General features: G+C 71.5%; 109 protein-coding genes, 3 tRNA genes and 1 pseudogene (1 of these 113 running past the window's edge). 70 read left to right on the forward strand and 43 right to left on the reverse strand.

Features of this window, described 5'->3' with window-relative positions; genetic code table 11:
- The 5 genes in view from ACFYPG_RS25980 to ACFYPG_RS26000 are tightly spaced (at most 19 nt apart) and all read right to left on the reverse strand, a layout consistent with a single transcriptional unit that may run on beyond the window.
- Positions 1 to 39, reverse strand: the 5' end (the start) of a protein-coding gene (locus ACFYPG_RS25980) for an asparaginase (protein ID WP_387354163.1). 981 nt of this gene lie to the left of the window's left edge; 39 of the gene's 1020 nt are visible here — the first part of the coding sequence; the start codon lies at positions 37 to 39; the stop codon falls past the left edge of the window.
- On the reverse strand, positions 36 to 905 hold the full coding sequence (locus ACFYPG_RS25985; RefSeq protein WP_387354164.1) for an amino acid ABC transporter permease: 870 nt from the start codon (positions 903 to 905) through the stop codon (positions 36 to 38). The genes ACFYPG_RS25980 and ACFYPG_RS25985 overlap by 4 nt, the downstream gene beginning before the upstream one ends.
- Entirely contained in the window at positions 902 to 1546 is a 645-nt protein-coding gene (locus ACFYPG_RS25990; protein WP_350863012.1) for an amino acid ABC transporter permease, read from the reverse strand. The genes ACFYPG_RS25985 and ACFYPG_RS25990 overlap by 4 nt, the downstream gene beginning before the upstream one ends.
- 16 nt (positions 1547 to 1562) lie before the next feature.
- Positions 1563 to 2531 (reverse strand): glutamate ABC transporter substrate-binding protein, encoded by a 969-nt coding sequence (locus ACFYPG_RS25995; protein WP_387354165.1) that lies wholly within the window; start codon positions 2529 to 2531, stop codon positions 1563 to 1565.
- A gap of 19 nt (positions 2532 to 2550) precedes the next feature.
- Positions 2551 to 3279: an amino acid ABC transporter ATP-binding protein gene (locus tag ACFYPG_RS26000; protein WP_355005665.1), complete on the reverse strand. Its 729-nt coding sequence runs from the start codon at positions 3277 to 3279 to the stop codon at positions 2551 to 2553.
- Positions 3280 to 3442: 163 nt separating this feature from the next.
- Between ACFYPG_RS26000 and ACFYPG_RS26005 the strand changes: the two genes are divergently transcribed.
- Complete coding sequence (locus ACFYPG_RS26005; protein ID WP_387354166.1) at positions 3443 to 4633, forward strand: ROK family transcriptional regulator; 1191 nt, start codon at positions 3443 to 3445, stop codon at positions 4631 to 4633.
- A gap of 176 nt (positions 4634 to 4809) precedes the next feature.
- A complete protein-coding gene (locus tag ACFYPG_RS26010; protein ID WP_387354167.1) occupies positions 4810 to 5637 on the forward strand; it encodes a DUF3152 domain-containing protein in 828 nt (275 codons plus the stop codon).
- A gap of 48 nt (positions 5638 to 5685) precedes the next feature.
- Here ACFYPG_RS26010 and ACFYPG_RS26015 read toward each other — a convergent pair whose 3' ends face one another.
- From ACFYPG_RS26015 to ACFYPG_RS26045, 7 genes are all read right to left on the reverse strand, one after another.
- Positions 5686 to 6180 (reverse strand): RloB family protein, encoded by a 495-nt coding sequence (locus tag ACFYPG_RS26015; RefSeq protein ID WP_387354168.1) that lies wholly within the window; start codon positions 6178 to 6180, stop codon positions 5686 to 5688.
- Positions 6181 to 6268: 88 nt separating this feature from the next.
- Positions 6269 to 7600, reverse strand: a complete 1332-nt coding sequence (locus ACFYPG_RS26020) for an ATP/GTP-binding protein (protein WP_387354169.1) — start codon at positions 7598 to 7600, stop codon at positions 6269 to 6271.
- 150 nt (positions 7601 to 7750) lie between these two features.
- The gene (locus ACFYPG_RS26025) at positions 7751 to 8188 is read right to left on the reverse strand and encodes a hypothetical protein (protein ID WP_387354170.1); all 438 of its coding nucleotides are present in this window, start codon (positions 8186 to 8188) and stop codon (positions 7751 to 7753) included.
- Between the two features lie 7 nt (positions 8189 to 8195).
- On the reverse strand, positions 8196 to 8621 hold the full coding sequence (locus tag ACFYPG_RS26030) for a hypothetical protein (RefSeq protein ID WP_387354171.1): 426 nt from the start codon (positions 8619 to 8621) through the stop codon (positions 8196 to 8198).
- Positions 8608 to 9261: a hypothetical protein gene (locus ACFYPG_RS26035; RefSeq protein WP_387354172.1), complete on the reverse strand. Its 654-nt coding sequence runs from the start codon at positions 9259 to 9261 to the stop codon at positions 8608 to 8610. The genes ACFYPG_RS26030 and ACFYPG_RS26035 overlap by 14 nt, the downstream gene beginning before the upstream one ends.
- Entirely contained in the window at positions 9258 to 9518 is a 261-nt protein-coding gene (locus ACFYPG_RS26040) for a hypothetical protein (RefSeq protein ID WP_355005318.1), read from the reverse strand. The genes ACFYPG_RS26035 and ACFYPG_RS26040 overlap by 4 nt, the downstream gene beginning before the upstream one ends.
- A gap of 16 nt (positions 9519 to 9534) precedes the next feature.
- Positions 9535 to 9798 carry a hypothetical protein gene (locus tag ACFYPG_RS26045; protein ID WP_355005317.1) on the reverse strand — a complete coding sequence of 88 codons (264 nt, stop codon included), beginning with the start codon at positions 9796 to 9798 and terminating at the stop codon, positions 9535 to 9537.
- 162 nt (positions 9799 to 9960) lie between these two features.
- On the opposite strand from ACFYPG_RS26045, the gene ACFYPG_RS26050 reads away from it, so the two are divergent.
- Positions 9961 to 10533, forward strand: a complete 573-nt coding sequence (locus tag ACFYPG_RS26050) for an NUDIX hydrolase (protein WP_355005316.1) — start codon at positions 9961 to 9963, stop codon at positions 10531 to 10533.
- On the opposite strand, the gene ACFYPG_RS26055 is transcribed toward ACFYPG_RS26050, so the two are convergent.
- On the reverse strand, positions 10496 to 11644 hold the full coding sequence (locus tag ACFYPG_RS26055) for a helix-turn-helix transcriptional regulator (protein WP_355005315.1): 1149 nt from the start codon (positions 11642 to 11644) through the stop codon (positions 10496 to 10498). The genes ACFYPG_RS26050 and ACFYPG_RS26055 overlap by 38 nt on opposite strands.
- Before the next feature lie 249 nt (positions 11645 to 11893).
- Between ACFYPG_RS26055 and ACFYPG_RS26060 the strand changes: the two genes are divergently transcribed.
- The 5 genes from ACFYPG_RS26060 to ACFYPG_RS26080 all read left to right on the forward strand — a co-directional run bounded on the left by ACFYPG_RS26060 (position 11894) and on the right by ACFYPG_RS26080 (position 16221).
- On the forward strand, positions 11894 to 12187 hold the full coding sequence (locus ACFYPG_RS26060) for a DivIVA domain-containing protein (RefSeq protein WP_387354173.1): 294 nt from the start codon (positions 11894 to 11896) through the stop codon (positions 12185 to 12187).
- Complete coding sequence (locus tag ACFYPG_RS26065; protein ID WP_387354174.1) at positions 12184 to 12435, forward strand: hypothetical protein; 252 nt, start codon at positions 12184 to 12186, stop codon at positions 12433 to 12435. Before ACFYPG_RS26060 ends, ACFYPG_RS26065 begins: the two co-directional genes overlap by 4 nt.
- On the forward strand, positions 12432 to 14456 hold the full coding sequence (locus tag ACFYPG_RS26070) for a hypothetical protein (RefSeq protein WP_387354175.1): 2025 nt from the start codon (positions 12432 to 12434) through the stop codon (positions 14454 to 14456). The genes ACFYPG_RS26065 and ACFYPG_RS26070 overlap by 4 nt, the downstream gene beginning before the upstream one ends.
- A gap of 117 nt (positions 14457 to 14573) precedes the next feature.
- Positions 14574 to 15488 (forward strand): DNA-processing protein DprA, encoded by a 915-nt coding sequence (locus ACFYPG_RS26075; protein ID WP_387354176.1) that lies wholly within the window; start codon positions 14574 to 14576, stop codon positions 15486 to 15488.
- A gap of 172 nt (positions 15489 to 15660) precedes the next feature.
- Complete coding sequence (locus ACFYPG_RS26080; RefSeq protein ID WP_387354177.1) at positions 15661 to 16221, forward strand: hypothetical protein; 561 nt, start codon at positions 15661 to 15663, stop codon at positions 16219 to 16221.
- 70 nt (positions 16222 to 16291) lie between these two features.
- Here ACFYPG_RS26080 and ilvD read toward each other — a convergent pair whose 3' ends face one another.
- A complete protein-coding gene (ilvD, locus tag ACFYPG_RS26085; RefSeq protein WP_387354178.1) occupies positions 16292 to 18139 on the reverse strand; it encodes a dihydroxy-acid dehydratase in 1848 nt (615 codons plus the stop codon).
- A 129-nt stretch (positions 18140 to 18268) separates the two neighbouring features.
- Here ilvD and ACFYPG_RS26090 point away from each other — a divergent pair, with 129 nt between their 5' ends.
- The 5 genes from ACFYPG_RS26090 (at position 18269) to serA (ending at position 26385) form a co-directional block, all read left to right on the forward strand.
- Complete coding sequence (locus tag ACFYPG_RS26090; RefSeq protein WP_387354246.1) at positions 18269 to 20623, forward strand: putative bifunctional diguanylate cyclase/phosphodiesterase; 2355 nt, start codon at positions 18269 to 18271, stop codon at positions 20621 to 20623.
- Between the two features lie 187 nt (positions 20624 to 20810).
- Entirely contained in the window at positions 20811 to 22691 is a 1881-nt protein-coding gene (locus ACFYPG_RS26095) for an acetolactate synthase large subunit (protein WP_355005307.1), read from the forward strand.
- A gap of 79 nt (positions 22692 to 22770) precedes the next feature.
- Positions 22771 to 23286, forward strand: a complete 516-nt coding sequence (gene ilvN, locus ACFYPG_RS26100; RefSeq protein WP_088991111.1) for an acetolactate synthase small subunit — start codon at positions 22771 to 22773, stop codon at positions 23284 to 23286.
- A gap of 94 nt (positions 23287 to 23380) precedes the next feature.
- Positions 23381 to 24394 carry a ketol-acid reductoisomerase gene (gene ilvC, locus ACFYPG_RS26105; protein ID WP_355005306.1) on the forward strand — a complete coding sequence of 338 codons (1014 nt, stop codon included), beginning with the start codon at positions 23381 to 23383 and terminating at the stop codon, positions 24392 to 24394.
- A gap of 392 nt (positions 24395 to 24786) precedes the next feature.
- The gene (serA, locus tag ACFYPG_RS26110) at positions 24787 to 26385 is read left to right on the forward strand and encodes a phosphoglycerate dehydrogenase (RefSeq protein ID WP_355005305.1); all 1599 of its coding nucleotides are present in this window, start codon (positions 24787 to 24789) and stop codon (positions 26383 to 26385) included.
- A 75-nt stretch (positions 26386 to 26460) separates the two neighbouring features.
- On the opposite strand, the gene ACFYPG_RS26115 is transcribed toward serA, so the two are convergent.
- Complete coding sequence (locus tag ACFYPG_RS26115) at positions 26461 to 26817, reverse strand: hypothetical protein (protein ID WP_091393184.1); 357 nt, start codon at positions 26815 to 26817, stop codon at positions 26461 to 26463.
- Between the two features lie 309 nt (positions 26818 to 27126).
- A complete protein-coding gene (locus ACFYPG_RS26120) occupies positions 27127 to 27969 on the reverse strand; it encodes an FAD:protein FMN transferase (RefSeq protein ID WP_387354179.1) in 843 nt (280 codons plus the stop codon).
- A 226-nt stretch (positions 27970 to 28195) separates the two neighbouring features.
- On the opposite strand from ACFYPG_RS26120, the gene ACFYPG_RS26125 reads away from it, so the two are divergent.
- Both ACFYPG_RS26125 and ACFYPG_RS26130 read left to right on the forward strand, forming a co-directional pair.
- Positions 28196 to 29227: a 3-isopropylmalate dehydrogenase gene (locus tag ACFYPG_RS26125; RefSeq protein WP_112582053.1), complete on the forward strand. Its 1032-nt coding sequence runs from the start codon at positions 28196 to 28198 to the stop codon at positions 29225 to 29227.
- Positions 29228 to 29369: 142 nt separating this feature from the next.
- Positions 29370 to 30467, forward strand: coding sequence for a branched-chain amino acid aminotransferase (locus ACFYPG_RS26130; protein WP_355005302.1), 1098 nt, complete (start codon positions 29370 to 29372; stop codon positions 30465 to 30467).
- Between the two features lie 51 nt (positions 30468 to 30518).
- On the opposite strand, the gene ACFYPG_RS26135 is transcribed toward ACFYPG_RS26130, so the two are convergent.
- From ACFYPG_RS26135 to ACFYPG_RS26150, 4 genes are all read right to left on the reverse strand, one after another.
- Entirely contained in the window at positions 30519 to 31325 is an 807-nt protein-coding gene (locus ACFYPG_RS26135) for a tyrosine-protein phosphatase (protein ID WP_387354180.1), read from the reverse strand.
- 19 nt (positions 31326 to 31344) lie between these two features.
- Complete coding sequence (locus ACFYPG_RS26140; protein ID WP_387354181.1) at positions 31345 to 31803, reverse strand: PRC-barrel domain containing protein; 459 nt, start codon at positions 31801 to 31803, stop codon at positions 31345 to 31347.
- Positions 31804 to 31979: 176 nt separating this feature from the next.
- The gene (locus ACFYPG_RS26145) at positions 31980 to 32510 is read right to left on the reverse strand and encodes a carboxymuconolactone decarboxylase family protein (protein ID WP_387354182.1); all 531 of its coding nucleotides are present in this window, start codon (positions 32508 to 32510) and stop codon (positions 31980 to 31982) included.
- 2 nt (positions 32511 to 32512) lie between these two features.
- Positions 32513 to 32707: a hypothetical protein gene (locus tag ACFYPG_RS26150; protein ID WP_355005298.1), complete on the reverse strand. Its 195-nt coding sequence runs from the start codon at positions 32705 to 32707 to the stop codon at positions 32513 to 32515.
- A 317-nt stretch (positions 32708 to 33024) separates the two neighbouring features.
- Between ACFYPG_RS26150 and cimA the strand changes: the two genes are divergently transcribed.
- Positions 33025 to 34608: a citramalate synthase gene (gene cimA / locus ACFYPG_RS26155; RefSeq protein WP_387354183.1), complete on the forward strand. Its 1584-nt coding sequence runs from the start codon at positions 33025 to 33027 to the stop codon at positions 34606 to 34608.
- A 165-nt stretch (positions 34609 to 34773) separates the two neighbouring features.
- Here the strand turns inward: cimA and ACFYPG_RS26160 are convergent, their stop codons facing one another.
- Positions 34774 to 35760: an endonuclease/exonuclease/phosphatase family protein gene (locus ACFYPG_RS26160; protein ID WP_387354247.1), complete on the reverse strand. Its 987-nt coding sequence runs from the start codon at positions 35758 to 35760 to the stop codon at positions 34774 to 34776.
- A gap of 340 nt (positions 35761 to 36100) precedes the next feature.
- Between ACFYPG_RS26160 and ACFYPG_RS26165 the strand changes: the two genes are divergently transcribed.
- The 7 genes from ACFYPG_RS26165 to arfB all read left to right on the forward strand — a co-directional run bounded on the left by ACFYPG_RS26165 (position 36101) and on the right by arfB (position 41783).
- The gene (locus tag ACFYPG_RS26165; protein ID WP_387354184.1) at positions 36101 to 36607 is read left to right on the forward strand and encodes a hypothetical protein; all 507 of its coding nucleotides are present in this window, start codon (positions 36101 to 36103) and stop codon (positions 36605 to 36607) included.
- Between the two features lie 413 nt (positions 36608 to 37020).
- The gene (locus ACFYPG_RS26170; RefSeq protein ID WP_355005295.1) at positions 37021 to 38070 is read left to right on the forward strand and encodes a MoxR family ATPase; all 1050 of its coding nucleotides are present in this window, start codon (positions 37021 to 37023) and stop codon (positions 38068 to 38070) included.
- Positions 38067 to 39080, forward strand: a complete 1014-nt coding sequence (locus ACFYPG_RS26175; RefSeq protein ID WP_387354185.1) for a DUF58 domain-containing protein — start codon at positions 38067 to 38069, stop codon at positions 39078 to 39080. The genes ACFYPG_RS26170 and ACFYPG_RS26175 overlap by 4 nt, the downstream gene beginning before the upstream one ends.
- The gene (locus tag ACFYPG_RS26180; protein WP_355005293.1) at positions 39077 to 40036 is read left to right on the forward strand and encodes a VWA domain-containing protein; all 960 of its coding nucleotides are present in this window, start codon (positions 39077 to 39079) and stop codon (positions 40034 to 40036) included. Before ACFYPG_RS26175 ends, ACFYPG_RS26180 begins: the two co-directional genes overlap by 4 nt.
- A 38-nt stretch (positions 40037 to 40074) precedes the next feature.
- Complete coding sequence (locus ACFYPG_RS26185) at positions 40075 to 40929, forward strand: trypsin-like peptidase domain-containing protein (protein ID WP_355005292.1); 855 nt, start codon at positions 40075 to 40077, stop codon at positions 40927 to 40929.
- A 97-nt stretch (positions 40930 to 41026) separates the two neighbouring features.
- Complete coding sequence (locus tag ACFYPG_RS26190; protein WP_355005291.1) at positions 41027 to 41323, forward strand: hypothetical protein; 297 nt, start codon at positions 41027 to 41029, stop codon at positions 41321 to 41323.
- A 34-nt stretch (positions 41324 to 41357) separates the two neighbouring features.
- Positions 41358 to 41783 carry an alternative ribosome rescue aminoacyl-tRNA hydrolase ArfB gene (gene arfB / locus ACFYPG_RS26195; protein WP_355005290.1) on the forward strand — a complete coding sequence of 142 codons (426 nt, stop codon included), beginning with the start codon at positions 41358 to 41360 and terminating at the stop codon, positions 41781 to 41783.
- A 36-nt stretch (positions 41784 to 41819) separates the two neighbouring features.
- On the opposite strand, the gene ACFYPG_RS26200 is transcribed toward arfB, so the two are convergent.
- Positions 41820 to 42686: a 3-methyladenine DNA glycosylase gene (locus ACFYPG_RS26200; protein WP_355005289.1), complete on the reverse strand. Its 867-nt coding sequence runs from the start codon at positions 42684 to 42686 to the stop codon at positions 41820 to 41822.
- 34 nt (positions 42687 to 42720) lie between these two features.
- Positions 42721 to 44181 (reverse strand): hypothetical protein, encoded by a 1461-nt coding sequence (locus ACFYPG_RS26205; RefSeq protein ID WP_387354186.1) that lies wholly within the window; start codon positions 44179 to 44181, stop codon positions 42721 to 42723.
- Between the two features lie 173 nt (positions 44182 to 44354).
- Between ACFYPG_RS26205 and ACFYPG_RS26210 the strand changes: the two genes are divergently transcribed.
- The 4 genes from ACFYPG_RS26210 to ACFYPG_RS26225 all read left to right on the forward strand — a co-directional run bounded on the left by ACFYPG_RS26210 (position 44355) and on the right by ACFYPG_RS26225 (position 45792).
- Positions 44355 to 45158, forward strand: coding sequence for a fumarylacetoacetate hydrolase family protein (locus ACFYPG_RS26210; RefSeq protein ID WP_091393135.1), 804 nt, complete (start codon positions 44355 to 44357; stop codon positions 45156 to 45158).
- 107 nt (positions 45159 to 45265) lie between these two features.
- Positions 45266 to 45337: transfer RNA gene (locus ACFYPG_RS26215), tRNA-Gln, on the forward strand.
- Positions 45338 to 45471: 134 nt separating this feature from the next.
- Positions 45472 to 45544 (forward strand) — tRNA-Glu (locus tag ACFYPG_RS26220).
- Between the two features lie 175 nt (positions 45545 to 45719).
- Positions 45720 to 45792 (forward strand) — tRNA-Glu (locus ACFYPG_RS26225).
- Positions 45793 to 46031: 239 nt separating this feature from the next.
- On the opposite strand, the gene ACFYPG_RS26230 is transcribed toward ACFYPG_RS26225, so the two are convergent.
- The gene (locus ACFYPG_RS26230) at positions 46032 to 46718 is read right to left on the reverse strand and encodes an IclR family transcriptional regulator (RefSeq protein WP_007456408.1); all 687 of its coding nucleotides are present in this window, start codon (positions 46716 to 46718) and stop codon (positions 46032 to 46034) included.
- A 49-nt stretch (positions 46719 to 46767) separates the two neighbouring features.
- Here ACFYPG_RS26230 and leuC point away from each other — a divergent pair, with 49 nt between their 5' ends.
- The 4 genes from leuC (at position 46768) to ACFYPG_RS26250 (ending at position 51766) form a co-directional block, all read left to right on the forward strand.
- Positions 46768 to 48213, forward strand: coding sequence for a 3-isopropylmalate dehydratase large subunit (leuC, locus tag ACFYPG_RS26235; protein WP_355005287.1), 1446 nt, complete (start codon positions 46768 to 46770; stop codon positions 48211 to 48213).
- A gap of 14 nt (positions 48214 to 48227) precedes the next feature.
- Positions 48228 to 48815 (forward strand): 3-isopropylmalate dehydratase small subunit, encoded by a 588-nt coding sequence (gene leuD / locus ACFYPG_RS26240; protein ID WP_355005286.1) that lies wholly within the window; start codon positions 48228 to 48230, stop codon positions 48813 to 48815.
- A gap of 172 nt (positions 48816 to 48987) precedes the next feature.
- On the forward strand, positions 48988 to 49671 hold the full coding sequence (locus ACFYPG_RS26245) for an HU family DNA-binding protein (protein ID WP_387354187.1): 684 nt from the start codon (positions 48988 to 48990) through the stop codon (positions 49669 to 49671).
- Between the two features lie 163 nt (positions 49672 to 49834).
- Positions 49835 to 51766 carry an endonuclease/exonuclease/phosphatase family protein gene (locus ACFYPG_RS26250; protein ID WP_387354188.1) on the forward strand — a complete coding sequence of 644 codons (1932 nt, stop codon included), beginning with the start codon at positions 49835 to 49837 and terminating at the stop codon, positions 51764 to 51766.
- A gap of 12 nt (positions 51767 to 51778) precedes the next feature.
- Here the strand turns inward: ACFYPG_RS26250 and ACFYPG_RS26255 are convergent, their stop codons facing one another.
- Genes ACFYPG_RS26255 through cofC form a run of 5 tightly spaced genes read right to left on the reverse strand, consistent with a single transcriptional unit; the run spans position 51779 to position 57508 of the window.
- Positions 51779 to 52657 (reverse strand): NUDIX hydrolase, encoded by an 879-nt coding sequence (locus ACFYPG_RS26255; RefSeq protein ID WP_355005283.1) that lies wholly within the window; start codon positions 52655 to 52657, stop codon positions 51779 to 51781.
- On the reverse strand, positions 52645 to 54165 hold the full coding sequence (locus tag ACFYPG_RS26260; protein WP_387354189.1) for a CHAD domain-containing protein: 1521 nt from the start codon (positions 54163 to 54165) through the stop codon (positions 52645 to 52647). Before ACFYPG_RS26260 ends, ACFYPG_RS26255 begins: the two co-directional genes overlap by 13 nt.
- A 24-nt stretch (positions 54166 to 54189) precedes the next feature.
- Positions 54190 to 56550 (reverse strand): RNA degradosome polyphosphate kinase, encoded by a 2361-nt coding sequence (locus tag ACFYPG_RS26265; protein WP_387354190.1) that lies wholly within the window; start codon positions 56548 to 56550, stop codon positions 54190 to 54192.
- 54 nt (positions 56551 to 56604) lie between these two features.
- A complete protein-coding gene (locus ACFYPG_RS26270) occupies positions 56605 to 56802 on the reverse strand; it encodes a cold-shock protein (protein WP_030335323.1) in 198 nt (65 codons plus the stop codon).
- A 58-nt stretch (positions 56803 to 56860) separates the two neighbouring features.
- Positions 56861 to 57508, reverse strand: coding sequence for a 2-phospho-L-lactate guanylyltransferase (cofC, locus tag ACFYPG_RS26275; protein WP_355005280.1), 648 nt, complete (start codon positions 57506 to 57508; stop codon positions 56861 to 56863).
- A 126-nt stretch (positions 57509 to 57634) separates the two neighbouring features.
- On the opposite strand from cofC, the gene ACFYPG_RS26280 reads away from it, so the two are divergent.
- From ACFYPG_RS26280 to ACFYPG_RS26300, 5 genes are all read left to right on the forward strand, one after another.
- Entirely contained in the window at positions 57635 to 58372 is a 738-nt protein-coding gene (locus ACFYPG_RS26280) for a lysophospholipid acyltransferase family protein (protein ID WP_387354191.1), read from the forward strand.
- A 67-nt stretch (positions 58373 to 58439) separates the two neighbouring features.
- Complete coding sequence (locus tag ACFYPG_RS26285; protein WP_387354192.1) at positions 58440 to 59447, forward strand: NAD(P)H-dependent glycerol-3-phosphate dehydrogenase; 1008 nt, start codon at positions 58440 to 58442, stop codon at positions 59445 to 59447.
- A gap of 8 nt (positions 59448 to 59455) precedes the next feature.
- A complete protein-coding gene (locus tag ACFYPG_RS26290; protein ID WP_387354193.1) occupies positions 59456 to 60574 on the forward strand; it encodes a cystathionine gamma-lyase in 1119 nt (372 codons plus the stop codon).
- Positions 60571 to 61359, forward strand: a complete 789-nt coding sequence (locus ACFYPG_RS26295; RefSeq protein WP_387354194.1) for a putative protein N(5)-glutamine methyltransferase — start codon at positions 60571 to 60573, stop codon at positions 61357 to 61359. Before ACFYPG_RS26290 ends, ACFYPG_RS26295 begins: the two co-directional genes overlap by 4 nt.
- Positions 61360 to 61607: 248 nt before the next feature.
- Positions 61608 to 62657: an ROK family protein gene (locus ACFYPG_RS26300; protein ID WP_387354195.1), complete on the forward strand. Its 1050-nt coding sequence runs from the start codon at positions 61608 to 61610 to the stop codon at positions 62655 to 62657.
- A 236-nt stretch (positions 62658 to 62893) separates the two neighbouring features.
- Here the strand turns inward: ACFYPG_RS26300 and ACFYPG_RS26305 are convergent, their stop codons facing one another.
- Together ACFYPG_RS26305 and ACFYPG_RS26310 are read right to left on the reverse strand one after the other, a co-directional pair.
- On the reverse strand, positions 62894 to 63094 hold the full coding sequence (locus ACFYPG_RS26305) for a DUF397 domain-containing protein (RefSeq protein ID WP_355005274.1): 201 nt from the start codon (positions 63092 to 63094) through the stop codon (positions 62894 to 62896).
- Positions 63095 to 63099: 5 nt separating this feature from the next.
- Entirely contained in the window at positions 63100 to 63945 is an 846-nt protein-coding gene (locus tag ACFYPG_RS26310) for a helix-turn-helix transcriptional regulator (RefSeq protein ID WP_091393087.1), read from the reverse strand.
- Positions 63946 to 64224: 279 nt separating this feature from the next.
- Here ACFYPG_RS26310 and ACFYPG_RS26315 point away from each other — a divergent pair, with 279 nt between their 5' ends.
- Together ACFYPG_RS26315 and ACFYPG_RS26320 are read left to right on the forward strand one after the other, a co-directional pair.
- Positions 64225 to 64443, forward strand: coding sequence for a hypothetical protein (locus tag ACFYPG_RS26315; RefSeq protein ID WP_030335309.1), 219 nt, complete (start codon positions 64225 to 64227; stop codon positions 64441 to 64443).
- Between the two features lie 195 nt (positions 64444 to 64638).
- Positions 64639 to 65739 (forward strand): D-alanine--D-alanine ligase family protein, encoded by a 1101-nt coding sequence (locus ACFYPG_RS26320; RefSeq protein ID WP_091393084.1) that lies wholly within the window; start codon positions 64639 to 64641, stop codon positions 65737 to 65739.
- Between the two features lie 55 nt (positions 65740 to 65794).
- Here the strand turns inward: ACFYPG_RS26320 and ACFYPG_RS26325 are convergent, their stop codons facing one another.
- Both ACFYPG_RS26325 and ACFYPG_RS26330 read right to left on the reverse strand, forming a co-directional pair.
- Positions 65795 to 66478 carry a DUF3515 family protein gene (locus ACFYPG_RS26325; RefSeq protein ID WP_387354196.1) on the reverse strand — a complete coding sequence of 228 codons (684 nt, stop codon included), beginning with the start codon at positions 66476 to 66478 and terminating at the stop codon, positions 65795 to 65797.
- 9 nt (positions 66479 to 66487) lie between these two features.
- Positions 66488 to 66721: an Lrp/AsnC ligand binding domain-containing protein gene (locus ACFYPG_RS26330; protein WP_030487446.1), complete on the reverse strand. Its 234-nt coding sequence runs from the start codon at positions 66719 to 66721 to the stop codon at positions 66488 to 66490.
- A gap of 96 nt (positions 66722 to 66817) precedes the next feature.
- Here ACFYPG_RS26330 and ACFYPG_RS26335 point away from each other — a divergent pair, with 96 nt between their 5' ends.
- Positions 66818 to 67807, forward strand: a complete 990-nt coding sequence (locus tag ACFYPG_RS26335) for a thiamine-phosphate kinase (RefSeq protein ID WP_387354197.1) — start codon at positions 66818 to 66820, stop codon at positions 67805 to 67807.
- A gap of 53 nt (positions 67808 to 67860) precedes the next feature.
- Positions 67861 to 68298, forward strand: coding sequence for a GNAT family N-acetyltransferase (locus ACFYPG_RS26340; protein WP_387354248.1), 438 nt, complete (start codon positions 67861 to 67863; stop codon positions 68296 to 68298).
- Positions 68299 to 68462: 164 nt separating this feature from the next.
- Here ACFYPG_RS26340 and rpmB read toward each other — a convergent pair whose 3' ends face one another.
- Positions 68463 to 68654, reverse strand: coding sequence for a 50S ribosomal protein L28 (gene rpmB / locus ACFYPG_RS26345; RefSeq protein WP_011905179.1), 192 nt, complete (start codon positions 68652 to 68654; stop codon positions 68463 to 68465).
- 353 nt (positions 68655 to 69007) lie between these two features.
- On the opposite strand from rpmB, the gene ACFYPG_RS26350 reads away from it, so the two are divergent.
- Entirely contained in the window at positions 69008 to 70621 is a 1614-nt protein-coding gene (locus tag ACFYPG_RS26350; RefSeq protein ID WP_387354198.1) for a DAK2 domain-containing protein, read from the forward strand.
- On the forward strand, positions 70618 to 72816 hold the full coding sequence (gene recG / locus ACFYPG_RS26355; protein ID WP_387354199.1) for an ATP-dependent DNA helicase RecG: 2199 nt from the start codon (positions 70618 to 70620) through the stop codon (positions 72814 to 72816). The genes ACFYPG_RS26350 and recG overlap by 4 nt, the downstream gene beginning before the upstream one ends.
- Positions 72817 to 72892: 76 nt before the next feature.
- On the opposite strand, the gene ACFYPG_RS26360 is transcribed toward recG, so the two are convergent.
- The gene (locus ACFYPG_RS26360) at positions 72893 to 74032 is read right to left on the reverse strand and encodes an LPXTG cell wall anchor domain-containing protein (RefSeq protein WP_355005269.1); all 1140 of its coding nucleotides are present in this window, start codon (positions 74030 to 74032) and stop codon (positions 72893 to 72895) included.
- A 397-nt stretch (positions 74033 to 74429) separates the two neighbouring features.
- On the opposite strand from ACFYPG_RS26360, the gene rsmD reads away from it, so the two are divergent.
- The 9 genes and pseudogenes from rsmD (at position 74430) to ACFYPG_RS26405 (ending at position 82426) form a co-directional block, all read left to right on the forward strand.
- Positions 74430 to 74993: a 16S rRNA (guanine(966)-N(2))-methyltransferase RsmD gene (gene rsmD / locus ACFYPG_RS26365; RefSeq protein ID WP_355005268.1), complete on the forward strand. Its 564-nt coding sequence runs from the start codon at positions 74430 to 74432 to the stop codon at positions 74991 to 74993.
- On the forward strand, positions 74990 to 75472 hold the full coding sequence (gene coaD, locus ACFYPG_RS26370; RefSeq protein ID WP_030335289.1) for a pantetheine-phosphate adenylyltransferase: 483 nt from the start codon (positions 74990 to 74992) through the stop codon (positions 75470 to 75472). The genes rsmD and coaD overlap by 4 nt, the downstream gene beginning before the upstream one ends.
- Before the next feature lie 251 nt (positions 75473 to 75723).
- Positions 75724 to 76221: a hypothetical protein gene (locus tag ACFYPG_RS26375; protein WP_355005267.1), complete on the forward strand. Its 498-nt coding sequence runs from the start codon at positions 75724 to 75726 to the stop codon at positions 76219 to 76221.
- A gap of 109 nt (positions 76222 to 76330) precedes the next feature.
- Positions 76331 to 76894, forward strand: a complete 564-nt coding sequence (locus ACFYPG_RS26380; protein ID WP_355005266.1) for a YceD family protein — start codon at positions 76331 to 76333, stop codon at positions 76892 to 76894.
- A gap of 5 nt (positions 76895 to 76899) precedes the next feature.
- Positions 76900 to 77073, forward strand: coding sequence for a 50S ribosomal protein L32 (gene rpmF, locus ACFYPG_RS26385; protein WP_030335284.1), 174 nt, complete (start codon positions 76900 to 76902; stop codon positions 77071 to 77073).
- A 114-nt stretch (positions 77074 to 77187) separates the two neighbouring features.
- Positions 77188 to 78171, forward strand: coding sequence for a phosphate acyltransferase PlsX (locus tag ACFYPG_RS26390; protein WP_355005265.1), 984 nt, complete (start codon positions 77188 to 77190; stop codon positions 78169 to 78171).
- A pseudogene (gene rnc, locus ACFYPG_RS26395) lies at positions 78168 to 78917 on the forward strand (ribonuclease III); the annotation flags it as partial. The gene ACFYPG_RS26390 and the pseudogene rnc, both read left to right, overlap by 4 nt.
- A 211-nt stretch (positions 78918 to 79128) precedes the next feature.
- Positions 79129 to 79986 carry a bifunctional DNA-formamidopyrimidine glycosylase/DNA-(apurinic or apyrimidinic site) lyase gene (gene mutM, locus ACFYPG_RS26400; protein ID WP_112582008.1) on the forward strand — a complete coding sequence of 286 codons (858 nt, stop codon included), beginning with the start codon at positions 79129 to 79131 and terminating at the stop codon, positions 79984 to 79986.
- A 220-nt stretch (positions 79987 to 80206) separates the two neighbouring features.
- Positions 80207 to 82426, forward strand: a complete 2220-nt coding sequence (locus ACFYPG_RS26405) for an MMPL family transporter (protein ID WP_387354200.1) — start codon at positions 80207 to 80209, stop codon at positions 82424 to 82426.
- Between the two features lie 187 nt (positions 82427 to 82613).
- On the opposite strand, the gene ACFYPG_RS26410 is transcribed toward ACFYPG_RS26405, so the two are convergent.
- Together ACFYPG_RS26410 and ACFYPG_RS26415 are read right to left on the reverse strand one after the other, a co-directional pair.
- On the reverse strand, positions 82614 to 83456 hold the full coding sequence (locus ACFYPG_RS26410; protein WP_355005263.1) for an endo alpha-1,4 polygalactosaminidase: 843 nt from the start codon (positions 83454 to 83456) through the stop codon (positions 82614 to 82616).
- Positions 83457 to 83572: 116 nt separating this feature from the next.
- A complete protein-coding gene (locus tag ACFYPG_RS26415) occupies positions 83573 to 84736 on the reverse strand; it encodes a CAP domain-containing protein (protein ID WP_387354201.1) in 1164 nt (387 codons plus the stop codon).
- A 373-nt stretch (positions 84737 to 85109) separates the two neighbouring features.
- On the opposite strand from ACFYPG_RS26415, the gene ACFYPG_RS26420 reads away from it, so the two are divergent.
- From ACFYPG_RS26420 to ACFYPG_RS26430, 3 genes are all read left to right on the forward strand, one after another.
- Entirely contained in the window at positions 85110 to 85304 is a 195-nt protein-coding gene (locus ACFYPG_RS26420; protein WP_030487463.1) for a hypothetical protein, read from the forward strand.
- 350 nt (positions 85305 to 85654) lie between these two features.
- Positions 85655 to 89269, forward strand: a complete 3615-nt coding sequence (gene smc / locus ACFYPG_RS26425; RefSeq protein ID WP_387354202.1) for a chromosome segregation protein SMC — start codon at positions 85655 to 85657, stop codon at positions 89267 to 89269.
- On the forward strand, positions 89269 to 89889 hold the full coding sequence (locus ACFYPG_RS26430; protein ID WP_355005260.1) for an HAD-IA family hydrolase: 621 nt from the start codon (positions 89269 to 89271) through the stop codon (positions 89887 to 89889). Before smc ends, ACFYPG_RS26430 begins: the two co-directional genes overlap by 1 nt.
- 7 nt (positions 89890 to 89896) lie before the next feature.
- Here the strand turns inward: ACFYPG_RS26430 and ACFYPG_RS26435 are convergent, their stop codons facing one another.
- From ACFYPG_RS26435 to ACFYPG_RS26455, 5 genes are all read right to left on the reverse strand, one after another.
- Positions 89897 to 90418, reverse strand: coding sequence for a DinB family protein (locus ACFYPG_RS26435; RefSeq protein WP_387354203.1), 522 nt, complete (start codon positions 90416 to 90418; stop codon positions 89897 to 89899).
- A 44-nt stretch (positions 90419 to 90462) separates the two neighbouring features.
- On the reverse strand, positions 90463 to 90957 hold the full coding sequence (locus tag ACFYPG_RS26440) for a universal stress protein (RefSeq protein WP_355005258.1): 495 nt from the start codon (positions 90955 to 90957) through the stop codon (positions 90463 to 90465).
- Positions 90958 to 90966: 9 nt separating this feature from the next.
- Entirely contained in the window at positions 90967 to 92586 is a 1620-nt protein-coding gene (locus tag ACFYPG_RS26445; RefSeq protein WP_387354204.1) for an MDR family MFS transporter, read from the reverse strand.
- 144 nt (positions 92587 to 92730) lie between these two features.
- On the reverse strand, positions 92731 to 93171 hold the full coding sequence (locus ACFYPG_RS26450) for a MarR family transcriptional regulator (RefSeq protein ID WP_355005256.1): 441 nt from the start codon (positions 93169 to 93171) through the stop codon (positions 92731 to 92733).
- A gap of 9 nt (positions 93172 to 93180) precedes the next feature.
- Complete coding sequence (locus ACFYPG_RS26455) at positions 93181 to 94908, reverse strand: alkaline phosphatase D family protein (RefSeq protein ID WP_355005255.1); 1728 nt, start codon at positions 94906 to 94908, stop codon at positions 93181 to 93183.
- A gap of 151 nt (positions 94909 to 95059) precedes the next feature.
- Between ACFYPG_RS26455 and ftsY the strand changes: the two genes are divergently transcribed.
- The 9 genes from ftsY (at position 95060) to ACFYPG_RS26500 (ending at position 106471) form a co-directional block, all read left to right on the forward strand.
- Positions 95060 to 96241, forward strand: coding sequence for a signal recognition particle-docking protein FtsY (gene ftsY / locus ACFYPG_RS26460; protein WP_355005254.1), 1182 nt, complete (start codon positions 95060 to 95062; stop codon positions 96239 to 96241).
- A 6-nt stretch (positions 96242 to 96247) separates the two neighbouring features.
- On the forward strand, positions 96248 to 97111 hold the full coding sequence (locus tag ACFYPG_RS26465) for an aminoglycoside phosphotransferase family protein (RefSeq protein ID WP_355005253.1): 864 nt from the start codon (positions 96248 to 96250) through the stop codon (positions 97109 to 97111).
- Positions 97112 to 97386: 275 nt separating this feature from the next.
- Complete coding sequence (locus tag ACFYPG_RS26470) at positions 97387 to 98799, forward strand: ammonium transporter (RefSeq protein ID WP_387354205.1); 1413 nt, start codon at positions 97387 to 97389, stop codon at positions 98797 to 98799.
- A gap of 25 nt (positions 98800 to 98824) precedes the next feature.
- On the forward strand, positions 98825 to 99163 hold the full coding sequence (locus tag ACFYPG_RS26475; protein WP_172862163.1) for a P-II family nitrogen regulator: 339 nt from the start codon (positions 98825 to 98827) through the stop codon (positions 99161 to 99163).
- 16 nt (positions 99164 to 99179) lie between these two features.
- Positions 99180 to 101510, forward strand: coding sequence for a [protein-PII] uridylyltransferase (locus ACFYPG_RS26480; protein ID WP_355005251.1), 2331 nt, complete (start codon positions 99180 to 99182; stop codon positions 101508 to 101510).
- A gap of 325 nt (positions 101511 to 101835) precedes the next feature.
- On the forward strand, positions 101836 to 102999 hold the full coding sequence (locus tag ACFYPG_RS26485) for a sensor histidine kinase (RefSeq protein WP_387354206.1): 1164 nt from the start codon (positions 101836 to 101838) through the stop codon (positions 102997 to 102999).
- On the forward strand, positions 102996 to 103652 hold the full coding sequence (locus ACFYPG_RS26490) for a response regulator (protein WP_387354207.1): 657 nt from the start codon (positions 102996 to 102998) through the stop codon (positions 103650 to 103652). Before ACFYPG_RS26485 ends, ACFYPG_RS26490 begins: the two co-directional genes overlap by 4 nt.
- Before the next feature lie 114 nt (positions 103653 to 103766).
- Positions 103767 to 105326 (forward strand): signal recognition particle protein, encoded by a 1560-nt coding sequence (ffh, locus tag ACFYPG_RS26495; protein WP_387354208.1) that lies wholly within the window; start codon positions 103767 to 103769, stop codon positions 105324 to 105326.
- A gap of 65 nt (positions 105327 to 105391) precedes the next feature.
- Entirely contained in the window at positions 105392 to 106471 is a 1080-nt protein-coding gene (locus ACFYPG_RS26500; protein ID WP_387354209.1) for an amidohydrolase family protein, read from the forward strand.
- 270 nt (positions 106472 to 106741) lie between these two features.
- Here ACFYPG_RS26500 and ACFYPG_RS26505 read toward each other — a convergent pair whose 3' ends face one another.
- Entirely contained in the window at positions 106742 to 107338 is a 597-nt protein-coding gene (locus ACFYPG_RS26505; protein ID WP_355005247.1) for a TetR family transcriptional regulator, read from the reverse strand.
- Positions 107339 to 107580: 242 nt separating this feature from the next.
- Here ACFYPG_RS26505 and proS point away from each other — a divergent pair, with 242 nt between their 5' ends.
- The 7 genes from proS to rplS all read left to right on the forward strand — a co-directional run bounded on the left by proS (position 107581) and on the right by rplS (position 112592).
- Positions 107581 to 108987, forward strand: coding sequence for a proline--tRNA ligase (proS, locus tag ACFYPG_RS26510; protein ID WP_355005246.1), 1407 nt, complete (start codon positions 107581 to 107583; stop codon positions 108985 to 108987).
- 49 nt (positions 108988 to 109036) lie between these two features.
- A complete protein-coding gene (locus ACFYPG_RS26515; RefSeq protein ID WP_387354210.1) occupies positions 109037 to 109657 on the forward strand; it encodes a DUF402 domain-containing protein in 621 nt (206 codons plus the stop codon).
- Between the two features lie 228 nt (positions 109658 to 109885).
- Entirely contained in the window at positions 109886 to 110404 is a 519-nt protein-coding gene (gene rpsP, locus ACFYPG_RS26520) for a 30S ribosomal protein S16 (RefSeq protein ID WP_355005244.1), read from the forward strand.
- Positions 110379 to 110639, forward strand: a complete 261-nt coding sequence (locus ACFYPG_RS26525; RefSeq protein ID WP_186718042.1) for an RNA-binding protein — start codon at positions 110379 to 110381, stop codon at positions 110637 to 110639. The genes rpsP and ACFYPG_RS26525 overlap by 26 nt, the downstream gene beginning before the upstream one ends.
- Positions 110639 to 111307, forward strand: a complete 669-nt coding sequence (gene rimM, locus ACFYPG_RS26530) for a ribosome maturation factor RimM (RefSeq protein ID WP_355005243.1) — start codon at positions 110639 to 110641, stop codon at positions 111305 to 111307. Before ACFYPG_RS26525 ends, rimM begins: the two co-directional genes overlap by 1 nt.
- Positions 111308 to 111318: 11 nt before the next feature.
- Positions 111319 to 112092 carry a tRNA (guanosine(37)-N1)-methyltransferase TrmD gene (trmD, locus tag ACFYPG_RS26535; protein ID WP_355005242.1) on the forward strand — a complete coding sequence of 258 codons (774 nt, stop codon included), beginning with the start codon at positions 111319 to 111321 and terminating at the stop codon, positions 112090 to 112092.
- 143 nt (positions 112093 to 112235) lie between these two features.
- Entirely contained in the window at positions 112236 to 112592 is a 357-nt protein-coding gene (gene rplS, locus ACFYPG_RS26540; protein ID WP_088991045.1) for a 50S ribosomal protein L19, read from the forward strand.
- Positions 112593 to 112659: the final 67 nt, after the last annotated feature.

A 112659-nucleotide genomic window follows, 5' to 3' on the forward strand; every position in this document is an offset into this window, starting at 1 on the left:
CACGACCCGGGCCAGTTCGGCGTAGCGGAAGATGCTCACCGGGGGGTGTTCCCTTCGAGGAGTGGCGGGGGCAGTTCGGCGGCCCGCCGGCCACGCCGTCCGCCGAAGCGGCCGTTACGGGCCTGGAGTACGCGGGCGAACTTCGACAGCGAGGCGTTGACCACCAGGTAGATCAGCGCCACCACCAGGAACGTCTGGATCAGCAGGTGGGTGTACGAGGACAACACCTGCCCGCTGTAGAGCAGCTCGGTGTAGCTGACAACGAAGCCGAGCGAGGTGTCCTTGAGCAGCCCGACCAGCTGGCTGACCAGGGACGGGGCAAGTTGGAGCAGCGCCTGCGGCAGCACCACCAGCGCCATCACCTGCCCGCGGCGCAGCCCGACCGCGAGGCCGGCCTCGGTCTGCCCTCGGTCCAGCGCCAGGATGCCGGACCGGAAGATCTCCGCGAACGCCGCCGAGTTGGAGACCACCAGCGGCACCACGAGCTTCCAGAACAGCGGGAAGTTCAGCCCGTACTGCGGCAGCGCGAACAGCGTCACGTAGATCAGCAGCAGGGTGGGGACGGTCCGGGAGATCTCCACGTACGCGCCGGCGAGCCAGCGCAGCGGTCGATGTGTCGACAGCCGGCCGAGCGCCAGCAACAGCCCGAGCGCGGCGCTCAGCACGGCGGTCGCGGCGGCGGCGCGCAGCGTGGCCCACAGGCCGTTGAGCAGGTACCGCCAGATGGGCCAGGTGGTGAACGGCTCCCACCGGGCGGCGGCCAACTCGCCGTGGCTGGCGAACTGGTAGACCGCCGCGACCAGGGCACCGGCCAGGAGGATCGCGCCCAGCACTGTGGCGATCCGGATCCGGCGTTGGGCGCGCGGACCGGGCTCGTCGAAGAGGATCTGTTGCGTCTTGTTCATCGGACGATCGCCAGCCTTCGTTCGAGCAGGCCGGTGACCTGACCGATGATCAGCGCCAGCAGCATGTAGGCGAGGCCCGCGCCGGTGAACACGGCGATCGGTTGAGCCTCGACCAGGTTCACGGTGTTGGCCGCCTGGGTCAGCTCGACCACGCCGACGGCGGCGGCCAGCGAGGTGTTCATCAGCAGCGCGATGCAGATGTTGCCGATCGGCTGGATCACCGCCCGGAGTCCCTGCGGCAGGATCACGTGCCGCAGGGACTGGCCGAAGGTGAGCCCGATGGCTCGGGCCGCCTCAGCCTGGCCCACACCGACCGTGTTGATCCCGGCGCGGATCGCCTCGGCCAGGTACGCCCCCTCGTACACCGCGATGACGATCGCGGCGGAGGTGAACAGCGGGAACGTGATGCCGATCGTCGGCAGCGCGAACACGAAGAGCACCAGTAGCGCCAGCAGCGGCAGGTTCTGGAACACCTCCACGTACGCGGTGCCGATGGCGCGCAGCAGCGGGACGGGGGCGATCCGCAGGGTGGCCACGACGATGCCCAGCAGCATCGCGCCGACGGTGGTCACGACGGTCAGTTCGACCGTCGTGACCAGGCCGTGGCCAAGCTCGCTCAGGTGGTCGGTGAGGGCTTCCATCGGTACGAGAGACTGCTCAGGAGCCGTCGGCGGAACCGAGGGCGGGCGGGGTGGGCGCCCCACCCTCCACCACCGAGCCGAGGGTGCCTTCCCAGACCTTCGCCCATGTGCCGTCGACCTGGATCTTCTTCAGCCAGTTGTTGACGAACTCCTTGAACTGCGCGTCGTCCTTGTTGAGGCCGATGCCGTACGCCTCGGTGGTGAACGGCTCGCCCACCACCTTCATCCCCGGGTTCGCCTTGGCGCCCGAGGCGAGCAGCGTGAAGTCCTGCACGTACGCGTCGCCGCGCTTCTGCAGCAGCGCCTGCAACGCCTGCGGGTCGGTGCCGAAGGCGATCTGCTTCGAGCCGGGCGCGGCGGTGGGCAGCGCGGTGACGGCGGGGGTGTTCGCCCCGACGATCACTGTCTTGCCGGCGAGGTCCTTGACGCCCTTGATCGAGGTGTCGTCCTTGCGGACCCCGACCGCGAGGCCGGAGGTGAGGTACGGCCCGGCGAAGGCGACCTGGGTGGCCCGCTGCGGGGTGATCGTGTACGTCTGGAAGACCGCGTCCACCGACTTGGCCTGGAGCATGGCTTCCCGGGTCTGGGTGCCGATGGTCGTCGTCTTCACCTCGGGCTTGCCGATGATGTACTTCGCCAGCAACTTCGCCATGTCGGCGTCGAAGCCCTCGATGGTGCCGCTGACCGGGTTCTGCTGGGCGAGCAGCGGCGCGTCCAGGGATCCGCCGATGTTCAGGTAGCCGCGCTTGCGGATCGCCTCCATCGTCGAACCGGCCGGGATGTCCGCGTCGGTGGCCACCGGAGCCGCGTCGTACACCGACTGGGCGACCACGCCGTCGCCGCCCAGACCGGGGTTGCCGGGCAGCGTCGGAGCGCTGCCGCCGCTGTCGCCGCCGCAGCCGGTGGCGGCGAGGGCCACCGCCACCGCGGTGGCGGTGAGGGCGAGCGACCGCCGCCCGGTGAAGCTCATCTTGAGGATTGACATGACACCCTCCCGTTGGGGGCTAGTGCTGGAGGATCTTGGATAGGAAGTCGCGGGCCCGCTCGGTGCGCGGAGCTGCGAAGAAGTCGTCGGGTGCGCCGGATTCGACGATCCGGCCGTCGTCCATGAAGACCACCCGGTCGGCGGCGCGACGGGCGAAGCCCATCTCGTGGGTCACCACGATCATGGTCATCCCCTCGGCGGCGAGGGAGACCATCACGTCGAGCACCTCGTTGACCATTTCCGGGTCGAGGGCCGAGGTCGGCTCGTCGAAGAGCAGCACCTTCGGTTGCATCGCCAGGGCTCGGGCGATCGCGGCCCGCTGCTGCTGCCCGCCGGAGAGTTGGGCCGGGTGGTGGTCCGCCTTGTCGGCGATACCGACGCGCTCCAGCAGGGCCATCGCCTGCTGCCGCGCCTCGGGTCGGGCGATCCGGCGGACCCGGGTGGGGCCGAGGGTGATGTTGTCCAGCACCGTCTTGTGGCCGAAGAGGTTGAACGACTGGAAGACCATGCCGACATCGGCGCGCAGCCGGGCCAGCGCGCGGCCCTCGGCGGGCAGCGGCTCACCGTCGATCTCGACGCTGCCCTGCCCGATGGTCTCCAACCGGTTGAGGCAGCGGCACAGTGTCGACTTGCCGGAGCCGGAAGGCCCCACCACGACGACCACCTCGCCGGCGGCCACCGTGAGGTCGATGTCCTTGAGCACGTGCAGCGGACCGAACCACTTGTTCAGGCCGCGTACCGACACCATCGGTCGGTTCGCACCCGTCGTCTCCGGTGCCACCAGACGGCCTCACTTCCTTCGACTACAAAACCAAGTCAGCTTCATATCGAACCAACAGCGCCATCTAAAGGTAGCCAGCAAACTAAGTCAACCGGTTGCTTGAACAAACTTCGGGTGCTAAGAAGCTGACGTGACGATTGACGACGCGCCACGCGATGCCCTCCGGGGCGGCCCCCGGGAGCTACTGCGCTGGGTGGCCACCGGTGCGGCCGTCAGTCGGGCCGACCTGTCCCGCCTCTCCGGGCTCTCCCCGTCGACGGTCTCCCAGCGGGTCGAGGCGTTGATCAGCCAGGGGCTGCTGGAGGAGGCTGGCGCAGGGCGGTCCCGGGGTGGACGGCGTCCCCGTCAACTCGCCGTGCCCACCGGCAGCGCGGTGGTCGGCGCCATCGACCTCGGCGCGCATCACGCCCGCGTCGGCGCACTGGATCTCTCCGGGCGGGTGGTCCAGGCCCGCACCCTGCCGGTCCGCATCGAGGACGGCCCGGAGGCGGTCCTCGGCGCGCTACTCGCCGAGGTCGCCACGCTGGTCGGCGGCGATCCGGCTGCCGGCGACGGGGTGGTGACCGGTGGCTCGGCGCCAGGTGCGCTCCGCGGCGTCGGCATCGGGATCCCCGGCCCGGTGCAGCACTCCACCGGGCGGATCGTCAGCCCGTCGCGGATGCCCGGCTGGAACGGCTTCGACGTCGCCGCGTTCTGCGCCAGCCGTGTCGACGTGCCGGTCGTCGTGGACAACGACGCCAACCTGATGGCACTCGGCGCGCACCGCACCGCGCATTCCGAGTTGGACCACGCCGTCTACATCAAGGCTGGCACCGGAATCGGCTCCGGTGTGATCTCCAGTGGACGGTTGCACCGAGGCGCGCAGGGGTCGGCCGGGGACATCAGCCACTGCCGGGTGGTGGCCGATCCCGCGCCACCGTGCACCTGCGGCAACGCCGGCTGCCTGGAAGCCGTGGCCAGCGGTGCCGCGCTGGTCACCGCGCTCCGGGAGCAGGGCGTGCCGGTCTCCGACCTGACCGGTGTGATCCGGCTGATCGACGACGGTGACCGACAGGCCACCGCCCTCGCCCGGCAGGCCGGCCGCGCCGTCGGCGAGATCCTGGCCGTGGTGGTCAACTTCTTCAACCCGCAGGTGGTGGCCATCGGTGGTCGGCTCGCCGACTGTGAGCCGCTGCTGGCCAGCATGCGGGCCACCCTCTACGAGCGGTGCCTCCCGCTGGCCACTCAGACCCTGCTCATCGAACGGGTCGCCGCCGGCCAGGACGTCGGCATCACCGGTGCCGCCCACCTGGTGATCGACCACGTCGTAGCGGCCGCCTGACCTCGCTCACAGCGACCCTCCTGATCACCCAGGGTGATCCGCCTCTGTGTTTCATGCCAGATCTATACGCTTTTGCGTGTGCGTCGGCACTGATCATCTTGACATTTTCCTTACAGGCAGTCACGTAGCCTTCCGGTGTTCCTCACCCACCCATGACTGCTCCTGGAGGTTCCGACGTGCGGATCAACGGACGGCTGCTCGTGCCGATCTCGTTGGCAGCGGTGCTGGCGACCGCCGCCTGTGGCCTGTCGGCACCGGCGTCCGGGCAGGCCGAAGTCCCCCAATCCGGCCCGAGTACGCAGAACTCAGCTCCGAGCCCCGACGGCACGCCGACCTCCAGCCCGACCCCGGACATCCCGACCGACGCGCAGGTCCCCACCAGGGCCGCCGGCACCTTCGCCACCGCCACCGGTAACGGTCGCGTGATCGGCAAGGGCAAGAAGCGGGTGCGCTACAGCGTCTCGGTGGAGAAGGGCATCGCCTGGGGTGACATCCCCGCCTGGAAGCCGGCCCGGTTCGCCGCGAGCATCGAGCAGGTGTTGGCCGCACCGAACGGATGGGCCACATCGGCGCAGCACCCGGTCACGAACGCGGCGGTGAACCTGAACCGGGCGTCCTGGTCGTTCCAGCGGGTCGGCGGCTCGACCGTCGACGTCGACGTGCGGCTCGCGACACCGAGGACAGTGGACAGGCTCTGCGGCGCGAGCGGCGTCGACACCGAGGGGGTCTACTCCTGCAAGTACGGCAAGACCATCATGATCAACCTACGGCGGTGGCTCCAGGGGTCACCGGGATACCCGGTCAGCATCGACGAGTACCACGCCGGCGTGATCAATCACGAGTTCGGCCACTTCCTCGGCTTCGCCCACATGAAGTGTGGCGGTCGCGGCAAACCGGCCCCGGTCATGATGACGCAGACGATGGGCCTGGGCGGGTGCGTGCCCAACGTCAAGCCGTTCGTCGGCAACGGGCAGTTCCTCAGCGGCCCGTGGGCACCATCCTGACCCGGTGAACCCCGCCCCGGCCGGCGGAGCTGCAGCGGCCGCCCTGTCTCAACGAAGCGCAGCGATTATGTGCCCGACGGAGGTAGACGGATTGCCATCCGGGGGCGGGTCGAGTCGATCAGCACGCTGACAGGCGTCCTCAATCCGGTCGCGGAAGTTGCCGAAGTCGAGCTTGGTCTTGTCCCAGGAGGGGTCGTGCTCCCGCAGCAGGTCGCGGGCTCTCTTGGCGTTCTCCACGAACCGGCTGCAGTTGCCATAGTGGAGCAGCAGCCACACCTCGAAGCAGGGGTTGGACCAGGCCAGATTGACATCAGCGTCTACAGCTTCGCGGGACGCCGGCTCGGTGGCGAAGTCATCGACGTCGCAGACGGCCCACGCTTCGTCGAAGTCGTCGCGCTGGCGGCGGCGCGCCGCACCTCGTACGACGTTGACCGGCGAGCCGCGTTCTGCCACGACGACCACCCGAGGACGCACCCACGCCTCCTGCTTGAGGCCGGTGAAGTAGTCCCGTTCCGTGGACTCACCGTTGGTGGCGATCAGCACGGTTGTCCGCTGCTCCCTGGTCGACGCCCGTCGTCGGAGGTCGGTCTCGCGGCCACGGCCGGACCGTATCGAGCCCGAGGTACGCCGATCACCCTGCCGGGGCGTCATCCGAGCCTCCACGTGTGGCAAGGGCCTGCTCGAACAGGTCGGTGGACAGGTTGGGAACTGCGCCGTAGTTGCCGTTCAAGTAACGGCGTTGACGGTTCTCGCCTTCTTTTCGAGGCTTGAAGTCGGTCAACGGATACAGCGAGGAGGCACCCTCGTTGTCCTTCTCCACGAACCAGATCTCATCGCGGCGGAGGATCTCCTCAGCGTCGAGGGTGCCGAGCAGGGCGGCATCGTGGCTGGTGAAGATGAGTTGGCCGCCAAGCGGGTTCGCGGCCGGGCTGCGGAACAGGCTGATGAGCTTGGCGGTCAGGATCGGGTGCAGGCTCGCATCGATCTCGTCGATCAGCATTGTGGTGCCGGTACGTAGCATCGCTGCGGCATGCAGACCCAGGGTCAGTAGTTGCCGGGTGCCGGTCGACTGGTCCTGCAGGTCGAGCAGTGCGGTGCCGTGCGGACCCTGATGAGCGAACTGGACGCGGGGCGAGGGCCGGATGGCCGCGACGGCTCTTTTTAGTCGGTCGCTCAATCTCCGGGCTGGTAGGACGGACCAGTCGGCCTGATCATCACCCGAATCAGGAGCGATAACGACGTCGACGATCCCCACATCGGCAGCCTGCAACAGGTCAACGACCAGGCGGCGTACCTCATCGGCATCCGCTTGGCCGATACGGACGAGGGCGGACAGCCCGGAGGTGGGGTCAGTCCGTTGGCCTGTCAGGTAGAACCACCGGTAGGTGTCGTGCAACGGCTGTGGGTTTGTCGGATCCGGTTGGGGGCGGCTCTGGCCAAAGCGCGCGACAGTGCTGAGAAATAGAGCTGTTGGCGCGGTGATGCCAGCGATCTGCTCCAGGTCGCTGCGCCGGCCCGACTCCTCGCCCCAGTTGAAGGCGTCACCGTCTCGCTCGAATACGCGCCGCCGGCGCCCCAGCGGATAGTGGTAGAGCCACTCCTCCAGCACCCGGTCGTCGTCGATCGTGAAGCCATAGGTGTGTCTGACTCCGCCGAGCCGAAGGTCGACGACATAGCGCGATGGCTGGACGGCTTCCTCCGGATCCAACCGGAACGGTTCCCGGGACAGGCCCACGCCGGGCTCGACCGCCCGGTCGGACTCCACGACCAATTGCCGCATGAACGCCAGCGCGCCCAGGCAGTTCGACTTGCCCGACGCGTTGGCTCCGAAGATGCCGACGATTTGGACCGCCTGCGGAGCCGGCTCGTCGGTCTCGGCCCCGTCGCCGTAGACGGGCGTCAGATTCAGCTGATGCTCGTCGCGAAACGAACGATGGTTGGCGAAGCGGAAACTCAGCAGCATTGGCCGCATGCCCCTAGCTCGTGGGCGGTTACAAGTACATCTCTGCGAGTAAACCACGAGAAGGCGGCAGAAAGGGCCGACGCAGGCCAGCCGTGCCGCTGGCGGCGCTCTTGGTCACGGCGCATGCCGTCAATGCCGAAGCTGCGCGCCTCAGGCCCGTGAGTACTCGGCGGCCGTGCGCTCCACGTCGGCGATGAACTCTTCGAGCTGCGTCTCGGTGGGATCGCGGTCCTGAAGCAGCTTGCCGAGGAATACGATCTGCATCTTGAGGGCGATCTCAGGGCTGAGGTTGTCGATCAGCCCGACCTCACCGAGGGCCGCGCGGACGAGCGCTTCCATCTCCAGGGTGGGCAGCGACTCCGCGCCCGGAAACTGAGTACGCGTCTCGGCGACGAAGCGGGTGACATCGGTAGGGGAGTGAGCGCTGGAGGAATGGTCGTTGACGGCGATGGCGAACGCAGCACTGATCATCTGGTTGCCGCCACCCCAACCGGATTTCTCCAGCCCGCTCAGGAGCTGGTCCACCGCGCCCCAGTCACGCCGTGCCATCGCGCGGATCAGGTCGCTGAACTCAATCCGTGCGCTCAAGAGCAGCTCATACGCGGCTGGCGAGGTCTGCCGCCTCGACGAGGAGCGCGGCCAGATCTTCGTCGGAAATGGCGCCGTCGCCCAGAATCTGCAAGATCACCAGACCCTGAACTCGTCCGGCCATCTGGGGATCGATGTCCGTCTCGATGCCAGGGTCCATTGCGGCGCGGATCAGCCGCTCGGCCGCGTTGGCGTCGATCTCTGGTGTGCCGACCGGTGTGCTTGCCCGCATGTCGGCCACGAACCGCATGATCTCACCAGGCGTTGTCCGCTCGTCGAAGCATCGGTTGACCGCGAAGTAAAAGACTGCGCCGAGCAGGGTCGGGAAGCCGTCCCAGCCAAGCTCGTCTAGGCGGGCCTCGATCCGGTCGTTGGCTTCATGGTCGCCTCTGATCATCGTCCGGATGTAGTCGACCATTTCAGGGCTGCTCATCAGATCGCTTCCTTTCGCGGCGCTTCTTTGCCATGTTCCAGACCCCTCGAAGTCCCACGACGACCGCGCCAGCAGCCATGATGACTGATGTGACGGGGTGTTCCAACTGGGGACGGTCAGCCGGCGTGCCGGGGTTGGCGGGGGTCGACGTCGTGCTACCAGTCGAGCCGGAGCCCTTCAGGCTTTTCTGTAGCTCGCGAAGGCCAGTGGTGATCGACTGCTCGGTCTGCTTGAGAGTGTCCTCGGAGTCGTCTGCTTTCTTGACGTGACGGCGGAGGAACGCCTCTGCTTTGCTGCTGCGGCCTTCGGCTTCCTCCACCAGCCGTTCCCCCGAAGGTGATGCGGCATCGTCTGGCCCGGATGATGCGGCGCCGGGGGCGATGGTGTTGACGTAGCGGGTGATGTGCCGGGCGGCGGCGGCCAGGAGGCGGGCGTAGCGGCCGGCCTTGTCGCGGGCCACGGCGGCGTCGGTGGCGGCTGCCCGCAACTGCGGGTCGCTGCTGCCTCGCTGGACTTCGTTCAGGAGGGCCAAGGCATGCTCCGCGTCCGTGCGGGCGCGCAAGGCCGTGATGGCGGCGGCGTCGAGCTTTCCACGTACGGCGAAAAGCTGCGCGACGAGTTCGCCGATGCTGCCGCTCATCCGAGTTGTTTGAGGTAGCGGGTCGTGTGTTCAGCAGTGTTGACGAATCGGCGGCGGGTCGGCTCAACCTCTGCACTCGCGGCGGCAAGTGCCTGGTGGATAGCTCTCACGTCTTCGTCTCGGCTGTCGTGCAGGGTGGCTTCTGCCGCTGCGGTCGCTGCGTTCGCTTCAGCGGAGGCCCGATCGAAGACCTCCAACCCTTGGTGGGCCGCTTCGATGGCGGCACGCAGGGCTACCTTGATTTCGCCGACGCTCATCGTGAAGTTTGATTGTTCAGCCGAGCACGCTGATGTAGCGGCGTGCCGCCTCCGAGCTGCCCTGCACCAGGGCCATGGCTTCGGCCAGGCGCTGCTTGCTCTGCTCGCCTCGGGCGATGGCTTCGGTGATGGTCGGGTGGCCGGTGCCGGCGGCGATGGCGCGCAGCCGGGCCAGCATCTGTTCGGTGTTGTCGGCGGCTGCCCGGATCTGATTGATTGTGGCGTGGCCCTGCTCGGCGGCCTGTATCAGCGCCGCCTTGACTTCCTCGATGCTGGCCATGCCGCCTCCGTCTGCCGATCGCGCTAACGGTTCACGTCTGCGTGGTCGGACGGACACTATCCGACAGGAAGTCGGCACGCAGCCCTGCATCCACGAGCCAAGATCAGGTAGCGCCATTATGGATGGGATGTCCGGTGCGGTGGGCGACGGTAGCTTCACAGGGTGCACGAGAACACGACAGGCGAGCCGGGGCCATGGCGGATTCTGGGCGAGCGGACGGTGTATGAGGACCGTTGGCTGCGACTTGATCTGGTCGACGTGGAGCCGCCAGGACTCGAACCCTTCGCCCACCATGTCGTTCGGCTGGATCGTGTCGCCGTCGTCGCCGTGCTTGACGAGCACGACCGAGTTCTGATGTTGCGGCGCTACCGATTCATTCCTGGTGAAACAAGATGGGAACTGCCCGGCGGCATCGTCGAACCGGGCGAGGAGGCGGTAGCGGCGGCAAGCCGGGAAGTGGAGGAGGAAACCGGCTGGCGGCCATCGCCCCTGACCCGTGTGGTCACCTACCAGCCGATGATCGGCATGGTCGACTCGCCACATGAAATCTTCGTTGGGCGTGGTGCCACTTATGTCGGCCCGCCAACGGACGCGGAGGAGGCCGGTCGTGTCGAGTGGCTGCCGCTGAGTGACATGCCGGACCTGATGGCGCGCGGCGAGTTGGCGGGGTCGGGAACCTTGGTCGCCATCCTGCACGTCATCGCTGGCCTGACGCGGAATCTGTCAAGCCCTTGATCCGATCTATCCGGCGTCGGTATCGCACAGATCCGGTCAGGTTCACCAGCGAGCCGGCTTCCCGTAGATGAGAGCGGGCCTCCTCACTTTCTCCCCGAACCAAATGCGCCTGCGCGAGATCGCAGCGCATTCCCGCTGCGGCTCGTACAAAGGTGTCGTCCATCGCGACCAAAGCAGCCGACAACTCGTCGATTGACCGAGGGTCGCCCAGCAGCGCCAGCGAATGTCCCCGCCATCGGCGGAGGTGAGTTTCGTCGAGGAAAATCCCTGGCAGATTGGGGTCGCGAACTCCCGTGAGGCCTGAGAGATGTCGGCTCGCTCGGTCGAGGGAGTGGCGGCAGTCGTCCGGGCGTCGGCTGAGCGCCCACAGCTCTGCTTCGGCGGCGGCCAACCAGGACGACAGTCGAGGCGACAACCGACTTCCTCCGCAAGCCTGTGCTTCCTGCACGAGCTGCGCCCCCAGCTCCGGTCGACCGGCATCGGCCAGGACGTATGCCTGCTCGCCCATCGCATGGGCGAGGTGAAGCGGGTCGTCCGCCTCCCGCGCGGCGCTCTTCGCCAGTTCGTAGTGGCGCCAGGCGCGATCCGCCGCTCCGACATCGAGGGCCTGCCACGCCGCGAGCGATGCGGCTTCTGCCAGAGCGCGGGCGAGCGGTTGCCTGGCAGATGGCAGCACGGTAAATGACAGGTTCTCCTGAAGACGGGACAGATGGCTCTGCATCTGGTCGACAAACTGCGCTGCCCCGAGCTGACGGTCCATGGTGCGAAGGAGTTCCGTCTGATGCCGAAGGGTGTGCACCATCGATTGACCGACCGAGTGCGAGGTGTCGAGTCGTTCGACCAGTCGAGCGTAACCGTTCCCGTCGTCGCCAACGGGCGCGTTATCGGAAAATAGTTCTTCATCGGTCGTGCCGAGAAGGCTCCGCAGGATGGCCGCGTAACTGCTGGAGATCTTCCGCCGATTGTTTTCCCACTCGGAGACGTAGACGCCGAGGCTGCTGGTGGAGGCAATCCTAACCATGCGTCGGCGGCCGTACTGCTCGATCTCGTGGACCAGCCTTGCCTGGGACCAACCCCTGGCAAGACGAGCGCGACGCAGGTGATTCGCCATAGCCCCCTGCCGATCGATGATGGCGGGTTCAGCTTGCCGTAACCGTGTCCCTATTCCAAGTGGCGGCGGTTAACAGCATCGGGTTAACCCCTGTTGTCTATCGCAGATCCACGACACCCGGTCTGCTTTGGGCAGCACTCCGCTGCTGTACCGCTGAACAAGCTACGGCGATGGGGTGGGCGACGCCGTCTGATCGATGCTGCTCGGGCGACATCGCCTCCAGGGTCACCTGCCGAGGAGGGCACTGTCGTGCGCGCGTTTCTCCGTCATCTTCGGGCCGAGCCACCCCGGCCGGCGCCCTATCGGGCGGCCAACTACGTACCCCTGAAGCCCTGGCAGGTCCGCGGACGCCGGTTCACCCGCCGTGGCCGACGGGGCGTGGACGCCGTGGAGGTCGCCGAGTTCCTCGACCGGGTCGCCCACGATCTGGCCGAGGTGTACGCGGCGCTGGGCAGCAGCCGACGGGAGACCGAGCGGATCAAGGACGCGCTGGAGCGCTGGCAGTCCCAGCGGGCCCGCGAGGACCTGGCGGCCCGCCGATGAGCGCCCGCTGGGTGGCGCACCTGCCGTTCGCCGCCGCCGACCTGCCGGCCGCCCAACACTTCGCCGGCACCCTGGCCCGCTCCCTGACCTTCCTCACCGAAGTGGACGCGGGCGAGACCACGGTGTCCGCCGAGGACGCGCAGGGCGTACGCCATCGGGTGTTCTGTGACCTGCCGCTCGACGGCGGTAGGCGGTGCGTGCGGCGGGTGGAGCACGACGGTGACTGCGCTGCCCGGCGGTGTCGGTGAACGCCGTGCCCGTCGTCGTCTGCCCGGACTGCGACGGCATGACCTTCACGCTGGAACCGTGCCGGTGCACCACCTACGGCGACCGGTTTCTCGCCGACGCCGACGCGCTCGGGCCGCGCCGGGAGGCGTACCGGAGCTGCGAGCAGTGTCGCGGCGCAGGCACCGTCGCGTACCCCTGTTATCGCTGTGGGCGCCGCGGCCGGCGGCGGGCGCAGCTCGTGGTCACCGTCGCCAACCTGGACACCGGCGCTGTCGCGTCCCACCAGGTCGTGCCCGGCGGCCTCGACCCCCGCCGCGACCCGGCGGGCCACTGGGTGGTCGACCTTGCTTCCCGGGTACGCGAACTCGCCGCCACCGTCGGCGCGGTCCTGGACGAGGCCGACGCGCCTTCGCTCTGGCTGGACCGGCAATGGCGACCCGACCTGCCCGCAACGCTGCGGCAGGAGCTGGAGGCTCACGCCATCCTGCGGGCCGATCACGCCCCCTGGCGGCTGGTGCTGGGCCGATCCACCGCCCCGGCGACCGCCGACCCGACCGCACGGCTGGCCCGGCTGTGTACGCTGGCCGACCTGCTGCTGCTCGACCTGGTCGTCGAGGCCCGCCGGCAGGATGCGGGGTTCGGTTGGGCCGTCCGGTACGAGGTGCCCGGCTCCCCGGTGCCGCTCGGGTCGCCCGGCTGGTGCCGGGATCTGCCGGAGGTGTTGGCCTGCACCGACGTGGCCAAGGCGCTCAGCGGCCTTGCCGAGCGCGGCCTGACCGCCCCCGCCCGGCTGCTGCGGCCCGACTCGCCGCGCCCACCCGCCGCTTCGGTCGTGGACGTCGACCAGCTCGAACGCCGTGTGCTCGCTGACTGCGTCGATCCGGCCGGTGGCGACGAGTTGCCCGGCGCGCAGGCCCTGTGGCGGGAAGGCCGCTGGTGGCACACGACTCTGCGCGCTGCAGAGCCGGTGGAGACCCTCACGGAGCAGCCCACCGGCCAGGTCGTCCGCCGTGTGCGGGTGCCGGTGAGCCGCGGCTACGAACCGCCCGACCCGCCCTGGCTGGGTGAACCCGTCGAATGGCGGCAGTGCCCGGACTGCCGACCGCACAGCCGGCTACGCGCCTGCGACTGCCGGCTCGGCGGTCGCGCGGCCGACCCCGACTGCCCGCACTGCTGCGGCGCCGGCCTGCGCCCGTCAGCGCTGCACTGCTTCACCTGCGGCGACACCCACCGTCTGCACCAGACGGTGGTGGTAACGATCACCGACCTGCGGCACCGGGTGGTGCACCTGGCCTGGCAGGCCGGCACGCCCGAAGTCGCACCGCTGGTCGCCACCCAACCGGGCGGCAAGCCCGTCGTCCAGCTTCCGGACCGTTACCGGCTCGGCTCCTGGGCGGCCGTGCTCGGCGCGCGGCCCGACGACCTGGCCGACGCCGACGGCGGGCAGCAGATCAGCAAGGACCTCCGCGACGGTTACGTCACCCTGCCCTGGGCCGGGGCAGACCCGGTCGGGGAGCACGTCCGCAGTGCAGGCCGGGGTACGCCGGCTGGCCGTCTAATCGTGGTGGCGACGTCTCCCGACGCACCGCCGCTAACCCAGTTGCTGCGGCTCGCCCTCGGCCTTGACCTGGCCCTCGTGGTGGCCGTGTGCGACCTGCGGCACAACGCCGCAAACCCACTGCTGGCCGACGGATTGCGCTGGTCGGTCGAGGTGAAGCCACTTGACGCACCTGTCCGCCCCGACGACTTCCCGCACCGGCCGAGTCTGGCCGCCGCGCTCGCCTGGTGCGTCGAGTGCCTGACCGACGCCGTCGCCGGGGCCGCCCCAACCGACCCGACCTCTCCGATATCGGTGCCCTGCTCGGGGCCGCGTGACGTCGTCGACCCCGAGCAGGACCTGTTGCGCCTGGCGGCCCGGCACGCCGGGCAGGTGATCACCGTTCGCTTCACCCGCGCCGGCTGCACGGTGCACCGGCACGACGACGACGGCGTACGCCTCCTCGCCGAAGCTCCCGACCTGCGCGATCTTCGGTTGACCTGAGGGCTGAGGGAACATATGTTCGATCACGTGGGGCGATCTGAGGTGCGCCGGGCTTCTCTACCGGCTCCGCGTGGCCGGTGGGCCGGGCTGCCAGGACTTGCCTCTACGATCAGGGGCATGGACCGGGTGACGGTGGAGCGGGCTGCGCTGATCGCGCTGCTGCGGCAGCCGGACCTCGGCTGGTCTGACGTCGTGCACGACATTCAAGAGGTCGGCACCGCGCTGGCAGTCCTGCGCCGGGTCGTCGGGCAGACCGACACGCTCTTTCCCGACACCCGCTCCGTCGACTCGCTGATCGAGGCGGCGGCCGGCGACCTCGCGGGCTGGTGGGCCGAGGGCATCACCGTGCGGGCCTTCTTCGACGACGACTACCCCTCCCAGCTGCGTGACATCCGTGAGATGCCGCCAGTGCTCTTCGCCCGAGGTGAGTCGCGCCCCGACGCTCGGGCCATCGCTGTGGTCGGCAGCCGCGAAGCGAGCGATCGAGGAGTCGAGATCGCCAGCTCGGTATCAGAATCGCTGGCCCGCCGTGGGGTGACGGTGGTCAGCGGTCTGGCGAAAGGAATCGACACCGCGGCCCACCAGGCGGCACTCGCAGCGGGGGGCCGCACCGTCGCGGTCATTGGCACCGGAATTCGTCATCACTACCCGACGGTCAACCGTGCGCTCCAGGAGCACATCGCAGAGGTTGGGCTGGTGCTCAGCCAGTTCTGGCCCGATGCCGCCCCGACAAAGCAGAGCTTCCCGATGCGAAACGCGGTGATGAGCGGCTACGCCGCTGCCACCGTGGTCATCGAAGCCGGTGAACGCAGTGGAGCCCGGATCCAGGCGCGGCTCGCTCTTCAGCACGGTCGGCCCGTGGTACTCACCAGTCAGGTGATGCGACACGACTGGGCACGCGCCTTCGCCGCCCGGCCTGGCGTCCACGTCGCGCACGGGACGATGGAGCTGGTGGAGGCGGTCGACGCCATTATCGACCGTTCACCGGCTGCGGCCGAGTTGGAGGGCTTTCCTGATTTCGCCAGCCTCTGACCCGTGGGCCAGGGTCCGGGAGTACGTCGAGACCCAGCGGAACTTCCTTCGAAATCCCCTGCCCATCCTCCCCTGGATCTGCCCGACGTGTCGCGGTGTCCGCACTGCTGGGTTCGACTACTGCTACCCCTGCCAGGAACACCAGACGGCTTCTGGTGGCCTGCTCGCCGACGTGGTCGCTCCAATCGCTTACTCGCCGCGTACCGGTCAGCATCATCACCACCTGCGTGTGTACAAGTCCACGCCAGGGTCGGCCCAGGCTAGGTGGAATCTGCTCGCACTGCTGTTGCTGTTCCTGCAGCGGCACCTTGACTGCGTCGCTGACCGGATGGGCGGTGCGCCTACCCACGTGGTGGTCGTGCCGAGTACCCGGGGCCAGTCTCACCCGCATCCCCTGCAGGATCTGATCGGCGATCGTCTTGGACTGCCGTGGCTCACGGCGCTGTCCAACCCCCGCCACGGATCTGAGACGCGGACGTTCCAGCGCGACTGGTTCACGGTCCAGCCTCCGGTCGAGAGCGTCAGCGTTCGGCCGCTGGTTCTGGATGACACCTGGACGACAGGTTCCCGGGCGCAGTCGCTGGCGTACGCGTTGAAAAACGGTGGCGCGTCGTCGGTGGCGGTCGTGGTGCTCGGGCGGCACATCAGGCCGGAGCATGTGGCATCCCGACCGCTGCTGAAGGCGATCGAGGATCCGATGTTCGACCCGGCTAAGTGCGCTGTAGAACGTTGATGTCGGGGTGTCCCGTTCGACGGGATACCCCGACATCACGGATGTCGGCAGTACGGGCGGAAGCGGCTTTCTACTCCGGGACGCGACGGTAGGCGCCGTCGCTGGCCGAGGTGGCCATCGAGGCGTACGCGCGCAGCGCCGCCGACACCGGCCGCTGCCGATCGGTCGGGGTGTACGGCTTGTCGCGCTTCTCCTCGGCCACCCGGCGGGCCTCCAACTCCTCGGCGGGCACGTTCAGCTCGATCGACCGGCCCGGGATGTCGATGACGACCTCGTCGCCGTCGCGGACCAGGGCGATCAGCCCACCGGAGGCCGCCTCGGGGGAGACGTGCCCGATGGAGAGCCCCGAGGTGCCACCGGAGAAACGGCCGTCGGTGAGCAGCGCACAGGAGCGGCCGAGCCCGCGGCCCTTGAGGAACGAGGTGGGGTAGAGCATCTCCTGCATGCCGGGGCCGCCCTTGGGCCCCTCGTACCGGATCACCACGACGTCCCCGGCGACCACCTGCTTGGCGAGGATCGCGGTCACCGCGTCGTCCTGCGACTCGTAGACCTTCGCCGGGCCGCGGAAGGTCAGGCAGTCGTCGGGCACGCCGGCGGTCTTCACCACGCTGCCCTCGGGTGCCAGGTTGCCGTGCAGGATGGCCAGCCCACCGTCGGCGGAGTAGGCGTGCTCGCGGTCCCGGATGCAGCCGCCGGCCGCGTCGGTGTCCAGCGACGACCACCGGTTGGTGGTGGAGAACGGCTCGACGGTACGCACCCCGCCCGGAGCGGCGTGGAACAGCTCGACAGCCGTCGGGGTGGGGGAGCCGCCGCGCACGTCCCAGTCGGTCAGCCACTGCGCCAGCGAGGGGGAGTGCACAGCCCACACGTCCCGGTTGAGCTGCCCGGCCCGGTCCAGTTCGCCGAGGATCGCCGGGATGCCGCCGGCCCGGTGCACGTCCTCCATGTGGTAGTTCGGCGAGTTCGGTGCGACCTTCGCCAGGCACGGCACCCGGCGGGAGATCGCGTCGATGTCGGTGACGCCGAAGTCCATTTCCGCCTCGCGGGCCGCGGCCAGCAGGTGCAGCACCGTGTTGGTGGAGCCGCCCATCGCCACGTCCAGGGCGACAGCGTTCTCGAAGGCGGCCTTGGAGGCGACAGTACGCGGCAGCACCGAGTCGTCGTCGCCGTCGTACCACCGCTTGGAGATCTCCACGACGGTCCGGCCGGCCTCGACGAACAGTGACCGGCGGGCGGCGTGGGTGGCAAGCGTCGAACCGTTGCCGGGCAGCGCGAGCCCGATCGCCTCGGTGAGGCAGTTCATCGAGTTGGCGGTGAACATGCCGGAGCAGGAACCGCAGGTCGGGCAGGCGGAGCGTTCGATCTCACCGAGCTGCTCGTCGGTGACCGCCTCGTTGGAGGAGGCGATCATCGCGTCGATCAGGTCGATCTTGCTGTGCACGACGCCCTCGATCGCCATCGTCTTGCCGGCCTCCATCGGGCCGCCGGAGACGAAGACGGTCGGGATGTTGAGCCGCAGCGCGGCCAGCAGCATCCCGGGGGTGATCTTGTCGCAGTTGGAGATGCAGACCAGGGCGTCCGCGCAGTGCGCGTTGACCATGTATTCGACAGCGTCGGCGATCAGCTCACGGCTGGGCAGCGAGTAGAGCATGCCGCCGTGGCCCATCGCGATGCCGTCGTCGACAGCGATGGTGTTGAACTCCCGGCCCACCCCACCGGCCTCGGCGACCGCGTCGGCGACCAGGCCACCCATGTCCTTGAGGTGTACGTGACCGGGCACGAACTGGGTGAAACTGTTGGCGATGGCGACGATCGGCTTGCCGAAATCGTCGTCGGTCATCCCGGTGGCCCGCCAGAGGGCCCGGGCGCCGGCCATCGTCCGACCGTGTGTGGAAGTCCTCGACCGCAGCTCAGGCATGCATACCAGCATGACACCGTCGACGCGCCGGCCCGCCCCCGTATCTGCCGTGTCCCAACAGATGCACACTCAGCCCCCCATGACGTGCGCCCATCCGGCACTCTTGGAGGCGTGCATTTTCCACCGGGCATGGTCGCTGTCGCGGCGCTCAGCGGGCTCGTCGCCGCGGTGGCGGCCGTGCTGCTGACCGTCGTCGCCCGGCGGCGGGCGGTGCCGCGTCGGCCGGCACACGTGCTGCTCGCAGGCGCCGCCGGAGTTGCCCTGCTCAGCCTCCTGGCCGGGGTGGTCGCCACGCTCAGCGCGAACGACCACTGGGCCCACGAGCAGGGGCAGCGCACCGGTTGGGCGACGATGGTGGCGATCGGCACGGCGGTGAGCGGGCTGGCCTTCGCGGCTGGTCTGCTCCGGCTGCCCGGGGTGGCCGCCACCGCGGCCGGAACGGCCCGGCTCGCCCTGGACGGCCTGGTCATGGCGGCGGCGCTGTGGTTCGTCGGTTGGGTGCTCTTCTCCGAGCCCACCCGGTTGCTCGGTGCCGCCACCCCGATGGCCTGCCCGGCGATCCTGGTGGCCACTGTGAGCGCCGCGCTCAGCGCCGGGCTCGTCGTGATCATCGTCTTCCGGGCCGCCACCCCACGTCGACGGCTCGCCGCGCTCGGCGCCGGCATCAGCGCGGTGACCTGCGGTGGGCTGGGTCTGAGCGCCGGGCTCTGCCAGGCCGGGCCGACAATGGCGCTGACCGGTGCGGTGGTGCTCGCCGCCGGCCTGCTGACCGTGGCGCTCACTGTTCACCGGGCCGACCGGCCGGGGCAGATCGACCTTGACCTGGTCGGTAGCGACGGCGAGTACGCGATCGCCCCGATGCTGGCGATGGCCGCCTCGGCCATGTACCACCTCGCCCAGGACGGCCGGTTCACCGCGGCGGGCATCGTGGCCGGCAGCGTGGAGGGCTTCGCCCTGGTGGCACGGCAGTACCTCACCCTTCGCGACGTCCGGGCGTACGCGAGCCGCCTGGCCGAGCGGGAGGCGCACTTCCGTGAGCTGGCGCACACCGATCCGCTGACGTCACTGGCCAACCGGCGCGGGCTGCTCCGGGCGCTGCACCACAACGCCGCCGACCACAACCCGTGTGTGCTGCTCGGTCTGGACCTGGACGGCTTCAAGAACGTCAACGACATGCGGGGCCACGACGTGGGCGACGCCGTGCTGGCCGAGGTGGGCCGGCGGCTGCGCGGCAACCTGCGCCCCGGCGACGTGGCCGCCCGGCTGGGTGGCGACGAGTTCGCCGTACTCATGCAGGGCCGACCGGTCGAGGCGGACCGGGTCGCCGAACGACTCCTCGGGGTGATCAACCGCCCTTACGACCAGCCGGAGGGGCCGGTCTTCCTGTCGGTGAGCATCGGGGTGGCCGACTGGGCCGACGAGCCGGACGTGGAGTTGCTGCTGCGCCACGCCGACCTGGCGTTGCGCTACGCCAAGCAGCGTGGCAAGAACCGGATCGAGCGGTACGACGCCGCGTACGACCAACTGCTGCGCCGGCGTACGACTGTGGAGCACGAGCTGCGCGGCGCGATCGACCGCGACGAGCTGCGGTTGGCGTTCCAGCCGGTGGCGTCGCTGCCGTCGGTGCGGCCGGTCGGCGCCGAGGCGCTGCTCCGCTGGCACCATCCTGAGCTGGGCAACGTGCGTCCGGACGAGTTCATCCCGCTCGCCGAGGAGTGCGGCATGATCGCCCCGCTCGGTGCCTGGGTGCTGCATCAGGCCTGCTACCAGCTCTCCCGGTGGCTGGCGGACGGGCACGACGTCTGGGTGTCGGTCAACGTCTCCCCGCGCGAGCTGCACGCCCCTGAGTACGTGGTCCAGGTCGCCGAGGCGCTGCGCGCCCACCACGTGCCGCCGCAGCGGCTGGTGCTGGAGGTCACCGAGCACGCGGTCGCCACCGACCTGGACGAGCTGATCCGGCGGCTGACCGCGCTGCGGTTGACCGGTGTCCGGATCGCGCTTGACGACTTCGGGGCCGGCTACTCGTCGCTGGGGCAGCTGCGCCGGCTGCCGATCGACATCCTCAAGATCGATCACAGCCTGGTCGCCGAGCACGAGCCGGTCCGCCCGGTCGGCCAGGACGGCCCGGCGTTCGCCCCGATGGTCGACATCGTCATGCGCCTGGGTCACCAGTTGGGGCTGGAGGTGATCGCCGAGGGGGTGACCACCCCGACCGAGTTGGCCGCGGTGGTGGCGGCCGGTTGCCGCTTCGGCCAGGGCGCGCTCTTCGGCTGGGGGGTGCCGGCCGAGCACCTGGAGGCGATGCTGGAGGCGGCCACGTCACCGGGTGCGCGTCCCGCTCCGGTGCCCGCGCCACGCCGCGTTCCGGGCATGTCCGGGCAGCTCACCCCGCCCGCCGATGGCGCGTCGCCGGTCGACGCGCCGACCTCCGTTAACCAACATGTGGGATCAGTTGACTCATCGCGTGAGATGCGTCAGGCTTAGCCGCATGTCGTCGTACCGGTCGCTGCGAGTACTTACCTGAGCGCACTCTCCCTCACCGAGAGTGCGCTGGCCCCGTGCATCTGCACGAGGGCCGTTTTTATTGCCATCGGAACCTGGCGAGCGGGCCCCGCCCGCGTCGCATCGCTTGACTAGCCACCAGCCACTCCAGCCGAAGGCCAGAACCGCCATGACGAGACCCACGCCCGAGACCCTCGCCCACACCGCCCGCCGGGCCCGCGCGACCGCCGACCCGACCGTCGACGTCGACCAGGCCGCCACGCGCACGGCCAACCCGGCCGCCCCGGCGGTACGGCCCGCCGCCGCGACCCCGATCTCCGGGGCCGGCTCGCTCGTGCGGTCCCTTGAGGCGCTCGAGGTCGACGTCGTCTTCGGCATTCCGGGCGGCGCGATCCTGCCGGCGTACGACCCGCTCTACGACTCGACGGTCCGGCACATCCTGGTGCGGCACGAGCAGGGCGCGGGGCACGCGGCGACCGGCTACGCGCAGGCCACCGGCAAGGTCGGGGTCTGCATCGCCACCTCCGGCCCGGGGGCGACGAACCTGGTCACCCCGATCGCGGACGCGTACATGGACTCGGTGGCGATGGTGGCCATCACCGGGCAGGTGGCCAGCCCGTTGATCGGCACCGACGGCTTCCAGGAAGCGGACATCCAGGGCATCACCCTGCCGATCACCAAGCACAACTTCCTCGTGCAGAACGCCGAGGAGATCCCCCGGGTGCTGGCCGAGGCGTTCCACCTGGCCAGCAGCGGGCGACCCGGTCCGGTGCTGGTCGACATCCCCAAGGACGTGCTCCAGGCGTCGACCACCTTCTCCTGGCCGCCCACCCTGGACCTCCCCGGCTACCGGCCCACCCTGCACCCGCACGGCAAGCAGATCCGGGAGGCGGCGCGGCTGATGGCCGCGGCCCGACGCCCGGTGCTCTACGTCGGCGGCGGGGTCCTCAAGGCCGGTGCCACCGACGGGCTGCGGCGGCTGGCCGAGCTGACCGGCATCCCGGTCGTCACCACGCTGATGGCGCTCGGCGCGTTCCCCGACTCGCATCAGCAGCACCTGGGGATGCCCGGCATGCACGGCACCGTCGCCGCGGTCTACGGCCTGCAGAAGGCGGATCTGATCGTCGCGCTCGGCGCACGCTTCGACGACCGGGTCACCGGCAAACTGGACTCGTTCGCCCCGGACGCGGTCGTGGTGCACGCGGACATCGACCCCGCCGAGATCGGCAAGAACCGGCACGTGGACGTGCCGATCGTCGGCGACGCCAAGCACGTCATCGACGAGCTGATCGCCGCTGTCACCGCCGAGCGGTCGTCGGGGCGCACCGCCGACCTCGGTGACTGGTGGACGCAGCTGAACGACCTGCGCGACCGTTACCCGCTGGGCTACGACGAGCCGGTCGACGGGACCCTGTCCCCGCAGTACGTGATCAAGCGGCTGGGCGAGATCGTCGGCCCGGACGCGATCTTCGTGGCCGGGGTGGGCCAGCACCAGATGTGGGCGTCGCAGTTCATCTCCTACGAGAAGCCGTACACCTGGTTGAATTCCGGCGGTCTCGGCACGATGGGTTACGCGGTGCCGGCGGCGATGGGCGCCAAGGTCGGCAAGCCGGACACTGTGGTCTGGGCGGTGGACGGGGACGGCTGCTTCCAGATGACCAACCAGGAGTTGGCCACCTGCGCGTTGGAGGGCATCCCGGTCAAGATCGCCGTCATCAACAACGGCAACCTCGGCATGGTCCGGCAGTGGCAGACGCTCTTCTACAACGAGCGCTACTCCAACACCGAGCTCGGCACCCACAAGCACCGCATCCCCGACTTCGTCAAGCTCGCCGAGGCCCTGGGCTGCGTCGGGCTGCGGTGCGAGAGCGCCGATGACGTGGACAAGACCATCGCCGCCGCCATGGAGATCAACGACGCCCCCGTGGTGATCGACTTCGTGGTCGGTAAGGACGCGATGGTCTGGCCGATGGTCGCGGCCGGCACCAGCAACGACGAGATCATGTTCGCCCGTGGCGTCCGCCCGGTCTTCGACGAGGATGACATTTAATGAGTGAGCGAAGCGAACGAATCATCAAGCTCAGTGATGCGCATGGTCATGCCATGACCGAGCGAAGCGAGGCCGTGGCATGACCATGCACACCCTGTCCGTGCTGGTGGAGAACAAGCCGGGCGTGCTCGCCCGGGTCTCCGGCCTGTTCTCCCGGCGCGGCTTCAACATCGACAGCCTCGCGGTCGGCGAGACCGAGAACCCGGACGTCTCCCGGATCACCATCGTGGTCAACGCGGAGTCGTCCCCTCTGGAGCAGGTCACCAAGCAGCTGAACAAGCTCGTCAACGTGCTCAAGATCGTTGAGCTGGATCCCCAGGTCTCGGTCGCCCGGGAGTTGCTGCTGGTGAAGGTGCGCGCCGACCGGGCCGCGCGGTCGCAGGTGCTGGAGACCGTCAACCTGTTCCGCGCCCGGGTGGTCGACGTCGCACCGGACACACTGACCATCGAGGCCACCGGCACCCCGGACAAGCTCGACGCGCTCCTGCGCGACCTCGAGGCCTTCGGCATCAAGGAGATGGTCCAGTCCGGGCTGGTGGCCATCGGGCGCGGCTCGCGTTCGATCACCGCCGGTCCCGCGCTGCGGGCCGCCTGACCCGCCACCGGTCGGCCTCGGCCGGCCGTCCGGCGCATTCATCCGCACAGACCACGACGGGCCGCCCCGGCCGTCGTACGAAAGGGAAGTTCTCATGAGCGTTGAGGTGTACTACGACGACGATGCCGACCTCGGCCTGATCCAGGCCAAGAAGGTCGCGGTCATCGGCTACGGCAGCCAGGGCCACGCCCACGCGCTGTCGCTGCGTGACTCCGGCGTCGACGTGGTGATCGGTCTGCCGGAGGGTTCGAAGAGCCGTCCCAAGGCCGAGGAGCAGGGCTTCCGGGTGCTCACGCCGGCGCAGGCCTCCGCCGAGGCCGATGTGATCATGGTGCTCGCACCGGACACCGCCCAGCGCGGAATCTACGCGGAGTCGATCGCCCCGAACCTCGCCCCGGGCAAGGCCATCTTCTTCGGCCACGGCTTCAACATCCGGTACGACCTGATCAAGCCGCCGGCCGACGTGGACGTGGCGATGGTCGCGCCGAAGGGCCCCGGCCACCTGGTCCGCCGCCAGTACAGCGACGGCAAGGGCGTGCCCTGTCTCGTCGCCGTCGAGCAGGACGCCAGCAGCAACGCCTTCGCCCTCGCCCTCGCCTATGCCAAGGGGATCGGCGGCACCCGGGCCGGCGCGATCAAGACCACCTTCACCGAGGAGACCGAGACCGATCTCTTCGGCGAGCAGGCGGTGCTCTGCGGCGGCGCCTCGGCGCTGGTGCAGACCGGTTTCGAGGTGCTCACCGAGGCGGGCTACGCCCCCGAGATCGCCTACTTCGAGTGCCTGCACGAGCTGAAGCTGATCGTCGACCTCATGTACGAGGGCGGCATCGCGAAGATGCGTTACAGCATCTCCGACACCGCCGAGTACGGCGACCTCTCCCGCGGCTCGCGCATCATCGACTCCCGGGTCAAGGACGAGATGCGCAAGATCCTGGGTGAGATCCAGTCCGGCGAGTTCGCCCGCGAGTGGGTCGCCGAGGACGAGGCCGGCCGGCCCAACTTCACCAAGTGGCAGGCCGAGGGTGCGGCGCACCCGATCGAGGAGACCGGCAAGAAGCTGCGCGGCATGATGAGCTGGGTCGACCGCCCGATCACCGAGACCGCCTGACCCGTCCGACCGACGATCCACCGACAGCCCCTGGGCCGGCGCTCTCCCCAGCGCCGCCCCGGGGCTGCCCGGCATGCTGCCGCCCATCGATACGTCGGGCGGCAGTGTTCGTGCGCCACGACTCTCCCGCAGTGACCGGCTGACCAGCGCCGCCGGTGCTCGGCGCGGCCGGAGCAACCGTGTCGGTGCGGTGAACGGCCGATGTCCGGCGCTCGACCGGGCGTGTGAGGGCACTCACCCCGAAGACCGGAACACGCCGACCAGCGGGGCCCCTACGATCGCCTGTAGGTGCAGCAGCCGGCACCTGACGGCCACGGCACGGATCAGCGCAGGGCGCAGTGCGGCGCCCCCGCCGCCCGGGCCGATCGCATACACGACCTCTACGAGGACCGATGAACCCTGTCGTACTGATCGCCGAAGAACTCGCCCCCGCCGCCATCGAGGTGCTCGCCCACGACTTCGACGTCCGTCACGTCGACGGCACCGACCGTCCGGCCCTGCTCTCGGCGCTCTCCGAGGCCGACGCCGTCATCGTGCGCAGCGCGACCCAGATCGACGCCGAGGCGGTCGCCGCCGCGCCGCGACTCAAGGTGGTCGCCCGGGCGGGCGTCGGGCTGGACAACGTCGAGGTGCCGGCCGCCACCGCGCGGGGCGTCATGGTCGTCAACGCGCCCACCTCCAACATCGTCTCCGCCGCCGAGCAGGCCGTCGCGCTGCTGCTCGCCGTCGCCCGTAACACCGCGAGCGCCAGTTCCGCGCTCAAGGCGGGGGAGTGGAAGCGGTCGAAGTACACAGGCGTCGAGGTGCAGGGCAAGACGGTGGGCGTGGTCGGGCTCGGCCGTATCGGGGTGCTCTTCGCGTCTCGCATCGCCGCGTTCGGCACCCGGCTGATCGCGTACGACCCGTACATCCAGCCGGCCCGCGCGGCGCAGCTCGGCGTCCGCCTGGTCGGCCTGGAGGAGCTGCTGCGGGAGAGCGACTTCATCTCCATCCACCTGCCGAAGACGCCGGAGACGGTGGGGCTGATCGGTGAGAAGGAGCTGGCGCTCGTCAAGCCCGGCGTTCGAATCATCAACGCCGCCCGTGGTGGGCTGGTCGACGAGCAGGCGCTCGCGGACGCGATCGCCGAGGGTCGGGTCGCCGGCGCCGGTGTCGACGTTTACAGCAAGGAGCCGTGCACCTCGTCGCCGCTGTTCGCCTTCGACAACGTGGTGGCCACCCCGCACCTGGGCGCCTCCACGCACGAGGCGCAGGACAAGGCCGGTCTCGCCGTGGCCAAGAGCGTCAAGCTGGCGTTGCAGGGCGAGTTCGTTCCGGACGCGGTGAACGTGCAGGCCGGCGGTGTGGTCGCCGAGGACGTTCGGCCGCTGCTGCCGCTGGCGGAGAAGCTCGGCCGGGCGTTCACCGCGGTCGCCGGTGGGGTCGCCGCCAGCGTCACTGTCGAGGTCCGCGGTGAGATCGTCAGCCACGACGTTTCGGTGCTCAAGCTCGCCGCCACCAAGGGCCTGTTCAGCTCGGTGGTCGAGGAGCAGGTCACCTACGTCAACGCCCCGCACCTGGCCGCCGAGCGTGGCGTCGAGGTCACCCTGGCCACGCTGGCCGAGACGGCCGAGCAGCCGACCCTGGTCACGGTGCGCGGCGCGCTGCCGGACGGCCGGACGGTCAGCGTCTCCGGCACTGTCACCCACTCGGGCGCTCGGGACGTGCTGAAGCTGACCGAGGTGGACGGCTTCGACGTGGAGATCGGCGCGGAGGGCATCCTGCTCTTCCTGCGCTACGCCGACCGGCCGGGTGTGGTCGGCACTGTCGGTACCCTGCTCGGCGAGTCGGGCATCAACATCGCCGCCATGCAGGTGGCTCGTCGGGAGGCGGGCGGTGAGACGCTGATGACGCTCACCGTCGACCAGGCGCTCGGTGCCGACCTGCTCACGTCGGCCGCCGATTCGATCGGCGCCACGGCGGCCAGCGCCGCCGACCTGCGCGACGAGTAGTAGACGACAAACACCGTGGGGGGCCTGGCGATTCGCCGGGCCCCTCGTCATTTCCCGTCCGTGCCGCCGGTCAGGTCAGCCGGGCAGCCGCGCTGGCGGCGGGTAGACCGAGCCGTCCTGCGGGTCGAAGAGCATCAGCCCGTGCTCGCCGGCCAGCCGCTCGATGTCCAGTAGCACCTGGTCCGCGCAGGTCGGGTGCAGGTTCAGCTCGACGTGGTCGTGGGCCGCGTGCAGTGGTGCCACCGCCCACGGGCTGTTCGGGCCGGGGTGACGGTCCGGATAGGAGGCGGTGATCGCCCGGTAGAAGCTGACCACCCGCGGATCGGGGTAGCGGTCCACGTGCCGCCCCTGCCGGCAACCGTTGACCGCTGTCCGCACGTCCTCGGGCGTCGCCCCGTCCTCCAGGGCCCACACGCTCAGATCGAAACTCACGGCGGATAGCGTGCCATCCGTCGTTCATCATGTCGAAACTGCCTCGCCGCCGGTCAACCACCGATCACCGCAGTCTCCGGTAGCGACGGTCCGGTGTGGAGACTCTTGCGTTGAGTTGCGTCGATTCGCTAGCGTACGCACTGCGGTCACTGGCCGAGTTCGAGGCGCCGGCCCGTCTTCGGGTGGCGCGGTCGACGTCCGGCCCGACCGGTCCGCACCCCTCGGTTGTGCGAGCCACGCGCACTCGTCGCTGACCGGCCCCCACTGTCGTTGCCGAGACCGTGGGGGCCGATCGCTACGTCGTTCCGCTCAGCGACGGTGGGCGAAGAGCGCGCGATATTCGGAGTTGCCCCGGAACCACGCCAGGCCGGTGGGGCCGGCGGCGTAGAGCGCTGTGGCGTAGGCGTCGGCGATCGTCAGGTCGGGGCCCACCACAGTGGCGGCGACGAGGTGATCGGCCGGCTCGCCGGTGTGCGGGTCCACCACGTGCCCCTGCCGCCCGCTCACGCCGGAGGTGCCGACCGCACCGGCGGTCATCTCCAGCACCAGCGGCGCGCGCTCGGGTGCGGTCGGGTGGTGCACCGCGACCCGCCAGGGACCGCCGTGCGGCGCGCGGCCCCGGACGACGAGGTCAGCGCCGGCGATTACGGCGTAGTCGTGGATGCCGGCGTTGCGCAGTCGCTCGGCGGCCCGTTCCACAGCCCAACCGCCCAGCAGGCCGCCCGGGTCGAAGCCGCCGGGCACCGCCCAGGCGTCGAACCACCCGTCGGTGGCCGCGCGCATCGCGGCGCAGCGGTCCACCAGATCAGCGAGCGGAGGGTACGACTCCGGGCTGATCTCGCCCCGACGCAGCCGGGAGACCAGGCTCTCCGGCCGGTTGGGCCCGTAGGTGAGGTCGATGGCGCGCAATTCGGCGACGCTGTCCCGCAACGCCTCGCCCACGCCCCGGCGGCCGAGCCACTCGGGGGCGTTGAGAAGCAGGGTGTACTCGGCGGTCGCGGTGCGTACGGTGTGCTGCACCGAAATCCGGCCCTCGGTGGCGGCGGCCGGGTCGATCCGGTGCCGGCGGCTGCCGAGTCGAAGGTCCGGCCGGCGGTTGCGGAACGCGGACGTGTCCGGCCAGCGGGTCCGCGGCTGCTCGTCGATGCGCATCGCATCTGCCCCCTCGCACATGGTGCCGCGTCACCGCGACCCCGTTGGTCAGCAGGCCCCCGCGACCCACTGGGTACTACCGTAGGCAGCGGAGATGACCGCCTCATGAGTCCCAGCTGAGAGGGTGCTGTGCATCCGGGAATCCCAAATCGTGGACGCCGCGTACCGGGAGGCGGGACGGCGACGTACCGTTGCCCGAACAACCGTTGAGCAGAGGAGTGCGGTCGTGGCGCGGATCGCGGTGGTGGCCGGAGATGGCATCGGGCCCGAGGTGGTCGCGCAGGCCCGCAAGGTCCTCGACGCGGTGCTGCCCGACGTGCAGGCCACCGAGTACGACCTCGGCGCCGCCCGCTGGCACCGTACCGGAGAGGTGCTGCCCGACTCGGTGCTGACCGAGCTGGCCGGGCACGACGCGATCCTGCTCGGCGCGGTCGGTGACCCGACGGTCCCGCCGGGTGTGCTGGAGCGTGGGCTGCTGCTCAAGCTCCGTTTCGCCTTCGACCAGTACGTCAACCTGCGCCCGTCCCGGCTCTGGCCCGGGGTCGCCGGCCCGCTGGGCAACGTGAAGCCGGGCGAGGTCGACCTCGTGGTGGTGCGCGAGGGCACCGAGGGGCTCTACGCCGGCGCCGGTGGTTCCCTGCACCGGGACACCCCGGCCGAGGTCGCCACCGAGGAGAGCCTGAACACCCGGCACGGCGTGGAGCGCGTGATCCGCGACGCGTTCGCCCGCGCCGGCCGCCGGGAACGGCGCAAGGTCACCCTGGTGCACAAGACCAACGTGCTCACCCACGCCGGGTCGCTCTGGGCGCGTACGTTCGACGCGGTCGCCGCCGAGCACCCGGACATCGAGACCGAGTACCAGCACGTCGACGCGGCGGCCATGTTCCTGGTCACCCAGCCGCAGCGCTACGACGTGGTGGTCACCGACAACCTCTTCGGCGACATCCTCACCGACATCGCCGCGGCCGTCACCGGCGGCATCGGGCTGGCCGCCAGCGGTTGCATCAACCCCGAGGGGGCGTACCCCTCGATGTTCGAGCCGGTGCACGGCTCGGCGCCGGACATCGCCGGGCAGGGCATCGCCGACCCGGTCGCCGCGGTGCTCTCCGCCGCGTTGCTGCTGGAGCAGCTCGGGCACAGCGAGTCGGCCGCTCGGGTCAACGCGGCGGTCGCCGCCGAGCTGGCCAGCCGCGTGCCGGGCGTGACGCTGCGTACCGAAGAGGTCGGCGACCGGCTCGCCGCCCACGCCGTAGCCTGATCACCCCGGCCCGCGCGGCGACCGGTCTGCCGCAGGCAGCCGACCGGCGTTACCCGCTGAACGAGCGTTCGGGGTAAGTTTCTGGCACAGCCATGTCGGTGTGCGGTCCCGCATGCCGTTGTCCCGCAGGGAGGTCAGCGCGATGAGCGGTGGTGACAAGCTCGACTTCGAGATCCGTCCGAATCTCGCGCCGGTATCCGTCGCCGATCGGGCCGCACTGTTGACCAACCCCGGGTTCGGTCGGGTCTTCACCGACCACATGGTCACCGTCCGCTACGCCGACGGCAAGGGCTGGTACGACGCCCGGGTGGAGGCCCGAGCCCCGATCCCGATGGACCCGGCCAGCGCGGTGCTGCACTACGCGCAGGAGATCTTCGAAGGGCTCAAGGCGTACCGCACCGCCGACGGCGGCGTGACGATGTTCCGGCCGGACGCCAACGCGGCCCGCTTCGCCACCTCCGCGCAGCGGATGGCGATGCCGGTGCTGCCGCCGGACGTGTTCGTCGACTCGCTGCACAAGCTCATCGAGATCGACCGGGAGTGGATCCCCACCGGCGAGGACGGCAGCCTCTACCTGCGGCCGTTCATGTTCGCCAGCGAGGTCTTCCTCGGCGTCCGGCCGGCCAACGAGTACCTCTACATGGTGATCGCCTCACCGGTCGGGGCGTATTTCACCGGTGGCGTCAAGCCGGTCACCGTCTGGGTCTCCCCGGACTACACCCGGGCCGCGCCCGGCGGCACCGGCGCGGCCAAGTGCGGTGGCAACTACGCCGCGTCGCTCGCCGCCCAGGCGGAGGCCATCGAGGCCGGCTGCGACCAGGTCGTCTTCCTGGACGCGGTGGAGCGCCGGTTCGTCGACGAGCTGGGCGGCATGAACGTCTTCTTCGTCTACGACGACGGCACAGTGGTCACCCCACCGTTGACCGGCACGATCCTGCCGGGCATCACCCGCGACGCCGTCCTCGCGCTGGCCGCCGGGGCCGGACACCAGGTCGAGGAGCGGCCGGTGAGCTTCGCCGACTGGCAGGCCGACGCCGCCAGCGGACGCCTGAAGGAGGTGTTCGCCTGCGGCACCGCCGCGGTGGTCACCCCGATCGGTGGGGTCCGCTTCCCGGACGGCGAGTTCCTGATCGGTGGTGGCGAGCCCGGTCAGGTCACCATGGCCCTGCGTCAGCAGTTGGTCGACATCCAGCGGGGCAAGGCGGCCGACCCGCACGGCTGGGTGCAGCGGGTCTTCTGATCTCCGTCGCCGCGCCGGCCCGTCCACCCGGACGGGCCGGCGCAGTCGGCGCTACGCGTCGCTGGGCTGCGCCTCAGTGGGCTCGTCGAGCAGGTGGTCGCGGAGCGCGGCGAGCTGTTCCTCGGTCACCCCGGCGTGGTTCAGGTACGCCTCGACCGAGCCGTGCCCCGCGCGCAACTCGTCGAGGAAGATCTGCATCGCCTCCGCGGGTGAGCTCAGGAACGGCGCCGGCACGTCCACACCGCCCGGGGTCACGGAAGCCAGCCAGGCGCTGTACCGGGCCGACGCCACACTGCTCAACGCGTAGTCCGCGGTGATGTCCGCGTCGTCGACGCCGAGCACGGCGAGGGTCAACGCGCACACGATGCCGGTGCGGTCCTTGCCGGCGACGCAGTGCACCACCACCGGGGCGTTGGCGGAGTCGGCGATCAGGCCGACCGCCTCGGCCAGCCCGGCGGTGCCGGTCTGGGCCAGGTCGGCGTACCGGTCCGCGAGGTAGCGGGCCAGGCTGGCGCCCTCCTCGTGCGGCGTACCCGCCCAGTCGGCGTGCTCCGGGTGGATGTTCCGGTAGGTCAGTCCCTGGTACTCCGGCACCCGGCCGTCGCGCTCCACCTCGGTGGGGCGGCGCAGGTCGATGACGGTGCGGATCCCGATCGCGGCGAACGCGTCGCGGTCCTGCTCGGTGAGGCGGTGCAGCGAGTCGGAGCGGTAGAGCCGACCTCGGCGTACCGACCGGTCGTCGTGGCCGAGGTGGCCACCGACGTCGCGGAAGTTGAAGGTGGCGGGGAGCGAGAGCTGGGGGTTGTTCTCGGTGACGTCCACGTTCACACGGTAACGGCCGGTGGGACAGCGCCCCACCGGCCGTCGGGTCGAACAGTCAGCGTGCGGTGCCGGGCGGGAGCGCGCCGTACGTCTCGTCGTAGTAGCCGCCGAGCTGATCCCGGTAGGTCGGGTCGCTGTGGCTGGTCTCGTCGTACTCCGGGGCGGCCTTGATCTGGTCCTGGGTCCGGTCGACGGAGACGGTGCGCTGGTCGTGGTCGACCTGGTTGACGGTGCCGGCCGGCAACATCACCTTCTTGCCGAAGATCCAGGGCCCGGTGTCCACGACCAGGTAGCTGCCGCCCACCTCGTGACTGGCGCTGTCGATCTTGCCAATTCCCCCGTCGGTGGCCTCGACCTTGTAGCCGACCAGGTCGACGTCGGCCACGCCGGCCTGGTCCCGGTAGCGCCAGGGGTCGAACGTGCCGGCCGGCGCGCCGCCGGGCACCGCGCCCTGGTCGCCGCCGCGCAGCGGGTCCGGCCCCGCGTGGGTGGCGTGCGGATCGATCCTGTCCATGCCGTTGACTCCTGACTGTCGCCGATCGTCTCGCCGAAGCTGGGTGCGTCCCCGCAGGAGCTACCCGGCCGTCGGGGGCCGGAAACGGCGATCAGGGCGCGGCACGGCGACAGGCCGCTGTACGCGAGGGGCCGGGGCCGCGAGGCGCGGCGTCGGCCCGTCTCGGGCGTACGTGTTCAGGCCAGGGCGGTCTCGGCGTCCAGGGTGACCGCCGCGGCGTGCACCACGGCGGAGATCCGCAGGGCCTCGTGCAGCTGCTCCCTGGTGAAGCCGCTGCCGCGCAGCTTCTTCTCGTGCAACTCCAGGCACACTTCACAACCGGTGATGGCCGACACGGCGAAACACCAGAGCTCGAAGTCGCCCTTGTCCACCCCCGGCCTCGCGATGATCCGCATCCGCAGTCGGGCCGGCATCGAGGCGTACCGCTCGTCGCCGATCAGGTGCTTGGCCCGGTAGTAGATGTTGTTCATCGCCATGATCGCCGCAGCGCCCTTGGCCGCCTCGACACCTTCCGGCCCGAGGTGCCCGAGCGCCTCGGCTGCGATCTCCCGCAGGACCACCGGGTTGCGAGCGGTCACCGCACAGGCCAGCGCGACGCCCCAGGTCTGCGGCGGGGTCAACGCCGAGGAACCGATTGTGGCGCCCAGGTTGAGCCTGATGTCGTTGGCGTACTCCGGCAGGGCTGCCTTGATCGCGTCCAGGCCCATGGTCAGAATCCGGCGGCGGAGGTCTCGTCGGCGATCCCCGTCGGGCTGATGGAGGTGAAACCCATCGGCCCGACGAAGACCACACACCACGTGCCCTCGTGGGACGTGTGGTTGACCGCCGTGGACGCCTTGTTGGCGCCCAGCGATACGCAGGCGGCGAGGCCGTGCTCAGGTAAGCGGTCACTGACTGTGAGCACAGGTCCTCCTTGCAGACGGCACGGTGGCCATCATCGGATCCCTTCCAGATGCTTCCGCATGGCTGGTTCCCCCGATGAGTGGGCTGGGTGGCTTGTGAAGCCGATCACGAGCGGCGGTTCGGGGCGTACGAACCCTCCGTCACCATCCCGCTATATGGATTGTTCCTCCCACATTCGGGGGAGGGGTGGCAGAGTGGCCATCGTGACCAGCACCGCCCTGATTATTGCGACCTAGCGCGCCGGCTCTCCCCTCTGCCGAGCGCGCAGACCTCCCGCATCCGCGGGAGGTCTTTTTGTTGCTCCGAGAAAGGATCCTGATGACGTTCCAGGTCTTCGACACCACGTTGCGCGACGGCGCTCAGCGCGAGGGGCTCACCTACTCGGTGGTCGACAAGCTGGCTGTGGCCCGGCTGCTCGACGAGTTCGGCGTCGGCTTCATCGAAGGCGGCTGGCCGGGCGCGGTGCCCAAGGACACCGAGTTCTTCCGCCGCGCCCGCACCGAACTGGACCTGCGGCACGCCGTACTCGTCGCGTTCGGCGCCACCCGCAAGGCCGGCGTCGCGTTTGCGGACGACCCCCAGGTACGCGCCCTGCTGGACGCGCAGACCCCGGCCGTGGCCCTGGTCGCCAAGGCCGACACCCGGCACGTCGAGCGCGCGCTGCGCACCACCGGCGCGGAGAACCTCGCGATGATCCACGACACCGTCGACCACCTTGTCCGCGAGGGTCGACGGGTCTTCGTCGACGGCGAACACTTCTTCGACGGCTACCGGCACGACCCCGCGTACGGCGCCGCCGTGGTGCAGACCGCGCTCGCCGCCGGCGCCGAGCGGATGGTGCTCTGTGACACCAACGGCGGCATGCTGCCGTCCCAGGTGACCGCCGTGATCCAGGACCTGACGAACAGGCTGGGGATCGACGCCGGGCTGCTCGGTATGCACGCCCAGAACGACACCTCCTGCGCGGTGGCCAACACCATCGCCGCCGTCGAGGCGGGCGTCCGCCACGTGCAGGGCACCGCCAACGGGTACGGCGAGCGCCCAGGCAACGCCGACATCTTCGCTGTCGTCGCCAACCTTCAACTCAAGCTCGGCATGCCCGTCCTACCGGAGGGCTGCCTGGCACAGATGGTGCGGGTCTCGCACGCCATCGCCGAGATCGCCAACATCGCCCCCGACACCCACCAGGCGTACGCCGGGGCCGCCGCCTTCGCCCACAAGGCGGGGCTGCACGCGAGCGCGATCAAGGTCGACCCGTTGCTCTACAACCACGTGGACCCGTCGGTGGTGGGCAACGACATGCGGATCCTCATCACGGAGATGGCCGGTCGGGCCAGCGTCGAGCTCAAGAGTCGTGAGCTCGGCCTGGACCTGGCCGCCAGCCCGGACGCCCTGAACCGGGTCACCAAGCGGGTCAAGGAGCTGGAGGCGGGTGGCTGGTCGTTCGAGGCGGCCGACGCCTCGTTCGAGCTGCTGGTCCGCTCCGAGATGCCGGAGGGCAGCCCGGCCCGACCGTTCACCCTGGAGTCGTACCGGGTGTTGGTCGAGCACCGTGAGGACGGCGCTGTGGTCTCCGAGGCGACCGTCAAGATCCGGGTTCGCGGTGAGCGGGTGATCGCCACCGCCGAGGGCAACGGCCCCGTCAACGCCCTCGACGAGGCGCTGCGGGTGGGGCTGGCGCGGCACTATCCGCAGCTGCGCGACTTCGAGTTGGCCGACTACAAGGTGCGGATCCTGGAGGGCAGTCACGGCACCGGCGCGGTCACCCGGGTCCTGCTGGAAACCTCGAACGGCAATGGCCGCGACTGGACCACTGTCGGCGTCCACCCCAACGTGGTCGAGGCCAGCTGGCACGCCCTGGTAGACGCCCTGACCTACGGCCTGGCCCCCACCTCCGTCTAACCCCACCCCACACCCCCGCCCCACCCGCCCTTCCTGGTCGATCATGGAGTTGTGGTGGTGTACGTACCGGGCTTCGGTGCCCAAAACCCCCACCACAAGTCCATGATCGGCGCGGGGGCGCGGGGGCGCGGGGGCGCGGGGGCGCGGGGGCGCTTGGGGGCGGGGTTAGGGGGTTTGGGGGAGGGTGAGGGTGGCTTGGACGGGGCGGTGGTCGCTGCCGGGCAGGGTGAACACCTCGACTGAGCGGACTGCTATCCGGTGGTCGACCAGGACGTGGTCGATGGTGACGGGTGGGATGAGGTCGCCGTCGTAGGGACCCCAGGTGCCGGTCAGGCCCGCCCCCGTGGCATCGGCGGCGTCGACGTAACCGCTGCGCAGCAGTGCCCGCAGTGGACCATGGTCGAGGGTCGCGTTGAAGTCTCCGGCGAGGATCCGCAGGCCACCGTCGGGAGTGGCCGGTGGTTGGGCGGTCAGGTCGGCACGCCAGGCACCCACCTGGTCCAGCGCGTACGGCGCCGAGGGGTGGGCCGACTCGACGCGGACCGGGGGCCCGCCGGGGACGGACACCGTCGCGTACGCCTGGCTGAAGCCCCAGCCCTCGAGGTTGCGTCGGACGCCGCCGTCGGTGATGGGCCACCGCGAGTAGAGCCCGGAGCCAGGAGTGCCGATCTCGGGGTTGAGCTGCCGGTGCGGCAGCAGCGTGGCGAGGCCGAGTTGATCCAGGGCGGCCTGCGCGTCCGGCGTGAACTCCTGCACGGTGAGCACGTCCACCTGGTGTCGCCGGACCAGCTCCACCAGTGTCCGCGCGTCGCCGCCGCCGGCGAGCAGATTGGCGGTGAGCAGCCGCACGGTCGGCCCGGCCGCTGCCGGCTGCGGGTTGGCCAGCGCCCGAGGTACGACGGTGCCGAGCAACGCCACCGCCGCCAGGGCCGCGACCGCCGCCGGCCACCAGCGCCGCAGGGCGAGCGCGAGGGCCAGGACGAGCACGCTGACTCCCGCGACGTACGGCGTGAACGCGAGCGCCTGCACCAACGGCCCCCGGTCCAGGCCGAGCAGTCGGGCGGCCGCCCAGAGGGTGGTGGGTACGACGGCAAGCCAGCAGAGCGCAGTGCCGAGCCGGGCGTTCCGGTGCGCGGGTGGAGCGTCGACGATCACGAAGATGATCGTAGTCGGGCTCGACGAAACCATTTCATGAATAGTGATGCGCTCACATTTCATAATTGTCTGACGGGTGGTTGACACCCCGGAAAAGCGAGATCAACTATTGACTGGCAGCTTTTTCCGGTGCTACGTTCCATCTGGCTTAAACGACGCAACTCTGAGTAGTAACAGCAGCTCAGAGGGGATGCAGATTGTTGAGAAATCAATCTCGCCGGGTGTGAGCAAGGCAGCTTTCCCCGCCCAACTGTCGTCGTACGCCTATTTGTTGGCAGTCATCCGTCCCGCCCCGCGGGTCGGCCGAATTCGCACGCTCACACAAGGGGGACCTGTCATGAGCACATCCTTCCGACGTAAGGTGGCGGCGGTCACGTTCGCTGTCCTGGGGCTCAGTCTCGCCGGCGGGGGCATCGCTATCGCCCAGCCGTCGGCGAAGGCGCCGCAGGAAACGGTCCAGCCGGCACGCGGCACGAACTCCCAGCCGCCGGTCAGCGCCGAGTCGGCGCGTATCGCGAAAGCCGCGCTGAAGGCGAGCGCGGCCACCCCGCTGGTGGCCACCAACGTCTTCACCGTCGTCAACTCCAACGGCACCAAGGCGCGCGGCACCGGCACCGTGGTCAAGTACGGCGTCGGTGAGTACGAGGTGATCTTCGGTTACAACGTCTCGGCCGGTGCCTTCCTGGCCACCCTGTCCCTGTCCGGCTCCTGCTGCATTCCGCCGGGCGGCGAGGTCTCGGTCGCCCCGCGGTTGCTGACGCCCAACGCGGTCTTCGTGCAGACCCGAAACTCGGCCGGGACACCGGCCAACCTGGGCTTCACCCTGCTCACCCACACACCCTGACCAAACCGACACCCGGCCCCCGTCGCATCCGGCGCGGGGGCCGGACCCTGTCCGCTCAGCGTGCCGGCCCGCTGGCCGCTCCCTCGGCCGGCCCGGCCGGACAACCCGATCCGCTCGGCTTTCGCCCAAGTCGGGGTGTCCTGAGGATGCGGACGCCCCGACTGCCCTGAAACCGAGCGGATCGGCGCGCTCGACGCCGCCGCCGCCAGATCGGCGGTCGGCGAGGGCCGTCCTCGACCGGTTCGTCCCCGGTCGGGCACCCTGCGGTCGGTCACCTGCCGGTTGGGCGCCCCTCGGCAGGCTCGCGACGGTCGTCACCCTTACGCGCGGCTCATCCCCATTCCGGCCACTGCGGGGCGGTCCGGCCCGCACAATCCCACGTTTGCCGGGCCTGTGCCCGGGAAGCAAGCACCGTGACGGACATCTCGGACACCCTGGCCAGCATGCCCAGCCCGGTCGATCCGGAGCCGACCGGCATCGAGCTGGAACAGACCCTCTTCGAGGTCAAACGCGTGATCGTCGGGCAGGATCGCCTCGTCGAACGCCTGCTCACCGCCCTGGTCGCCAACGGACACTGCCTCCTGGAGGGGGTACCCGGCGTGGCCAAGACACTGGCCGCGCAGACCCTCGCGACGGTGGTCGGCGGCACCTTCTCCCGGATCCAGTTCACCCCGGACCTGGTGCCCTCCGACATCGTCGGCACCCGGATCTACCGGGCGTCGAAGGAGACCTTCGACATCGAGCTGGGCCCGATCATGGCCAACCTGGTGCTGGCCGACGAGATCAACCGGGCCCCGGCCAAGGTCCAGTCAGCGCTGCTGGAGGCGATGGCCGAACGGCAGGTCTCCATCGGCGGGCGCAGCTGGCCGGTGCCGGAGCCGTTCCTGGTGCTGGCCACCCAGAACCCGATCGAGTCCGAGGGCGTCTATCAGCTCCCGGAGGCGCAGCGTGACCGGTTCCTGATGAAGGTGGTTGTCGACTACCCCAGCGACGCCGACGAGCTGGCCATCCTCTATCGGATGAGCACCGACCGGCCGACCCCGCGCCAGGTGCTCGACGCCCAACGGCTGCGGGACCTCCAGATCCACGCCGAGCGGGTCTTCGTCCACCACGCGTTGGCCGAGTACGTGGTGCGGCTGATCCTCGCCACCCGCGACCCGGGTCGGTTCGGGCTACCGGAGATCGCCCCGCTGTTGGCGTACGGGGCCAGTCCCCGAGCAACACTGGGCCTGGTCGCGGCGGCCCGGGCGCAGGCTCTGCTGCGAGGGCGGGAGTACGTGCTGCCCGAGGACGTCCGCGAGCTGGCAGTCGACGTCCTCGCCCACCGGCTGGTGCTCTCCTTCGACGCGGTGGCCGACGGGGTGACGGCCGAGAGCGTGGTGCGACGGCTTGTGGAGGCGGTGCCGCCGCCCCGGCTGGCCACCGGACACCCGCTGCAGACACCGGATCTGGCGGCGGCATGAGGCGCGCCGCTGTCGCGCCAGCCGACCCCGGCCTGGCCGAGCTGGCCCCGGACCAACGCCTGCGTCGCCTGGAGCTGACCGTCACCCGCCGGCTGAACGGCCTGTTGCACGGCCAGTACCGTGGTCTGCTGCCCGGTCCCGGCAGTGAACCCTCCGGCAGTCGCGAGTACCGGCCGGGCGAGGACGAGGTCCGTCGGATGGACTGGGCGGTGACCGCCCGGACCGCCGTGCCGCACGTCCGGCAGGTCGACGCCGACCGGGAGCTGACCACCTGGCTGCTCGTCGACGGCAGCGCCAGCATGGAGTTCGGCACCGCCGAACTGGACAAACGGGAACTGGCGGTAGCTGCCGTCGCGGCGGTCGGTTTCCTCACCGCGGGCGTCGGCAACCGCCTCGGCGCACAGGTGCTCCGCGCCGACGGGGTACGCCGCTTCCCGGCCCGCAGCGGGCGTACCCATCTGCTCTCCCTGCTCCGCGCGCTGCTCGCCGCCCCCAGGGCCACCGCGCCCACCGACCGGCCGGGGCGTGGTCCGGCGACCCGACCGCCCGACCTGGCGGACGGCCTCGACGCGCTGCACCGGATCGCCAACCGGCGTGGGCTGGTCGTGGTGGTCTCCGACTTCCTCGACGGACTGCCCGACGACCCCGCCCAGACAGCGCCCTGGGAGCGGACCATGCGCCGGCTGGCCGTCCGGCACCAGGTGCTGGCGGTCGAGGTGACCGACCCGCGTGAGCTCGAACTACCGGACGTCGGCCTGATCACGCTCGTCGACCCGGAGACCGGTCGGCACCGTGAGGTGTGCACATCGGACCGTGGGCTGCGCGAGCGGTACGCCGAGGCCGCCGCCGCCCAGCGCGAGCAGGTCCACCAGGCGCTGCGCCGCAGCGGGGCCACTCACCTGCCGCTGCGCACCGACGGCGACTGGAGCGCCGACATCGTCCGGCACGTGCACGCCCAGCGTCGGCTGGCCGCCGCGCCGGCCGGCCGGCCCCGGGGAGGTGCCGCGTGATCTGGCAGTCGCCGCTGCGCCTCTGGCTGCTGCTCGGCGTGCTGGCCCTGGTCGTCGCCTACCTGGTGCTGCAGCGGCGACGCAGCCGGTACGCGGTCCGCTTCACCAACTTGCGGCTGCTGGACCGGGTTGCGCCGCAGCGGCCCGCCTGGCGTCGGCACGTACCGGCCGGACTCTTCCTGGCCATGCTGGCGCTGCTCGTGGTCGGCTTCGCCCGACCGAGCGCCGAGGTCCGGGTGCCCCGGGAACGGGCCACGGTGATGGTGGCGGTGGACGTCTCCACGTCGATGCTCGCCACCGACGTCGAACCGGACCGGCTGGCTGCGGCGAAGGAGGCCGCCCGGCGCTTCGTCGATGGCCTGCCCGACGAGTTCAACGTCGGTCTCGTCGCGTTCGCCGGCAGTGCCGCCGTACTGGTGCCCCCGAGCACCGACCGGGACGCCCTCGACGAGGGGATCGACCGGCTCGCCGAGGGCATCACCGGCGTCCAGGGCACCGCGATCGGCGAGGCCATCAACACCTCGCTCGGCGCGGTCAAGAGCCTGGACAGCGAGGCCGCGAAGGAGACCCCACCGGCCCGGGTCATCCTGCTCTCCGACGGCGCCAACACCTCCGGAATGGACCCCATGGAGGCGGCGGCGGAAGCGGTGAAGGCAGAGGTGCCGGTGCACTCGATCTCGTTCGGAACCCCGTCCGGGTTCGTCGACAGAGGTGGACGGCCCATCCAGGTGCCGGTGGACGGACAGACCCTCAAGGCGGTCGCCGAGGAGACCGGCGGCATGTTCCACGAGGCCAGCACCACCGACGAACTGCGGGCCGTCTACGACGACATCGGCAGTTCGGTCGGCTACCGCACGGAGCGGCAGGACATCTCGGCCCGCTTCATCGGCCTCGGACTGGTGTTCGCGATGGGCGCCGCCGCCGGCTCGATGCGCTGGTTCTCGCGGCTGCCCTGACCTGCACGCACAACCGACGTCGACAGTGAGGAGTGCGCATGGCAGTGCAGACCGGACTGGGCGAACCGCGCGGTCCCTGGTTCATCTCACCGGAACTCGACCCGGACGGGCGCGGGTGGTGGGACGCGCCCGAGCGCGACCCGGGCAGGCGAGGGCCCGGGCGGCTGTTCACCGTGTTGGCCGTGGTGGTGGTCTCGGCCGTCTCCGGTGCTCTCGCCGGCGGCGTGGTGGCCAGTCGGGACGGGGCTGGTGGCCCGGCTGCGGCGTCCGCCGCTCCGGTGCCGGCCGAGCTGGTCACCGCGGCCGAGCGGACCGTACCCGGGGTGGTGTCGGTGCTGGCCGGCGGCGCGACCAGCGGGTCCGCGACCGGCTCCGGCTTCGCCGTGGACGACCAGCAGCACCTGATCACCAACGACCACATCCTGGCCAAGGGGGGTGGCGGACCGGTGACCGTCGAGCTGCCCGACGGTCGCCGGTTCGCCGCCGAGGTGGTCGGACGGGAGCCGCGCAGCGACCTGGCGGTGCTGAAGGTGCCGGCATCGGCGGGTCTCACCCCGCTGCCCCTGGCCAAGCCCGGCGCGACCCGGGTCGGTGAGCCGGTGCTCGCTGTCGGTTCACCGCTCGGTCTGGCGGGGACGGTCACCGCAGGCATCGTCAGCGCGCTCGACCGGGAGGTGCGGCTCGGCAACAACCGGCACACCGCGGTGCAGACCGACGCGTCCATCAACCCCGGCAACTCCGGTGGGCCACTGGTCAACGCACGCGGGGAAGTGGTCGGGGTGAACACCGCGATCGCCACCATCGATGGAAACGGCTCGATTGGCATCGGGTTCGCCATCCCGATCGACCAGGTGCAGCAGACCGCCGACACGATCATCGGCAAGGGCGGCTGAGCTGCCCGAACACCCTGACGGTGCCAGCACTGTCGGATATCCGGCCGGACGGCATCGGACAATGGAAATATTACGCTCGGTATGGATACTGGCTGAGGTGGAGCGTCCTCTTCTCACGGTCCTCCTGCTGGTGGGCCTGGTCATCGGATGTGCAGTGGGGTCGGCGTACGCCCGGGCACGGCGCGGGTGGAACGATTACCAGACCGTCAAGAAATCGGTGCCAGGCGCCCGCCGCGGCGCCTGGTCACTGATCCGCGGCGTCGTCGTGAAGGCCGCGGTCATCGGGGTGCTGCTCTTCGGCGCGGTGGCGTACGCGGCCGTCGGCTCCGACGAGGAGACCGCCGGGCCGCCGCCCAGCCAGTCCCCGACGCAGAGTGAGCCTCCGCACCGATGACCCCCGGCAGGTCGTCGCGGGTTAGCCTCGGGGCGTGGACGACGGACTGCGGGTGACCGACCGGTGGGTCGTCCCCGCCGGGGAGCTGCGGGAGCGCTTCTCCCGCTCGTCGGGGCCGGGCGGGCAGGGCGTGAACACCGCGGACTCCCGGGTCGAGCTGAGCTACGACGTGGCCAACTCGCCGGCCGTGCCCGAGTGGCTGCGGGCGCGGGCGCTGGCCCGGCTGGCCAACCGCCTCGTCGACGGGGTGCTGACGATCGCCGCCAGCGAGCACCGTGCCCAGCTGGCCAACCGGGAGGCGGCCCGGGCCCGCATGACAGCTCTGCTGCGGGAGGCCGCCGCGCCTCCACCGCCGACCCGCCGAGCCACCCGGCCGTCCCGTGGGGCCAAGGAACGCCGACTGGCCGAGAAGAAGCGCCAGTCCCAACGCAAACGGGACCGCCGCGCCGACGACGACTAGGCCCCAGCCCAAACGGGGACAGCGCCGCGCCGACGACTATCCCGGGACGGCGGCGAGCAGCCGGTCGCGCAGCACGGCGGCACGCTCGGCGAAGCCGCGCTGCGCCGCCGCGTACTCCGCCCGGCCGTCCGGAGTCTCCACCCGCACCGGCGGGTAGCCGAGGGCAGCCAGGTCGTACGGGCTGGCCCGCATGTCCAGCGTGCGGATGTCCCGGGCCAGGTCGAACGCGTCGGCCACCAGTTCCGAGGTGACCAACGGCGACAGCTTGTACGCCCACTTGTACAGATCCATGTTGGCGTGCAGGCAGCCCGGCTGCTCGTTCGCGTGCTGCGTCTCCCGGGTGGGGGTGAGCAGGTTCAACGGGCGGGCCGGCGGGGTGAAGAACCGGAACGCGTCGAAGTGGCTGCACCGCACGCCCCGCTCCTCGACGACCTCGGCGGTGCGTTCCGCGCTGAGCCGCAACGGCCAGGCGTTGTGCCGCAACTCCTCCCGGGTCTGCCGGTAGACCATCGCCCACTCGTGCATCCCGAAGCAGCCGAAGTGCGGCGCCCGTCCCCGCGTCGCCTCCAGCAGGGAGCGGATCCAGGCGATCGACTCGCCGCGCCGCGCGCGTACCCCCTCGGTGTCGAGGGTGACCCCGGCGGTGCCGGCGCGGTAGTCGCGGCCGAACTCGCCCGGGTCGGCGTCCCGTAGCTCGACCCCGGGCCCCGGATGCCAGCGCCGCAGCTGGGCCGGGCGGTGCGAGTAGTAGGTGAACAGGAAGTCGGCCACCGGATGCCGCTCACCGCGTCGTCGCCGGGCCAGGTGCGGGGTCAGCCAGACATCCACCCGCTCCTCGTGGGCCCGCCGGCGGGCCTGCCACTGCGCCGCGTCGAGCACGGCGGGGGCGAGGGCGGCGGTCACGCACCCCAGGGTACGACCGCCGCCCGCGCACCGGTCAGGGCATCTGCACCCGGACGCCTGCGGAGAACACCCCGCTGCGCAGCTCCAACTGCTGGGGAGGGTCCCGCCCGTCGACGGTGAAGACCAGCGGGAGCACCATCCGGGTGCCCGCCGCCATCGGGTCGGCGAAGACGTCCCGACCCAGGTTCGCCGTCCGGGTGGCCGGCTCGTCGGTGCTCACCCAGCGCCCATCGGGCAGGTACGCCCGTTGCAGCTCGCTGTGCCAGGGCTGGTGGTCGCCGGTGACGTTGCGCACTCCGACGGTGGCCTCGCAGCGTCGCCCGTTGGCCGGTGCGGCACCGCCACCGTCGGTCTTCCCGGCGGTGCCGGGCGCGCCGCAGGTCATCCGGTACACGGTGAACTCGAACGCCGACTCGCGCAGCGGCACTCCCATGGCCCCGGCGACCCCGGTGCCCACCCACGCGCCGCTGGTGGGCTGTTTCTGCGTGTCGATCGCCGCGACCTGCCGGGTCGCCGTCCAGCCCGCGGTGCCGACCACGCCGGCGAGCACCACCACGGCGGCACCCACCAACATCCACACCGGCGGGGTACGCCGACGTCGCACCGGACTCGGGGCCGCCGGCCGGGGATAGACCGTCCCGCGGCCACCCTCGGCGCCGCCGCCGGTGGAGAGCGCGGCAGCCGTCACCCGACGCCCGCGCCGACGTCGCCACACCCAGACCACTACGGCGCTGATCAGCAGCAGGACCGCCAGTCCGGCGAGCAGCACCGGGTAACGGCGCCACGGTGGCGCCTCGCTCACCTCGGCCGGCGGTGCCGCTGCCGCCTGCCAGGTGGCCGTGGCGCAGTCGTACGGCCGGCTGCCGTCACTGGTGAACGCGCAGGTCGGCGCGGTCAGCGGCCGGCCCGGCGCGGTCGCCGCGAGCGCGGTGCCCAGGGTGGTGGTGCTGTGCGCGGGCAGCCGCAGCCGCCAGGTCACCTCGGTGGCCGACCCGCCGGCCGAGCTGGATCGGCCACCACCGCTGATCGCGGTCGTCGACGAGCCGGGCGGCAGTTCCTGACGCACAGTGGTCTCCAGCGGCGAGTTGCTCACGTTGCGCACCTGGATCCGGTACCTCGGTGCCGGGCTGCTCTCCGTGGCGACCGCGACAGTGACCTGCTGCGGGGGTGCCGAAGCCGGTGCCCGGGTCGGTGGTGCCATCGCCGGTGGCGCCGAGGGCGGGGTGGGCTCGGTCACCCGCGCGACCATCGCCACCGGCGGCCGGGTTCCCACTGGTGCTGGTGTGGCGGCCGGGGGTGGTCCGACCGCCGTTGGTTGTGGCGTGGCCGCCGGTGATCGTGGCGTGTCCGCCGTTGGTTGTGGCGTGGCCGCCGGTGGTCGTGGCGTGGCCGCCGCCTCCGGGGCCGCCGTCGGCAGGGCCGGCACGGCGGCGAGGATGCCGAGGCAGTGCACGAACACTGCGAGGGCTCTGTGGTGTCGTGTCGATGCAGGCATACGACGAACCTCCGGAGCCGACGCTAGGGGCCAGCCGCCTCCGTGCGGGTACGAAGTCGAGAAGTCCGCCCCGGTCACCTCCAGCTCCGATAGGGTGCCGCGCGTTGACGGGTTGAGCACACCCGACCGCCTGTCCTGGCCGTTCGGGGTGCCGGCGGCGCTAGATTGGCCGGGTGCGTATCGCTCGTTTCGCCCATGCCAAGGGAATGTCGTTCGGTGCCGTCGAAGGCGAAGCGGAGGCCGGGCCGCAGGGTCTGACCATCGCCGAGATCGAGGGCCACCCGTTCGGCAATCTCTCCTTCAGTGGGGCCCGCTGGGCCCTCTCCGACGTTCGGCTGCTCTCGCCGATCCTGCCCAGCAAGGTGGTCTGTGTCGGCCGCAACTACGCCGACCACGCCGCCGAGCTCGGCAACGAGGTGCCCAAGGAGCCGCTGCTCTTCCTCAAGCCGTCCACCTCGGTGATCGGCCCCCGGGACGCCATCCGGCTGCCGATCTTCTCCAAGCAGGTCGAGCACGAGGCGGAGCTGGCGGTCGTGATCGGGGCGCCGGGTGCCCGCCGCGCCGACCGCGCCGCCGCCGAACGCGCCATCTTCGGCTACACCTGCGCCAACGACGTCACCGCCCGGGACCTCCAGCGGTCGGACGGGCAGTGGACCCGGGCCAAGGGCTTCGACTCGTTCTGCCCGATCGGTCCGTGGATCACCACCGGGCTGGACGTGTCCGACCTGGAGATCCGGTGTGAGGTGGGTCGCAACCCGGAGGAGATGGAGGTACGCCAACTCGGCCGGACGAAGGACATGGTCTTCGACGTGCCGGGCCTGGTGTCGTACATCTCGCACGTCATGACTCTGCTGCCCGGCGACGTCGTTCTCACCGGCACTCCAGCCGGGGTTAGCCCGCTTGTCGAGGGGGATACGGTCACCGTGCGGATCGACGGCATCGGTGAGCTCACCAACCCGGTGGTTCCCGTCGCCTGATCCGTCTGATGCCCCTGTTTCCGCAGCTCACGGTGGTTCGGGGGGATCGGATTTGGCCTGTCGGCACCGGGAGGGTAAAGTTCACTCCCGGCGCCGCAAGGGGCCAATGGGGTATGGGGTAATTGGCAGCCCGACTGATTCTGGTTCAGTTAGTCTAGGTTCGAGTCCTGGTACCCCAGCGCTGCTGGAGTTCGCGAGAATTTCCAGACGCTGGATTCTGACGGAGTTCGACTCCGCCCCTTCGGGGGCGGAGGGTGGTCTTCGGTAGAGTGCAGCTCCTCCGCCGCCAAGGTGGGGGAGCAAAAGTTGTTCTGGCCCCGTCGTCTAGCGGCCCAGGACGCCGCCCTCTCAAGGCGGTAGCGCCGGTTCGAATCCGGTCGGGGCTACAGCGTGCACAGCCCGTCTCACCTCGTGAGGCGGGCTGTTTCGTGTCCGCCGTTCGGTGTCCGGTCCGGCCTCCGCCGGGCCCTCGGGCGGCGGCGCACCCCGCGCTCGCACCCCGGTACGGTGCCGCTAGACTACATTCGCACCGCCCGCGAGGGTGGTGAACGGAAAAGTTCTGGCCCCGTCGTCTAGCGGCCCAGGACGCCGCCCTCTCAAGGCGGTAGCGCCGGTTCGAATCCGGTCGGGGCTACAACCAAAGGCTCATCTCGCCCAGCGAGATGAGCCTTTTCCCGTCCCACCCCACCCCAACCCGCACCCACCCCGCCCCGCGCACCCACCTTCGCCCCGGTTGATCATGAAGTTATTGCCCTCGCCCTCGGCGTGTCGTGACAATAACTTCATGATCAACGAGGGCGGGCCGGGGTGGAGGGCGGGCGGGGGTGGAGGGCGGGCGGGGCTGGGCGGGGGTGGGCGGGCAGGGGGTGGGGGTTAGAGGCCGGACAGGCGTTGGCCGGCTCTCACCACTGCCATGGCGTGGCGTTCGCCGGGGCGGCGGCCCAGGCGCTCGATCGGGCCGGAGATGCTGACCGAGGCGATGACCCGGCCGGTACGGTCGCGGATCGGGGCGGAGACGCTCGCCACACCGGCCTCCCGCTCGGCGACGCTCTGCGCCCAGCCGCGACGGCGTACCTCGGCGAGGGTGCGGCCGGTGAACTTGCTGCGCGGCAGCAGCGGCATGACCGCCTCCGGCGGCTCCCAGGCGAGCAGGATCTGGGCCGCTGAGCCGGCCGTCATCGGCAGCACCGAGCCCACCGGAACCGTGTCCCGTAGACCGCTGGCGCGTTCCGCCGCCGCCACGCAGATCCGCTCGTCGGCACGGCGCAGGTAGAGCTGCGCGCTCTCACCGGTGGCGTCGCGCAGCGCGGCCAGCAGCGGCTCGGCGGCGGTCAGCAGAACGTCCGGTGCGGCGTTCGCCAGCTCCCCCAGGCGGGGGCCGGGCCGCCATCTGCCCTGGGTGTCACGCACCAGCATTCGGTGGATCTCCAGGGCCTGGGCCAGGCGATGTGCTGTGGCCCGGGGCAGCTTGGTGCGTTCGACGAGTTCGGCCAGGCTGGCGCCGTCCACGCAGGCGGCCAGGATGACCACCGCCTTGTCGAGAACGCCGACACCGCTCATACTGTGTCCCACAAGCCGAAACTTACCTCCCAGAATTTAGGATGTCCAGATGGTGGGAGTCACTCCTGAGCCGAGGACCCTGGCCGAGAAGGTCTGGGACGCGCACGTCGTACGGTCCGCTGCTGGTGAGCCGGACCTGCTCTTCATCGACCTGCACCTGCTGCACGAGGTGACCAGCCCGCAGGCCTTCGACGGGCTGCGGCTCGCCGGGCGCCGGGTGCGTCGTACCGACCTGACCCTCGCGACCGAGGACCACAACACCCCGACCGGGTACGACGACCCGGCGTTCCGCCTCCGCCGTGGTGACCTGCTCACCATCGCGGACCCCACGTCGCGTACGCAGATCGAGACGTTGCGCCGCAACTGCGCCGAGTTCGGAGTGCGGCTGCACCCGCTCGGCGACGACAACCAGGGCATCGTGCACGTGATCGGCCCGCAGCTCGGTGTCACCCAGCCGGGCATGACGATCGTCTGTGGCGATTCGCACACCGCCACCCACGGCGCCTTCGGAGCGCTCGCCTTCGGCATCGGCACCAGCGAGGTGGAGCATGTTCTGGCCACCCAGACGCTGCCGCAGAGCCGGCCGAAGACGATGGCCGTGAACGTCACCGGCCGGCTCGCGCCAGGCGTGACCGCCAAGGACCTGGTGCTCGCGCTGATCACGCAGGTCGGCACCGGTGGAGGTCGCGGGCACATCGTCGAGTACCGCGGCGAGGCGATCCGCGCCCTCTCCATGGAGGGGCGAATGACCATCGCCAACATGTCCATCGAGTGGGGCGCCAAGGCCGGCATGATCGCGCCGGACGAGACCACCTTCGCGTACCTCAAGGGTCGACCGAACGCGCCGCAGGGCGCGGACTGGGACGCGGCGGTGGCGTGGTGGCGGACGCTTCCCACCGACGAGGGCGCGAGCTTCGACGCCGAGGTGACCCTGGATGCCAGCCAGATCACCCCGTTCGTCACCTGGGGCACCAACCCGGGGCAGGGCGCGCCGCTGAGCGCGCCGGTGCCGGACCCGGAGGAGTTCGTCACAGACTCGGAGCGTGCCGCCGCACGCCGCGCCCTGGAGTACATGGACCTGCGTCCCGGCACCCCGCTTCGGGAGCTGCCGATCGACGTGGTGTTCGTGGGGTCCTGCACCAACGGTCGCCTGGAGGACCTGCGGGCCGCCGCCGACGTGCTGCGTGGCCACCGGGTCGCCGACGGCGTCCGAATGCTCGTGGTGCCCGGCTCCGCCGCGGTGCGTGAGGCCGCCGAGGCCGAGGGCCTGGACAAGGTCTTCGCCGACGCCGGGGCGGAGTGGCGGTTCGCCGGCTGCTCCATGTGTCTGGGGATGAACCCCGACACGCTGAAGCCGGGCGAGCGCTCCGCCTCCACCTCGAACCGCAACTTCGAGGGCCGTCAGGGCCGGGGCGGGCGCACCCACCTGGTCTCGCCGCCGGTGGCCGCCGCCACCGCCGTGGTCGGCCGGCTGGCCGCCCCCGCCGACCTGTAGAAGGGACCGACGAGATGGACAAGTTCACCACCCACACCGGCACCGCCGTGCCGCTGCGCCGGTCCAACGTGGACACCGACCAGATCATCCCCGCCGTGTACCTCAAGCGGGTGACCCGGACGGGCTTCGCCGACGGGCTGTTCAGCGCCTGGCGGGAAGATCCGGCATTCGTGCTCAACGATGAAAACTATTCCGGAGCGTCGATCCTCATCGCCGGTCCGGAGTTCGGCACGGGGTCCTCCCGGGAACACGCCGTCTGGGCGCTACGGGACTGGGGCTTCCGTGCCGTGGTGGCCCCGCGCTTCGGTGACATCTTCCGCGGCAACGCCCTCAAGGAAGGTCTGTTGCCGGTCGAGTTGGAATTGAAAGCCGTCGAAGAGTTGTGGGACCTGGTCGAAGCGGATCCCACCACTCCGGTGACGGTCGACCTGACCGCCCGCCAGCTCCGGGCGGGGGACGCCAGCTGGTCGTTCCCGCTTGACGACTTCAGCCGTTGGCGCCTCCTGGAGGGCCTCGACGACATTGGACTCACCCTCCGCCACGCCGCCGACATCGACTCCTACGAGGCGCGCCGACTGCCCTTCCTGCCCTCCGTGGCATAGCCGTTAGGCCGCCCGCGCAGCGGATTTCACCCCCATCGGTCCATCCGGTGGGGGTGAATCCGTTACGACACAAGGGCTTTTTTCTACCGAATGTTTGTGTCCCGGCAGCACAGGGCATACCGTGCGCGCAGAATGGCTCGCGACGAGTCAGTTGCACAATCGGGAGGAAGTCGTGAACAAGGCCGAGCTCATCGAGGCGCTCGCCGTTCGCCTGGGGGACCGGAAGATGGCGACGGCCGCGCTCGACGCGGTCCTCACCGAGGTCCAGGCGGCGGTCACCAAGGGCGAGAAGGTGGCGATCACCGGATTCGGAGCATTCGAAAAGCGTGTGCGTGGCGCGCGAACAGCGCGCAACCCGCGTACCGGCGAGGCGGTGAAGGTCAAGAAGACGTCAGTCCCGACCTTCCGCCCCGGCGCCGGGTTCAAGGAAATGGTGGCCAGCGGCAAGGTGCCGAAGGCCGCGGCGGCGACGAAGAAGACCGCCACCAGCACCGCCACGGCCAAGGCGGCGGGCACGAAGGCGACCGGCACCAAGGCGGCTACCGCCAAGGCGGCGGGCACCAAGGCGACCACGGCGAAGGCGGCCAGCAAGAAGACCGCCCCGGCCAAGGCGAGCAAGACCGCCACGGCGACCAAGACGGTCGCCAGCAAGAAGACCGCCCCGGCCAAGGCGAGCAAGACCACCACGGCGACCAAGACGGCCGCCAGCAAGAAGACCACAGCGGCGAAGAAGACCACCGCCGCGACCCGGTCGACCGCGGCGAAGAAGACCACCGCGGTGGCGAGCAAGAGCACGGCGGCCAAGAAGGCGCCGGCGAAGAAGGCTCCGGCCAAGAAGGCGGCCAGCAAGCGCTGACCGACAGGTACCGCGAGGGCGTCCACCAGTGGGTGGGCGCCCTTTCGGTGTACCAGGACGACTTCTTCGGCGTACGGGGACCGTTGACCGGGTTGGCCCGCTCGCGCAGAATCGCCGTGCCGGCCACCCCTGGGCCGGCCCGTCGACGGGAAATGGGGCGCCGGTGCGCTACCGACAGCTCACCACCGGCACGCTCGCGCTGGGCGTGCTCCTCCTCATCGACGTGCTGCGGGTCTGGCTGCCCGGCATCATCACCATCTTCGGTCAGGCGGCGTCCACCCCGGCCGAGCTGATGGGGGCGTTCGCCCTCGGCTGGTTCGTGCTCGCGATGGGCGCACCCGCCGTGGTCCGCCGGGTCGGAGCCCGCCCGGTCACTGTCGTCGCCGCCGTCGCGCTCGCCGTTGCCCGGCTCGCACTCACCGCCGCTCCGGGCGGGCGTACGCAGCTCTGGTTGGCCACCGCCGGTCTGCTCGCCGGGTTGGTCTGGCTGGTCGGCGTCGCGGCCGACACCGACCGTCCGGTCCCGGGGCTGGCGTTGGGGTTCGCTGTCAACGCGGCCCTGCACGCGGTGCTGGACACCGTCGACCTGGTCTGGCGGGGTGACTGGGTGGCCTGGCTGCTCAGCGCCGTCGCGGTGGCGGTGTTCCTGGTCGGCACGGCGCAACCCGGCCTGCGCGGCGGTGCGGGTAACGCCCTCGCTGGCCCCGCTGAGGCCCCTGTCGGCCCTGGTGGTGGCCGGGCCTGGCTGCTGGCCGGGCCGGCGCTGCTGCTGGCCGGGATGGTGGCGCTCTCCCCGGCGCTGGCCCGAACCGGAATGTCGTACCTGGTCGCTGGAGACGGGGTGGCTCGTTCGCCACTGTTCGGCCTGGCGCCGGTGCCGGTGGCGGTCGCCGGGTTCCTCTGCGCCGCGTTGACAGGGCCGCCGCGTGGGTGGGGCCGGGCGTACGGCCCGGTGGCGCTGCTCGGCGGCGCGGTGCTGTTCGCCCTCGACCGGGGCGACCTGCTCCTGCCGGCCATCCTCCTCGCCGCGGTCGGCCTCGGTGCCTGCCTCGCGCTGACCGACGACACCGGCCAGCCCGCCGCCGACACCGCGAGCGCCGGCACCAGCGCCGCCCGGCGGGGGTACGCGGTGGCCGCCGGGATGCTCGTCTTCGCGCTGGGGGCGGTTGGCTACTACTCGGCCTACGACCTCGGCTACCCCAACGCGGCGGTGCCGGTGGTGGTGGCCGTGCTGATCGCCGCCGTGGCGTTCACCGCCCGCCCCGTCGGCGACCGGCTGCCCGGGCCGTTTCCGCCGCTCCGGGCCGCCGCGGCGGTCACCGTGTTGGCCCTGCTGGCACCGGTGCTCGCCGACGAGGTGCCGGTGGCCAGCAACCGGGACGGCCCACCGGAACGGTTGACAGTGGTGGCGTACAACATCCGGATGGGGTTCGGGCTGGACGGCCGGTTCGACCTGGCCGGTCTCGCCGAGGTGGTCGAGCGGCAACGGCCCGACGTGGTGCTGCTCAGCGAGGTGGACCGGGCGTGGCTGCTCAACGGCGGGCACGACACCCTGGATCTGCTGGCCGACCGGCTCGGTATGCCGTACGTCTTCGGGCCGGCAGCCGACCCGGTCTGGGGCGACGCGGTGCTCAGCCGTTGGCCGGTGGACGATCCGCGGACCCTGCCGCTGGCCGCCGTCGGCGCGCCCACCGGCGCGCAGGCCCTCGCCGTCACGCTCGACCTCGGCGACGGTGTCCGTACCGCCGTTGTCAGCACCCACCTGCAGCCGCCACCCGGCAAGGGCCCGGTGGTCCAGGCCCGCGCGGTAGCCGACTTCGCCACCCGGTACGCGGCCGGTCGGCCGTTGGTGGTGGCCGGTGACCTGAACACCGAACCGGGCGACGAGGCGTTCGTGGAGTTCACCAAGGCCGGCCTGGTCGACGCGTTGGCCGCCGCCCGACCACTGGCGACCAGCCCGGCGGACGACCCGCGCCAGCAGATCGACCACATCTTCGTCTCGCCCGGCCTGACCCCCGGCGATCCGGTCGCGCCGCGCAGCACCGCCAGCGACCACCTGCCGGTCGCGGTGACAGTGACCCTGCCGCCCCGCTGACGAAGGCGGGCCCTACAGGCGATCGGCGGCCAACAGCCGGTCGGCGGCGAAGGAGAGCAGCCAACCTCCGCCCTTCGGCGTGGTGAAGTCCTCATCGGTGCGGCCGGTCAGCCGCTCCAGGGCGCCCGGCAGGACCTTGCCCTGACTGCACACCGCCGACTGCCCACCGGTGCCGGCCAACTCCAGCAGCCGGGCGGCGGTGTGCAGGATCTGCTCGTCGCCCTGCTGGCCGGGTTGCGGCTCGTCCAGGTCGCCACAGACCTCGATCGGCAGATCGAGCAACGCGGCGACCGGATCGAGTGTCTGCACGCACCGTCGCGGCGACGCCGACACCAGCCGGGCCGGCCGGATCAGGGCGATCAGCCCGGCCAGCGTGCTCGCCTGGGCCCACCCCTCGGCGTCCAGGGGTCGCCCGACGTCCGGGCCGGACCAGGTGGCCCGCTTACCGGCGTGCGCGTGCCGGACCAGCGCGACAGTCGCTGTCACCGACGGCAGCGCGGCGAACGCCGCCAACACCTCGGCGTCGTGCGGGTAGCTGACCAACCGGATCGCGTCGTCCACCGCGAGCCAGCGGATGTCGTCCACCTCGGTGTCCGGTTGGAAACCGCCGCTGGCCACCGCGAGCATCGACCAGTAGTCGACGAGCTTGGGTTGCCCCTCGCTGCGGTAGCGCACCGACGGCAGCCGCACCTGCGGCACGCCCCGCACGTCGGCCTCCTCGGCCACCTCACGGACCGCCGCGGCCATCGCGTGCTCGCCCGGTTCCAGCTTGCCCTTCGGCAGCGTCCAGTCGCCGTAACGGGGACGGTGCACCACGCAGACGCGTACGCCGTCGTCGGTCGGCCGCCAGGCCACCCCGCCCGCTGCCCGGATGCCCGTCACGGCAGCCAACTGGTGCGCCGTCGCCGGGTGGCCCGGTGCCAGGCAGCCGGGAGGAGACCCCGCGTCCGGCGTACCGACTGGCGTTCCCGCTCGGCCAGCCGCCCGGCGGTGACAGCCAGCTCGTGGTCGCCCGGTCGCTCGGCGGCGATCTCCAACCAGGTGTCCGCCGCCACCGCCGCGTCCTGGTGCTCGCCGAGCACGTCCTGCACCTGGGCGAGTGCGCGGGACAGCCGCCGTGCGCCCTTGCCGACAGTCGGGGCCACCGCGTTGACCGCGTACCGGGTCTGCTTGCCCTCCTTGCGGACGGCGTGCCAGCGGTCGTCCGGCGACTGCGCGTCGAGCCCGCCGACGCCGTCCGGCCCGGTCAACCGCCGCCAGGGGCGGGCCACCAGCGCGGGTAGCGCCTGCGCGGCGGGCGCTGCCGCCCCTCGGGTGAACCGGGGCGCGCGGGCGGCCAGCACCAGGGAGTCCACCAGGGCCAGGTAGCGCGCGGAGCGCAGCATCTCGTCGATGGCGGTGAGCGCCTGCCGCTGCCGTTCTGCGAGCACCTCGTCGAGCCGGTCCACAGCGCCCCGGTCGAGCGGGCTCAGCGGATCGGCGTCGGCGGTACGGCGCAGCCGCGCGCGCAGCACCTCGGCGTCGCGGGCCGCGCCGAGCACGTCGGCCAGCCAGCGCAGCTCGGTGCGCAGCGGGCGGGACCAGGTCTTTCGCAGCAACGGTTTGAAGGTGCGCAGGTCGCTGCGCAGGCGTCGGCAGGCCACCCGCATCTGATGCACCGCGGTGTCGCCACCGGCGGCCGGGGCGCGCAGCCGGACCAGCGGGTCGTGCGCCAACAGCCGGCGGATCTCCTTACGGAGCGACTCGGTCACCACGTCACCGGCGTTCGGTTCGGCGGTCAACCCTGCCGGCGCGACCAGATCCGGATCGGCCTGCGCCGTCGCGCCCAGCGCCCGTACGTGCTTCGGCGTGAACGACCCGCCCTGGGCGCCGGCCTCGCGCAGCACCCCGCCGACCCGGTCGAGCAGCTCCCGGTCGCCGGCCTTCAGCTCCACCTCCACCTCGCGGAAGGTGTCGGTGGTGGTGCCGGAATCGTCGAGCACTGTCACCCGGTCGTCCACCACCTCGGCGAGGACGGTGCCGGCCCGGTCACACACCTCGTACGCGTGCCGCACCGTGCGGACCACCGTCACCGGGGCCAGCGGCGCACCCCGGTGCAGGACGGTGACCAACTCCACCAGCTCCGGCGGCGGCTGCCCCTTCGCCCCGGGGCGGGAGATCTCGTGCCGGACGCCCGGGGTCCCGGTCGGCAGTTTCACCGTCCAGGGCAGCTCGTCACCCTTGCGGTGGCGCAGCGAGGCACCGGCCCGCGCCAGCCGCAGGTCGACGGTGTCGAGGTAGCGGGCGACAAGCGTCACCGGTGGCAGTGCCCGGACCCGGCCGCCAGCCGGGGCCGTGCCGGCCAGGTCCGGCAGCACGTAGGCGTCGTCCACCTCGTACTTCTGCTCCTCCTCGACCATCAGCTCAGCCTATGCGCTGCGCGGTCAGCTGGCCGTGCCACCGACGCGGCGCAGCAACAGTTCCTGAAGATGGGCCCGGGCCGCGTTGTCATCGCCGGTACGCCGGGTCCAGGTCCCGTCGCCGGACAGCTCGAACGCGTCCACTTCGGGGCTCATCGCGGCGGTGAGCACCTGGTCCAACTCGGCACGGGCGATCGGGTCGCTCACCCGCACCAGCGCCTCCACGCGTCGGTCCAGGTTGCGGTGCATGAGGTCCGCCGAGCCCATCCAGAACTCGGCGTCGCCGTTGTTGCCGAACCGGAAGACCCGGGAGTGTTCCAGGAAACGGCCGAGGATCGAGCGGACCCGGATGTTCTCCGACAGCCCCGGCACCCCCGGGCGCAGCGTGCACATGCCCCGGATGAGCAGGTCGACGTGGACGCCGGCCTGGGAGGCGCGGTACAACGCGTCGGTCACCCCCTCGTCGACCAGGGAGTTGACCTTGAACTGGACCAGGCCGGGCATGCCCAGGCGGACGTGCGAGATCTCCCGCTCGATCCGCTCGATGAGGCCGCTGCGGATGCCCTGCGGGGCGACCAGCAACCGCCGGAATGCGGTCTGCCGGCTGTACCCGGTGAGCACGTTGAACAGGTCGGTGAGGTCGGCGCCGATCTCCGGGTCGGCGGTGAGCATGCCGAAGTCCTCGTACAGTCGGGCCGTCTTCGGGTGGTAGTTGCCGGTGCCGATGTGGCAGTAGCGACGGATCTGGTTGCCCTCCTGCCGGACCACGAGCGCGGTCTTGCAGTGCGTCTTCAAGCCGACCAGGCCGTAGACGACGTGGCAGCCGGCGCGTTCCAGCGTGCGGGCCCAGCCGATGTTCGCCACCTCGTCGAAGCGGGCCTTCACCTCCACCAGCACCACCACCTGCTTGCCGGCGGCGGCCGCGTCGACGAGCGCGTCGACGATCGGGGAGTCGCCGCTGGTCCGGTAGAGGGTCTGCTTGATGGCCAGCACGTTCGGGTCGGCGGCGGCCTGCTCGATGAAGCGCTGCACGCTGGTGGCGAACGAGTGGTACGGGTGGTGCACCAGGATGTCCCCGTCGCGCAGTGTCGAGAAGACGCTGCGCGGCACCTCGCCCTCGGCGAGCCGGGGATGGGTTGCCGGCACGAACGGCGGGTCCTTCAGGTCCGGCCGGTCCGCCTCGCCGTAGACCTGCCACAGCGCGGACAGGTCCAGCAGGCCGGGCACCCGCAGCACGTCCTGGTCGTCCATGTCCAGCTCGCGGACGAGCAGCTCCAACATGTGGTCGGAGATGGACGCGGCGACCTCCAGCCGGACCGGGGGACCGAACCGCCGTCGGGCCAGCTCCCGCTCCAGGGCCTGGAGCAGATCCTCGTCGCGGTCCTCGTCGACCTCCACCTCGGCGTTGCGGGTGACCCGGAACAGGTGACACTCGACCACCTGCATGCCGCTGAACAGCTGCCCCAGGTGCACTGAGATGAGGTCCTCCACCGGCAGCATCCGGACGCCCGGCTGGTCCCGGTCCACCCGGACGAAGCGGGGGACGTTGTTGGGCACCTTCACCCGGGCGAACAGCTCCGAACCGCCGTCGGGGTCACGGACCGCCACCGCCAGGTTCAGCGACCGCCCGGAGATGTACGGGAACGGGTGCGCCGGGTCCACCGCGAGCGGGGTCAGCACCGGAAAGATGTGCTCCCGGAAGTAGGTGCGCAGCCGCTCCCGTTCGCCGTCGCCCAGCTCGCCCCAGCGCAGGATGCGGATGCCCTCGTCGGCCAGCTTGGGCAGCACGTCGTCGACGAAGCAGGCGGCGTGCCGGGCGCCCAGCGCGGCGGTCCGCTCGGCGATCAGCTCCAACTGCGTACGAAGGGGCAGCCGGTCCCCGCCGCGCACCGGTAGGCCGGCGGAGAGCCGCCGCTTCAGACCGGCGATGCGCACCATGTAGAACTCGTCGAGATTGCTGGCGAAGATGGCCAGGAACTTGGCCCGCTCCAGCAGCGGGGTGCGCTGGTCCTCGGCCAGGGTGAGGACCCGGGCGTTGAAGTCGAGCCAGGACAGCTCCCGGTTGAGGAACCGGTCCTCGGGCAGCGGCGGGGGCGCTGCGGCCTCGTCGTCGTCAGGCGCGGCACGGGTCGGCAGGTCGTCGGGCAGAACCTGGTGGACGCCACCGGCGGCGGGGCCGTCCGCTTCGACCTTCGGGGCGGGGTCGATGACCTCGTCCAGCCCGGAGGAGGCGGCACCGGGATCGTCGGCGAGCGTGTCGGCGCGGGCGGCACCGGCACGTTCGGCGCGGGACGGGCGGAAGCGCCCATCGGTGCCGCGCGTACGGGAGCCGTTGCGGAGGTCGGTGGCGGGCGGGCGGGCCGGTTGCTCGCGAGGGGTGCTCACCCGCTCATAATCACCCGATTACGGTTAACGCAAAATGAACTTGGGCTCGCCGGCTCAGATCATCGTCGGCAATGTCACCCGGACAACCTCGCCGTCGGGATCCGTGTCGATGCGGACCCGCTGCCCGAGCCGGAGAAGCCGCAGCCCGGAGGCGTCGAAGGCCCGGGCGGGAAAACGCATCTCGGTGCCGTCGTCGAGCAGCAGGACGCCGCTGCGCGTCGCCGCGTCGTAGCTGGCCACAGTGCCCTGCATGCTGGCACCGTACACCGGGCGGTTCGGCCTGTGGCGCGGGCTCAGCCCAGAGGGCGGCTCAGCCTGCGGCGCGGGCCGGGCGACCGGCGGCCACCAGCGCGGCGGTGCGCGGCCCCAGCCCGAGCCGGGCGGCGGCGGCCAGGTCCGCGGCGGTGTCCACGTCCCGGCGCAGGCTGGGCCAGTCCCCGTCGAGCGGCAGCGCCCCGCTCGCCGCGTGCGCTACCGCCGAGCCCACCCCGAAACGCGGATCCAGCGGCACACCCGGCCCCGCCGTGAGCAGCACCGTGCCCCCGCCGGGCGCGTCCGGCAGGAACCGGCGTACCCCGGGTCGACCGTTCTGCGCCGCGAGCAGCGCGCCGGCCAACTCGGCCGGGCGCAGCGCCGGCACGTCCGCGGTGATCCCGGCCACCCACCCGGCGGCGGCAGTGGCCGCCCCGTGCCGGAACGCGGCGTTCAGGCCGGCGTCCGGTTCGTCCGGCAGCACCCCCGCGCCGGCGGCCCGTGCCGCCGCCGCCACCCGGGCGTCGTCGGTCACCACCAGAGCCTCGGCGACCGCCGGGCAGGCCAGCACCGCGCGGAGCGTGTCGGCCGCCAGGGCCAGCGCCAACTCCTCATGCGGTACGCCGGGCAGCGCGCCCCGCAGCCGGCTCTTGGCCACGGCCAGCCGCTTCACCGGCACCACCACGGCCCACCTCGGCTGAGTCACGTCCGCAATCCTGCCAGCCGTACGGCGGGCCCCTCGCTGGCCGTACCGGGGGCGAGCAGGCATGATTTCCGCTGCGGGCGTCGCGGGCGGGATTTCGCGGCGGTTGGGGCGCGACGAGGAGGCACTGTGGCACGGCGGAGCCTGGGGTTCTGGCAACGGTTCGCCGTGTGGCTGGTGAAGCCGGTGATGACCGTCTGGACCCGGCGTACCTGGCGTGGTCAGGAACATCTCCACGGCGACGGCGGCATGATCATCGTGGCGAACCACATCTCCCACGCCGACCCGTTGGTGTCCGCGCACTTCATCTACGACTCCGGGCGCTGGCCGCAGTACCTGGGCAAGGCCAGCGTGTTCCGGGTGCCGGTGGTCGGCTGGATCCTGCACCGGTGCCGGCAGATCCCGGTCGAGCGCGGCAGCGTGGACGCCGTCCGCTCGCTGGACGCACTGGTCGCCGCGCTCGACGAGGGCGGCGCGGTCGTGATCTACCCTGAGGGCACCACCACGCGACAGCCGGAGCTCTGGCCGATGAAGGCCAAGACCGGTGCGGCCCGCCTGGCCCTGGCCACCGGCGCCCCGGTCGTACCGGTGGTGATGTGGGGGCCGGAACGGATCTTCGACCCGCGGACGACCCGTGTCAGCCTGCGCCCCCGGATCCCGGTGACCGTTGCCGCCGGGGAGCCGATCGACCTGAGCCGGTGGGTGGACGCCCCGCCGACCCGGGACACCCTCGAAGAGATGACGGACACCATCATGTTGCGGCTGCGGGACATGCTCGCCGAGATCCGTGGCGGTACCCCGCCGCCACTGTGGGAGCGGCCGGCCCGACCGTCCGTCGGCCGCGAGCAGCGGGACGACGCGGCATGAGCGAGCGAATCATCGGGCTCAGCAGCGGTGCCGTTCAGGCCGCCGCGCAGCGAAGCGGAGCGGTGGCATGAGCGGTCACGTTGCGGTGCTCGGTGCCGGTTCCTGGGGCACCGCGTTCGCCAAGATCCTCGCGGACGCGGGGCGGGACGTGACGGTGTGGGCCCGCCGGGCGCCCGTCGCCGAGAGCATCCGGACCGAGCGCCGTAATCCGGAGTACCTGCCCGGCCTGCTGCTCCCGGCCCGTGTCACGGCCACCGCCGACGCCGCCGAGGCGATCACCGGGGCCGAGGTGGTGGTGTTGGCAGTGCCGTCGCAGACCCTGCGCGGCAACCTCGCCGAATGGGCCGGGTACCTGCACCCGGATTCCACCCTGGTGTCGCTGATGAAGGGCATCGAGCTGGGCACCACCAAGCGGATGAGCGAGGTCATCGTGGAGACCGCCGGGGTCGCTGCGGACCGGGTGGTCGTCGTCTCCGGCCCGAACCTGGCCCCGGAGATCGCCGCCGAGCAGCCCGCCGCGACAGTGGTCGCCGGAACGAACAGGGCCCGCGCCACGCTCGTCCAGTCGTCGATCCGGACGCCCTACCTGCGCCCCTACACGAACGACGACGTGATCGGCTGTGAGCTGGGCGGGGCGGTCAAGAACGTGATCGCCCTGTCGTACGGTATCGCCACCGCGATGGGCTTCGGCGACAACACCCGGGCCATGCTGATGACCCGTGGGCTGGCCGAGACGGCCCGACTGGGCGTGGCGCTCGGCGCGGACCCGATCACGTTCGCCGGCCTCGCCGGCATGGGCGACCTGGTCGCGTCCTGCTCGTCGCCGCTGGCCCGCAACCGCACCTTCGGCGAGCATCTGGGCCGGGGTGAGACGCTGGAGCAGGCCCAGACCGCCACCCGGCAGACCGCCGAGGGCGTGAAGAGCTGCCTGGCGATCCGCGACCTGGCCCGGGCGCACGGCGTGGAGATGCCGATCACCGAGCATGTCGAGCGGATCTGCCACGAGGGGATGGACCCGCGGCTCGCCGTGGAGACCCTGATGAGCCGCACCGCCAAACCCGAGTCGTACGAGTGAGGAACCCGATGAGCGAGTGGGGGGACGGCACCCGCTGCGTACGCGCTGGCCTGCCCGAGCCGGCGCCGGGGGACCCGTTCCTGCCCGGGCCGGTCTTCGCCGCGCCGTACCACCTCGACCCGTTCGAGGGTCAAGGCACGTCACCGAACGGCTACGGCCGCCCCGACAACCCGACCCGTCGGCTGTTGGAGGTGGCGGTCGGCGAGCTGGAGGGCGGTGACTGCCGGGTCTTCGCGACCGGTCAGGCGGCCATCACCGGCCTGCTGCTCACCCTGCTTCGGCCGGGGGACACGGTGGTGCTTCCCACCGACGGATACTTCCCGGTCCGGGCGTTCGCCACCGGTGTGCTGGAGGCGATCGGCGTCCGGGTGCTGTTCGCGCCGACCGTCGGGCCGTACCCGTCGTTCGAGGGCGTCCGGCTGGTGCTGGTGGAGACGCCCGCCAACCCGGGCCTCGACGTGGTCGACGTGGCGGCCCTGGCCGAGCGGGCGCACGCCGCCGGCGCGCTGCTCGCTGTGGACAACACCACCGCCACCCCGCTCGGACAACGTCCGCTGGATCTCGGTGCCGACCTGGTGGTCGCCTCCGGGACGAAGGCGCTCACCGGCCACTCCGACCTGCTGCTGGGCTATCTGGCCAGCCGGTCCACCGAGCTGATCGACGCGGTGACGACCTGGCGTACCACCACCGGGGCGGTTCCGGGCGCGTTCGACGCCTGGTTGGCCCACCGGTCACTGGCCACTCTCGACCTGCGGTTGGCGCGGCAGAGCGCGAACGCCGCCGCGGTCGTCGACCTGCTCGCCAACCGGTCGGACGTGACCGGCCTGCGGTGGCCGGGGCGGCCGGACGACAGGGCGTACCCGGTGGCCTCGGCGCAGATGCGCCGGATACCGGGGGTGCTCTCGTTCGACCTGGGCGACGCCGACCGGGTGGGCCGATTCGTCGAGGCCGCCCGGCTGGTGGCGGCGGCGACCTCCTTCGGTGGCCTGCACACCACGGCGGACCGGCGGGCGCAGTGGGGCGACGACACCGCTCCCGGCTTCGTCCGGCTCTCCTGCGGCGCGGAGGACACCGCGGACCTGGTGGCGGACATCGCCGCCGCGCTCGATGTGGCCGGACCGGCTTGACGTCTCCTTCCCCCACCGAGCGGGCCGCTCTCGTGAGTCGGTTGCGGGCCGCCGGTTGCGTCTACGCCGAGGACGAGGCCGAATTGCTGCTGGCCGCCGCGCGCAGCCCGGCGGCGTTGGCCGACCTGACCGACCGTCGGGTGGCGGGCGAGCCGTTGGAGTACCTGCTCGGCTGGGCGGAGTTCTGTGGCCTGCGGATAACGGTCGACGAGGGCGTCTTCGTGCCCCGGGCCCGGACCGCGCTGCTGGTCGAGATGGCTGCCGAGCTGACCGGCGCGGCACCGGCAGTGGTCGACCTGTGCTGCGGCTCCGGGGCCACCACCGTCGCGCTGGCGCACCGGCTCGCGCCGCGCTGGCTGGCCGCCGCCGACATCGATCCGGCGGCCGTGGCGTGTGCGCGTCGCAACGTCGTCGGGTTGGGCGTCGAGGTGTACGAGGGTGACCTCTTCGCGCCGCTGCCCGAGCGGTGGCGGGGTCGGCTGGACCTGGTGGTCGCCAACGCCCCGTACGTGCCGACCGACGCGGTCGCGCTGATGCCGCCGGAGGCGCGGCTGCACGAGGCCCCGGTGGCGCTCGACGGCGGCCCGGACGGGCTCTCCGTGTTGCGCCGGGTAGGTGTCGACGCGGCCGGTTGGCTCGCCCCCGGCGGCCACCTGGTGGTGGAAGCCGGCACCACCCAGATCGAAGCCCTCTGCGACGCGTTCGGCGAAGCCGGCCTGATCCCCACCGTCCACCACGACGAGGACCTGGACGCCACCGCCCTGACCGCCCGACGCTCCGCCTAACCCGAACCCCCGAACCCCCGAACCCCGGAACCCCGGAACCCGACCCCTGGCCCGCGTCGATCATGGAGTTGTGGTGCCTGGTTGATGCAGCTATGCGTTATTTGTCCCCCACCACAACTCCTTGATCGACCCGGGCGGGCTGTCCGTTTTCTGGCCGGGGAGGGGCTGGCGGGGCCGCCCGGGCATGGCGGGGGAGAGGGGTTGGCACTAGCCTCGGCTCACACTCATGACGGCGGGAGGCGGTTTCGGTGGGCAGCGCAGGGGTGCCGGTGGTCGTCGGGCTGGACAACGGCGGCACCAGCAACAACGCCACAGTGCTGACGGCGGACGGCCGTTTCCTGGTGGACGGGCTGTTGGAGATCCCCAGCGAGGTTCGGGCCGGGCCGGAGGCGGCGATCGAGGCGCTGGCCCAGGCGTTGGACGGCGCCCTGGCGCAGACCGGCGTGCCGCGTGACCTGGTCCAGGCGGTCGGGCTGGACACTCCCGGCCCGGCCAGCGCCGACGGCGTCATCTCGTCGCGGGGCTCCACCAACTTCTCTCAGCCGGCCTGGCGAGGCTTCGACGTGCGAGGGGCACTGGAGCGACGGCTCGGGCTGCCGGTGATCTATCACAACGACGGCAACGCGGCAGCGCTCTACGCCCACCACGTCTACTTCGGCGTCGACGCGATGAGCCGCTCGTCGGTGTCCGCGATCGTCGGTACCGGCCTGGGTGGCGGTGTGGTCGAGAGCGGTCGGGTGATCGCCGGTGCGGCCGGGATGGCGGGGGAGTTGGGCCACGTGCACATCCCGCTGAGCGGGTTGCTCGGTCCGGGTCAGCCGGAGCCCACCTGCGCCTGCGGTTTCACCGGAGATGTCGAGAGCATCGCCTCGCTGACCGGCATCGAACGCAACCTGCTGCCGTACTGGCTGACCCGGTACCCCGACCACCCGCTCGCCGCCGAGCCGGTGGCCCGGGCGGCAAAGCTGGTCCGGGGGTACGGCGAGCGCGAGGATGCCCTCGCGCGGGACCTCTTCACCCAGCAGGCGATGGCGCTGGGGCGGCTGTTCACCGTCGCCGCGAACTTCAGCGACCCGCACGCGTACTTCGTCGGCGGCGGAGTGGTGGAGGCGGCACCGGAGTTCCGCGACTGGTTCCTGGCGACGGTCCGCGAGCACACGGTGCTCCGCGAGGAGCAGGCGGCGGTGGCCACCTTCGCCCTGGTGCCGGATCGGGACATGGCCGGCGCCCGAGGCGTCGCGATCGCCGCGCTGGAGGCGCTACGCGCCGCTCCGGAGCCCCGCCCGCTGGTTGCCTGAGCCGGCGCGAGCGTTGTTCCTGGGCCCCGCCCGCTGGTTGCCTGAGCCGGCGCGGGCCTCGGCCCGCACCGGCTCGGCACCTCTGGTCAGCGCTGCGGTGCCGCCTGGACGATGGCGGCCCAGGCGGCACCTCTGGTCAGCGCTGCGGTGCCGCCTGGACGATGGCGGCCCAGGCGGCACCTCTGGTCAGCGCTGCGGTGCCGCCTGCACGATGGCGGCCCAGGCGGCACCTCTGGTCAGCGCTGCGGTGGCGCCTGAGCGAAGGCGGCCCAGGCCGCCGTGGGGAACAGCAGGGCCGGGCCGGCCGGGTCCTTGGAGTCGCGCACGGCAATGAGCCGCGGGATCGCGGCCACCTCCACGCAGGCGCCTTCGTCGCCACTGCGGCTGCTCTTGCGCCAGCGCGCCGCGGCCAAGGCCGCTGTGATCATCGGGGTCATCGGTCCTACCGTCCCTTCAGGACTGACAGGAGCATCTCGCGGCTGTCCGCCGGGCTGAGCGCCACGCTTCGGAGATGCTCCATGATCTTGGTGCAGGTACGCGTCTCGCCGGCGCGGTCGAGGATCATCTGACCCGCGACGGTCTCCACCGACGCGATGATCGGGTCCTCCGGGTCGGCGAACTCGAGAATGTGCAGGGAACCCCGGGTGCCCCGGTGGTAGCCGGCGGAGAGCGGGATCACCTGGACGCTGATGTTCGGCAACTCGGCCATCTTGACCAGGTGCCGTAATTGCCCGTTCATCACCGACTGGTCACCGACCGGCCGTAGCAGTGCGCCCTCGTCGATGATCGCGTCGAGGATGGGCGGCTGGTCGGCGGTGAGCCGCTGTTGTCGGTCGAGCCGAATCTTGACCCGCTGCTCCACCAGGTCGTCGCCGAGGGTGTGCGGCCCGCCGCGCATGACGCCACGGATGTAGTCAGCGGTCTGCAACAGGCCGGGCACCACCGAGGGTTCGAAGTTGGCGATGGCGGTCGCCTCGGCCTCCAGTGCGATGAAGTCGATGGTGCGCGGATCCAGCAGGTAGGAGTACGACACCCACCAGCCGGGCTTGCGGGCGTCCTTGGCGAGCTGCACCGCCGCAGCCACCTCCTCGGCACTCACCCCGTACGACGTGAGCAGGGCACGCACGGTGGCGGGGCTGATCAGGGTCTGGGCGTTCTCGTAGCGGGAGAGGGTGCTGCGGGTGCTGTTGATCTCATCCGCCGCAGTCTCCAGCGTCAGCCCGGCGGCTTCCCGGTGGTGGCGCAGGGCGATGCCGAGCCGGCGGGCGCGGGCGGTCTTGGGGGCCATACATCGATGGTCGCATACATTTGCGGGAACGTCTGCATGAGAGAACGTCTATGGGAGTTGCATTCACGCCTGTACACGTGTCAATCTGTTATGGCGTCCTCACCGCCGGTTGTCGTGGCGACGGTGGTGGTGAGCGACCGGAGGGGATGGGGCGCGCGGCGATCGGGTTTCTCCCCCGTACCCGATCGTCGCGTGCCGCCCCTCCACCCCCGGCCCGCCGGAAGGAGACGACGTGCGAACCCGCCCGGAGCCCCCCGCCGTACCCTCGGGCGGAGTGCGATGACCCGCTTCCTCGTGGTGCTCACCGACGTGCGTCCCGTCGAGGGCGTCAACCGCAACGAGCGGGTCGCGCCGGAACGGCGCCGGCAGGTCGTCGGGGCCAGCAGCCGGGAGGCCGCCGACCGCATCGCCGGAGCGTTCATGGCGCTGGGGATGGTGCGGGCCGGCCGGCAGCGGGTGAAGGTGATCGCGGTCGGCCGTCGGCACTCCCGGGACTGAACAGCCCCAGGTCGGCGGTCCGTGACACTGCCACCGTCCGATTACGCACCGTATATCCTCTCCTGACTGTTTGCCGTGTCGTCCCGTGGCTCGCCGGGTATCGCCTCGCCTCGCGGCCACGCACAGTAAGGTCAACCGGGTGAGCGCCACCGGCGAGCACGACCAGCCGCAGTCGCGTACGAAGAGGTGACCGGAGTGACCACCCCAGGCAAGACCCGCGTGGCGATCGTCTTCGGCGGACGCAGCCCGGAGCACGGCATCTCCTGCGTCAGCGCCGGCAGCGTGTTCGGCGCACTCGACCCGGACGAGTTCGAGGTGGTGCCGGTGGGCATCACCCGGGCCGGCCAGTGGGTGCTGACCAACGGAGACCCCGCCCAGCTCGCGATCAACGCCCGTCAGCTGCCGGAGATCACCGCCGACTCGGGTGACGACATCGTGCTGCGCGCCGACCCCACCGGTAACGGACTGATGGTGCTCGACCCGACCGAGGGCCCCCGGGCGCTGGCCGACGTGGACGTGGTCTTCCCGGTGCTGCACGGCACCTACGGCGAGGACGGCACGATCCAGGGAATGCTGGAGATGGCCGGCATCCCCTACGTCGGGGCGAACGTGTTCGCCTCCGCGGCCGCCATGGACAAGGAGTTCACCAAGAAGCTCTGTGCCGTCGAGGGCATCCCGGTCGGCACGTACGCCGTGCTGCGCAACGGCATGACGCTCAGCGAGCAGGACAAGGAGCGGCTCGGCCTGCCGGTCTTCGTCAAGCCGTCCCGGGCCGGTTCGTCGTTCGGCGTCAGCAAGGTCACCGACTGGGCCGAGCTTGATGCGGCGGTCGCCGCCGCCCGGCAGTTCGACCCCAAGGTCATCATCGAGGCCGCGATCGTCGGCCGCGAGATCGAGTGCGGTGTGCTGGAGGGCGAGGCAGGTGGCACGCCCGAGGCGTCCGTGCTGGCCGAGGTGCGGGTCGTCGCCGACCACGACTTCTACGACTTCGAGGCGAAGTACCTCGACGACTCCTGCGAGTACGACATCCCGGCCAACCTGCCGGAGAAGGTGACCCGCCAGGTGCAGGAGTACGCGGTCCGCGCGTTCACCGCGCTGGACTGCGCCGGTCTCGCCCGGGCCGACTTCTTCGTCACTCCCGAGTTGGACGTCTACCTCAACGAGATCAACACGATGCCCGGCTTCACCCCGACGTCGATGTTCCCGCGGATGTGGGCGGCCTCCGGCCTGGAGTACCCGAAGCTGGTCAACCGGCTGATCCGTACTGCCCAGCGGCGCGGCGTCGGCCTGCACTGAATCGTCCGAACCCCGCCCGCGCCGGCTGACCGGCGCGGGCGGAGTCGGTTCGGGTTCAGCGCTGGCAGCCGGACGGGATCGCGCCGCCGGAGGGCACGCTCGCCACGATCGTGCTGGAGATCGTCGGCAACCACTGCAACGGCTGCTCGTACGAGCGCGGAATGCGCACGGTGATCAGCGTCTCCCGGTCGACAGTGGAGAGGACCGCCGCGTCGGCCTGATCGGCCAGGTGCCAACAGACCCGGTTGACCGTCCAGACCTCGTCGGTGCTGGGAAAGGTCGGCTCGGTGCCGCCGCAGGCCACGGTCAGCGCGGGGTCGCCGTAGGCGGCGTTCTGCTCCGGGCCGGCGGTCACGGGCCGCTGGGCCAGGTCGCGGATGCTCGCCGGAAGCTGCGAGAGCAGGGCCCGGCAGACAGTGGCCGGGCGGGCGGCCAGCGCCGGGGCGGCCATCTCCACCGGGGTGGTGGACTGCACCCGGGCGGTGGTCGCGGAGGGCGTCGGCGCTGCGGCCGGCGCGTTCGGGCTGAGCTTGCTGAAGGCCAGCACGGCCACCAGCAGCGTGATCGGCAGCGCGATCAACGTGGCCAGCAGGGCCGCGCCACGCATGGTCCGATCACGGCCGGCCGGCGCGGCGGCGGCGGGATCGGTCGACTCGCGGTTACCGTCAGCCGGCTCGGACGTCCCGTCGGCCGCGTCGCGCGCCCCGCCGTCGTCCAGAGCCGAGGAGGAGGTCGTCATCTCGTCCACTTACAGCCGCACCACCGAACACGTGAGGGTGCGGGTGATGCCGGGCACCATCTGCACCTTGCTGACGATGAGTTTGCCGAGCTCGTCGACGGTGTTCGCCTCGGTGAGGACGACCACGTCGTACGGCCCGGTGACGGCGTCGACGCGTACCACGCCGGGGATGTCCGCGATGAGACCCGCCACGTCACGTGCGCGGCCGACCTCGGTCTGGATGAGGATGTACGCCTGTACCACGACTCGACCTCCGTCCGTCGCCGCCCGGGAGCGGCCCGAAGGGTGAAACTACCTTACGGACCAGGTCTGATCCCTATCGGTGGTCAAGGAGCAGCGGTGAGCGAGCACGGCGGGGCCGGACAGCACGGGCGGAACGCCCGCGGTGGCGTCGGGGTGTCCGGGATCGGGGAGTTCGGGCTGATCGGGAAGATCACCGCTCGGCTGTCGTACGGGCCGACGACCCTGCTCGGCCCGGGCGACGACGCGGCGGTGGTGGCCGCGCCGGACGGCCGGGTGGCGGCCTCCACCGACGTGCTGGTCGACGGGCGGCACTTCCGGCGGGACTGGTCTTCGGCCCGTGACGTCGGGCACCGGGCGGCAGCCGCCAACCTGGCGGACATCGCGGCGATGGGTGCCACGCCGACCGCCCTGCTGGTCGCTCTCTGCATGCCGGCGGACCTGGACACCGCCTGGGCGGAGGAGTTGGCCGACGGGCTCTCCGCGGAGGCGGCGACGGTCGGCGCGAGCGTCGTCGGCGGGGACATGTCGGCCAGTCCCACGCTGACCGTCGCGGTCACCGCGCTGGGCGACCTGGCGGGCCGTCCGCCCGTGCTGCGCTCGGGCGCCCGACCGGGGGACGTGCTCGCTCTGGCCGGACGCACCGGGTACGCGGCAGCCGGGCTGACAGTGCTGACCCGGGGCTTCCGTACGCCCCGGCTGTTGGTCGAGGCGTACCGGCGGCCGGAGGTGCCCTACCAGGCCGGCCCGCAAGCCGCCCAGCTCGGCGCCACCTCCATGATCGACGTGTCGGACGGACTCCTCGCCGACCTCGGGCACGTCTCGGCGGCCAGCGGGGTGGCGATCGACGTACGCCGCGACGGGTTCGAGGTGCCCCGGCAGATGGCCGACGCGGCGCAGGCACTCGGCGTCGACCCGTACACCTGGATCCTCGCCGGTGGCGACGACCACGCGCTGGCCGCGACCTTCCCCCCGGCGGTGGTCCTGCCGTCGGGCTGGCGGCCGATCGGCCTGGTCACCGACGGTGCCGGCGTGACGGTGGACGGCATCGCCTACGACGGCCCGGCCGGCTGGGACCACTTCCGGTGAGGCCCGCCCGCGGCCGTACCCTGGATACCGTGAGTGAGATCGAGATCCGGGCGATGCGGTTCGACGCACCGGTGGCACAGCACCTGATCCACGCCGCACTGGCCGACCTCGGTGCCCGCTACGGCGGCACCGGCGACGACACCCCGGTGGACGCGGCCGAGTTCGAGCCGCCTGACGGCGCGTTCCTGGTGGCCTACCTGGCCGGCGAGCCGGTCGGCTGCGGTGGCTGGCGCAGCCACGGCGCGGACACCGCGGAGCTGAAGCGGATGTACACGGCCCCGGCGGCACGGGGGCGGGGGGTGGCCCGCGCGGTGCTGGCGGCCGTCGAGCGCTCCGCCCGCGAGCACTGTCGCAAGCGGGTGGTCCTGGAGTGCGGCGACAAGCAGCCCGAGGCGATCGCCATGTACGGCTCCGCCGGGTACGAACGGATCCCGAACTTCGGCTTCTACAAGGACGCGGAGGGCTGCGTCTCCTTCGGCCGTACCCTCTGACCTGCTCGCCGGGCCCGGACTGGCCGGTCTGCCGGGCCCCCGGCGGGGCGGTCTGCCGGGCCTCGGCGGGGCGGTCTGCGGCGTCGTCCGCCCGGGAACACGACAGAGCCGACGGACCCTCGGGGTCCGCCGGCTGAGCCGAACGAAAGGTGGGTGCTACCGCGTCAGGCGCGGGTGACCTTGCCGGCCTTGATGCACGAGGTGCAGACCTTCAACTTCTTGGTGTTGCCGCCACCGGCCGGGGTACGCACCGACTGGATGTTCGGGTTCCAGCGGCGGTTGGTCCGCCGGTGCGAGTGGGACACGTTGTGGCCGAAGCCCGGTCCCTTGCCACAGACGTCGCACACGCTAGCCACGGGATACTCCTGGGATTGATACGTTCATGAGGTCGCCGGCAGGTGCTGCCCGGGCAACCTGGTCAGGTTACCCGATGACTCGCCGACCCGGCCAACCGGCCCGGTCCGGCGCTCGCCCGTGCCCCGGCTCACGCCTGGTCGTGGGCCCGTCCGCCCTACGGTGGGCCGGCCCGGCGGCAAGGGTACCGGAGGCGCTCGTCCCCGCTGCGGCCAGCGCCGCACGGGCCCCGCGAGAGCCTGCGGCCCGCGCCGCCCGGGGCCACCGAGAGCTTGCGGCCCGCGCCGCCCGGGCCCGGCGAGGACACGCCGGACGAGTCCGACGGGTGTCGGTGCGCGCCAGTAGGCTTCTGCCCGTGCTGGACACCCTCGACGCCGCCGCGGTCCGCCGCTGGTGCGCGAGCGGGCTGGCCGCACTGAAGCGTCACCAGGGCGAGATCGACCAGCTCAACGTCTATCCGGTGCCCGACGGCGACACCGGCACCAACCTGGTGCTCACTCTCACCTCGGCGCAGCAGGCCCTCGCCATGGATCTGGACACTCTCCCGCACAGCGGGCCGACAGCGCACGGGCACGCGCTGCGGCTGATGGCCCAGGGCGCGCTGCTCGGCGCGCGGGGCAACTCCGGGGTGATCCTCTCGCAGATCCTGCGTGGTCTCGCCGACCAGGTCGCCGGGGTGCCGGCGGTGCGTGGCCGGGAGTTCGCCGCCGCGCTGCGCTCCGGCACCACCGCTGCGTACACGGCGGTCTCCCGGCCGGTCGAGGGCACCCTGCTCACCGTGATCTCGGCCGCCGCCGCCGCAGCCGAAGGCGCGGACAGCGACGACCTGCCGGCGGTGGCCGGCGTCGCGGCCCGGGCGGCGGCCGAGGCGCTCGCCCGCACCCCGGAGCAGTTGCCGGCCTTGGCCCGCGCGGGTGTGGTCGACGCCGGTGGCCGGGGGCTCTGCGTGCTGCTCGACGCCCTGGTCGAGGTGCTGACCGGGGAGAGCGCCGCCCGGCCCGCACCGGCACCGCGCTCCGCCCGCCCGGCGGCCGCCGTCGCCCGCGAGACCGGTTCGGACGAGTACGCGTACGAGGTGCAGTTCCTGCTCGACGCCCGCGCCGAGGCGGTCGACGGGTTGCGGCGGGCCCTCGACGCCCTGGGAGACTCGCTGGTCGTCGTCGGCGACGGGCGTGAGCCGGAAGGCACCTGGAACGTGCACGTGCACGTCAACGACGTGGGCGCGGCGGTGGAGGCGGGTGTCGCCGCCGGCCGCCCGTACCGCATCTCGGTCACCCGTTTCGCCGACCAGCCGGAGTCGCCCTCCGGCCCGGTGGTGGCCGGCCGGGCCGCGGTGGTGGTGGCCACCGGTGGCGGCATCGCCGACCTGTTCGCCGCGGAGGGCGCGACCGTCGTGCCGGGCAACCCGTCCACCGGTGAGTTGCTGGACGCCGTCCGCGGCACCGGCGCGGCCCGGGTGGTGGTGCTGCCCAACGACGCCAACACCGAGGCGGTGGCGAGCGCCGCCGCCCGCGAGGCCCATCGACACGGCATCAAGGTGAGCGTGGTGCCGACCCGCTCGCCGGTGCAGGCACTGGCGGCGCTCGCGGTCCGCGACGGCGACCGCCGTTTCGAGGACGACGTCATCGCGATGGCCGAGGCGGCTGGCGCCTGCCGGTACGCCGAGGTCTGCCATGCCAGCCGGGAGGCGCTGACCGTGGCCGGCCCGTGCCGTCCCGGTGACGTGCTGGCGCTGGTGGAGGGGGAGGTGCACCTGATCGGCACCGACCTCACCGACACCTGCGCGGCGGTGGTCGACCGGATGCTCGGTGGTGGCGGCGAGATGGTCACCCTGCTGGCCGGGGTGGACGCTCCGGCCGGGCTCACCGACGCCGTCCGCGCGCACGTCGCGCGACGCTGGCCGTTCGTCGAGGTGCACGCGTACCCGGGCGGCCAGCCGTTTTATCCGCTCCTGGTAGGGATCGAATGAGCGAACCAGCCACCGTGGACACTCCGCTGAAGAAGCTGGTCGGGGACAAGACAGCAAAGGCGCTGGCCTCGCACCTCGACCTGCACACCGCGGGTGACCTGGTCTACCACTTCCCGCGTCGCTACGACGAGCGCGGTGAACACACCGACATCCGCTCACTGGACGTCGGTGAGCAGGTCACCGTCATGGCCCAGGTGCAGCGCACCACTGTGCGCCCGATGCGTCAGCGGCGGGGCAACCTGCTGGAGGTGACCGTCGGCGACGGCTCCGGCGGGGTGCTGACGTTGACCTTCTTCGGCAACCAGGCGTGGCGGGAGCGCGAGCTGCGCCCGGGCCGGTGGGGTCTGTTCGCCGGCAAGGTCACCGAGTTTCGCAGCAAACGGCAGCTCAACGGCCCGGAGTACGTCCTGCTCGGTGAGGGTGGCGACGGCGAGGCGGCGCTCAGCGACGACATCGAGGAGTTCGCCGGGGCGCTGATCCCGGTCTACCCGGCCGCCGCGGCCGTACCGACCTGGGTGATCGCGCGCTGCGTACGCGTCGTGCTGGACACGTTCACCCCGCCGGACGATCCACTGCCGAGCGCCGTGCGGGCCAGCCGCAAGCTGGTCGGTCTGGGCGTCGCGCTGACCGAGATCCACCGGCCGTCCAGCAAGGAGGCGCTGCACCAGGCGCGGCGGCGCCTCAAGTGGGACGAGGCTTTCGCCGTCCAGGTGACCCTGGTGCAGCGCAAGCACCGGGCTGCCGACTGGCCGGCCCGGCCCCGCCCGGCGCGCCCGGACGGGCTGTTGGAGGCCTTCGACGCCCGACTCCCGTACGAGCTGACGGCCGGTCAGCGGGAGGTCGGTGTGGAGATCGCTGCTGACCTGGCCACTCCGCATCCCATGCACCGCCTGTTGCAGGGCGAGGTGGGCTCGGGCAAGACGGTGGTGGCGCTACGGGCGATGCTCCAGGTGGTCGACGCGGGTGGGCAGGCCGCGCTGCTGGCACCCACCGAAGTGCTGGCCGCCCAGCACCACCGCGGCATGCTCGACCTGCTCGGGCCGCTCGGGCGGGCCGGTGAGCTGGGCTCCGCCGAGCACGCCACCCGGGTCGAGCTGGTCACCGGCTCGCTCGGCGCGGCGGCCCGCCGCCGGGCGCTCGGCGAGGTGGCCAGCGGTGCCGCCGGCATCGTGCTCGGCACCCACGCCCTGCTCTACGAGGGGGTCGACTTCGCCGACCTCGGCCTGGTGGTGGTCGACGAGCAGCACCGCTTCGGCGTGGAGCAACGCGACGCCCTGCGCGCCAAGGCCGACCAGCCGCCGCACGTGCTGGTGATGACGGCCACCCCGATCCCGCGCACTGTGGCGATGACCGTCTACGGCGACCTTGAGGTGTCCACGCTCTCCCAGCTGCCCCGTGGGCGGTCGCCGATCGCCTCGCACGTGGTGCCGGCCGCCGAGAAGCCCGCCTACCTGGATCGGGCCTGGCGTCGGCTGCGCGAGGAGGTGGCCGCCGGCCACCAGGCGTACGTGGTGTGCCCGCGAATCGGTGATGGGCCGACCAGCGACGAGGAGCCCCCAGCCGAGGACGACAACGGTCGTCGGCCGCCGCTGGCGGTGACCGAGGTGGCCCCGCTGCTGGCCGAGGGCCCGCTGCGGGGCCTGCGGATCGGGGTGCTGCACGGTCGCCTGCCGGCCGACGAGAAGGACGCGGTGATGCGCTCCTTCGCGGCCGGTGACCTGGACGTGCTGGTGGCGACGACAGTGATCGAGGTCGGCGTGGACGTGCCGAACGCGACAGTGATGATCGTGCTGGACGCCGACCGGTTCGGTGTCTCCCAACTGCACCAGTTGCGGGGCCGGGTCGGCCGGGGTGCCGCCGCCGGGCTGTGCCTGCTGGTCAGCGAGGCGGCCGAGGGTTCGTCGGCGCGGGAACGGTTGGACGCGGTGGCGTCCACGAGCGACGGTTTCAAGCTCGCCGAACTGGATCTGGAGCAACGCCGTGAGGGCGACGTGCTGGGTGCCACCCAGTCCGGGCACCGCTCGCACCTGCGGTTGCTGTCCCTGCGGCGCGACGCCGACCTGATCCGCGACGCCCGCGCCGAGGCGATCACCCTGATCGAGGACGACCCGGAGCTGGCTCGCAGCCCGGCACTGGCCGCGTCGGTGGCCGCACTGGTGGACGAGGACCGCGCGGAGTACCTGGAGAAGGGCTGACCACGCAGGCCATCACATGGCTGAGGGCGCGCCGACCGGGTGGTCGACGCGCCCTCAGGTGTCAGAGCGGGTTGGTTCAGGCGGTGAAGCGGACCCGACGACGACGGGCCACCACGAACAGGGCGGCACCGGCGGCCAGCAGCACCACGGCGCCGGCGATGATGCCGCCGGTGGCGGCACCGGTCAGCGGCAGAGCGGGCTCGTCCTTGCCGCCGCCCTGACCCGGGGCGCAGTCGGCCGGCTTCTCCCAGGCGATCGGGCTGGTGTCGTCGAGACCCTCGGCGGTCGGGGTCACGGTCAGACCCTCCTGGGCCGGGAAGGTGACGGTGCCGCTCTTGCCCGGCTCGACGGTCAGCGTCTGGGCCTTGCCCTTGTTCGGGGTGAAGGTGATGGTGATCGTCTTACCGTCGGCCGGGTTGGCGATGTCGAAGATCAGCTCGGTGCAGGTCGACTTGTAGCTGCCGGCCGGCTCGCCGGGCTCGACGCAATTCTCAGCGGCGGCGGGCGTGCCCTCGAAGAGCGGCTTGTCCACGCCGTCGGCGACCACCTTGATGGCGGTGGCGTTCTTGGCCGGCACCTTGACCGACTCGTTCTTGCCGACCTTCACGGTGACGGTCTTGGTGAAGCCGTCGGCACCGGTGATGGTGAACTTCGCCGGGGCGGTGGCGTCCTCGGCGTTCTGAAGCTTGACGACGACGTCGCCGTCACAGTCCGCTGCCACGTTGGCGGTCGGCTTCGGGGTCGCCGGCACCGGCGGCTGCTCCGCGGCGCAGGTGCCGCTGAACTCGATCGACTTCGAGCGCAGCTGGTCGTCCTCGAACTCGTTGTCCCACATGGCCCGCACCGACAGGGTGGCCTTGGTGGTCTTCGCGTCCAGGCGCTGGGTGGCCTTCACGGCCTGGCTGACAGCGAGCGGGTACGTGTCGCCCTCGGTCACCGCGATGCCGTCGATGGCGGCGTCGCTGGCGGTCTCGCCGACGTACGTCTTCGCCGAGACCTCGCTGAACTTGTAGTTGTCCACGCCGCCCGGGGCGTAGCTGTTCACCGTCCAGTTGACGACCCACTCGCCGGTGGCGGTGTCACAGTCGGCCTTGACCTGGATCTCGCTGTGGTGGGCGCTGGCGGGTGCGGCGAACGTCACGACGCCGGCGAGGCCGATCAGCGCGCCCGCGGCGATGGCCGCGGCGCGCCGGAACGGAGACTTGGGAGGGTTCACGCCTGCTCCTGGTGAGGGGGGTACGGATCGCGTGGCGGAAGGCCGGGAGGCATCGTGACCGGGGAGTCACTGCTCACCGGGGCGTCGCGCGACGCGGTGGTGTTCCCGCGGCGAAAGCGGGGACAGGGGGAGACTGTACTGATGGGTGGTTAATGAGGGGAGTTCAGATCATTGCCATCCGGCAATGTAATTGATTCGTGATCTTTGATGTACCGAAGGTGTTGATTTGGTCACTGGGGACGATCCGCCCCGCCCGGGCTCCACGGTGGACGCCGTGCCGTCGGGGCTGCTCAGGTGCCCCCCGTCGTCGCCGGCCGGCCCCTTCTCCGGAGCCGCGCCGTGCTGACCGGGTCCGCGCCGCATCGCGTAGCGTCGCGGGCATGAGCAGGAGGAAGCGGTGACCCGGATCGTGGCCGGGACGCTCGGTGGCCGGCGGATCGCCGCGCCGCCCGGCGCCGGCACCCGACCCACCTCGGACCGGGTCCGGGAGGCGCTGTTCAGTGCGGTCCAGGCCGCTGTCGATCTCGACGGTGCCCGCTTCGCGGACCTGTACGCCGGCTCCGGCGCGGTCGGGCTGGAGGCGCTCTCCCGAGGTGCCCGGCACGTGTTGCTGGTCGAGTCCGACCCGCGGGCGGCCCGGGTGATCCGGGAGAACGTGGCGGCCCTCCGTGCGGGTCCGGCGGCCCGTCTGGTCACCGGCAAGGTGGCGACGGTGCTGGCCGCCGGGCCGGACGACGGGCCCTACGACGTGGTCTTCGCCGATCCGCCGTACGCAGTGCCGGACGAGGAGATCACCGCGCTGTTGGCCGCGCTGGTCGACGGCGGCTGGCTGGCGCCCGACGCGTTGGTGGTGGTGGAGCGGTCCCGCCGCACCAGGGAGTTCGACTGGGTGGAGGGGATCACCGCCGAGCGCAGTCGCCGTTACGGCGAGACCACCCTTTGGTACGGTCGCCGATCATGAGACGTGCGGTGTGCCCCGGTTCGTTCGATCCGGTCACCAACGGACACCTCGACATCATCGGGCGGGCCAGTCGGCTCTTCGACGAGGTGATCGTCGGTGTGCTGGTGAATCAGTCGAAGAGTGGCCTGTTCACCGTCGAGGAGCGCATCGAGATGCTCCGCGAGGTGACCTCGTCGTACGGCAACGTGCGGGTCGAGTCGTTCCGAGGGCTGCTGGTGGACTTCTGCCGGGCGCAGCAGGCCAGTGTGCTGATCAAGGGCCTGCGGGCGGTCAGCGACTTCGACTACGAGTTGCAGATGGCCCAGATGAACATCGGTCTGGCCGGCGTCGAGACGCTCTTCATGCCGACCAACCCGCTCTACTCGTTCCTCTCGTCGAGCCTGGTGAAGGACGTGGCCAAGTGGGGTGGCGACATCTCCGCCCACGTCCCCGACCCGGTCCGCGAAGCCCTCCAGGCCCGCCTGGGCCCCCGCCGCTGAACGGGCTCTGGCCCCATTCCACCTCCGCGATCTTGCACTTACGGTGCCCGCATCGCCTGTTTCGGCATGGTTCGACGTGACCGAAAGTGCAAGATCGGCGCGGTGGGAGCTGCGGGTGACTATGTCGCGACTCGCCGGGTTGGGGTGAGTGGGGCGGCGGCGGGGCCGGCACGACATGATTGGTGGCGCGGGGAACGGCCGTAGCCCGCATCATGGAGGTCGGCCGACGAACGACAGGAGTGAGGTAGCCGGTGGACCCGCTCGATCGCATCGAAGAACTGATCGCCATCCTGGAGCAGGCCCGCTCCGTCCCGATGTCGCGCAACAACTGCATGGTCGACCGGGGTGAGATGATCGCTGCCCTCGATGAGATGCGTGCCGATCTCCCCGCCGACCTGCGTCGCGCCGCCGCGCTCCTGGAGGAGCGGGACAAGATCATGGACGCCGGCAAGCGCGAGGCGGACCGGATCATCAGCGAGGGTGAGGCAGAACACGCCCGCCTGGTCTCGGTGAACGAGATCACCGTGTCGGCCGAGCACGAGGGCGCCCGGATCATCGGCGAGGCCCGCGCCGAGGCGCAACGCCTGCGTGAGGAGGTCGACGACTACGTCGACACCGCGCTGGCCAACTTCGAGCAGTTCCTCACCCGGGCGCTGGCCTCGATAGAGCGCGGCCGGGACAAGATGCACGCGCTGCGGGAGATCGGCACCTTCGCTGGGGATGAGGCGGAACGCCCGCTACCCTTCTGAGCGGCACCTCACCAGCCGACTTCTCAGGCGGGCGTCGCCCCCGGTTCGACGGTCGGGCGGTCGTCCAGGTAACCTTTTTTGTCGGCCTCTCACCGGCCGGAGTCTAACTATGCCCAAGCACTCGCCATCGACACTCAACCCCAAGGCGCCGCTGGTCCTCGACACGAGGGACCTGCCGCGTCGCCCTGGCGCGTTGCGTGAGGTCCAGCGGGTCGTGCCGGCACCGGCGGACCTCGGTGTGGAGTTGATCGGCGTGCCGGCGGGCGCGGACCTCGACCTCGATCTGAGGTTGCAGTCGGTGTCCGAGGGCGTGCTCGTCTCCGGGACCATCACCGGTCCCGTCCGGGGCGAGTGCGGCCGTTGCCTGCGCGAGATCAACGACTCGATGGGCGTGACGATCCAGGAGCTGTACGCGTACGAGGACAGCACCACGGACGCCACGACCGACGAGGACGAGGTGGGCCGGATGCAGGGCGATCTGATCGACCTGGAGCCGGCGCTGCGGGACGCGTTGGTGCTCACGCTGCCGACCAACCCGCTCTGCCGGGAGGACTGCCCAGGACTGTGCCCTGAATGCGGGGCGCACTGGGACGATCTGCCGGCCGACCACAGTCACCAGCAGATCGACCCGCGTTGGGCGGGCCTGTCGCAACTGACCGTTACAGAGGAGTAAGAACCGTGGCCGTCCCGAAGCGCAAGATGTCGCGCAGCAACACCCGGTCCCGCCGGGCGAACTGGAAGGCGACAGTGGTCGCGACCGTCGCGTGCCCGCAGTGCAAGTCCCCGAAGCTGCCGCACGCCGCCTGCTCCGTCTGCGGCACCTACAACGGCCGCCAGGTTCTCGAGGTCTGACCTGGACGCCGAGTGACGCCCCCGACCCCAGGTCGGGCGGCGCGCGCATCCTGGCATTCGCCCGGTGCCCCGGCTCCCTCCGACGCCGGCCGGCCCAGTCCGGCCGGCGTTCCGGTGGAGCCGGGCGCCGCGCGGATCGCCGTTGACCTCCTCGGCGGGGACGACGCTCCCGCCGTCGTGGTTGACGGCGCTCTGCGGGCCATGCGCGCCGACCCCGACCTGCATCTGCTTCTCGTCGGTCCGACCGAGGTCGCCGACGAGCTGATTGCTGCCCTCGATCCCGCGCAACGCGCCCGGATCACGGTGCGGCCCGTTCGCGATGTCGTCGGCATGGCCGACCATCCCAGCGCCGCCCGCGCCGAGAGCACCGTCCGGGCCGCGGTCACCGCCGTCCGGGACGGGACCGCCGACGCCCTGGTCTCCGCCGGTGCCACCGGCGCCACCGTCACCGCGGCCGTACTCGGCCTCGGCCGTTCGCCGGAGATCCGCCAGCCCGCGCTGGCCGCCACCCTGCCCGCCGTGGCGGGGCCGGTCGTGTTGCTCGACGTCGGCGGCTCCCTGGAACCCCGCCCGGCCACCCTCGCCCGCCACGCCGTGCTCGGCGCCGCCTACGCGGCGGTGGCCCACTCGATCGCCGCGCCCCGGGTCGGACTGCTCTCGGTCGGCACCGAGGCCGGCAAGGGCGACCGGGTCCGCCGCGCCACCGACCCCCTGCTCGCCGTCGAACCGCTGCCCGGCGGGGCGCGCTACGTCGGCCTGGTCGAGGGGTACGACGTGGCCCTCGGCGCGCGCGCCGATGTGGTCGTCACCGACGGCTTCACCGGTAACGTGCTGCTCAAGGCCATCGAGGGCGCGTACGCGATGGCCGGCGGCCCACCTGCCCAGGGCGGCGCGCCCCGCGCGGCGGCCCTGCTGGGCGTCGCGGGGACGGTGGTCGTCTGTCACGGGTCCGCCCGCGCCGACGACGTCGCCTCCGGCATAGCTCTCGCCGCCCACCTGTGGCGGCGGCGCGCCACCGATCTGGTCACCGCGTTGCTCGACCGCGACGCCGCGACCGGTCGCACCGACCGCTCCACCGACACCGAGGTACGCACATGAGCAACGACAAGCGGCGGCGGGCGTCCGTCGGTCACCTGGAAGCCGCCTTCGGAGTGAGCCTGGAACCCGAGCTGCTCCAGCGCGCGTTGACCCACCGGTCGTACGCGTACGAGAACGGCGGGCTGCCGACCAACGAGCGGCTGGAGTTCCTCGGCGACTCGGTGCTCGGCGTGGTGATCACCACGGCGCTGTTCCACAATCACCCGGACCTCCCCGAGGGACAGCTGGCCAAGCTGCGGGCCAGCGTGGTCAACATGCGGGCGCTCGCCGACGTGGCCCGCGGTCTGGGCCCGGACGGGCTCGGCGCGTACCTGCTGCTCGGCAAGGGTGAGGAGACGACCGGTGGCCGGGACAAGGCGAGCATCCTCGCCGACACGCTGGAGGCGCTGCTCGGCGCGATCTACCTCCAGTACGGCCTGGACACCACGGGGATCGTCATCCACCGGCTCTTCGACCCGCTGATGGCCGAGTCGGCCGGTCGTGGGGCCGCACTGGACTGGAAGACCAGTCTCCAGGAGCTGACGGCGGCGCTCGGTCTCGGCGTACCGGAGTACCGGATCGAGGGCACCGGCCCGGACCACCTCAAGACGTTCACCGCCTGGGTGGTGGTTGCCGGCAACCGGTACGGCGGCGCGGAGGGACGCAGCAAGAAGGAGGCCGAGCAGCGGGCCGCCGAGGCCGCCTGGCGGACGCTCGCCGAGCAGAACGGCCAGAACGGCGACGGCGGCCAGGGTGGTCAGAACGGCGACGGCGGCCAGAACGGCGACGGCGGTCAGGGTGGTCGGGTCGGCGACGATCGTCAGGACCAGCCGGTCGACCGGGACGACTCGGCCGACCGCGGCGTGCCGTTCGGGCCGCTGGAGAGCGCCGAGCGGGCGGCGCAGGCCGAGCAGGCCGACCACCTGGCTCAGGCGCTGCCGGCCGGGGGCGCCGACGGCCACGAGACGGGTCGCCCGCGTGCCTGAGCTGCCCGAGGTGGAGACCGTCCGGCAGGGGGTGGCCCAGTGGGTCGTCGGCCGCCGGATCGCCTCGGTCGAGGTTCGTCATCCGCGTGCGGTCCGCCGGCACGCTCCCGGCGACGTGCACTTCGCCGACGTGCTCGCCGGCCGGACGGTGCTGGACGCCCGCCGTCGCGGCAAGTACCTGTGGCTGCCGCTGGACAGCGGAGACGCGATCGTCGGGCACCTCGGCATGTCGGGTCAGCTGCTGCTCCAGCCACCCGGGACGACGGACGAGACCCACCTTCGGGTCCGGTTCCGGTTCAGCGACGACGGCCCGGAGCTGCGCTTCGTCGACCAGCGCACGTTCGGCGGCCTTTCGGTGAGCGAGGGCGGCGCCGAGTTGCCCGACGAGATCGCGCACATCGCCCGCGACCCGATGGACCCGGAGTTCTCCGACGAGGCGTTCGTCGCGGCGCTGCGTCGCCGGCACACCGAGGTGAAGCGCGCGCTGCTCGACCAGACCCTGATCTCCGGGGTGGGCAACATCTACGCCGACGAGGCGCTCTGGCGCGCCAAGCTGCACGGCGGCCGACCCACCGACGCGTTGACCGGCCCGGCCGCGCAGCGTCTGCTCGGCCACGTCCGCGACGTGCTGGCCGAGGCGATCAGCGAGGGCGGCACCAGCTTCGACGCCCTCTACGTGAACGTCAACGGCGAGAGTGGCTACTTCGACCGGGCGCTCAACGCCTACGGCCGCGAGGGCGAGCCATGCCGTCGGTGTGGCGCGCCGATCCGCCGCGAGGCGTTCATGAACCGGTCCTCGTACAGTTGCCCGCACTGTCAGCCACGGCCCCGGGGCTCCCTTCGGGGATGACCCGGAGCCGGCTCGGGGCGATGCCGGCGGGTCGCGGCCTGTCGCTCGGGGCAGGCCCCCGGTGTACGTCCGAATCGCGGGCCGATGTCCGGCGAACGCACCCCCGCGCCCGGTCCGCTGGTTCCAGGGTGGATCCGGGTCGATCCCCGATGTGACCGCCTCGTCACGCACCTAGCGTCAGCACCGTTGACAGGGGGTTGACGTGACGGGGGGACCTGAGATGGGCAGAAGACCGGTGACGGTGCGACTGGCGCGGTGGAGCGCCGAGCACCCGTGGCGGGCGATCGCACTGTGGGCCGTGTTCGTGGCGGTGTGCTTCGTCGGCGGCAACGCCGCCGGACTCAACGAGGCCACCAGCGGTGACCAGGCGATCGGCGAGGCAGGGCGGGCCGGCCTGATCGTCGACGCCGCCAACTTCGACGACCCGGCAGTGGACAACGTCCTCATCACCTCCCGGGGTGGCGCGTTGGATCCGGCGGCGGCGAAGTCGGCCGCCGACGACGCGGCGGCCCGGCTGCGTACGGTCACCGGGGTTGCCGGGGTGGGCCAGCCGGTCACCGCGCGGGACGGCTCGGCGCTGCTGCTGCCGATCACCATGTCGGGTGACCCGGAGACGGCCTCGGAGCGGGTGCAGCCGTTGCGGGACGCCACCGCCTCCGTGCAGGCCGCGCACCCCGGGCTTCGCGTCGAGCAGGTCGGCGGACCGTCGATCGGTCAGGCCCTCGACGACACCCTGGGCAAGGACTTCAAGCGCGCCGAGCTACTCAGCCTGCCGGTCACCCTGGCGATCCTGATCATCGCGTTCGGCGCGCTGATCGCGGCGAGCGTGCCGGTGCTGCTGGCCCTTTCCTCGGTCGCCGCCGCGATGGGTCTGTCCACTCTCGCCTCGCACCTGGTGCCGGCCACCGACACCACGGCACCGGTGATCCTGCTGATCGGCATGGCGGTCGGCGTCGACTACTCGCTGTTCTACATCCGTCGGGAGCGGGAGGAACGCGCCAAGGGTCGGTCCGGTCTGGACGCGGTGGAGATCGCCGCGGAGACCTCCGGGCACGCCGTCGTGGTCTCCGGCTTCGCGGTGATCATCTCGATGGCCGGGCTGCTGCTCGCCGGCGACGTCGTCTTCTCGTCCCTCGCCATCGGCTCGATCCTCGTGGTGGCCGTCGCGGTGACCGGTTCACTGACCGTCCTGCCCGCCCTGCTGGCCCGACTCGGCCGTTGGGTGGACCGGCCCCGGGTGCCGCTGCTCTGGCGACTGACCGCGCCGCGTACCGGCCGGCACGGCGAGCCCCGCGCGCCCCGGCTGTGGCCGGCGGTGCTCCGGCCCGCGCTGCGCGCGCCGGTGGCGACGCTCATCATCTCGGTCGGGCTGCTCCTCGCGCTGGCCGCGCCGGCGCTCGGCATGAAGCTGAAGTTCCCCGGCATGGAGGACCTGCCCCGCACGACTCCGGCGATGCAGGCGTACGACCGGCTCACCACCGCCTTCCCGAGCGCCGGCACCAATCACGTGGTGGCTGTCCGGGCGCCCGCCGACCAGGCCGATCGGGTACGCGCCGCCCTCACCGGCCTGTCCACCCGGGCGGCCGCCGATCCGCTGTTCGCCCCGGCCGAGGCGGACGGCCCGAAGATCGAGGTGTCGGCTGACCGGCGGGTCTCGGTGCTGGACGTCCCCACCCCGTACGCCAGTCGGGACGACCGGTCGGTGCAGTCGTTGGAGAAGCTGCGCGGGGACCTGGTCCCGGCCGAACTGCGGGGCATCCCCGGCATCGAGTACGCGGTGGGCGGGAGCGTCGCCGACAGCGAGGACTACGCCCAGCACGTCCGGGACAAGTTGCCGCTGGTCATGGGCTTCGTGCTGGTACTGACCTTCCTGGTCATGACGTTCACCTTCCGGTCGGTGGTGATCGCGGCAAGCTCGATCGCGCTGAACCTGCTCTCCGCCGGTGCCGCGTACGGACTGCTGGTGCTGATCTTCCAGGGCGAGTGGGCGCAGGGGCTGCTCGGCTTCACCTCGATGGGCGCGATCGTGTCCTGGCTGCCGCTGTTCCTGTTCGTGGTGCTCTTCGGCCTCTCGATGGACTACCACGTCTTCGTGGTCAGTCGGATCCGCGAGGGCGTGCGGTCCGGCCTGCCCAACCGCGACGCCGTGTCGTACGGGATCACGTCGTCGGCCGGGGTGGTGACCAGCGCGGCGATCGTGATGGTCGGGGTCTTCTCGATCTTCGCCACGCTGAGCACGATCGATATGAAGCAGCTCGGCATCGGTCTGGCGGCGGCCATCCTGCTGGACGCCACCATCATCCGGGGAGTGGTGCTGCCGGCGTTGATGACCATGCTCGGCGACGCCAACTGGTGGGCCCCGCGATTCCTGCGCCCCCGCCCGGCACCCGCCCCCACCGACCCGCCGTCCTCCGCCCCGAAGCTGGTCCCAGTGCCCTAACCACCCGCCCCGCGCCCCTGCCCCGCGCCCCTGCCCCGCGCCCGCGCCGCCCCGCCCTCCAGCCCGTCGATCTTGCAGTTACTGTCGCGGTGAAGCGGGGCAAACCCGGCAACCCGGCAACCGAAAGTGCAAGATCGCGGGGCGGGGGCGGGGGCGGGGGCGGGCGGGCTGGGGCGCGGGCGTGGGGTTAGGGGAGGGGGCAGGGTTCGCGGGATGCGTCGAGGGTGCGGTCCTTTCGGATGGACGCGAAGCCGTAGCCGACGGTGGTGACACAGAAGTCGTCGGTCGAGCCGGTGTACTCGACGTGGAAGACCGGCTTGCCGGCGTCGCTGAACGGCAGCAGTTTGGCGCACTGGGCCAGCCGGACACACTCCTCGTTGACAGCGAAGTCGAAGTCCGGGGCCAGCGCGGCGAGCTGTGGCACGTCGTTGACCAGCCCCGGGGAGAGGCTCAGCGAGCGGGCCAGCTCGGCCAGCCGGCGGTTGAACAGCAGTTGGTCGTCGAAGTCGAGCGCGAAGCCGGAGCGCGCCGCGTACCCGTCGGCGTCGAAGAGCGCCACCGCGCCGAAGCCCTTGCCCCGGCAGAGCCGGAACCGGTCGGTCAGCACCGGTCGGAGTGCGTCCCAACTCCGGACGTCCAGCCACCGGCTGTCGGGTCGACGCCCGGCCGCGCCCCGGACGACCTCGGGAAACCGGCTGGCGTCCGGGTCGTCGGAGCGGACCGATCCCACGTTCACCTGGCAGATCAGCCGGCGGTCCCGGGAGCGCAGGTCGGCGGTCTGCGCGGCGGTGGTGGCCACCGGGTCGAGGAGGAAGACGTGGGCGTCCACCGCCGGGTCGAGCGGGCCGCTGAGCTGCCACTGCCACTGCCAGTGCCGGGCCTGAGCGGCCGGCCACGCGGTGGGCGCCCCGGGCGGGGTCAGCGCGGGCCGGCACCCGTACGCCGGCACCACCAGCACCAGCGCGACGCTGGCGGACAGGACACGGCGCACTGGGCGTACGGCGACGCGTCGCCGCGGCCGGATCCGCATCGGCAGCTCCCGGGTCCCGGGCGGCCGGTCGCCGCCCGCACCGGTACGCGGCCCCCACGCTCCGGCCCGACGTACCTCACCGGGTCAACGAGCGCGGGGGCGGGAACGACGCGCGGTCAGCGCGGCGCCGCGAAGACCTGCGTCCAGTACGGTCCGTTGCTGTTGGCGATGCCGACGCCGATCTCGGTGAACGCGCAGTTCAGGATGTTGGCCTTGTGACCGGAGCTGTTCATCCACGCGTCCATCACCGCGGCCGGGGTCTGCTGGTTCCAGGCCACGTTTTCGCCGTACGTGCGCCAGGTGTAGCCGACCCGGTCCAGCCGGGTGCCGGCGTTGCTGCCGTCGCTGCCGGTGTGCGACATGTTCTTGTTGTCGGCCTGGTCCTGGCTGTGCCGCTGGGCGGCCGTCATCAGCTTGGTGTTGATGCTCAGCGCCTTGCAGCCGGCCTTGGCCCGCTCGGCGTTGACCAGGTCCACCACCTCGCGGGCCTGGGCGCTGACGGTGCCGCTGGAGCCGTTGGAACCGGTGGAGCCGCCGGTGTTGCTCGGCGCGGTGCTGCGCTGGACGCTACGGCGCGACGCGGCGGTGCTCCGCGACGACGCCGGTGTGGGCTTGACGACCTTGGTTGGCGACGGGCTCGGAGAAGCCGGGCTGGGGATGGTCGACGGAGAGGGTGCGGCGAGGGTGTCCAGCGCCGGCTCTTCGGTGGGCGCGGCCGACGTGGCGAAGGAGTCGTCCACGGCCGTCGGCTGGGCGGCCCCGTCGTCACCGCCGGGCAGGGTGAGCGCGCCGACGCCGAAGCTCACCACGAGGGTGGCGGCCGCGGCGGCCCCTCCGATCATCAGTGGCCGGCGCCAGCGGCGTGGGGAGCGGTGCCGTCCCTCGCCGGGCCGGCTGGTCTCGGCGGCGCCGTGCCAGCCGTCGGTGGTCTCCGGGTCGGTGTCGGTGTGCCAGCCGCCGGGCACCTCGGCGCGTCGTCCGCCGGTGGTGTCCTGGGCCGGGCGGCTGTCGCCCCAACCGTGAATCTCGCCGTCCGGCTGGTGGGCCCCCCACGCGGCGGTTCGGGCGTCGGCCTCCTCGGCGGGGATCGCAGGGTCCGGTTGCCGGCCGTCGGTGGGCTGCTCCCGGTGCCACTCGTCGCCCGGCTGGCCGGGTTCGTCGCCAAAGAGATAGGCCGAGCGGGGCTCCGGGCGGTCGTGCAGCCAGGCCGGCTCGTCGGTCGGCCCTCCGGCGCGCCGGGGGGCGCCGTTGGGGTCCATCGGATCGGTCCAGCCGTACACGCCTATGCCTCCACGGGTCGGTTGCGGGCCGGGCTGACGCTACGGCGCGCCTACGAGCTGCGGCAACGTGGCTAAGAAAGAGTTAAGGGGAAGTGGGACACGAGGGTGCTGACTTCCGCGGATCCGGGCGTACAGTAAAGGTGTCCGGACAGAGAGTGTCCGTGCCTTGCGGCAGCCCCCCCGGCAAGTGGACAGGTCGACGTGGAGATGATCTACGGCCTGCGAGAACTTGACGAAGGAGGGGTTTGCGGCTCAATATATAGGTGTCGCCAGTCGCGCCCGGTCATGCCCAGATACAGCCTGGAATGACAGCCGCGTACAAATGGGCGCGCGTTTGGCCGGCCTTTCCGGCAGCGCATATCAAGGAGTCAGCATGGCGAAGGCCCTCTACGGCCACGTAGGTGCAGCGCCCGACCGGCGTCTGCTCGACGAGGTCACCCGACTGCGTTCCAGGGTTCAGGCGCTGGAGTTCGAGATCACGCGTCTGCGTGCCGACAATGATCGGCTCGCGGCGGCTGCGGCGGAGGCGGACGATCTTCTCCGTCTGGCCGAGCCGGCGTTGACCTGATCTTCACGTCGCACAAAAACTGAATCGCACCACCGCAAAAATGCGCGCCGACACCTCAGTGCCGGCGCGCAACACTGTCCGGCACCTTTTCGGCGCCGACGATTCGTGATCTTGCAGCCGATCGTGCGGGAAGCGCGCCGCACAGTTACCGAAAAGCGTGTCGACGGATAAGCCGATCATGAAAGGCGCTTGTCTTTCTCGCGGTCGACCGAACAACAGCGCGCCCACCGCCGACGCGACGCGGGGCGGGTCGCGTGCCGGCCCGCTCCCACCGCCGGGTTAGTCTGCGGGTTCACCCAGGTCCCCACAGCCGGCGACGGTACGGCGGCCACCGGACGAGGATCGAGTAGGTGTATCTCAAGAGCCTGACGGTGAAGGGGTTCAAGTCCTTCGCCTCCGCCACGACGTTGAAGCTGGAGCCCGGGATCACCTGTGTGGTGGGCCCGAACGGCTCGGGCAAGTCCAACGTCGTCGACGCCATCGCCTGGGTCCTCGGCGAGCAGGGCGCCAAGGCCCTCCGTGGCGGCAAGATGGAGGACGTCATCTTCGCCGGCACCGCCGGCCGGGCTCCGCTGGGTCGCGCCGAGGTCACCCTCACCATCGACAACACCGACGGCGCGCTGCCGATCGAGTACACCGAGGTCTCCATCACCCGCCGGATGTTCCGTTCCGGCGAGAGCGAGTACGAGATCAACGGCAACTCCTGCCGGTTGCTCGACATCCAGGAGCTGCTGTCCGACTCCGGCATCGGCCGGGAGATGCACATCATCGTCGGGCAGGGCCGCCTCGACGGCATGCTGCACGCCAAGCCGGAGGACCGCCGCGCGTTCATCGAGGAGGCGGCCGGCGTCCTCAAGCACCGCAAGCGCAAGGAAAAGGCGCTCCGCAAGCTCGACGCGATGCAGGTGAATCTCAATCGCCTGACCGACCTCACGGCGGAGCTGCGTCGTCAGCTCAAGCCACTGGGCCGGCAGGCCGAGGTGGCCCGGCGCGCCGCCGCCATCCAGGCCAACCTGCGCGACGCCCGGTTGCGGCTGCTCGCCGACGACCTGGCCACCCTGCGGACCACACTGGACCGGGAGATCGCCGACGAGACCGCGCTGCGCGAGCGGCGCGAGCAGATCGAGGGTGAGCACACCGAGGTGCAGGGCCGGCTCGGCGAGTTGGAGGCCGCCCTCGCGGAGGACGCGCCGCTGCTCGCCGCCGCCCAGGACACCTGGTACAAGCTCTCCGCCCTCCAGGAACGCTTCCGCTCGATCGAGCAGTTGGCCCGGGAGCGGCTGCGGCACCTCAGCGCCACCGGCGACGACGAGCGGCCCGGCCGCGACCCGGACCAGCTGGAAGCGGAGGCGGAACGCGTCCGCGAGCAGGAGGAGGAGCTGCGCGGCGCGCTCACCGACGACCAGATCCGCCTGGCTGAGGCGGTCGAGCACCGCCAGGAGTTGGAGCGGCAGCTGGCCGCCGCCGAGCGCGAGCTGGTCGCCGCGGCCAAGGCCATCGCCGACCGGCGCGAGGGGATGGCCCGGCTCACCGGCCAGGTCAACTCCGCCCGGGCCCGGACCACCAGCGCTGGCGAGGAGATCGAACGCCTCGCGATCGCGCACGCCGACGCGCTGGGCCGCGCCGAGCAGGCGCAGGCCGACCTGGACGCGGTCGCAGCCCAGTCCACCGAGGCCGACCGGGACAACGCGGACCTGGACGCCCGGCACGCCGAGGCGGTCGCCGTGCAGGAACGGGCCCAGGCCACCGTCCGATCGCTGTCCGACGCCGAGCGGGCCGCGGAGAAGGACGCCGCCTCCTGGAAGGCCCGCGAGGAGGCGCTCGCCCTGGGGCTGCGGCGCAAGGACGGCTCCGGCGCGCTGCTCGCCCGCGCCGGAGACGTGCCCGGCCTGCTCGGCAGCCTCGCCGGGTTGCTCACCGTCGCGCCCGGTCACGAGGCCGCGCTGGCCGCCGCGCTCGGCGGCCTCGCCGACGCCGTCGCCGTCAGTGGGGTGGACGAGGCCGTCGAGGCGATGCGGCTGTTGAAGATCTCCGACGCCGGGCGGGCCGGACTGCTGGTCGGCAGCCCGGCGGGGCCCGGCATGACCGGCTCCGCCGACGCGCTGCGTCCGAAGTTGCCGGACGACGCCCGGTGGGCGCCCGACCTGGTGGAGTGCAGCGCCGAGCTGCGTCCGGCGGTGCACCGGGCCCTGCGGGACGTGGCGCTCGTCGACGATCTCGCCGCCGCCGCCGAGCTGGTCGCCAGCAACCCCGAGCTGCGGGCGGTCACCCCGGACGGTGACGTGGTCGGGGCGTACGCGGCGGCGGGCGGGTCGGCCAAGGCTCCCAGCTACATCGAGGTGCAGGCCGCAGTCGAGGAGGCCCGCGCGAACCGGGTCACCGCCGAACGCGCCGGCCTGGAGCTGCGTGATCAGTTGGTCGAGGCGCGCGCCGAGGTGGCGACCGCCAAGGAGGCCGTGCAGCACGCCGCCGCCGAGAAGCGCGAGGCGGAGAGCCACCGCAACGCCGCCGCTCGCCGGCTGGCCGAGCTGGGCGCGGCGGCTCGCTCCGCGAAGGCCGAGACCGACCGGCTCGGCGACTCCCGCTCCCGCGCCGAGGCCGCCCGGCAACGGGACCTCACCGCGCTCGCCGAGCTGGAGGAGCGGCTACGGCTGGCCGAGGAGACCCCGGTCGACGCCGAGCCCTCCACCGAGGAACGGGATCAACTGGCGGCCATGGTGCCGCAGGCCCGGCAGAACGAGATGGAGGTCCGGCTCGCCGTGCGTACCGCCGAGGAGCGGGTCTCCTCGATCGCCGGCCGGGCCGACTCGCTCACGCGGCAGGCCACCGCGGAACGGGCTGCCCGGGAACGCGCGGCGGCCCGGCGGGCCGCCCGCGCCCGGGGTGCGGGCATCGCCCGGTCCGTCGCCGGTGGCGCCCGGGAGGCGCTGACCCGACTGACCACCTCGATCGCGACGGCGGAGGAGCACCGCGACGCGGTCGCCCTGGAGCGCGCCGCGCGGGAGGCGGAGCTTCAGGAGGTACGCGGTGCCGCCAAGCGGCTCGGCGCGGAGTTGGAGCGACTGACCAGCCAGGTGCACCGCGACGAGGTGGCCCGGGCGGAGCAGCGGCTGCGCATCGAGCAGTTGGAGGCGAAGGCCGCCGAGGATTTCGGGCTGGACGTGGAGACGCTGGTCGCCGAGTACGGTCCGGCTCAGCCCGTTCCGCCGACCCCGGTGGACGTCGCGACGGCCGAACGTGACGGTCTGCCGGTGCCCGAGCCGGTGCGCTACGAGCGGCCGGTGCAGGAGAAGCGGGCCGCGAAGGCGGAACGCGAACTCGCCCTGCTCGGCAAGGTCAACCCACTCGCGCTGGAGGAGTTCGCCGCGCTGGAGGAGCGTTTCAAGTTCCTCTCCGAGCAGTTGGAGGACCTCAAGGCCACCCGTCGGGACCTGCTCACAGTGGTGAAGGACGTGGACGAGCGGATCCTTGAGGTCTTCGCCAGCGCCTTCGAGGACACCGCCCGGGAGTTCGAGCAGGTGTTCACAGTGCTCTTCCCCGGTGGCGAGGGACGGCTGATCCTCACCGAACCCGACGATCTGCTCAGCACCGGCGTCGAGGTGGAGGCCCGCCCGCCGGGCAAGAAGATCAAGCGTCTGTCGCTGCTCTCCGGTGGCGAGCGGTCGCTGACCGCGGTGGCCATGTTGGTGGCGATCTTCCGCGCCCGGCCCAGCCCGTTCTACATCATGGACGAGGTGGAGGCGGCCCTGGACGACGTCAACCTGGGCCGGTTGATCACGTTGATGGCACAGTTGCGCGAGAAGAGTCAGTTGATCGTCATCACGCACCAGAAGCGGACGATGGAGATCGCCGACGCGCTCTACGGCGTGACCATGCGCAGTGGGGTCACCCAGGTGATCAGCCAACGGCTCAACCGGGCCGACGAGGACGACCAGCGGCACGGCCGCGGCGAGGAGAACGGGTAGTGGCTCGGGAACGCGCGACGGCGCTCCTGCTGGACTTCGACGGCGTACTGCGCCGGTGGGACCCGGCGGTGGCCGCCGTTGTCGAGCGGGAGTACGGCCTCTCCGAGGGGGTGCTCGGTGAGATCGCCATGCAGTGGGGGCGGCTCCAGCCGGTGCTCACCGGCCAGGTCAACCACGCTGAGTGGATGGACAGCGTGGCGGACGCCCTGGCCGAATCGGTGGGCAGCCCGGAACGGGCCCGCGCCGCTGTGGAGCAGTGGCAGAGCTACCGCGGAGAGGTCGACCAGGAGGTGCTGGCGTTCGTTCGGGAGGTCCGTGCGGCGGGCGTCCGGGTCGGGCTGGGCACCAACGCCACCGACCTGCTCGACTCCGACCTGGCAGCTCTCGGCCTGGTCGGCGAGCTGGACGTGGTGGTCAACTCCTCGGTGATCGGCGTGCACAAGCCCGCCCCGGAATACTTCAAGGCCGCCTGCGTGGCCCTGGCCACCCCGCCGGCCCGGGTCCTCTGCGTCGACGACGAGGACTGGGCCGTGCGAGGCGCCCGGTCCGCCGGCTTGTCGGCGCACCGCTGGGGCGGCCACGCCGACCTGCGTTACCTGCGGGCGGCCCTGGACTACTGAGCGCCTGTCACTCGCCGGTAACGCCGTCGATGCGTTCCCGGATCAGGTCGGCGTGGCCGTTGTGCCGCGCATACTCCTCGATCATGTGCACGTACACCCAGCGCAGGTTGAAGGTGCGCTTCTTCGCGCTGACCTCGGTGAACGTCTCGTCGAGCGAGTGGCCGGCGGCGGCCTCGCGGGCCAGTGCCACCTCGCGGTGGAAGATGGCGAAGTCGGCCTCGGCGTCGGCGGCGCTGACGTCGTGGTCGGCGTCCGGGTTCTCCGGGGTGAAGTACGGGTAGTCGACAGGCTCGCCGGCGAAGTTCTCCCGGAACCACCAGGCCTCCACCTCGGCCAGGTGCCGGACCAGGCCGAGCAGGGTCAGCCCGGACGGTTCCACGCTCGGCGTGCGCAACTGCTCCTCGGTCAGCCCGGCACACTTGAGCAGCAGTGTCTGTCGGTGGTAGTCGAGCCAGCCGTCGAGCATGGTGCGCTCGTCGCCGACGTACGGTTCGGGGGTCCGGGTGATCTCCGGTGCGGTCCAGGTCATGCCGCGCATCCTGCCCGGCACCCCGGACATGCCGCGACGGGTTATCAGGGCACCACTACGACCGGCCAGCGGCCGGCACGGACCAGCCGGGTGGCGACCGAGCCGACCAGCCGGTGCCCGGCCTGCTCGGAGGCACCGACCACGAGCATGTCGGCCTGGAACTCGTCGGCCGCCGCGCACAGCTCGCCGTACGCGTCGCCGCGCCGCACCAGCAGGGTCACCGGAATGCCCCACTGCTCGGCCCCACGCCGGCACTCCCGGCGCAGCTCGTCGGCCAGCTCGTCGTGCGTGCGTTGGACCGCGCCGGCGTCCATCCCGGGCACCAGGGCGGTCAGCCCGCTCGGTGAGCTGACGAAGACCACCACCAGCGCGGCGCTCTGCCGACGGGCCAGGCCGGCGGCGTAGGCACCGGCCCGCTCGGAGGTGCGGGTGCCGTCGACACCCGCCATGATCACCCGAGGGCCGTCCGTGCCGCGCTCGAAGGGCAGCGGTCGGGTCCGGGGGCCGTACTCCTCGCGGTCCGGTGCTCCCACGCCCATGGCTCTACCTCACCTCTGCTCGCCGGTACGGATCACGGGTGCGCCAGCGCCGGCGGCGACTGTCGATTCCCGCTCGACCTGCTCGGAAACCGGGTTGCCGTTGTGCTGGCGCAGCGGCACCTCCTTGATGAAGATCACCGCGATCAGCGCGATCAACGCGAACGGGGCGGCGGCCAGGAAGATGTCACCGGCACCGTGGCCGTACGCGCTCTCGACGACAGCCCGCAGCGGCCCGGGCAGGGTGTGCACGTCGGGCAGGGCGCCGCCGCTGCCCGAGCTGGAGGCGGGGATGCCGAGTTGGGCCAGCCCGTCGGCGGTGTAGTCCTTGACCTTGTGGGCGAGCACCGCGCCGAGGGCGGAGACGCCGATCGCGCCACCCAGGCTGCGGAAGAACGCCACCACCGAGCTGGCCGCGCCGAGCTCGTGCGGGCCGACGGTGTTCTGTACGGCGAGGACCAGGTTCTGCATGGTCATTCCCAGGCCGACACCGATCAGCAGCATGTAGACGCTGAGCAGGGTGAAGCTGGTGTCGGCGCGCAGGGTGCCCATCAGCGCGAAGCCGATGGTGAGCAGTGCCGACCCGATCACCAGGTACCGCTTCCAGCGGCCGGTCTTGCTGATGACCCGCCCGATGACCGTGGAGGCGACCAGCAGGCCGAGGATCATCGGCAGGGTCATCAGGCCGGACATGGTCGGGCTCTGCCCACGGCTGATCTGGAAGTACTGGCCCAGGAAGATCGACGCGCCGAACATGCCCACACCGACCGCGATGCTGGCGACGACGGCGAGGGTGATGGTGCGGTTGCGGAACAGCCGCGGTGGGATCATCGGCTCGGCGGCCCGGGTCTCGACCCGGATCGCCAGCGCACCGAGGACCAGGGCACCGACGACCATCGCGGCGGTCTGCCAGGACGCCCAGGCGAACTGGTCCCCGGCGAGCGAGACCCAGATCAGCAGCAGCGAGACGGCGGCGGTGATCAGGGTGGCGCCCCACCAGTCGATCTGCGCCTTCCGCTTGACCACGGGCAGGTGCAGGGTCTTCTGGAGCACGATCAGCGCGATGATGGCGAACGGCACGCCGACGTAGAAGCACCAGCGCCAGCCGAGCCAGGAGGTGTCCACGATCACGCCGCCGATCAGCGGGCCGCCGATGGTGCCGACGGCCATCACGGCGCCGAGGTAGCCGCTGTAGCGGCCCCGCTCGCGCGGCGCGATCATCGTGGCCATGATCACCTGAGCCAGTGCGGTGAGGCCGCCTGCGCCGACGCCCTGGAGCACCCGGCAGGCGATCAGCTCACCGGTGCCCTGGGCGAGGCCGGCCAGCACCGAGCCCAGCACGTAGATCCCCAGCGCGAGCTGGACGAGTGTCTTCTTGTTGGTCAGATCGGCCATTTTGCCCCAGATTGGGGTGGTCGCTGTGGTCGCGAGCAGGGCCGAGGTCACCACCCAGGTGTACGCGGACTGGCCGCCGTGCAGTTCGGTGATGATCCGCGGCAGCGCGTTCGAGATGACCGTGGAGGAGAGGATCGCGACGAACAGACCCAGCAGCAGGCCGGAGAGTGCTTCCAGGATCTGCCGGTGGGTCATGGTCACGGCGGTCGCCTGGGGAGGCGCTGTCGCCTGGCTCATCGTTGTTGCCTCCGAGTGGAGTCGAGGTGGAACGGCGGGGCTGGTACGCACGGGCCGCCTGAGAGTTGCCTGGAGCAACCGTATGCCTTGGTTGCCTAGAGCAACAACTTGACGGACCGCGATGCTATTCCCTGTTCAATGCCCCTACTGCCAGGAGTCGTTGAACCGGCCGAGCAGCCGGGCGAACTCCTCGACGTCCCGGGCCGGCCAGTCGTTCAGCGTGCGCAGCAACTCTCCCACCCGCGCGGACCGGGCGGCGTCGAACCGGCGCTGGCCCTCCTCGGTGAACGTGATCTGCGCGGCCCGCCGGTCGCTCGGATCGGGGTCGCGGTAGACCAGGCCGAGGGCCTCCAGGGCGTTGATCTGCCGGCTGAGCGTTCCCTTGCCCACACCGAGCCGCGCCGCCAACTCGGTCAACCGGATCGACCCACTGCGCCGCAACCACAGCAGCAGCCCGTAGGTGTTCGGCTCCAGGTTCGGGTGCACCTCGCGGGCGATTTCCCAGGAAACCGCCCGCCCACGACGCAGCAGGGCGGTCAACTCGTGCTCGACCGCCCGGATCGGTTCTGGCAGGTGCTCGTCCACGCGTAGAGACTACGGCGAGGTCGGCCGTGCGGCGGCCGAGAGTCGGCGCCGCATCACAGGGCGTAGGTGGCCGTCCTTTGTGGTGCCCTCGATGACCACGTCGGCCCTTCGCCCCTCATGCGTCAGGGTGGCGACCGCGTTGCCGAAGTACGGGCCGGCCAGCTTGCGCCACCGCACCCCCGGCCGGCGTACGCCCGCGGAACGGGCCAGCGCCCGGGTGGCCCCGGCCGGACCCGGCGACCAGCCCAGTTTCATCAGCGGGCGAATGCCCGCCGGCACCTGGTTGTGGATCGGCGAACAGGTGAGCTGGTGCACCGGAGTGACCACCGCCGGGTCCGCGAACCGGGCCCGCGCCACGTACGAGTGGTGCACGTCACCGGAGAGCACGCTGATCGACGCCGGTGGTGCGTACGCCGGGCCGGCCCCGATCCGCGCGCCGGACTGCCGCGGCGTGCCGGTGCCGATGCGGGCGAACGTCTCCGCGAGCGCCTCGAAGGACCGCCGGAACGCCGCCCAGTGCTCCAGGTCCAGCGCACGCCGCAGCTTCTCCGCCCCGCGCGCCACCCACGGTCGGCGTGAGTCCGCCAGTTTCTCGTTCCACGCCTCGATGTGGTGGATGCCCTGCGGCAGCAGCCAGGGCAGCGAGGCACCCACCACCAGGTGGTCGTAGACCCCGTGCGCCTGGTCGAGGAACCAGGCCCACTCGCCGGGCGGCAGCATCGCCCGGCTGTTGGGCTCGAGCACCCGGCTGCACCTGTTGTCCAGCATGACCAGCCGGGTCCGGCCCAGATCCAGCGCGTAGCTCCACTGATACTGCACCGCGCGCCAGCGCTCGGTGTCGTGCGCCAGGTCGGACTCCTGGTCGACCCGGTGGCCGAACTCACGCAGCACGCTGGTGGCGTCCTCCGCGGCGGCGACCTTCGCGAAGACCGGATCGGCGACGATCTCGTCGGGGGAGAGATTGCCCAGGTGCTGGTAGACCCAGTACGAGGCGAGCCCACTGCCGATCCGCTCCGCCCACCACGGCTGCTCGCGTACCTCGGTCCGCCACGCCGCCGAGGTGTTCCAGTCGTCGATGATCTCGTGATCGTCGAAGATCATCACGCTGGGCACCGTGGAGAGCAGCCAGCGGATCTCCGGATCACGCCAGGACTCCAGATAGAGCTTGGTGTACTCGTCGAAGCTCACCACCTGGTCGGCGGGAGCGCCCTTCGGCCGCCGCCGCCGTCGACGCAGCAGCCGGCGCACAGTGGGCGAGGTGACGTCGGCGTAGACCTGGTCACCGAGCAGCACCAGCAGGTCGGGCAGCGGGTTCGACTCCGGGTCCGCCATCAACCGCCGGGCGTACGCGTCCAGCGCGTCAGGTGGCAGCTTGCGGGTGGTGGCGTGCTGGGTGGTCTCCCGGCACGAGCCGAAGATCAGATTGACCGGCTGGTCCCGGTCGTCGGCGGCCCGGGTGCGGATCACGCTCGGCGGGAACCCGCTGCTCGGCACCGGCCAGACGAGCTCGTCGTCGACGAGCACCTCGTAGGTGGTCTCGCTGTCCGCAGTGAGCCCTTCCACGACCACGAGAGCGTAGTGATGGTCGTACGCCGAGAAGGTGGGCGCGGTGCCGGTGGCGCCGTCGGCGGTACGGACGGTGACCACGGCGGGCCCGGCGGTCTCTACCCAGATGGTGGCCCGGGTGTCCACGACTCGCCGCAGGAGTGGGCCGATGAGGAGGTGTGCGGCGGACATGGCGCGAGCCTACCGCCGGATTCCGGGCACCGGCTGCGGGCCGTGGCTGAGATGCCGGGCACCGCCCAGGGGAGCGGTGGTTCAGACTCCGTGCACGGCTCGGGGGTGCGGTGGCTGGGACGCCGCCGCCGGCATCTGACAGGATTCCGGCATGGCCGAATATCTCGTCCTCGCTCTGGTCCTGCTCGGTGTGCTGATCGCCGGCACAGTCGGGCTGGTCGTGCCGCGCCTGCGGCGACGACCTGAGCCTCCGCTGCCACGCACGGAGGTCGACACCAGGGCTGAGGAGGATCTCGCCGGCCCGCCGGTCGAGGCACCGGAGTCCGATCTGTCCACCGGCGTCCTGGTCGAGCCGCCGCCGGTGCTCGAACCGCAGGTCGAGGTGCCCGAGCCGACCGCCGGGCGGCTGGTCCGTCTCCGCTCGCGGCTGTCCCGCTCACAGAACGTGTTCGGCAAGAGCCTGCTCGGCCTGCTCGCCCGTGACCACCTCGACGAGGACGTCTGGGAGGAGATCGAGGACAGCCTGATCACCGCCGACGTCGGCGTCGACGCCACCCGCGACATCGTCGACCGGCTTCGCGAGCGCACCCGGGTGCTCGGCACCCGCTCGGCCTCCGAGCTGCGGGCACTGCTCGCCGCCGAGCTGGTCAACGCGCTCGACCCGAGCCTGGACCGCTCGTTGCGGACCGCCCCCAAGGACGGCGTGCCGGCGGTGGTCCTCGTCGTCGGCGTCAACGGCGCCGGCAAGACCACAACCTGCGGCAAGATCGCCCGGGTGCTGGTGGCCGACGGTCGCAGCGTGCTGCTCGGCGCGGCGGACACCTTCCGGGCCGCCGCGGCCGACCAACTGGAGACCTGGGGCTCGCGTGTCGGAGCGGAGACCGTGCGGGGGCCTGAGGCAGCCGACCCGGCCAGCGTCGCGTTCGACGCCGTCAAGCGCGGCATCGACACCGGCGTGGACACCGTGCTCATCGACACCGCCGGCCGCCTGCAGAACAAGATCGGCCTGATGGACGAGCTGGGCAAGGTCAAGCGCGTGGTGGAGAAGCAGGGCCCGATCGACGAGACACTGCTCATCCTGGACGCCACCACCGGGCAGAACGGCCTGGAGCAGGCCCGGGTCTTCACCGAGGTGGTCAACGTGACCGGCGTGGTGCTGACCAAGCTCGACGGCACCGCCAAGGGCGGCATCGTGATCGCCGTGCAACGCAAGCTCGGCATCCCCGTGAAGCTGGTCGGCCTCGGCGAAGGCAAGGACGACCTGGCCCCGTTCGACCCGGCGCAGTTCGTCGACGCGTTGCTGGGGACCGAGGCCACCGGCCGGGACGCGTAGTCTCGGGTGACCACTGACGATCGCGCGTACGCGGGCTGGCGTGACCCGGGCCATCCTTCGCAGCGCCTCGGGAGACCGTACGTGACTTCGCAGGAGATCCCGCTGCACGGCGGCAACGTGAGCACCGTTGTCCGCGTGGGTGACACGGTCCGGCGCAACGCCGGTCCGTGGACCCCGTCCGTGCACGCGCTGCTGCGCCACCTGGAGTACGTGGGGTTCACCGGAGCCCCCCGGGCCCTCGGGATGGACGAGCGCAACCGTGAGGTGCTGTCGTACCTGGAGGGGGAGTGCGGAGAATATCCGCTCGCCCCGCACTGGGTGACCGACGAGGCCCTGGTCACCGTCGCCACCATGCTGCGCATGTTCCACGACGCGCAGTACGGCTTCACTCCTCCGCAGGCGGCGGTCTGGCGCTCGTTCGGGCCCCCACCGCCGGACACCGAGGTGATCTGCCACCACGACGCCGCGCCGCACAACGTGATCTGGCGTCCGGACGGCACCCTCGGGCTGATCGACTTCGACCTCGCCTCGCCCGGAGCGCGGATCTACGACGTGGCGTACGCCGCCTGGACCTGGGTGCCGATCTTCGCGGACCGCGACTCGATCACGCTGGGCTGGAAGAACCCGGACCGCCCTCGCCGCCTCCGGCTCTTCGCCGACGCGTACGGGCTGATCCCCCGGGACCGGCACCGGCTGATCCGGACCATCCGTAAACGGATCGTGGACCACGTCGAGGGGATCCGCCGGATGGCCGCCGCCGGTGAGCCGGCGTTCGTCCGGATCGTGCACAAGGGCCACCTGCGTCGACCGATGCGCGATCTGCGACTGCTCGACTACGAGCGGCACACCCTGGAGAACGCCCTCCGCTGAGCGCCGGTCCGGCGATGCTCGGCCGGGCGCGTCACGCGCACCGGTCGATGCCGTTGACCGGTCAGCCATCGACGATCGCCGTCCGGTCGATCCACAATCGTCCATGCTGACGACTGTGCGGAGTTCGTGACACGTCCGAAACAACCCGTCACGAAACGGAAACCCGCACGGGACCCAAAGTGAAACAGGCGGCCGCGAAGCTTCCGCGCAACCGGCCTACGGGCGACGCTGCCCCGGAAAGCCGCGAAGGAGGACTTCACCTTTAGGAGGCCAGCGTGCCTGAAGCACCGACGATCGACGGCGCCAATACTACGTGGCTGCTGGTTTCGACCGCGCTCGTGCTGCTCATGACCCCCGGACTGGCGCTGTTCTACGGCGGCCTCAACCGGGCCAAGGGCGTACTCAACATGATGATGATGAGCTTCTCGGCTATCGGGCTCATCTCTATTCTGTGGTGGTTCTACGGATTCAGCGTCGCCTTCGGGACCGACGTGAACGGCTTCTGGGGCGACCCGGGCGCGTACCTCGGCACCAAGACCTTCCTCGCCGAAACCGACCTGTGGGGCGCCACGGCGGAGAACCCCAGCGGCATCGGGGTTCCGCTCTACGTGTTCATGGCCTTCCAGATGGTCTTCGCGGTGATCACCGTCGCGCTGATCAGCGGTGCCATCGCCGACCGGGCCAAGTTCGCCGGCTGGCTGCTGTTCGCCTTCGGCTGGGCCACCCTGGTCTACTTCCCGGTCGCCCACTGGGTGTGGGGCGGCGGCATCATCGGCGCTGACATCCACGCGTTGGACTTCGCCGGTGGCACCGCGGTGCACATCAACGCCGGTGCGGCGGCCCTGGCCGTTGCCCTGGTCCTCGGCAAGCGGCTCGGTTGGCCGCGGGAGGGCATGAAGCCGCACAACATCCCGCTGGTCGCGCTCGGTGCGGGTCTGCTGTGGTTCGGCTGGTTCGGGTTCAACGCCGGCTCGGAGCTGACCGTCGACTCGGTCGCCGGCCTCGCCTTCATCAACACCCAGCTCGCCACGGCGGCTGCGGTGCTCGGCTGGATCGCTGTCGAGTGGATCAAGGACCGGAAGCCGACCATGGTCGGTGCCTCGTCCGGCGCCGTCGCCGGCCTGGTCGCCATCACCCCGGCCTGCGGGTTCATCGCCCCCTGGGCGGCCGTCCTGCTCGGCGTCGTCGCCGGCGCGGTGTGCGCGCTCGCCATCAGCCTCAAGTACAAGCTCGGCTACGACGACTCGCTCGACGTGGTCGGCGTGCACTTCGTCGGTGGTTGGATCGGTTCGCTCTGGCTCGGTCTCTTCGCCACCAACTCGGTCAACGCCGCGATCAGCGACGTGGTGGGTGCCTCCGACGGCCTCTTCTACGGCGGCGGCGCGACCCAGCTCGGGCGGCAGGCCCTCGCCGGCCTGATCGTCACCGTCTGGTCGTTCGGCATCGCCTGGGTGCTGGCCTTCGTCATCGAGAAGACGATCGGCTTCCGGGTCAAGGGTGAGGACGAGGTCGAGGGCATCGACATCGCCGAGCACGCCGAGAGCAGCTACGACCTGTCCCCGGCCGGCGGCGGCACGGGTGGCGCGTTCGCGATGGCCGGCATCGGCACCCCCGGTGGCGGCAAGACGAGTGGTGCCAAGCCGGAGGCGGAGCCCGCCGAGCCGGTCAGCGAAAAGGTCGCCGGTTAACGTTCCTGGGATGGAGGGGTTGGACATGAAGCTGGTGACCGCAGTCATCAAGCCGTACCAACTGGACGCGGTGAAGGAGGCCCTGCACGCCCTCGGGGTGGCCGGGCTGACCGTCAGCGAGGTTCAGGGGTACGGGCGGCAGAAGGGGCACACCGAGGTCTACCGGGGTGCCGAGTACACGGTCGAGTTCCTGCCCAAGATCCGGGTCGAGGTGCTCACCGACGAGATCGACGTCGACAAGGTGGTGGACGCCATCGTCGGAGCGGCCCGCACGGGCAAGATCGGTGACGGCAAGGTCTGGGTCACCGGTGTCGAAGAGGTCGTCCGGGTACGTACCGGCGAACGCGGCCTCGACGCACTCTGACGCGGCCACGACTGACATGACCTCGTTGATCAAGAAGAACGCGTCAGGACCCGCCGATGACGGCGACGCGAACCTCTTGATCAACGAGGTCGTCGGCGTTCCCGGGGGGATCGGGGAAGCGGCCCGGCGGGGGCGGGCCGCGGCCTACGACTCGTTCCTGCGGGGGTTGCTGCCGCCGCGGGACGGGGTGGCACTCCTGGCCGTCGGGGGCCTGGGTCGGCGGCAGTGTGCTCCGTACAGCGACCTCGACCTGGTGCTGGTGCACGCCGGGGTGCCCGGCACAGACGAGTTGGCCGCCTCGGTCTGGTACCCGATCTGGGACGCGGGCCTGCGGCTCGACCATTCCGTACGCACCGTCGCCGAGGCGCTCTCGGTGGCCCAGGACGACGTCAAGGTAGCCCTCGGGCTGCTCGACGCCCGGTTGATCGTGGGGGACCAGGCGCTGGCCGACGCGCTGATCCGCACCGCCGCCGATCATTGGCGGCGTACCGCCGTCCGGCACCTCGCCGGCCTGCGCGAGGTCACCGAGGCCCGCTGGCAGGCCCACGGTGAGCTGGCGTTCCTGCTGGAGGGCGACCTCAAGGAAGCCGCCGGTGGTCTGCGCGACGTGGGGCTGCTGCGGGCGATCTCCGCCGCCGGCATCACCGACGCGCTGCGTCCTGCCGTACGCGCCGCTCACCTGCGCCTGTTGGACACCCGCGACGCGCTGCACCAGCAGGTCGGCCGACGGGTCGACCGGCTGGTCGCCCAGGAGCGCGACGGAGTGGCCAACCTGCTCGGCCTGCGACAACTCCAGCCCGGCGCGTCCGAGGCCGAGGGGCGGCCGGGAGCCGTGGTGCACGACGGTGACGTGCTGCTGCGTCGGGTCGCCGGTGACGCCCGCACGGTCAGTCACGCCCTGGACGACGCCTTCCGGGCCGCCGACCGGCTGCGCTCCGGCCGCTCCCGCGGCGGCAACGGCCGTCCGGCCCGCCGCCCGGTCGCCCGCGACGTGGTCGAACACGACGGCGAGCTGGTGCTCGCCCGCACGGCGATCGGGGCACGCCCCGACCCGAGCCTCTCGCTGCGGGTGGCCGCCGCGTCGGCCACCACCCGAATCCCCATCGCGCGGGCCACGTGCGAGTGGCTGGCGGCGTACTGTCCGCCCCTGCCGGCCCCCTGGCCGGCCGAGGCCCGGGCCGCGCTGATCACCCTGCTGGGAGCCGGTCCCGGCCTGGTGCCGGCCTGGGAGACCTGCGACCGGTACGGGCTGGTCGACGGCTGGCTGCCCGAGTGGACCCGGCTGCGCAGCCTGCCCCAGCACAACCCGGTGCACCGCTTCACCCTCGACCGGCACCTCGTACAGACCGCGCACGAGGCCAGCCGACACGCCCGCGAGGTGGAGCGCCCGGACCTGCTGCTCCTCGGCGCTCTCCTGCACGACATCGGCAAGGGACTCCCCGGTGACCACAGCACCGTCGGCGTACCGGTTGCCCAGGCGGTGGCCACCAGGGTCGGTCTGCCCACCGCCGAGGTCGAGCTGATCGGCAAGCTGGTCCGGCTGCACCTGCTGCTGCCCGACGTGGCCACCCGCCGGGACCTGAGCGACCCGGTCACCATCGCCTCGGTGGTCGAGGCGGTCGAAGACACCGGCACCCTCGACGTGCTGCACGCGTTGGTCCGCGCCGACGCGGCGGCGACCGGGCCGGCGGCCTGGTCCGACTGGAAGGGCCGACTCGTCGCCGAGTTGGTCGCCCGGGTCCGCACCGCGCTGGACACCGGGGTACTCCCCGAGCCACCCGCCCCGGACCCGGAGCTGCTGGCCGGGCCCCTGCCGGTCGTCCACCTGACCGGCGACCGGGTGTCGGTCGCGGCGGCCGACCGACGGGGTCTGCTCGCCACTGTGGCCGGCTGCCTGGCCCTGCACCGGCTGGAGGTGATCTCCGCGGACGCCTCCGCCGTCGACGGCCGGGCCCTGGTCGAGTGCCGGGTGCAGCCCCGCTACGGCCTTCCGCCGGACCCGGTCCCGCTCCGCGCCGACCTGCGCCGGGCGGTAGCCGGCGACGTGTCGGTCACCCAACGGCTGCGGGGCCGTGCGCTCGCCAGCCGTGGCGGCGGCGCGGCTCCACGAGTGGTCTGGCACCGCGAGGCGGCCACTGACGCCGTACTGCTGGAACTGCGCGCCGCCGACGCCGCCGGGCTGCTCTACCGAGTCACCTGCGCTCTCGACGAGGCCGGCGCTCTGGTGCGGGCGGCCCGCATCTCCACCCTCGGCGCCGACGTGGTCGACGCCTTCTACCTGGTGGGCGGTTGGCCGGACGACGCCACCCGGGCCCGCCTGGAGGCCGCCGTCCTAGCCGCCGTCTGACCCACGGCGGCACCGTCGGCGTCGCTGTCGGCTGCGGCGCGCTGACCCGGCCGGCCGACTGGTCGCCGTGTGCCGCGCGGTGCGCCTGGATGCTCGCTCGGCCGCTCGGCCGCTCGGCCGCTCGGCCGCTCGGCCGGTCACTCCCACGAGCGTGATGCCTCACAGTCATCGTGATGCCTCACAGTCATCAGGCTCGTGAGGGCGTCCGACGCCAGCGCGGTGCGATCGGGTGTTTGGTCCCTGCGGCGGGTACGTCCGGGGGCGTAGCCGCGATGCCGCTCGTTGACGCACGTCAGATGGCCACGGCGCGGGCAGAATGACGGCCATGCGAGGCAGCGGGCAGTGGCGGTGGCCGGAGGTTGCGGCGGATGCCGTGCTCGCCCTGGTGCTGCTCGGGTTCGGATTGCTCGCCACCGGTCTGGCCGGGGACAACCAGCCGGGGTCGAGGCCGGTGGACGCCGTGAGTCGGGTGCTGATCACCGTCGCGGCGCTCGCCCTGCTGGTGCGGCGGCGTGCTCCGGTCGCCGTCCTCGCCGTGGTCACAGTGGCGACCTCGACGTACCTGCTGATCGGCTACCCGTACGGGCCGATCCTGGTCACGTTCCTCGTTGCGGTCTACACCGTGGCCGGGTGGCTGCCGGTGCGACCGGCGGCGCTCGCCACCGGTGGCGCGTTCGTTCTGTTGTTGGCGCACGTCTTCTTCGGGCGGGGGCCCGCGCCGGGTTGGACGGGAGTGCTGCCCGCGTCGGCCTGGGTGGTCGTACCGTTCGCGGTGGGGGTGGTGGTGCGGGTGAGCCGTGAGGCGACCGCGCGTACCCGTGCCGAAGAGGCCCGCAGCCGAGTTGAGCAGGCGCGACGGCAGGCCGACGAGGAGCGGCTGCGCATCGCGCAGGAGGTGCACGACGTGGTGGGGCACGGGCTGGCCGCGATCAGCATGCAGGCGGAGATCGCCCTGCACCTGCTGCCGAAGCGGCCGGAGCAGGCGGAGGTGGCCCTGACCGCGATCAGCCGGACCAGCCGCGAGGCGCTGGACGAGCTGCGGGTCACCCTGGGTGCGGTGCGGCGGGGCGCCGAGCGCGAGCCGGTACCCGGCCTGGCCCGGCTTCCCGCGCTGCGCGACCGGCTGGCCGGGGCGGGGCTCGCCGTCGAGGTGCGCGTCGTCGGGGAGCCCAGGGAGGTGCCGACCGCGGTCGACCTGGCCGCGTACCGGGTGGTGCAGGAGGCGTTGACAAACGTGCTGCGGCACGCGGGAGTGGCGAGCGCGGAGGTGACAGTGGACTACCGCGTCGACGAGGTGACCGTCGAGGTCACCGACCGGGGGGTAGGTGCCGACCGCGCCGGGACGGCTCCGGCCGACGGCGAGGGCGGCCACGGTCTGGCCGGCATGCGCGAGCGGGTCGCGGCGCTGGGCGGGCGGTTGACCACCGGGCCGCGCGCCGGGGGCGGGTTCCGGGTGTACGCCGGGCTGCCCGTGGAGCCGACCACGTGATCCGGGTGCTGATCGCCGACGACCAGGATCTGGTCCGGCTCGGGCTGCGCGCGCTGGTGGAGAGCGAGGACGACCTGGCGCTGGCCGGCGAGGCGTCCGACGGGCTGCGGGCGGTCGAGTTGGCCCACCGGGTTCGGCCGGACGTGGTGCTGATGGACATCCGGATGCCCGGCATCGACGGCATCGAGGCGACCCGCCGTATCGTCGCCGACCCCGACCTGACCGGCACGCGGGTGGTGATGCTCACCACCTTCGAGCTGGACGAGTACGTCTTCGACGCGCTGCGGCACGGTGCGAGCGGGTTCCTCACCAAGGACACCAGACCGACTGAGCTGCTGCGCGCGATCCGGCTCGTCGCCGAGGGGGAGGCGCTGCTGTCGCCGTCGGTGACCCGTCGGGTGGTGCGGGAGTTCGCCACCCGGCCGTCCCGGGTGCTTCGTCCGCACCCGCGACTGGAGGCGCTTACCGATCGGGAGCGTCAGGTCGTCGGCCTGGTCGGTGAGGGCCTGAACAACGAGGAGATCGCCGCACGGTTGGTGGTCAGCCCGGCGACCGCGCGGACCCACGTCAGCCGGGCGATGGGCAAGCTGGGAGCCCGGGATCGGGCCCAGCTCGTCGTGTTCGCGTACCAGTCGGGGTTGGTGTCGGGGTGAGGCCCGGGCCGGGCGACAGCGGCCCTACGGCCGGGCGGTTACCCTAGCGGTGGCCGGACTCCGCAGTGCCGGCCGCGTTGTGCCCGCCGGAACACTGACAAACGGGATGTTCGCGTGTTTGACACCTTGAGTGACCGCCTGTCCGGGATCTTCACCAAGCTCCGCGGCAAGGGGCGGCTCACCGACGCCGACATCGACGCCACCGCGCGCGAGATCCGCCTCGCGCTGCTGGAGGCGGACGTCGCGCTGCCGGTGGTCAAGGGCTTCATCGCGGCCGTCAAGGAGCGGGCCCGCAGCTCCGAGGTCTCCCAGGCGCTGAACCCGGCCCAGCAGATCATCAAGATCGTCAACGAAGAGCTGATCACTGTGCTCGGCGGCGAGGGCCGGCGGCTCCAGTTCGCCAAGCAGCCGCCGACCGTGATCATGTTGGCCGGCCTCCAGGGTTCCGGTAAGACGACCCTCGCCGGCAAGCTGGCCCGCTGGCTGAAGGGCCAGGGACACCAGCCGCTGCTCGTCGCCGCCGACCTCCAGCGCCCCAACGCCGTCGGGCAGCTCCAGGTGCTCGGTGGCCGGGCCGGTGTCGAGGTGTACGCCCCGGAGCCCGGCAACGGCACCGGTGACCCGGTGCAGGTGGCCCGCGCGTCGATCGAGCACGCGAAGCGCGCCGCCCGCGACATCGTCATCGTCGACACCGCCGGCCGCCTCGGCATCGACGCCGAGATGATGCAGCAGGCCGCCGACATCCGCGACGCCGTCTCGCCGGACGAGGTCATCTTCGTCATCGACGCGATGGTCGGTCAGGACGCCGTCCGCACCGCCGAGGCGTTCCGCGACGGCGTCGGCATCACCGGTGTGGTGCTCTCCAAGCTCGACGGCGATGCCCGTGGTGGTGCCGCGCTGTCGGTCCGTGAGGTCACCGGGCAGCCGATCCTGTTCGCCTCCACCGGTGAGAAACTGGAGGACTTCGACGTCTTCCACCCCGACCGGATGGCCAGCCGGATCCTCGGCATGGGCGACGTCCTCACTCTGATCGAGCAGGCCGAGCAGGCCTTCGACTCCGATCAGAAGGAGAAGATGACCGCCAAGCTGATGGGCGGTGAGCAGTTCACCCTTGACGACTTCCTCGAGCAGCTCATCGCGGTGCGGCGGATGGGCCCGATCGCCAACGTGCTGGCCATGATGCCGGGCATGGGGCAGATGAAGGACCAGCTCGCCGATCTGGACGACAGTCACTTCGACCGGGTCACCGCGATCATCAGGTCGATGACCCCGGGCGAGCGGACCAACCCGAAGATCATCAACGGTTCCCGCCGGGCGCGCATCGCCAACGGGTCTGGCGTCACCGTGATGGACGTCAACCAGCTGCTCAACCGCTTCGCCGACGCGCAGAAGATGATGAAGCAGATGGGCGGCATGATGGGCCTGCCCGGCGGTGGCCGCCGCAAGGCGACCAAGTCGCCGAAGAACAAGCGCAAGGGCACCAAGGGTGGCGGTCGTCCGCGTACCGGCGCCGGCGCCGGGATGCCCGCCGGTTTCCCGGGCGGCATGCCGCAGCTCCCGCCGGGGATGGACCCGAACGACCTCGCTGGCGGCCAGGGCCTGCCGCCCGGCTTCAAGCTTCCGAAGATCGACTTCAACAAGCTCGGCAAGGGCGGCGACAAGGGCCCGCGCTGACCTCGGTGCCGGTCGAGGACCACCTGCTCGCCCCCGACGGGGAGTGATCGGGTAGGACTGTGCGCATGGCTCTTCATGTGCGCGGCGTGCTGCTCCCCGACGACGAGGTCCGGGATCTCTGGCTGGTCGGCGACCGGGTGACCTTCACCCCCGTACCCGATGCCCGGACCGTCGTCGACGGCGGCTTCGTGTTGCCGGGGCTGGTCGACGCTCACTGCCACATCGGCATCGCCCGAGGTGGCGCCCCGATCACCTCACTCGACCAGGCCCGCGCGTTGGCCCACGTCGACCGGGACGCCGGGGTGCTGGCGATCCGGGACGCCGGCTCGCCGTACCCGTACCCCGAACTCGACGACGAGCCGGACCTGCCGCGACTGGCCCGCGCGGGCCAGCATGTCGCCCCGCCGAAGCGCTACCTGCGCGACATCGGGGTGGAGGTCGACGCGACCGAGGTGGCCGCCACTGTCGCCGCGCAGGCACGGGCCGGCAATGGCTGGGTCAAGCTGGTCGGCGACTGGATCGACCGTGGCGTCGGTGACCTGGCGCCGGCCTGGGACGCGGACACCCTCACCGCCGCCGTGCGGGCGGCGCACGACGCCGGGGTACGCGCCGCGGTGCACACCTTCTCCGAGTCGGCAGTCGAGATCATGGTGCGGGCCGGGGTGGACTCGGTGGAGCACGGCACCGGGCTCAGCCTCGACCTGATCGACGAGATGGCCCGCCAGGGCACCGCCCTGATCCCCACGATGATCAACATCGCCACCTTCGGGGGCATCGCCGAGCAGGCGCGAGGCAAGTTTCCCGGGTACGCCGACCACATGCTCGCGTTGCGCGACGGCTTCCCCGAGGTGGTGCGTGCCGCGTACGAGGCTGGGGTACCCATCTACGTGGGCACCGACGCCGGTGGCGGCATCGATCACGGGCTCGCCGCCGAGGAGATGCTGCTGCTGCACGAACGGGCCGGCATGGCACCGATCGACGTACTCGCCGCCGCCTCCTGGGGCGCCCGCGCGTGGCTCGGCTTCGCCGGCCTGGTCGAAGGCGGCCTCGCCGACCTGACCGTCTACCCCGAAGACCCCCGCAGAGACCTGCGCGTCGTCCGCGCCCCGTCCCGCACGATCCTTCGCGGCCGCGTCATCCGCTGACCTCCCGCGAGCGCCACACCGCCCGGGCCGGGCCGGGCCGAGCCGGCCGTGTCGCAAGATCGCGCTCGAACCAGGATGTAGTGGCCTCCGCGTTGGAGGATGCCACTACATCCATTATCGAGCGCGATCTTGACCTGGTTGCGAGATCAGCCGGGCCCCGAGAGAGAGATCCCCGCAACATCGGGGATGTTGCTGCCTCTTGCGCACCTGAGGCCGCAACATCCGGGAAGTTGCGCGGGCGCGGGGCGCGAGGGCGGGGTGGGGTGGGGGTCAGGGGAGTGGGCGGGCGGCGGCGCTGAAGAGGCGTACGGCGAGGTCGGCGAGGGCCGTGGCGGTCTGCTCGATCGGTTCGCGGGGGAGCACGATGTGGCTGACCACCAGGCGGACGATGGTGTCGGCGGCGAAGGTCAGCGCGGCCTGGTCCGCTCCGGGCAGGTGGTCGCCGGCCCAGTCGATCAGGGCGCCGGACGCCTCGGTGAGCACCACTTCGGCCCGGGTGGTGAGGTACGGCAGTAGTTCGTCCGAGCCGCCGCGGGCGCTGGTCAGGATCGCCTTGATCAGCGGGTTTTCCGCAGCCGTGGTGAGGGTGTTTGCGATGGCCGCGTACGCGCCGGCCCGCACGTCGGTGTCGTGGGCGAGCAGAGCGGCCCGGACGGCGCCGACGAACCGGTCCACCTCGGCGCGGGCGAGCGCCTCGGCCAGCCCTGCCTTGCTGCCGAACTCGTTGTAGACGGTCTGTCGGCTCACCCCTGCGGTGTTCGCGACGGCACCCATCCGGACTCCGTCCCATCCGGTCGCGACGGTCAGCGCGCGGGCGGCGTCGACGATGCCGGTCCGTACCGGGGTGGGGTCCCTCTGCTCAATCATGGTGGTCGAAGTGTAGGCCGGCGTGTCGGCCGGACCGGTCGACGATCGGGCCGGGTCAGCTGCCGGTGTCGGGCCACCCGGCGCACCCGGTTCGCGGCCTGGCGTGCCGGGTCGGGGGCCTCGGGCCCGGGGGTGGGAGCCGCTCCCCGGGCGTGCGGATGGAGGAAGGACATGGCGGCGGGGGCCGACGATGCCGCGCCCGAGCGCACCGCCCTGACGAGCGGCGCATAGTATGTGCGGTCATGGCACGCGTGCTCACTCCCCGTGCGGAGGATTTTCCCCGCTGGTACCAGGACCTGATCGCCAAGGCGAAGCTGGCCGACAACGGCCCGGTTCGCGGCACCATGGTCATCCGACCGGCCGGCTACGCCATCTGGGAGCGTATGCAGGCTGAGATGGACGCTCGGATCAAGGCGGCGGGGGCGGAGAACGCGTACTTCCCGTTGTTCATCCCCGAGAGCTACCTCAAGCGTGAGGCGGAGCACGTCGAGGGCTTCTCGCCGGAGCTGGCCGTCGTCACCCACGGTGGTGGCAAGCCGCTGGCGGAGCCGGTGGTGGTGCGTCCGACCAGCGAGACGGTCATCGGCGAGTTCATGGCCAAGTGGATCGACTCGTACCGGGACCTGCCGCTGCTGCTCAACCAGTGGGCGAACGTGGTCCGGTGGGAGCTTCGTCCGCGGATCTTCCTGCGTACCAGCGAGTTCCTCTGGCAGGAGGGGCACACCGCGCACGCCACCCGTGAGGACGCCCGGGCGTACGCGCGGCGGATCCTGCACGAGGCGTACGAGGACCTGATGGTCAACGTGATCGGCATTCCGGTGGTGGTCGGCCTGAAGACGAAGCGTGAGCGCTTCGCCGGGGCGACGGCCACGTACACCTGCGAAGGCATGATGGGCGACGGCAAGGCGTTGCAGCTGGGCACCAGCCACGAGCTGGGCCAGAACTTCGCCAAGGCGTTCGACATCAGCTACTCCTCCAAGGAGGGCGGCCGGGAGCACGCCTGGACCACCTCCTGGGGCACGTCCACCCGGATGCTCGGTGGCCTGATCATGGCGCACGGCGACGACAACGGCCTGCGCGTGCCGCCGAGGCTCGCGCCGATCCAGGCGTACGTCATGATCGTCAAGGACGGCGACGGCGTCGGCGAGGCGGCGGCCAAGCTGCGCGACGGCCTGCGCGACGCCGGTGTCCGGGTCGCGCTCGACGACCGGACCGACACCCCGTTCGGCCGCCGGGCCGTCGACGCCGAGCTGCGTGGCTATCCGGTACGCGTCGAAGTCGGCCCCCGTGACCTGGCCGTGGGCAACGCGACGGTGGTGCGTCGGACCGACGGTTCGAAGACCCCGACGCCGGTGGCGGACGTGGTCACCGCGGTGCTGGCCGCCCTGGAGACCGACCAGCAGGTGCTGCACGACCAGGCGCTGGCCAACCGCGAGTCGCGCACCGTCGAGGTGGCCACCCTGGCCGAGGCGATCGAGGCCGCCGCGACCGGCTGGGCGCGGGTGCCGTGGTCGGCGGTCGGCGTGGCCGGTGAGGCGGAGGCGAACGGTCAGGGCGTCACTGTGCGCTGCCTGCTGCGCGCCGACGGTTCGGTACCGGACTCGGAGGACGAGCCGGACCTGGTCGCCATCCTCGCCCGCGCCTACTGAGGTGCGGCCGGGCAACCCCGTCGACCGGTTCGAGCCGGGTCGGCTGATCATGCATCGGAACGTGCGGCACGGCCGGATCGGGTGGATCCGGCCGGCCCGCGTGGTCAGCGACGATGATCGAGGGTTGCTGGTCTGGATCGCCCGGGACTCGCCGGTGGCCCATGAGGTGACCGAGGCCGGGCTCAACATGCGGGCCATGCCTTTCGCCCAGTGGATCTCGTCGACCTACCGGTTGGCGCACGGACGCTGGAACGGCCCGCCGCTGTTGAAGTTCCTGCCCACGGGGGCGGCGCACTCCGTCTGGTGGTTCTCCGACGCCCAGGGCCGGTTCGCCCACTGGTACGTCAACCTCGAGGAGCCCGGTGTCCGCTGGGACGACGGCCCGGTGGCCGGCGTCGACGTGGTGGACCAGGACCTGGACGTGGTGGTGTGGCCGGATCGCAGCTGGGAGTGGAAGGACGAGGGTGAGTTCGTCGAGCGGCTCGCCTTCGGCGCCGACTACTGGGTGACCGACGAGAAGGCGGTCCGCGCCGAGGGGGAGCGGGTGATCGCGCTCGCCGAGGCTGGCGAGTTCCCGTTCGACGGCACCTGGTGTGATTTCACACCCCCACCGGAGTGGGGCATACCGGACAAACTGCCACCGGGATGGGATCGTCCGCCGGTGCGCTGAGCGGTGTCGAGGTCACCGGCAACGCGGTGTGCGGGTCCGATGCGGAAGATCGGCATCGGATCTGGCAGAATAGGTCGCTGGTATCCGGCGCGCGTCCGGCGCCCTCTAACCCGGGCGCGTCGCCAGTCCACCGAGTTGTCTCCGGCCCAACCCCACGGGTCCGGTCGGCGCTCACCCATGCACACCGCCCGCCTGGGCCGGTGAGATCGCAACAGGAGCGAAACAACTGTGGCCGTAAAGATCCGGCTCCTGCGGATGGGCAAGATCCGCAACCCGCAGTACCGCATCGTCATCGCCGACTCGCGCACCAAGCGTGACGGTCGGGCGATCGAGTTCGTCGGGGTTTACCAGCCCAAGGAAGACCCCTCGATCATCGAGGTCAAGTCGGAGCGGGTCCAGTACTGGCTGTCCGTCGGCGCTCAGCCGAGCGAGGCGGTGCAGCGTCTGCTGGAGCTGACCGGTGACTGGCAGAAGTACAAGGGCCTGCCGGCCCCGCCGCCGCTCCTGGTCGCCCCCGAGCGGGCCGACCGCAAGGCGGCGTACGAGGCTGAGGCGAAGGCCGCCGCCGGGCTCGCCCCGGAGACCCCGGCCAAGCCGGCCAAGAAGGCCGCCAAGGCTGCCGAGGCTCCGAAGACCGAGGCTCCGAAGACCGAGGCTCCGGCTGAGGCTCCGGCCGCCGAGGCGCCGAAGACCGAGGCTCCGGCCGCCGAGGCGCCGGCCGCTGCCGACGCCGGTGAGCAGGCCTGACATGCCACTGCGTCCGGCGTTGGAGCACCTGGTCAAGGGCATCGTCGACCACCCGGACGACGTCCGGGTGCGGTTGGTCGATTCCCGTCGGGGTAAGCGGCTCGAAGTCCGCGTGCACCCCGAGGACCTCGGCACTGTGATCGGGCGGTCCGGCCGGACCGCCAAGGCGCTGCGCCAGGTGATCGGCTCCATCGGCGGGCGCGGGGTTCGCGTCGACATCGTCGACTCGTACTGATGCAGCTCGTCGTCGGCAGGATCGGCAAGCCGCACGGTGTCCGCGGTGAGGTCACCGTGGAGGTGCGGACCGACGAGCCCGAGGCACGGTTCGCCCCCGGCACAGTGCTGCGCACTGAGCCGGGGGCGACGCCCCCGACTGCGTCCCCGCGCAGCAGCGGTGTGCTGCGCACTGAGCCGGGGGCGACGCCCCCGACTGCGTCCCCGCGCAGCAGCGGTGTGCTGCGCACTGAGCCGGGGGCGACACCCCCGCCGGCCAGCGATGAGCCCGGGGTGCCGTTCCGGGTGCCCGCGGAGCTGACCATCGAGGAAGCCCGCTTCCACCAGGGCCGGGTGCTGATCGCGTTCGAGGGCATCCCGGACCGCAACACCGCCGAGGCGCTGCGTGGGACGCTGCTCGTGGTGGACAGCGCCGACGTGACCCCACCGGACGACCCGGAGGAGTTCCACGACCACCAGTTGGTCGGGTTGGCCGTGGTGACCCCTGCCGGCGAACGCCTGGGCGAGGTCGCCCGCATCGACCACGCGCCCTCGTCCGACCTGCTGGTGCTGCGGCGCCCCGAGGGGCGTATCGCGTTGATCCCGTTCGTCCGGGCGATCGTTCCGGAGGTCGACCTGGCCGGCGGACGTGTGATCGTCGACCCGCCAGCCGGACTGCTCGACCTTTAGGACCAGCCCGCATGCGCGTCGACGTCGTGTCGATCTTTCCGGAGTACTTCGCCCCGCTGGACCTGTCGCTGATCGGACGGGCTCGGGCCAACGACGTACTCCAGCTCGCCGTGCACGACCTGCGGACCTGGACCCACGACGTGCACCGCACCGTCGACGACACCCCCTACGGTGGCGGGCCGGGAATGGTGATGCGCCCCGAGCCGTGGGGTGAGGCACTGGACGCCCTCGCGCCGCTCGACGCCCCGCCGCCACGGCTGCTGGTGCCGTCGCCGGCCGGTGCCCCCTTCACCCAGGCCATGGCGTACGAGTTGGCGGCCGAGTCGCATCTGCTCTTCGCCTGCGGCCGCTACGAGGGGATCGACCAGCGGGTCCTGGCGCACGCCGCCACCCGGATGCCGGTCACCGAGGTCTCGCTCGGTGACTACGTGCTCTTCGGCGGCGAGGTCGCGGTCCTGGTGATGCTGGAAGCGGTCACCCGGCTGCTGCCCGGGGTGCTGGGCAACGCGGGCTCGTTGGACGAGGAGTCGCACGCGCACGGGCTGCTGGAGGCGCCGATCTACACCAAGCCGCCGAGTTGGCGTGGGCACGACGTGCCGGACGTGCTCCGCTCCGGTGACCACGGCAGGATCGCCCGCTGGCGGCGCGAGGAGGGTCTGCTGCGCACGGCCGCCCGCCGGCCGGATCTGCTGGCCGCGCTGCCGGCCGATCGGCTCGACAAACGGGACATCGCGGCCCTGGACCAGGCTGGATTTCAACCTCCACCGGGGGATGTGGCAAAGTAGGGGGGTTGCCGCATCCGTCCGCGCCCGCGGTCGGCTGCGAGGATCCCCGACCGGGGTCGGTCCGCCGATCACCACCCGGGAATCAGAATCACCCACCCGCGCACCGAGTGACGGTGCGCCGTGAGCCTTACGAGGACGCAGCGATGAACATCCTGGACGCCCTTGACGCCCAGTCGAAGCGGACCGACCTTCCCGACTTCCGGGCCGGTGACACCGTCAAGGTGCACGCCCGCGTCGTCGAGGGCAACCGGTCCCGTGTCCAGATCTTCCAGGGCGTCGTGATCCGCCGCCAGGGTGACGGTCTGCGCGAGACCTTCTCGGTCCGCAAGGTCAGCTTCGGTGTCGGCGTCGAGCGGACCTACCCGCTCAACGGCCCGGGCATCGACCGGATCGAGGTCGTGACCCGCGGTGCCGTGCGTCGCGCCAAGCTCTACTACCTGCGCGAGCTCCGCGGCAAGAAGGCCAAGATCAAGGAGAAGCGGGAGAAGCAGCCCAGCTGACTTCCCGCTCGCCACGCCGCCCGAGCTGCGCGTATGCCGTACCGACCAGAGGGCACTACCCTGGTCG

This window comes from Micromonospora sp. NPDC005553, assembly GCF_042871765.1.
Classification (GTDB): domain Bacteria; phylum Actinomycetota; class Actinomycetes; order Mycobacteriales; family Micromonosporaceae; genus Micromonospora.

What these genes read in the sequence shown, in the direction of transcription:
- ACFYPG_RS25985 (WP_387354164.1), bottom strand. Translation starts at nt 905, where the DNA reads ATGAACAAGACGCAACAGATCCTCTTCGACGAGCCCGGTCCGCGCGCC.
- ACFYPG_RS25990 (WP_350863012.1), bottom strand. Translation starts at nt 1,546, where the DNA reads ATGGAAGCCCTCACCGACCACCTGAGCGAGCTTGGCCACGGCCTGGTC.
- ACFYPG_RS25995 (WP_387354165.1), bottom strand. Translation starts at nt 2,531, where the DNA reads ATGTCAATCCTCAAGATGAGCTTCACCGGGCGGCGGTCGCTCGCCCTC.
- ACFYPG_RS26000 (WP_355005665.1), bottom strand. Translation starts at nt 3,279, where the DNA reads ATGGTGTCGGTACGCGGCCTGAACAAGTGGTTCGGTCCGCTGCACGTG.
- ACFYPG_RS26020 (WP_387354169.1), bottom strand. Translation starts at nt 7,600, where the DNA reads ATGCTGCTGAGTTTCCGCTTCGCCAACCATCGTTCGTTTCGCGACGAG.
- ACFYPG_RS26030 (WP_387354171.1), bottom strand. Translation starts at nt 8,621, where the DNA reads ATGAGCAGCCCTGAAATGGTCGACTACATCCGGACGATGATCAGAGGC.
- ACFYPG_RS26035 (WP_387354172.1), bottom strand. Translation starts at nt 9,261, where the DNA reads ATGAGCGGCAGCATCGGCGAACTCGTCGCGCAGCTTTTCGCCGTACGT.
- ACFYPG_RS26040 (WP_355005318.1), bottom strand. Translation starts at nt 9,518, where the DNA reads ATGAGCGTCGGCGAAATCAAGGTAGCCCTGCGTGCCGCCATCGAAGCG.
- ACFYPG_RS26045 (WP_355005317.1), bottom strand. Translation starts at nt 9,798, where the DNA reads ATGGCCAGCATCGAGGAAGTCAAGGCGGCGCTGATACAGGCCGCCGAG.
- ACFYPG_RS26055 (WP_355005315.1), bottom strand. Translation starts at nt 11,644, where the DNA reads ATGGCGAATCACCTGCGTCGCGCTCGTCTTGCCAGGGGTTGGTCCCAG.
- ACFYPG_RS26065 (WP_387354174.1), top strand. Translation starts at nt 12,184, where the DNA reads ATGAGCGCCCGCTGGGTGGCGCACCTGCCGTTCGCCGCCGCCGACCTG.
- ACFYPG_RS26075 (WP_387354176.1), top strand. Translation starts at nt 14,574, where the DNA reads ATGGACCGGGTGACGGTGGAGCGGGCTGCGCTGATCGCGCTGCTGCGG.
- ilvD (WP_387354178.1), bottom strand. Translation starts at nt 18,139, where the DNA reads ATGCCTGAGCTGCGGTCGAGGACTTCCACACACGGTCGGACGATGGCC.
- ACFYPG_RS26090 (WP_387354246.1), top strand. Translation starts at nt 18,269, where the DNA reads ATGGTCGCTGTCGCGGCGCTCAGCGGGCTCGTCGCCGCGGTGGCGGCC.
- ACFYPG_RS26095 (WP_355005307.1), top strand. Translation starts at nt 20,811, where the DNA reads ATGACGAGACCCACGCCCGAGACCCTCGCCCACACCGCCCGCCGGGCC.
- ilvN (WP_088991111.1), top strand. Translation starts at nt 22,771, where the DNA reads ATGACCATGCACACCCTGTCCGTGCTGGTGGAGAACAAGCCGGGCGTG.
- ilvC (WP_355005306.1), top strand. Translation starts at nt 23,381, where the DNA reads ATGAGCGTTGAGGTGTACTACGACGACGATGCCGACCTCGGCCTGATC.
- serA (WP_355005305.1), top strand. Translation starts at nt 24,787, where the DNA reads ATGAACCCTGTCGTACTGATCGCCGAAGAACTCGCCCCCGCCGCCATC.
- ACFYPG_RS26120 (WP_387354179.1), bottom strand. Translation starts at nt 27,969, where the DNA reads ATGCGCATCGACGAGCAGCCGCGGACCCGCTGGCCGGACACGTCCGCG.
- ACFYPG_RS26130 (WP_355005302.1), top strand. Translation starts at nt 29,370, where the DNA reads ATGAGCGGTGGTGACAAGCTCGACTTCGAGATCCGTCCGAATCTCGCG.
- ACFYPG_RS26140 (WP_387354181.1), bottom strand. Translation starts at nt 31,803, where the DNA reads ATGGACAGGATCGATCCGCACGCCACCCACGCGGGGCCGGACCCGCTG.
- ACFYPG_RS26145 (WP_387354182.1), bottom strand. Translation starts at nt 32,510, where the DNA reads ATGGGCCTGGACGCGATCAAGGCAGCCCTGCCGGAGTACGCCAACGAC.
- cimA (WP_387354183.1), top strand. Translation starts at nt 33,025, where the DNA reads ATGACGTTCCAGGTCTTCGACACCACGTTGCGCGACGGCGCTCAGCGC.
- ACFYPG_RS26165 (WP_387354184.1), top strand. Translation starts at nt 36,101, where the DNA reads ATGAGCACATCCTTCCGACGTAAGGTGGCGGCGGTCACGTTCGCTGTC.
- ACFYPG_RS26175 (WP_387354185.1), top strand. Translation starts at nt 38,067, where the DNA reads ATGAGGCGCGCCGCTGTCGCGCCAGCCGACCCCGGCCTGGCCGAGCTG.
- ACFYPG_RS26185 (WP_355005292.1), top strand. Translation starts at nt 40,075, where the DNA reads ATGGCAGTGCAGACCGGACTGGGCGAACCGCGCGGTCCCTGGTTCATC.
- ACFYPG_RS26205 (WP_387354186.1), bottom strand. Translation starts at nt 44,181, where the DNA reads ATGCCTGCATCGACACGACACCACAGAGCCCTCGCAGTGTTCGTGCAC.
- ACFYPG_RS26230 (WP_007456408.1), bottom strand. Translation starts at nt 46,718, where the DNA reads ATGAGCGGTGTCGGCGTTCTCGACAAGGCGGTGGTCATCCTGGCCGCC.
- leuC (WP_355005287.1), top strand. Translation starts at nt 46,768, where the DNA reads ATGGTGGGAGTCACTCCTGAGCCGAGGACCCTGGCCGAGAAGGTCTGG.
- leuD (WP_355005286.1), top strand. Translation starts at nt 48,228, where the DNA reads ATGGACAAGTTCACCACCCACACCGGCACCGCCGTGCCGCTGCGCCGG.
- ACFYPG_RS26260 (WP_387354189.1), bottom strand. Translation starts at nt 54,165, where the DNA reads ATGGTCGAGGAGGAGCAGAAGTACGAGGTGGACGACGCCTACGTGCTG.
- ACFYPG_RS26270 (WP_030335323.1), bottom strand. Translation starts at nt 56,802, where the DNA reads ATGCAGGGCACTGTGGCCAGCTACGACGCGGCGACGCGCAGCGGCGTC.
- ACFYPG_RS26285 (WP_387354192.1), top strand. Translation starts at nt 58,440, where the DNA reads ATGAGCGGTCACGTTGCGGTGCTCGGTGCCGGTTCCTGGGGCACCGCG.
- ACFYPG_RS26290 (WP_387354193.1), top strand. Translation starts at nt 59,456, where the DNA reads ATGAGCGAGTGGGGGGACGGCACCCGCTGCGTACGCGCTGGCCTGCCC.
- ACFYPG_RS26305 (WP_355005274.1), bottom strand. Translation starts at nt 63,094, where the DNA reads ATGACCCCGATGATCACAGCGGCCTTGGCCGCGGCGCGCTGGCGCAAG.
- ACFYPG_RS26310 (WP_091393087.1), bottom strand. Translation starts at nt 63,945, where the DNA reads ATGGCCCCCAAGACCGCCCGCGCCCGCCGGCTCGGCATCGCCCTGCGC.
- ACFYPG_RS26315 (WP_030335309.1), top strand. Translation starts at nt 64,225, where the DNA reads ATGACCCGCTTCCTCGTGGTGCTCACCGACGTGCGTCCCGTCGAGGGC.
- ACFYPG_RS26325 (WP_387354196.1), bottom strand. Translation starts at nt 66,478, where the DNA reads ATGACGACCTCCTCCTCGGCTCTGGACGACGGCGGGGCGCGCGACGCG.
- ACFYPG_RS26340 (WP_387354248.1), top strand. Translation starts at nt 67,861, where the DNA reads ATGCGGTTCGACGCACCGGTGGCACAGCACCTGATCCACGCCGCACTG.
- recG (WP_387354199.1), top strand. Translation starts at nt 70,618, where the DNA reads ATGAGCGAACCAGCCACCGTGGACACTCCGCTGAAGAAGCTGGTCGGG.
- coaD (WP_030335289.1), top strand. Translation starts at nt 74,990, where the DNA reads ATGAGACGTGCGGTGTGCCCCGGTTCGTTCGATCCGGTCACCAACGGA.
- ACFYPG_RS26380 (WP_355005266.1), top strand. Translation starts at nt 76,331, where the DNA reads ATGCCCAAGCACTCGCCATCGACACTCAACCCCAAGGCGCCGCTGGTC.
- ACFYPG_RS26405 (WP_387354200.1), top strand. Translation starts at nt 80,207, where the DNA reads ATGGGCAGAAGACCGGTGACGGTGCGACTGGCGCGGTGGAGCGCCGAG.
- ACFYPG_RS26410 (WP_355005263.1), bottom strand. Translation starts at nt 83,456, where the DNA reads ATGCGGATCCGGCCGCGGCGACGCGTCGCCGTACGCCCAGTGCGCCGT.
- ACFYPG_RS26420 (WP_030487463.1), top strand. Translation starts at nt 85,110, where the DNA reads ATGGCGAAGGCCCTCTACGGCCACGTAGGTGCAGCGCCCGACCGGCGT.
- ACFYPG_RS26435 (WP_387354203.1), bottom strand. Translation starts at nt 90,418, where the DNA reads ATGACCTGGACCGCACCGGAGATCACCCGGACCCCCGAACCGTACGTC.
- ACFYPG_RS26440 (WP_355005258.1), bottom strand. Translation starts at nt 90,957, where the DNA reads ATGGGCGTGGGAGCACCGGACCGCGAGGAGTACGGCCCCCGGACCCGA.
- ACFYPG_RS26445 (WP_387354204.1), bottom strand. Translation starts at nt 92,586, where the DNA reads ATGAGCCAGGCGACAGCGCCTCCCCAGGCGACCGCCGTGACCATGACC.
- ACFYPG_RS26455 (WP_355005255.1), bottom strand. Translation starts at nt 94,908, where the DNA reads ATGTCCGCCGCACACCTCCTCATCGGCCCACTCCTGCGGCGAGTCGTG.
- ftsY (WP_355005254.1), top strand. Translation starts at nt 95,060, where the DNA reads ATGGCCGAATATCTCGTCCTCGCTCTGGTCCTGCTCGGTGTGCTGATC.
- ACFYPG_RS26475 (WP_172862163.1), top strand. Translation starts at nt 98,825, where the DNA reads ATGAAGCTGGTGACCGCAGTCATCAAGCCGTACCAACTGGACGCGGTG.
- ACFYPG_RS26480 (WP_355005251.1), top strand. Translation starts at nt 99,180, where the DNA reads ATGACCTCGTTGATCAAGAAGAACGCGTCAGGACCCGCCGATGACGGC.
- ACFYPG_RS26485 (WP_387354206.1), top strand. Translation starts at nt 101,836, where the DNA reads ATGCGAGGCAGCGGGCAGTGGCGGTGGCCGGAGGTTGCGGCGGATGCC.
- ACFYPG_RS26500 (WP_387354209.1), top strand. Translation starts at nt 105,392, where the DNA reads ATGGCTCTTCATGTGCGCGGCGTGCTGCTCCCCGACGACGAGGTCCGG.
- ACFYPG_RS26505 (WP_355005247.1), bottom strand. Translation starts at nt 107,338, where the DNA reads ATGATTGAGCAGAGGGACCCCACCCCGGTACGGACCGGCATCGTCGAC.
- proS (WP_355005246.1), top strand. Translation starts at nt 107,581, where the DNA reads ATGGCACGCGTGCTCACTCCCCGTGCGGAGGATTTTCCCCGCTGGTAC.
- ACFYPG_RS26515 (WP_387354210.1), top strand. Translation starts at nt 109,037, where the DNA reads ATGCATCGGAACGTGCGGCACGGCCGGATCGGGTGGATCCGGCCGGCC.
- rimM (WP_355005243.1), top strand. Translation starts at nt 110,639, where the DNA reads ATGCAGCTCGTCGTCGGCAGGATCGGCAAGCCGCACGGTGTCCGCGGT.
- trmD (WP_355005242.1), top strand. Translation starts at nt 111,319, where the DNA reads ATGCGCGTCGACGTCGTGTCGATCTTTCCGGAGTACTTCGCCCCGCTG.
- rplS (WP_088991045.1), top strand. Translation starts at nt 112,236, where the DNA reads ATGAACATCCTGGACGCCCTTGACGCCCAGTCGAAGCGGACCGACCTT.